The sequence below is a fragment of the Bacillus sp. CCB-MMP212 genome (assembly GCF_022748145.1).
Classification (GTDB): Bacteria; Bacillota; Bacilli; order Bacillales; family Bacillaceae_G; genus Bacillus_A; species Bacillus_A cereus.
In genome coordinates this window covers 518,801-634,143 of record NZ_JALDQE010000001.1, presented here as the reverse complement: position 1 = coordinate 634,143, position 115,343 = coordinate 518,801, and the positions used below count along the sequence as shown (strand labels likewise).

Genomic DNA, 115,343 nt, shown 5'->3' with positions numbered 1-115,343 from the left:
GACGATCAGCTTCATATGATAAACTTGGAACAGTAGCTGTAAGACAGTCTGATAAAAGTGAATTACAAGCTTACAATTTCTTTGTAAGACAAAGTGATGAATCACAAATATCGGTAACAGCTTTAATTAAACGTGTTAGCAATTTAGAGAGTAGTATTGAGGTCGTAACAGCATATCCTTATGCTTATATAATGTAAAAGAGAAAAGTAGCCTACCATTTCACTGGGGAGGCTATTTTTTATGATTAAATTCTTATAATTTCTATTGAATAAGATAATAAATTTATAAATATATGAATCCTATAAAATCTTATGATTTTGTTGTAAGATCCAATTTTCATTGTCTAAAGAACTTTCAATGGCTTAATTAAAGTACCTTTTCTTAACGTATTGTATTGTAGATATTGTTTCTCTAAGAAAGGTGTAACCTTTTTATTTTTGAGTAATGTTAGAGGGGAAATATAAATTTCTACTTAAATTCTTTAATAGCGTAAATATATCCAATGTAGAAAGTTAGTTTTATGTATACTGACTTGAAATTGTTTTAACTTGTTTACGTAAGAAGATAGATAAGACTCAATGATAGAAAGTGATAACTGCCTTAAGTTATAAGGATAAATGAAATAGGAATACGTTTTATCTCTGACAATACATGGAGATAAAAATTTTGAGTGTATTTCATGTGTAACATCTCTTTACCTTTTAATAATTCATATTAAGTTATGTCTAAGGTGGGAGAATTTCTAAAAGTAGGAGGCTATTATATATGCCTAAACAGGGAAAATACAATCTTGTTGAAATTGGTTTGATCAGTATAGCACTGTGGTGGGCAGTTCTATTGTTATCTCCCATTGCTACATTTAAAAATTCTGTTTACAGTACTATGGAGCAAGTGATGCCGGAACAGTTATGGGGCATGCAATGCTTATTTATATCTTTCTTCTTATTATATGGGGTGGCTACAGATAATAAGATTATTAGAAGTATTGGATTGTTAATTTCTATTGGATTTTGGACATTTGTTTCCGTTTCCTTATGGTTAAGTGATAGTGCTACAACAGGTACAAGTTATTTCGTTTGGGCACTTATGGCCGCAGGTCTCTATCTTAAGCTGATGAAAGTAGGTGACGGTTAATGAAAGATAGTTTAATTTCTGCAATTGCTTCTGTATTAGGCATGTTTATTACAGGAGGTTTTGGTTACTTAACTTCTAAGAACAAACCAACTTCTAACACCAGTATCGATACAAGTACAAACCGTCATTCTTTATCTGATGACGAAAGGCAGTTTCGAATTGAACTTAAAGATATGATGTTAACATATCAAAATCAGGTGAAAGAACTAACTCTAGAGGTTGCTAGATTAACAAAAGCGAATCTTCAATTAGAAGTACAAGTAAGACAATTAACGGCTCGTAATGAGAGCCTGGAAACGCAAGTGCATGAATTAACCACTGCGAATAGAGAATTAAAAGAAGAGGTACAAAGGAGACGTAATAGTATTGCGGAATAAGGTAACTCCTGGGAAATGCATTCAGAATAATTAGTTATTTCAAAAGCAAGGACTACCTCTATCTGTTTTTGTATTAGATATATTTATTATTCTAAGTAAATGTTAAATCATTAAATATTCTCCTTATAATAATGCAAATCAAGTGTTGCAATACGAGATTGATGTTCTTCGTTTTATTCAGGCATGAGGAGGTCTTGATGTGGGATTTAAGAAAAAATTTGAAATTGAAACAAATTATCTGGATGAAGGATCAACCAAGCGTCCTGGTAATCGCATTTATGTTCAATTTATTGTTGCACATGATATAGAGCATCCAAACTTAACAGCAAGAGAAAGTGTAGATTATTATCAACGTACACAGAATCAATCAAATACTGCGGTACATTTTCTCGTAGATGATAAACAAATTATTGAATGTATACCTGCGGTGACACATGAACCAGAATATGCCTTTCATGTAATTTATGATGTTAATACTAGTAATGCATTATATGATACATGTGCTAATAATTCTGCCATCGGAGTGGAATTATGTTACGGTGAAAAAATTGATAAGGTAGATTCGTATAAGCGCTATGTTTGGCTACATGCTTATATTTGTTATAAGTTTGGACTAAATCCTCGCCGAGATATTATAGGGCATGATGTACTAGATTCTAAGCTGAGAAGTGATCCCACTAAAGGATTAGAATATGTAGGGAAAAGCTTTAATCAATTCATTATGGATGTAGTAGACGAGTATGAAAGTTGTACAAAGGGCACCAATTTGATATCTAAACAGGTGTCAGTCAAAAATGGAAATTTATATACAATACGTTCAACCGATACGCTTCAGTCTTTAACCACTCAATTTGGTATAAAAGTAGATTGTTTAAAAAAACTAAATCCAGAACTGGACATCCATGCATTGTATGAAGGACAAAGTATTTTAATCGAGACAGGTTCACCACAATTAGGCAAGAATTACATCAACTTAGAACTAGAAGAGTATATGAGAAGTCCTCCTGTTCGACCATATCCAGGGAAGCCTATAAAACAAGGCGATAGGGGACGGAATATAGAGGCGATTCAAAGAACATTAAAAGTGAGTGTTGATGGCATATTTGGTAAGGAAACAGAAGAAAAGGTTAAAGAGTATCAGCGTAATTCTAGTTTCTTATCTATTGATGGTGTAGTTGGTATGCAAACTTGGTATGCACTATTTTAAATTGGAGGAATAGAAAATGAATGACCTTTTACAGTCAATGCTAGAAAATGGAGCATTGTTAGTGATTTTAGCAATTCTAACAGAATCTCTTACAGAGATTCTAAAAAACATGATACCTAATAGAACCATTCAAGATCGTTTCACGTATCTGTTATCTATTTTGGTAGGTATTTCTTTAGCATTTGCTTTTAATTTAAACTTCTTTGACTTGAATGGATATGGAAAATATATATCCATGATATCTGCAGGATTATTGGCAAGTAGAGGAGCAAATTATGCGAATGGATTTTTGAAAAAATTTGATATTTTACGTTAAAAAAGGATGGGATTAAAGTATGGGATATATTGTTGATATTTCAAAATGGAATGATAATATTAATTGGGCTGTGGCGGCAAAAAATTTAGATCTTGCTATTTGTCGTGTGCAATATGGTTCATTGAAACGTGATAAATTGTATAATCAGCATGTGCAAAAATTAGAAGCATATGGCGTCCCGCATGCAGCATATGCTTACGGGTGTTATGTAAGTGTTAATGATGCAATTGTGGAAGCAAAAGATTTTATGGCACGAGTTAGTCCAAATGCTAGATTCTTAGTGTTGGATGTAGAAGATGATACACTCGCAAGTTGTGGACCAAGCAAATTAGCTGCAGCATCTCAAACATTTATTGATACATGTAAAGCGGCAGGGTGGAAAGTTGGTTTATATGTAAGCCACCATATGTATGAAAAATATGGGTTAAGTAATGTAAAAGCTGATTTTTTATGGGTTCCACGCTATGGCAATAAGCCGAAATATAGTTGTGATTTATGGCAATATGCAGACAATACAACAGGTGGGTATGTGTCTGGAATTGGAAATTGTGATGTTAACCGTTTGAATGGCGATAAATCTCTTAAATGGTTCTTGGGAGAAGAGGAGAATAAACAGCATTATCGTATTTACGTTGGTGACTTTAATTCATCTGAATGGAAGAATGCTACTGTAAATAGAATAAAAGAAATCCTGCCTGGTTATGGTTTGTGGGAGGAAAATTTAGGTAATGACAGCTATAGGATTGTTGTGGGAGATTTTAATTCTAAATCATGGCTGGATGAAACATTTAATAAACTAAAGTCAGCTTTTCCTAGCTACGGTATGTGGATTCAGGAGCTTTAATAGATAAGCAGATTCTTTCAAATTAAGAATCTGCTTATTTTTATATATAGTTATATTGAATTCGATAGTAAGTAATAATTTTAATCTTCAATCAATTTAAATTATATACTCTCTTAATTTCTTTATTGTGAGCAGTTAGTGCATTCAGATAGGTTCTGTTCTAAGCGGCTTATAGCTTGTTGGCGGATATAATATAAAACCCGAGAGCTATACTTGCTTATATTATAATCACATACATCTAATAAATCTTTGAGCTGTTCTATATTCATTATACAGTTTAATTCTGACATTTCTTCTGCAATTAGTTCAATTTCACTTTCATATTTGGACAAACGTTTTGACTCAAAATTGTTATCTAATTTATTTTTTATACGGTTTAAAGCACGATTAACTGTCATTGGATAGACATTTAATTTTTTTGCTATCTGTGAGTTATTGTTACCATCCATAATAAGATTGATCACTTGAGTTTCAAATTCGGATAAATCGGAGTTTTTAAGTAGATTTTCTACATAGATTTTATCCATTACTTTACTTTCATAACCTATTGAGTAATCCTCGGGTTCAAAGTTTTCAAGTGAATTTAAAGAGGTTAATTCTGAAGCGAATCGAAGAACATTTTCAATGCGCTCTACAGTAACATCAAGTAATATTGCTAATTCTTCAGCTTTTGGGAAATAACCTAGTTCATTTTCAACTTTCTCCATTTGTTTGAGTAGATCTACTGCACTTCGGCTTAATCGTACTAGTCTAGAATCATTATAGAGTAATTGATTAATTTCCCATATAATTGGCCGATAAATATAAGTTGTAAACTTAATTCCTTTATTAAAATCAAAATCTCTAATAGCTGTAATAACAGCTATATAAGCGTGTTGAAGTAACTCCTCTTCATCAACGTTGAATTTGCTTTTTAGGGATTCAATGCTTCCTTTGTAGTGAGCAATTATTGAGAAGAGAAATTCTTTATTTTCATATAAAAGTTCAGAGAGTAAATCAGAATCCTCTTGGCATGCTTTCAATAACACATTGTTATGCAAATCAGGTAAATTATCATTTCTAAGATCAATATATCTTTGGGAAGGCACTTTAATTCACCCCAACTCTATTAACAAAGAAAAAACTTTTGGTTAATTTTAGGATGTAAGATTGTGGTAACGAATCAAAGTATGAGTTTAACTTTAACTTATCCAAATTGAAATATAATAGCTTTATTAATTTGTCTTTTGTCATTTCTAAATCCTCCTGTTTGTTGAATCTGCATACTAACTGTCGTTATGAGAAGTTAATAGGTTGCGACGGAAAAAGTAGAAGGATTTAAAAAAGGGCAGGAGAAAATATAGGTTTATTGAGTGGATAAACGGAAGACACTTGTAAGTATCGAATTGAAGGTTAGCAAAAAACTATTTTCATTTTAGATTTTTAAAATCTTACAACTATTTTTAGGGATATTTCGATAGCTATTATGAAAAAGGAGGAGTAATAATTTTGTTTTATTCAAACAAAATTTCAGTTAAACAAAATTCAAAGCAAAGAAATTCTTTAAAGAGTAACAAAGCTGTTGAAAGTTTGCTTTTCTTAGGAGGTGAAGAAAGTGGCATTGACTCCACATGGTGATAGAATATACTGCGATAAAAAATTGGAGGATGTTATTTCTATTTTAGATGAAAACCTAGAAATTAAGATCGATGGAATTGTATACAATGTCATATTAAAGACAGGTGAATATAAAACTTATCATGAGCAATTTGAAAGTGAACTTCCTGAAATGATTACAACTATTTTTCGAGATAATAACATTCCTTTGTTTTGTAAATTAGGTGGGATATATGATTTTTCTAATAATCGTACTGTATTGGTGTTTGAGCACATGGATACAAAGAAACATCATGATATTAATTTAATTGGCGGCTCAGCATACAATTTGTTAATTGGAAAAGTATTAAATACGGAACCATTTGCAGATGGTACTTATTATAAATTTATGGAGATTCATAGCAATATTTTAGTGGTATATCCTGATATGTCTCAAATAATTTCTACAATATTAACAAGACAGTATGCAAGCTATACTCTTATTGGAACAGCTATTATTAGAAAGAGTATGTTTGACGAAATAAAAAGCTCTATTTATGTTGCAAGCGCATCGCGCTTAGAGGGAAGTATTTCAATTCGTAAATCAGGTACCTCTCATCTTAAAGGAATCATATCAATACCTATAGATGCTTCCCATGATATTGGCTCATTTTTAATTATTAGGAAATAAGTTCGCAACACTTTAGTTAAGTAAAACGACTATAAATATATGACTGTATGAGATAAATCCCATATCAAACTAATTAACCTATTGAAGTTTTAGAGTAAGATCAGGTGTAGATGAAAGATTATAATCTAGGAGGTATTTAAATATGAAAATAAATAAATTTAATGTTTCTGCGGTTTTTTATTTTAAAAGTGGTAATTCAAAGAAAGTTGATTGGCTGGAGGATAAGTTAATAAAAAAGTTAAAGAGTGAGACACAAGAAGTAACTGAAGGTCTTAGCTTAGAGGAAGCAGATGTTTTTTTTCAAAGTAAGTTTAAGGAATGGCAGGAAAATGGTACTACTATTATTCGAAAAAATGCTAAAGGTGAAAATTCTATCATATCCTTTGCAGAAGTTGAATATATGACCATGTTAGTTAGCTTAGCCAAAGATATCTCTCTAGCTACAACTGAGTTGAATGAAGATGTTTCTAAAGCAACAAGAAGTATTCAAGAACATCCTGCATTTAAAAAATAATAATGAACAGGGCAGCATCATTAAAAAATTACTTTATAGATTTGAAAATAAAGAGTTTTTCTTTTAGGAAGTTAAACAATATGACTATACAAAAGGCTAGAATTATTCTACAAAAAATTAAATAAAAAATTTTGTAAATCCTTATAATGAATGCGATACAAGAGGGAGGAGGATGAAATATGAGGGCAAAAGAAATTTTAACGAAGTTAGGCACTTTAGAGCAAAAGAGAGATGAGGTAAGTTCTGCATTAATTGAGACTTCCTATAGAGAAGCAAAGTTAGTTTTGGAGGACTCTCTAAAGAAGTACCAGAAGAAAGTTGATGCTTTTCTTAATACAGAATTCGAGCCTTTATCATCAACAGCTTTTCTAATGGTTTCCCACAAGAATTTAAATCTCAACACGGGTGATCAAGTTCAGTTGAATGTAGAAGCCTTAACTAGTGATGGGGTTACAAGGAATGTTACTGCTGAACTTCGTCCGGCCATGTTATTTAAAGATATAGATAATTTATATAATAATAAAGGTTTAATTACAACGGTAGACATTAGTAATTATAAATACGAAGAACGAACAGTTGAAATAGTAAAGACTACCAATGGTTTTGGTGTGGGTGATGATAGAGAAACACAAGGATTACAAGTTATAGCAACGAATAAACGAAATGAATATCGAATTGTAAATTTAAATGGTGACTATTTAGGGATTACTTTCCAAACAGATGGTAAAGAAGAAGTTGGTGATAATTGGTTAATTTATGTATATTGGGCGAGTACAGGCACTACTTATTCTGTCAAAGATAAATATATAGCAAAGGTGAGCCCTGAAGGAATTGTAACAGGCCTTAGTGGAGGAACTACAGATATAGTCATTACAAATGGGGTGCATGAAGTATTTTTACCAATTACAGTCGTAGGAAATGAAGCCCCTGAACCACCAGCTATTACTTCTGTGAATAATATGGAAAGTGGAGTAGAAGTTAGATTTGATTATAGTACGTCACCTGATAGTGAGACTTATAACATTTTTGTAAATGGTGTATTAGTTTTAACAGGTGTTGAGCATTCACCTGCTAAATTAGATCATAACATTTTTAATGATAAAGTATCTGTAATTGAAATGACGGCAATTAATTTAGAGGGTAAAGAGTCTGAAAAATCTAATGCATTTCAATATAAACCATTAGATGAATTACCGACTACTTAAGATTTTTTAATGTGAATGTAAAAACATAGTACAGTATTTTTCATAAGGAAGTACGTATTATAGCAAGTTTAATATTTAAATTTGCTATAGAAAAAAATCGCAACTAAATTGATATATATTTCGACTACTATAATACCAGTATGAAATAGGAGAGGTAAACGATATGGAATTATCTAAGAAAATTAGTCGATTAGTACAGTTAATTCAAAGTGGCGAAAATTTGTCCATTAGTATCGACATTAATTCCGGACTTGCTAGAATTTGTGACATGGATTTTTCTATGGAAGAACAAAACAAAATTATTAATGGTCATATTGATAACACATGGCTAGTCCAATGGTTTAATTACTTGCGAAAGGCAATAAAAAAAGAATTAGAACAAGGTGAAAATAATGCCTTGAAACATGTAGATTTGCTTGAGGTACAACATTTGCAAGTAAGAGATAACATTGAGGAAAAAAGTCAATTGAATAAAAAGGCTAAGAATGCTTCTGAATCAGTTTCTAATAATGAGGCAGATATGAGTAGAAATCTTTATATTGCGGAGCTGGAAAAGAGCTATCGTAATATGGAGAATCGGCTTAAAAAAGCAGAAGATTATGTGAAATATTTAGTGAAACAACTAAATGTAAAAAATGTAACGGAGCAAAACTTACAGTATCCATTACATTTTTCTAATAGTAGCAACAAAATAGAAAATGCAATGAAAGTTAAGAATAAAGAGATTCAAAATGTTATTGATGCAATGAAAGATATTGAGGTACCTTATGGATCATTTATAAATCATCAAATTAACGAAGTGATTATAATTAAAATTCATAATGATTCAGGGATTAATTATATTGTATCAGGGGATTATGATTCAGCAATTTTAGTGTAGTTAATAAATGAGATTTAGAGGATATGATTTTAAGGTTGGTGATAATTTGATATGCTATTAAATACATTTACAACGGATCAGTGGAAAAAGCATAGAGAAAACCTCGCTAGTAAGTTAAAGGAGATACATATAGAACATTCCATTAAACGAATGGTAAGATATGATTCCACTTCACTTGGCTTACAAGATTACCATCTTTCTTTGGTATTTGATACTGAAAAAGAACGTCTCTATATTTGCAATAAAGCGTCTAAAAGAATGATTGAAAGTACTTCTATAAGACGTTTGCAGGAAATAGAAATGGTGTTAGTAAATTGGTTAAAAGAAATGAAGGAAATTATTAAATAAATTTATATGAGGATTATGTTTAGGTTGAGGAGATATGGATAATAAAAAAGTTAAAATCTATAGATATTATAAGGGTGGAATTTATCTCGTTACTGGTAAGGGAAAACAAACAGGAACGGATGAAGAAATGGTAATTTATGAAGATGCTAAAGGAAATACTTGGATTGAACCTCAGAGTACTTTTATGGCGGATATTGAGGTATGCGGAGTAAAAGTTCCTCGCTTTGAGCATTTAGGTAATTTCTATAAAAGTAATTAAGGAGAGGGTTAATTTGTTAGGCAAGCGAAAATATATGGTTTCTGGTCATGATGCAGAAGGAAAATATGTAGAAAAAGAAGTTTGGGCTAGTTCTGCTCGTAATGCATTAAATATTTCTCAAGAGTGGAATGACGGTAATACATATACGGTAGCTCGTAAGGTTGGATGCGGCTGTGGTGGAAATTAAGTAGACATAAATGTATGCAAATATATAATTATTTTATATTAATATACGGTATAAAGGATTTATTAGCTTTCTTCCTTATAAATACTTTACAGGAGGTAGGAATAAAATGTTTGAAATTAATACAGTTGAAGAATTTAAAGAGAAGATAGTAGAAGGGTTTGTTTTAGTTTATTTTTATACTACTTGGTGTGGCCCCTGTAAAATGATTACACAGGATATTAAGGAATTATCAAAAGAAATTGACGATATTAAATTTCTTCAGGTTAACGCAGATCAATTTACGGATATCACTAAATTGTGTGAAGTTACTACGATTCCAACGCTTCTGTTTATGAAAGATGGTAAAAATATTGAAAAGAAAGTGGGATTTACTCCTAAGCAAGAAATTCAGGAGTTTATTGAGGCTAGTAAATTAGCAAGCCAAATGGAGGCTGAAGAGGAAGTATTAGAAAAAGATGCTTAAAGTGAGAAGAAACATGAAAAGGTAATACCACAAAGGTGTGTCATTTGACACACCTTTTCCTATAATGGGCTTACTATATTTGGTTAGGAGGTTACAATCGATATGCCTAAACTTAAAAGTATTATGAGATATGTTAAAGAAATAGATAAAATGATTAAAGATTTGCGTAAGGGTATGGCACATAGCCATCCATATTCAGTAGATGCTTTACGGCAATATGTAGATGAATTAGAAGCTATACGTGAAGTAATCATGGAATCAGGACTTGAATCTGGTGAAAACTTGGATACATTAATGTATAAAATCAGGGAATGTATAAGGGAGTGCGTGAGACCTTCTTATGCACGAAAACCACAAGTTTTACCTTATCCAAAACCGGATCCGTGGGTACCACCTGTTACAGTCACAGGGGTTAATATTATTTTCGTTGTGGATATTTCTGAATCCATGTTTGAAGGAGGGGGCCTTGAACCTGGAGGGCGTGTTAGAAACTTATTGGTTGCCACAGCAAATGAAATCGAACGTTATGCTAAAGCTGCTAAAATCCCATGTAAAGTATCATTAGTGGCCTACGCTGATCCTACAGACAGAGCAGGAAAGAATAGGCCGAACTTTTGGAGAATTCTACTGAATAAAAGTGTAAATGTACAAGGATTAGCACAAGCATTTTCTGATATTAGTACGCTAACATTTAATCGAGGATCGGATTTCCCTGAATCTGGTATGTCTGCAATTTATCATTCGATTGATCAAGTGATAGATAAAAGTGTAATAAATGGTAAACCTGTAGAGAATTCTCTTATTCTTGTATCAGATGATAGACAAAAGTTAGAGGGCAGTAGCGAACCTTCACACCGCCTGTATAAAGAAGTTACATACGATCAGGTTGACGGGAAGCTAAATAGCCTTAAAGTATTTAATCGTTATGCGTTAGTGCCTATGAAAACTATATATACAGTTCTTCCTGGAAGAAAAGGACCTGGGAAAATAGGGCCAGGGAATTGGAATAGTCCTATCATTCCTTTCTTTAGACAGTGTAGAGAGTACTTCCATGTAAGTACTTTAAAAGATGTAAGCGATTGGATCACTTGGACATTAGATCCTACTAAGGCTCCGAAAAAAAAGTGAGGAGGAAGTGATAATGACAATTAGGTTTGGAGATTTGTATGAGGAAATCGTAGCTATTGAAGATGCTATGCAGCGTATGAGAGACGATATAGCTAGTTCAGATTGTTCCTCTATTACAAAATGTCGTTTGGAAATAGAATTAGAGATGCTTGAACAAAAATTATATGAATTAGAACGTACAAATATAGATTTTGAATTATTAAACTTTGTTACGATTATAGAATCTATTGAAAGATGCTTTAATTGTATTGATATTCCAGGTGAATTATCTCATGATATAGCTCCTGCACCATATGATACAGCAAGCAATTGTGGGGGAAAAAAGAGACAATTATCACTTAAAGATATTGAATTAATTAAAGTATTTGAGATGAGTACTAGAAAGCCTGACAAACGACCAAATGCATTTGAATTTGTTAAGAGTGCAATGCCGTATAAAATTCTCACAATTGCATCAGAGAAGTATATTGTAACGTATGACTCGTTACGTAACGGTATTGCGGTTAAAGGATTTAATAAGCAAACAGGAGAGTCAGTAACGAACTTTGGAAATATTTCTAGAATTGATGTGAAATTAAATGACTCGGCACGGCAAAAATATGGTGTAGAATGGGTAACTGCATGTAAGGTTTCATTAACAACACCTACACCAATGGTTAGTCTGGCACCTTTGTCGTTAGCTATTGATGGTAATCCAAGTACTATGCCTAGGGTTGAATATACAAATGAGGCAGAAGTTGAAATGGTATTTCAATTTTTTGTATAGATAATTAGAAACTAAAGATAATAAAAAACGTACAGAAGTGTACGTTTTTTTATTTATCTTTTTATTTCATTTAATCAAGGCGGAAATTATAATGTTTAATTTTCAAGTCATTTTCTATTTAATGCACCTAAAACTTTGAATTAAGAAAGTCGTTTATTTTCTCTTCAAATTGTTGATGAAATAATCTATTGAAATCTAAATCACTATTAGAGTACTCTCTAATTTCTTCGATTGAAAATGTACCACCCCAATATGGAGAGGTATGAATATCCGAATGAAATGTCACTCCTAAATGGGTAGAAGGTATGGCATTTAGCATGATGTTTGAAATCTCTTTTAAAACGTCTTGGGAAATATCTTGTGGTACATCAAAGATTAATTCATCATGTATTTGTAATACGATGTGTATATCATGATCTTCAAGTATAGATTTGTAATTCTCCTGTAGCCATTCAACTCTATCTAAGCATTTTGTGCCATCTGAGCGAGTGGGATAAAATAAATTCACCATAGCTTTTTTAACTTGTGTCGCAGAAGTTCCTTGTATTTTAAAGTTACAACTTTGCCGTTTTATTTTCTCTAATCTCCAATCTGAATTTTCGTTCTTAAAGGTGGAGGAAGAGGTAGCTTTTAGAATTGCTTCTTTAAAACGTCTTTTTCTACCAAACAAATCTTTTACATAACCATTAGTTAAAACTTCTCTATGTGTTTCAGCTTCCCACCTTAAAAAGTTTGGTAATTGATTTTTAAATTGATTAATTAAGGAGGTTGCTGCTACTTTTGTAATATTTAATTGATCAGATAAACCGATTTCTGTTATACCATATAAGGTCACTTAAACCCCTTAGTTTCCTAAGGGAGTGGACTATACCTTAGCAACTATTTTAAGCTGCTTCTCACATTAAGCGAACTCGTTAGATTGGTTGTTTATTAACCGCGGAACGCTATAAGTCTCTGCACCTGCCATTCGAATGAACGCTTTGGCACAGGATTGCCTTATGCCTATACACTTAGGTTTCCCTGTTTTGAGTGAGATTTGAATTCGGCAATCCATTTACCGAATACAATGCTTTTCATTTCTTTTCTAAGCAATTCAAAAGCATTTGCTAGAGTAGGAATGGTAGTACTATTTAGTTCCTTCATATTATATATCTTCAAGATATATAGACATTCTGGAGTATCTGACCATTTATTTATAAGCTGTTGTATATGATGCTGAGTCTCTTTTAGTGTCTCTCTTTTATAATTTCGAATATCCTCAAACAAGTGATAAGTAAACCCCTTAATTTGGCAAGTGATTTGACTATGTACATCTAAACCTTTCTTAAAGGCTTCAATTAGAACCGGTTCTTGTGTTACTATTGCGAGCCAACGTAATTCTTGTTGTATGTATACCGCCATTTTCATGGTACTTCAACGCTCCTTAAAGGAGCCGGATTAGACTATACCTTCTGTTGCATTCCTGCAAATAATGGGCGAATTTTGTGACCACTAAGCCCATAGCCTACCGTATAAATGAGTTCGATTGATTTATCAATTCTGGTTGATAGACGACTCATTATTTTGTTAACTATGAATCGAGATGATAATTAACAAGCAGTCGTTGCACTTCTTGTCACTAGAAGCACAGGATTCGCTCCACCGTTACATGAGGGCGTTCCCTGTTTTGAGTAGGTTTAGATTAACGACTTCAGCCAACGTTTTGTAAACTGAAGTCAATACTGGTGAACAATCTACCTCTTTCTGCTCTAAAGGCCATACGTATAAAATCAGCTTTACTTGGTACTTGTTGTCATTGTAGTAATGCAAGGCTCTTTATCCTTGCTCTCTTTTTTCAAAGAGTATCGGACTATATCATCACCCTGTTGTAGAAGGGTGGATCGCTTTCGTGCTTATTTCGCCTGTTCTAGGTTAATTTAAGTAGTCTCTGCACCTTTCTAATATCCCTATTAGACTTGGCTCAGGATTGACATAGGTAATTACCCTTAGTTTCCCCTGAATTAACGATCTGCTTACACATAAAGTCACCTTTATGCAGCCCACAACTTTAGGTTTGGTGACGAGCAACTCATACGGCCTGTTTTAGTTCCTACAGAGTTATAGATAGGATGGATTTTATTATCAATAGTACCTTGTTGTTCTTTGGGTAGGGAGTCACAAAAAGAACTTATTAATTTCACTAAGCGACGATATTCTAGAATTAGAGGAATTACAGGATGCTTTGATAGATTACGTATCAGCGTTTTTCTATCTGTTTTTAGTTTGGAAACCACACTTTTGCAACCTTTGTCATATTCCATGATAGGTTTTAGAATAGCGTTATCAATATAAAGTTTTTGGGCCAAATGGGCTGGAGAATTTATATTAAACAAAGTGCTTGTTAATTTATTTACGCCATTATATTTATTTTGTTGCTTAGGTGGGTGTATACAACTATTTAATGTGATAGTGGAACCTAGGTAATTCAATATTTCTTTTTTTACGGATTGTAATTTCGTTTGGAGTATTTGTTTTACATCATTACTTAGAAATTCTTCACTAATTTCAATTCCTTTTCTTTCAGCGGTAGTAAGTACGGCTATTAAAGGCATCTCTATTTCCCTAAATAATTTATATATAGGAACAAGATTAAATTTAGGGTTTTCAAAAATCCTTTTCTGATACTCGAATACAGACTTTAGCATAAAAATATCATAGCAAGCGAAGTAGGTAGCTACATGATGTTGTAGCTGATCATAGAGTGTCTTTTCAATCATATATTTTTTTCTATCAATGGTATTTAAAATGGTTCCATTTGAAATAAGATGAGGTAATACATATTCTTTATACCATTCTTTTACACCTTTTGGATGGTTCTCATTTAATAGGCTTGCAGCTATCTCAGTATCCCAAAAGATATTATATGTAATGTCAAAATCACACCAATTATATAGAGCATGAATGTGTTGCTTACTGTTACTAAGTATTAATAAGGTATCTTTCTCTAATAGTGGTGAGAGTTTTTTCATCGTGTATTCTAGACTTAATGTAGAGATATGCTGTGATAATCCATGTTTAAAAGGCTTAATAGGTATATAAAAAAAACTGTTATCCATAAATCCAATCGTAATTGAGATGATTGAGTCTTTAAAAGGATTAAAACCAGTGGATTTCGTATCAATAAATGTATAAGCTTGCGAATGTAAGGTTTTATACACCTTATACTTGGTAATAAATTCTTCAAATTGTTCAGGTGTATGTATTAAATAGTAATTTGAAGGTAGTTTTACTGAATGATTAATTCCGTGAATATATTGATTTTGTTTTATCGTAATCTTTTTTTTCTCATTTTTTTTTATACGAGTTTTTTGTGTGCTTTCTTTTACTTCGCGCCTATTTAATAGTGTAAAAATGTCCTGATTGGATTCATTTGATCTAAAAAACAAAATTTACAACTCCTTACTTCAAAAAGGGACGAAATAATCGTCCCTTTCTATATTTAATAATAGAAATTAAAATTCCATACTGTTTTCTAAAATGGTAATTTATGATTAGTAGTTCTCAATTGTTCCTTTTCATCAAAACCTTCAGTAGCCAATGGAAGAGTAGGGGAACTACATTGAAACTGTGCTTGCTGTAAATTATATATTGTTGATGCTGCATTCATAAATTCTTGGATTTCATCAGGACTATGAGAAGTTATATATATTGATATATCAAGCATTTCAATTTCATTAAAGTCTGGTTTATTTAATATAGGTTCTTCATCCACTGAAGTATAATGGTATGGTTTAGCTGAATAAGTGGTATCATTAGCACCTGTTCCACTTCTAGAAATAGTGACAAAGTCTTTTGTAGGATCAATCATGTAAAGATTAAAATCTGTGTGTAATTTTTGAATGTGAGTTTTCGCTAAAGAGACTAGCTTAATCTTATTATCTAATGGATCATATACACGTAATTTAATCTTTAAATTCGGATATTTACTCGGATTAACGTGACAAAGGGGGCACACACCTGTCCCTGGACAACGTATATATTTGGGTTTTAAGGTGGGTTCATAATGCTCGCGAATACCAACCAGATTTTCATACCAATCGATAAATAAAAGTGTAAGTGGTTTTTTATCTTTAAACGTAAGAAAGGTATTTCCCACTTTTAAAATTGCATCTAATCCTTTTATTGTTGTCATACTTTATTTCCTCCTTAATATATATACCGTCTCTAAATTGTTATATATCGATATAAAGGTTTATTTAAATTAACTTTGTTTATTCTGTTTATATAAATAAATAAAACTTAAGTTTTAAAATGCAGACTGTAAGTTATGAATCTAACCAATACTTAATAGTAATAATTGAATAGCTAAGCTTAATAATTTTCCAGTAAAGTTCATGTAATGAAGTGTTATATATAAAAGAAGGCTGAAATCTAATAAGAAACAGATAAAACGCCTTTGAAAATTATTGTCGATGTTGTATACTAGTTGTATATACTAGACTAATTAATAGTTATCGTAATAACTAATTAAAAAGTTGCGGAATTTATAATAAAAATAAAAGTCACTTTTGTTTACAAAATGTTCTTAATTGTTTTACAATATTTTTGGGTGATTGTTGTTTGAGATAGTAGGGAACTAAGTATATTAACAACAATAAATGCTACGCAATTTCTTTAATGCTCTTGTTGAGTGCGATTTATTAATTTTAAGTTCGTTTGCGATTTCGGCTAAATTCATACAGACTCCTAAGCCGTCATATAGCATGTATTCGATAACATGTTGTTCAGTCGGAGTAAATTTATTTCTATGTATTTCATAATCTGCTTTAACAATTGAGAATTCATATCCTTGTTCGTAAGACTCTTGGCAAAATGTAGGGCAATTGTTGTCACTAGAATCGTCTTCAATAAATCCATCACAATAAAATACAGAAGTCGAATTTTGTTCTACCATTCTATTTGTATAACGATAGTAATCAACCACGGTTCTTTTAATAATTGTTTGACAGAATGAAGGTAGCTTTTCAGATGGAACTGTTGTTTGTTGAAGAGATTTCATTATGCGCAAGATACAATCTTGTTTCACATCTTCTTTGTCTTGATTTCTCACTTTAAATAATTCGAAATTAAAAATTTTAGCTATAGATTCAGAGTTTAGTATTTCCATTATTAAATCTTGAAAGTTTATAGTTGCTGTGTTCATTATATAAATCCCCTTTATTTGAATGAATTAAAATTTACTGCTTAGTAAACTAATTGAATTTGTATTTAATTTATCTAGTAATCCCATTTTAAGTAAGTCATTGGAGTCGATTTTTGAATCTTCAGTGAATTGGGGTGGATAGAGCGTATGATTGACCGTGAATCCTTCCTGTATTAATTGTTTTGTTGCTTTTTGTGTTGCATCTTTTCCAGCTTTGTCATTGTCAAAAAATAGATCAACAATCACTATACCTGCTAGATGTAATTCGCGTATTTGGTTTTTAAATAATAATTTCCCATTAATTGCAACAGCAGGAATACCTACTTGATAGTTACTCATTACATCTATAGGAGATTCTACGATACGAACTCTTTTAATCCGATTGGGTGATGTTCGTAGTTGGTTAATTAAATGAAGTCCAAATAAAATATCTTTTTTGTTTGGTAATCCTTCGTTGATAAATTTTGAACCCTTATAATGGCTTCCAATTTTTCGTTTTTGTAAAAAGCGAAGATCCCCGTTTCGAGTACGCTGCGGAAATACTATACATTTATTTCTGACATCTATTTTTATTTCGTAAGTATCTAAAGTCTCCATGTTTATTCCACGCTGATTAATTAAATAGGACATTGCTACATTGTAAATCCCTTGATTTTTAAATTTTTCCTCATCCAATTTTTTGAGTGTTTCTTCGGATAACGTATTTGCTTTTATACATTTTTTTCTTGTAGCTAAGAGTTTTGAAATGTCTAAAGGTTTACGATTGTTTTCAAAATAGTAATTCGATAATAGGGCTTTTAATCCGTTGCCTTGCTCTAAAACAAAAGCGGTTTCAATTACACAATCTATGGTTCCTAAGTATCCACAACAGAAACAGTGTGTGTGATAGGGAGGGGTTTTAGAAATCCCAAATGATGGTCTTGTTTCTGTATGGTTCGGACAGCAACACATTATATAATTGCCGTTATCATTTTTCCTTGAAAATGCTGCATGGTTACTTTGGTATCTAAGGGAATACTGATACTTAAAACGCAAATCATCTATTAGACTTGGTATATCCAGTGATGTATTTTCGAGCATTTCTATATTTCTTGCTTTTTGCATGTATTTTCATCTCCATTATTAATACTAGAAGAACTGTTTTTCGTACTGATTGTTAATGGTACTAATCAGTCCTGTATCAAAGTTATATCGCACAATGAAACTTTGACCACTAGCATTGCCACGATTTTTTATGACCTGTACTTTAAAGGTTGTTTCATTTATTTTGATAATAGATATACCTTTGCTAGCATCTTGGAAAATTGCATAAGTTTCCCCGATATCCTCACCAGTCATCGTGCTATCAGTTAGACTTTTTTTAATTCTTTTAGCGGACTCTCTGTTAGCCTGTGCTACTACATAACCTGGAATTCCTGTTCCTAAAATCATTTCACGTACTGCTGCTGATATATCAAATAATCTTTGTCTTAAATCTCCAAAATTATTATTGGAGTTATTTAAACGTACTTTTGATAATTGATCTAAAACGAAGCGAGTATGTCCTTCAGACTCAAGGATGCGCTGTATTTCAGTAACTGAATAGGGGCGACCACCATTTTTTTGAATATCATAGATGACCATATCTTTTTGCTTTTTCCTTAGTTGATCTAAAAAGAATATGTAACGGTCTTTTTGTTCAGCGGACATAGTACCACGTTGTATGCCTAAATTTGATACACCAGCCAGGACATGATCCCAATTTCGTGCAATTTCTTCAGCACGTTGTTCTAAAGCAAAGTATGCAGGGAAATCCCACTCGATATTACTATTCCAAGCGGACATTAACATAAATGAAGAAATTAATGTTTTACCCATGTTAGATGGCGCGAAAACAAGAAAATAATCAGTTTCTTGTCCATCACTTACTAATCCATTAGTTGCTAAATCTAATGTTTTAAAACCTGTAGTCGCTCCTAAAATTTCATTTTCATCTCTACCATGAATTGATATGTATTTACTCTTACGTGTATCCGCCATTCCAGTATATGAGTATCCTTTGTTGTCAATATTCGCAAGTTTTAACATATTCGTGGCATTTAATTTAATATCTAAAATAGCTTCAACAGTTTTTTTTTCAGCGACAAGGTTTGCTGCTTTTTGAAGAAAGGGCTTGAATTTTCTATGTAACCAATCTTCTTTAAGGGCATCTACTACAAATTCTGTTTTTTCTAATTCGACCATTTCAAATTCTTCAAACATATTCATTACGGTTTCTATTGTTGGAAGTTGTTTTTGTAATTTCTTAAAATTTTTAATGTAATTAAAAATATCTTTATGTATAGGAAAATGTTCTTCATCAAGGCCATTTTGATCAATTGAAGACCAATCTTTATTTTCTAATATATGGTTTAATAGTTGTAATTCTTCAATGGATGGCATAATATAGACTCCTTTTCATCTAATCTCGACATAATAATCGATGTGATAATGGAAATAGTTGCGATTTTTTTAATAACAAAATACGGAACCTATGTTCGTTTTTAAGATGAAAAAATAGAACCTACGTTCCTTTGTGGTTTAAAATAAAACGTATGTTCTATTTTTATCAAAAAATAAAAGAACCTATGTTCGTTTTTGAGGCGTAAAAGAATAGAAGATTAAATCAGAACTCTAATGGAATAAAGCATCTTACTATCCAAAACAGATATTGATGCTTTATTTTGTTCTAATTAACTTCTTTTATTTTACAGATATTTATATATAAGGATTTAATACATTCCTTCTCAATTCATAAGCTGAAAATTTAATCATGTAAATTAGTATACTATGGAAATATATTAATTGTAATACTATTTTTACATATTTATCATATTATTGTTAAATGGATTGTAGAAAGAGCTCGTTGCATGACGAGACCTCTATATAATGGGCTTCAAAATATAACTTTTTTCTTGTCTTCTATCACGACCTCCTAATTGATATACAACAGTATTAAATAACATACGAGATGTAATAATATCTCCAAGACAATTCTCTTGTTCTAATTGTTGGAGTGTAAGATTAGAAGTGAAAAATGTTGATTTTTTATTTTCCTTACGAAAATCAATCACATCATAAGTAAAATCTCTAATATAATTTGTAAATCTTCCATTTCCTATATCATCAAGTATTAGTAAGGGAACCGTCTTCATGAGTTTTACTTGTTGTAAAACTTTTTGTGTGAAATCTTCATCATTTAATTGATAAATTTGGCGTAGATCATTTGCCCATGAACCATACTTAATATAGAGTACAAGCGGAGACTCGAAATTAAATAAAGAAGGATTCATTACTGATTTAAATATATATTCCATTGCAAAGGCTATAGCAGTATATGATTTACCAGTTCCTTTTTGTGGATGTATAAAAGCAAGATTATTTCCATTCTTAACAATTTCCTTAATTGAATTAAAAGTATCTATAATGTAATCTTTGTACATTTTGTTGTCCGTGTCTATTATGAAATTTCTTTTATTTGCATTTTGATATTCTAAAGGAATTTGAGAAAGCTTTATAGCCTGATTAAGTAAGATATAACCGCCACACTCAGGATTTATCGTATAATCCTGTGGCAGGGGAGTAGTACCATTTCTACGTTGGCACCAATCCCTAACGACACATTGTGCACAAGTAACATAAGGTTCATTCAATATTCACACCACCCATTATGTTTATAAATTCTTTATATGATTTTGTAATTTCAAAACTGTTATATAATAGATTGATTTTTAAATATAAAATTACTAGTTAATATTTCAATATCTAATTCTTTTTTCTCTAAAACATGAAGGAATAAAGCATTTAAGTGGTTTATTGTATTTTGCTGAATCTCCATATGATGTAATGAATATTTATTTTGATTGAGAAAAGATAATATTGAATTTTTACATTTCATAATATCCTTCCAACCATATTTTTTTGCAAGTGTATCTATTACTTCCCACATCATTTCTGATACTTTTAGGAGTGGAATTTTATCACATTCTATTATGTAGTATCGATTACTTTTTCCGCGACCTGGGACCTCTTTTTTTATAAATCCTTTTTCAACTAATTCATTAATATAACGAATAATTGTATTTATTGAGCAGGAACAAGATATAGATAATCTATAAATACTTGGGAATGCGAATTCTCCTTTTTTATAAATGTAATTCAAAATGTTTGAGTAAACCAATTTTGCGTGAGTACTTAGGCCAATACAGTGAGCTACCATGCTAGGAGTGCTTATATGCCCTTTGTTGTATGAGCTATTGTATATAAATTCTCTTTCTTTTGAATTTGGCATCGTTTTATACAATTAAAACACCTCTTTCTATTATAAGTATCGTTTTATATGCTGAAAAAGTTGAGGGGGAATTTTAAGGAAATAAAAAATAATTCTACATTCAGATAAAAAATAATTCAATTTACCTATAATACTATTAAATAAAATCCAATAAACATGCAGTTTTTTAATAATGGAAAGCTTTAATTGTTTATATTCTTGCGTAGTTTGGGTTTGATTATAAATAGCGATTATAAAGCGGGTATTACAACTTGAATAGTTTAGAGGTGATGATATGAAGAGTAATTGGAAATCTCATCCGATTTGTGGATTAGGAGATCAAATTGGAAAAGCTATTATGCTTACATGTAAAGAAAATGCATATATTGGTGGTTTAAAAGACATCACTGAAAAATCCATTATGATTGAAGTTGGTGAGGGGATGGTTATTGCTGTGGACCGCACTGTATTAAATGATGAATCAATAGAACTACATGTTGTGGGAGGATAAAAGATTGTCTGATTTTGTTATAAGTGAAAATACGCGTAATAGTATTAGTACTATTAATGCTCCTAGACCAAAATTAGATCCCCGAGATCCTAATATTGGGAAAATAGCACTGGTTAAAGAAGGGGCATATAAGGGGCTAAAAGGTATAATATATCCACCTACTAAGGAATTGAAATATGATGGAGAGTTTGTAAAAGGATTTACAGGGCATTATGAAGTAGAAAAACTCTATCATGTAATGTTCTTTTTTGAAGATGGTACATTTTTTTGTGCAATGGAGACAGATTTAATGGATTTAGAGGTAGAAGGGGGTATATTCATTATTGATGACGGAGATGGAACTGTTGCAAAACCCTATGGATGTGGAGAAAGATTATACACGTCGGTTCCCGAAATTTATCATGAATTACCTTTAAATAAATCAGGTTATATCATTATTAATACTTATCAAGCCAGGCCGGTAGATTCTTTTTTTAAAGTGTTTTGGATTAACGACCTTACTACACCAATTGGACAAACTCATACACACGCGTATGGACAAGGTTTTAATACATCAAATGATATAATATTTTATTATGATCCCAAGTTTAACCCGAATAAAATAGTCGTTAAAAATGATTATATAGGACATTGGTATCATAAAGTAAATTGTCTTACAGAACTTGATGGCTCATACTTTAAGCCATATACCTGTGGAACTAACATTGTTCTTAATAGTCCCATAGACATGAAGAAGTGTTTTTTTCAACTAATTGAACGTACAGGGGAAGTTGAAGTTGTATATAAATACTTGGGAGACCCTAAAAGTGAGGCTTCATTAGAAGTGTTTTGGCAGAATGAAGTGATAGGGAAAGTAAACACTAAGCAAAAAAAATTTGAGGAGAAAAGCATTATTTTCAGTGTAGATGAATTAAAAATGTTTGATCCGCAGGTAAGGATTACAGTACATGGACACTGGGAAGTGAAAGTAAAATGCCCGGTAAATAAGGGGATATCAAAGTTAAGAGAAAAGAATTTTTGAGTACTAGTGGTATGGCTTAGGAAGAGATAATGACAGAAAATTCCAGATTAATTAAAACATGCAGAATTCTACTATAATATGGCTATGTTTTACGGTCACAATCAACAATATGTAGTAGCTCTACAATAAGTAGGTAAGGCCAAAGGTATCTTTTGTAAGCGTAACGATTATGAATTAGCTGAAGAGCGTTTAGTTTCTGCTTTGGATATATTTAAGAAAAATGAAGAGAATCATGCTTGCCTTATCGGTTGTCATAATTTAAGATTCTTATACAACAGTTAGAATTTATCAGAATTAGCAATTCGTCATATATCTGAAGTAATTGCCGAGTCCCTTAACAATTATAGAGTATTTTAATTTTGGCTTGCGAATTTGCAAAATTGGGGAGGGAAGACAAAGTATTGAATGTATTTGAAACAGGATTGGAAATTAGTAATGATTTAAAAATATAGAATATGACCATCATTTCCAAATCTTAAAAGCATACATCTAAATATTCCTGAAGAAGAGCTAGAAAAACTCATAATATCTAGGAATGAATATTACACCAAGGAAACTTTATATGAATACTTCCAAAAATATAATGGGAAATTAGCCATCAAATATTATGATGAAGATAATCATATGAAGGCATCTAGGTGCTTTTATAGTAAAGGGGCTATTGAGTTAGCTAGTAACATTAATACTAAACTATGGTATGGGTTCGTTAAAAGTTGAACTGACCCCAGAAAGTTTGACAAGTCGTTTCATTAGGCAGCTTTTAGGGCATGAGTTCGATATTGTACCGGGCTCATGCCTTTTAATTTTGCCTTAATTCGTTTGTGATTATAATAATCGATATATTTTTCAAATTCTTGTTTAAAGTGTTCTATGCTTTCAAAATCTTTTAGATAAAGAAATTCAGATTTTATAATACCAAAGAAACTTTAAATAATCGCATTATCGTAACATCTTTGATACAAGTAAATAGGTTGGTCTTGAATCAATTGTATAAGCGATTATCTCTCAATTAAATAGATCTAACATCGGTGATAAGTAGAGCTTCTCGCCGCATAATTTTAATTCTGTTATGTCTGTAACTCATTTTTCGTTTGGCTTTTCAGCCTTAAAGTTACGGTCTAAAATATTTGGCGTAATCTTACCTACTTTCCCTTTATAAGAGCGATATTTTTTCATACGAACTAGGCTCTTTAAACCTAACTCTTTCACAATTCGTTGAACTTTTTTATGGTTGATTTTGTGTCTTTGGTTCATTAACTCATCGCGAATACGGCGATATCCATAACGACCTTGGTGTTCATCGTAAATGTTTTGAATTAAGACCTTTAGCTCTTTATCTGGATGATTAGAATTCTGTATCCAGTAATAATACGTACTTCGTGGGAGTTCTGCTAATTTTAAAAGTGCCTTTACCGGAAATGCTTTCCTTAGTTCATAGATTATTTGCGCCTTATCTTGTTTGGTGATTTCTCCTTGTTTTGAACTAAGGAATTCAACTTTTTTAAATAAGCATTCTCCATACGCAAACGCTCCAATTCAGCTTGTAATGCTTCTACTGACTCTTCTGTTTGTGTTTGTTTCTTAATTGATTTTTGATTGTCCTTAGTCATAGATTGACGCCCCTTTTTCTTAGATTTAAGGGCGTCTACTCCTTTTTGACATAGCTGAATACGCCATTTTCTAATAAGTCCAGATGAAGAAATATTAAAAATAACTGCTGTTTCGTTTGGAGACGTCCCATTTTCGAACATATAATTTAGTACGCTTAGTTTATACTGTACAAAATACGTTGTATAGTCTTTTTCAAATGCTCGGATTCCATGATATTCAAATTGTTTTATACATATTCGAACCACTTCGTGATTCGTTCTCAATGATTTCGCAATATCTTTTATACTCTCACTTCCATCTTGATAATGTATTGCTGCATTCATTTTGTTTTCTGAAGTAAATTTAGTCATAAAAAAACTACACCTCCAATTGTTAGACACAGTCTAACAATTGGAGGTGTAGTTCATAAGAAGTAACCTGTTTTTATTTATACATTAAAAAATCGGCGGAGTAACAGAAAATAAAACTATCGCGTTTTTTTCAAAATGATTCACCCATTTATGCTTTAAATAAGCAGGTATCTTTACACTGTCGCCAGTTTCTAATATGTATTCTTCCTCATTTAAATATAATGTGATTTTCCCATCTAATACAAATGCCAATTCTTCACCCTTATGTTCTAATACATTTTCTGATGAAGCTGTATTAGGTGGGATGGTCATAATTGCTGTTGCTAAATTTCCAGTGAAATCAGGTGAAAGCATTTCATATGATAAATTATCAATAATCATTTTCTTTCGTTTATGGGAACGTACAATTAAATCGTCTGTATTTGTATCTTCAAGTAAAAAGCTAAATGTTGGCACATCAAGAGCTTTAGCAAGCACTTTTAATGTTTGGATAGAAGGGTTAGCGGACCCGCGCTCAATTTGACTTAACATTGATGGTGTAATATCGGCCATCTTTGCTAGTTCTTTACTAGTTAAACCTTTTTCTTTTCTTTGTTTTTCAATTTTTTTACCAATATCTATATTTTCCATAATGAAAATCTCCTTAATAATTATTAAATTATATTTAAATAAATTAAATTAAAATTAACTTAATTGGATTATTTGTGTTAAACTATATTAAAATTAATTTAATTATAATTTATTGTATGGTGAGCTACAAGGATATAAGGAGGAAACAAAATGAAAGAAATAGGGGTATTACAAGCAGAATATCCATTAGTGAATAAGCTTATTGCAACAGAAGAAGTGTTTTGGATAAACCCAAACATAGAAAAGTATGAAACAGCAATAAAAGATTCACCACTTAATGAAGAGAATGTAAAAGATGCGGAAGAGAGATTAAAGCGTTTTGCACCATATATTGCGAAAGTTTTTCCTGAAACGAAAGGGACGAACGGCATAATCGAATCACCTTTAGTGAAAATACCTTCTATGAAAGAAGCTTTAGAGAGAAAATATGAGCAACCTATTTTAGGAGAATTATTATTAAAATGTGATAGTCATCTTCCAATATCAGGATCAATTAAAGCTAGGGGCGGCATTTATGAAGTGTTGAAACATGCTGAGCAACTAGCATTGCAGCACGGAATGGTAACAGAAGAAGATAATTATTCCGTTTTAGATAGTGATACATGTAGAAAGTTTTTCTCGAAATATTCAATTGCAGTAGGTTCTACAGGGAATTTAGGACTTAGCATAGGGATTATGAGTGCGAATCTAGGTTTTAATGTAACTGTTCATATGTCAGCAGACGCAAAAAAATGGAAGAAAGATTTATTAAGAAGTAAAGGTGTAAACGTTATTGAATATGAAGATGATTATAGCAAAGCAGTAGAAGAAGGAAGAAGACAAGCGGATGCGGATCCTAGCTGTTATTTTGTAGACGATGAAAACTCGCATGATTTATTTTTAGGATACGCAGTAGCAGCATCAAGATTACAAAAGCAATTAGAAGAGTTAGAGGTTGTAGTAGATGAAAATCATCCTTTATTTGTTTATCTTCCGTGCGGAGTAGGAGGAGGCCCTGGCGGAGTAGCATTCGGTTTAAAGTTATTGTATAAAGACAATGTTCATTGTTTCTTTGCAGAGCCAACACATTCTCCTTGTATGTTACTCGGCTTAATGACAGGCCTTCATGACAAAATTGCTGTTCAAGATATCGGAATTGATAATGTAACAGATGCAGATGGACTTGCGGTAGGAAGGCCATCTGGATTTGTCGGCAAAACGATGGAACCATTTTTGAGTGGGAATTACACAGTAAGCGATGAAGCGTTATATAGATTGTTAAAAGAACTAGCTGATACGGAGAATATTTATTTAGAGCCTTCTGCACTAGCAGGTATGATAGGGCCAGTGAAAGTATGTAAAGAAGATGAGTATTTACAAAAGCAACAGTTAACAGAGAAGGTGAAAAAAGGTACTCATATTGTGTGGGGAACGGGTGGAAGTATGGTTCCAAAAGATATAATGAATGAATACTATAGGAAAGGTTTGGAATTAACGGTATAAGAAAAATGAGGCTAGTTGTAGCCTCATTTTTTCGTGTACATAAAAATCTTTGTTATTTTCACAATAGTTCTTTATAGTATATATAAAGGATAACTAATATTGAATAAATACAACAAAAAAGCTTTATTTTACATAATAAGAGGATGTGTATACGATGTCATTACAGACTAAATATATAGCGGGTATTTCGCTTGGGGTTATGGGTGTCGGCTTTGCGGCTTCTATCCCTTTTCAAGGAACGGTAGCAGGAGAGATTATACAAGGGGGATTTGAAGCTGGATTGGTTGGTGGACTTGCGGATTGGTTTGCGGTTACTGCTTTATTCCGTCATCCGATGGGAATACCAATTCCGCATACAGCTTTGTTACCTAAAAACCGTAAACGGGTAACGAAAGGGCTCATTCATACGTTAGAAAATGAATGGCTGACGAAAGAAAGTATTACGAATAAAGTAAAAGAGATGCAGTTAGCACAAATGGTACTGCAAATTGCTGAGAGAGAAATGCAGTCTGATGCTGTGAAAAAGGGGATTGTAACGATTGCAGAGAAAGCAATTGTTACAATAGATACAGAAAAGTTAGCTGTTATTATTGAAAAAGAATTAAAAACATATTTGCATACAATTAATACAAGTAACATTTTACAAGTGCTTGTTGATCAATTAGTTGTGCAAGAATATGATGAAAAGACACTTGATTACATATTAGTGAAGGTAAAAGATTGGACAGCGCAAGATGAAGCTCGTTACCAGCTCGGTAGCTTAGGTATGAAGGCGATGGAAAATATAAAAGTAGATGGATTCTTGCAGTTTACTTTGAAATCATTTATGAATATTGTAGATGAAGATAAAATTGGCGGCATTTTGCAGAAGTTTATCATTAGTAATATTAACAGCTTACAAGAGGCTGATAATAGCACAAGACAACTTATATTAGCGAAGATTCGTCAAGAAATTATCAATGTAAAAGAAAATGAAGCCTTATTAAAGGAATTAGAAAATTGGAAAGAAAAGTGGATTGCGAATTGGAATGCTACTGACAAAATAAAAGAGATGCTAGAGCAAGTGCAACAAAGAGCAGTTACTTTTGTAAATAATGAAGAATTTGCTGATGAATATGTTATTCCATTTTTACAAAAACAAATGAATAAAATAAAAGAAGACGAAATGACTGTTCAAAAAATAGAAGATTGGTTACAAAAACAAGTTGTGAATCTTGTTGAGAAGAACCATTCGAAAATCGGTAAGCTTGTACAAGAAAACCTGGATAAGTTAGATGATAAAACATTAATCGAAATGATTGAAAATAATGTCGGTAAAGATTTGCAGTGGATCCGTGTGAACGGTGCTGTGTGTGGATTTATGATTGGATTAATATTAGAAGGAATTAAAGCGATTATATAAGAAAAACCTTCCACAATTGTGGAAGGTTTTTCTTATTTTTCGATAACGCTCATATTCAAATTATAAGCTTTCTCAATATTTAACTTGTACGTCCCATTTCCAGTTTTAATCGAATTTTTATACCAATGTTCTTGCTCGTTTAATTCTGGATGTTCTTCTGAAGAATTATTTTCTTTTTTCGTTAAATCTTCTACTTGCTCCCAAGGTGTGTTTCCGTGTGTTTCTTTTTGATTTGTTATTGCTGTTAAAGAAACATCACTTTCTTTAGCTAAATGAACAGATACACTTGAGTTGTTTTGTACAAACCAATTATTTTGTAATTGGCCAGGATAAAGAGATAGCTCGTTATTTGAAGCGCGAATTTCCACATTTTTATTTTGCGGAAGAACAAGCGTTGGTTTCACCTGTGGTGCTGAATTAAATAACGTATGCTGAACAGGTAATGATTTTAAAGTGATATACATCGTTTCTCCAGCCGTTTGAACTGAAAGGAAATCATCTTGTTTTAAATTGAGTTTTTCATTTGCTTTCGTCGTCATTTCATAAGTTCCCAAAAGGTGAATTTGATTTGTATTATTTCCCTCTATAGTTAGAGGCTGATGACCTGCATCTACTACGATTTTTTTGATAGATTCAGGTATATCAAATTGTCCGTCTGGAATATTACTCGTTTGCCTCGTTGTGTTAATAGAGTGACGAACTTCTTCTAGTAATCCAGTTGATAATAAACAGTAAAAAGCAATTCCGACGCTTCCTAAAACACCGATAAAGAAAATACTAAAAATATCATATTTAATAAATGATTGTTCCTTCTTAGAAAATAGAAGGTATAGTAAAACTTCAGCTCCAAGTATGATAAGTAAAACTGGCCACCATGCAGTTAGTGCATCTAATACTTGAATTCCTTTTACGACTGAAAATAGTAAAAAGCATCCTAACGATATAATAGAAAGCCCCATTGAGAATGTTCCAACACGCCAAGTCCTCATTCGCTTGTCCCACCTTTGTTTTCTTTATTTCCAAGTAACAATTTAAAGCCGCCGCCAATTAAAAGGAGCGCAACGATAGATGTCTGGAAATAGCGATAATATAGTTCACTAAGATGAATATTAAATATAGTTACAAAATAATCATTCAAAATAGGAAGGACTGTTTGATTTAATAAATAATAACCACCGAGTGTAATTAATCCGATACCGATCCATCTTTGATGATTTATAAAATAATCGATAATGGGTTCGTCTTGTACTCGTTCTTTTCCGTATTTTGCTGTTTGCTGTAACGCATCAAAAAAGCTATAGAACCAAATGATTGGTACTAAAAATAAAAACGCAGAAAGTCTTAATAAGTCGAGTAAATAAATAGATAGTAAGAAGGCTGCCATAAGCTGAAGGCCACGGCGTTGTAAGCCTAAATACATATGACCTGCTCCAGGGAACATCGCTAAAATAGAAGCAAATGTTTTACTTTTCTTTCCCTGCTCTCGATGTTCTTCAAAATCTTCGAAAATAGTACGGTCAATTAATTGCTCGCCACGTTCTTTTTTCTGTAGTTGCTGAACAACGTCAAAGAAATTATAAATCCATAAAACAGGTAACGTAATAAGGAAGATAAGAAAACTTTCTTGCGATGTCAAAAGTGCAACGAAAATGATCATACTGCCGATTCCTGTGCAAGCTACTAAAAATGTAAGTCCGCGTTGCATAAGTCCTAATTGGAAATGGCCAAGTCCAGGGATGATGGATAGGAGAATGATATAAAATCGTTCGCTCTCTTTAGAGGAATTTATCAATTCTCCAGCTTCTTGTTTTTTCGTTTGTTTTATAATGGTGATAACTAAATCTAGTAAGTTAATTACCCATAGAACAGCTAGTAAAAATAGAGAAAGAAAAGCAATATCACGTTCTCTTACTACTATGGTACAAAATACTGCAAAGGAGAATAGAAATAAAGATCCTCCGCTATATAAAATAAACCGTCCTAGCTTTTTTAAGTATAAATGTCCAAGCCCAGGAATTAGCCCTAATACAAGTGCTAAAAAGGGGTTTTTATTCATGCTTTAAACCTCCGTCCTTTTTTGATGTATCTACCGATTTGTTTACAATTTGTTGTGAGATAGAAGACTCGTTATGTTTTGAAGATTTCTCGAAATTTGATGTCGCTGTAAAAATATATTGGAATAAACCACTTACCATAAAAATAATTGTAGCCGCAGTCGCAATTATGTAGTGAATGATCGTGCGCTTTAGTGAGTTTGTTTTTATATTTTCATTAGGTTGTAGCGTTTCAAAATTAATTTGCGTCATAACTTCGTTCGTAAATGAATCATCATTTATCATTGGAAGGTTTTCATGTTGTTCATCAATACTTTCCATATAAAGTGCTAAACAATGATCACATTCATAAAGATGTTCTTCCATAGATTCACGTTCATTGCTTTCTATAAAATCTAATGTATAATTGCGCCAATCTTCTTTTGAATAATGCATCATAGAAACTCTTCCTCCTTCCAATGTTTTTTAATCCATTTTCGTGCCCGATACAGTTTCATTTCGACTGTTTTCACTTCGATGTTTTCCTGTAAAGCAATTTCTTGATAACTTTTTTCTTCTAAGTAATGTGCGAGAACAACGTCACGATAATTTTCGGGAAGTTCTCTCAGTTTTTGAGCAATGAGTAATTTCTGCTCTTTCGTCAATAATAAAGCCTCAATATTATGAGAGGACTGTATATTTTCCTCAGCTTGTTTACATAAGGAGAGTTCTTCACTTTCTCTAGCTTTCTTCCTCTTATAATCAATAGCGTGATTGGTGGCAATACGTGCCATCCACGTTTTTAATCCGCGAAATTGATAATTAGGGAGAGAGGCGTGAATTTTTACGAATACTTCTTGTGTAACATCTTTCGCATCTTCTTCATGTCTTAAAATAGAAAAGATAACTTGGAAAATATAATGACGATATGTTTGCACAAGGATACGAAAAGCATGTTCGCTTCCTTGTTGTGCTTTTTCAATTAATTGTTTTTCCTCAATGGGTCTCTCCCTCCTTTTTGACGCATTCTATTATATAGACGTAAAGAATGATAAGTCACCCTACACATTTTGTAAAAAAAGAATAATATATTTTTTGCAGGAGAGCTAGATGAAAAAAGGTGTGAAAAAATGGTAAAGAGAAGTATATAATGAGCAAGTAGGAAATGTTACACGGAGAAAGGATGTGAATGTTAGTAGGGGAAGGTCCATACTAACAAACATGAAAATTAAAATATTAATAGCAGATGATAACTCTTTTATTAGAGAGGGCATGAAAATTATTTTAAATACATACGAAGAGTTTGAAGTAGTAGATACAGTAAATGATGGGAAAGAAGCAGTGGAGTATTGCAAAAAGAACGACGTTGATATCGCTCTATTAGACGTTCGCATGCCAAATATGAACGGGGTAGAGGCGACGAAATTCATTTGTGAAGAGACGAAAACAAAACCGCTTATTTTAACGACGTTTGATGATGATGAATATATTTTGGATGCAGTGAAGAACGGAGCGAAAGGTTATTTATTAAAAAATAACGATCCGGAGCGGATTCGTGATGCGATAAAAGGAGTATATAACGGTCAAACTGTTATGCAAGATGTTGTCCTCGATAAAATTAAGTCTAATTTAATGGAAAGTAAAGAGGAAGAATGTAAAATTGATAAGAGTCTTTTCACAGAAAGGGAGCTTAGTATTATCGCATTAATTGCAAAAGGCTTCTCAAATAAAGAAATTTCGAAACAGCTTTTTATATCTGAAGGAACAATTGCAAATTATATTACGTCAGTTTTAGGGAAAACTGGACTTGAACATCGCACACAAATCGCGATTTATTACTTAACAGGGAAAGTAGATTAATGATATGGAATTTTGGTTAACTGTAAGTAAATTAATTGTTTTTTTATATATTGTGTTTAGTTATATTTACGCAAATGTAGCAAATTTACCGTGGGTTATATTTACTTTACTTATTTACATCTCTATAAACGTAATGATTTCTATATTTAAAAAAGATACGTATAAAAAAATATTAATTTGTATGTCAATTGGCGTAGTTATGTTATTTACATGGAGGGTTCATCCATTTTTTATTTTGTTTTTACCTTTGAATTTATACGAAATTACATTCTATTACATAGAAAAGAATTGGCCACGCTTTGTCATTATGATGCTCCCAATTACAATTGCAGATGAAAGTATTCGAATGACTTATGGATTAATTGTTGCATTTTCTTTTCTCGTTTTAACTATTGCAGATCGATATATATCGCGTGTAGTAAAGCTTGAATCGCAAAATGATAAGATGCGAAAAGATATGCAACGACTTACGAAAAGCTTACATGAAAATAAAGAGTACATAAGACAATCAGAATACACGTTTAAGTTAGAAGAAAGAAATCGGTTATCACAAGAAATTCATGATAAAATTGGCCATTCGATGACGGGTGCATTAATTCAAATGGAAGCAGCAAAAAGGTTAATGGAAATAGATAAAGAAAAATCAGCGGAGTTATTACAAAATGCAATTCACATTTCAAAAGATGGAATTGAAAGTATTCGCATTACATTAAAAAATATGAAGCCACCAACTGAGCAAATTGGTATTCATCGTATGAAATTATTCATAGAGGAATTTGCCGGTAAGAATGATGTGAATATTCCTTTTGTATACAAGGGGAACTTAGATATGATTTCTCCCATTCAGTGGAAAATTATCGGTGAGAATGTTACAGAAGCACTAACAAATGCAATGAAATATGCTGATGCGACAGTTATTTCTATAGATATTCATGTGCTTAACAAGATGGTTAAGGTGCAAGTGAAGGATAACGGGAAAGGCGCAGCTCTTGTTAAGAAAGGTCTCGGTATTATGGGGATGGAGGAGCGAACAGCATCAGTAAACGGCAAAATTATTGTAGATGGAACAAGTGGTTTTTCAGTGACAATGTTGTTTCCGATATAAGAGAATGGGACGAAGATGAATCATCTCATATGAAAAAAGTGAATATTCTCATGTGAAAAGAATGAACTTCTGCACTGAGCAGGTTCATTCTTTTTGTTTATAATAACAGCAGAGAAACCGAAATAGGGGTGAAATGATGAATACATTAGAAATTAAAAATTTAACGAAAAAATTTGGTGATTTCATCGCAGTTGATAATATGTCTTTATCTATTAAAGAAGGAGAAATATTTGGCTTTTTAGGATCGAATGGTGCTGGTAAGAGTACGACAATTAATATGATTGCTGGTTTGTTAAGAAGTAATGAAGGCGAAATTAGCATACTAGGAAAAAATATAAAGAAACATAATCGATTTGCAAAGATGAATATTGGTATTGTTCCGCAAGATATTGCGATTTATGAAGAGTTAACTGCTTATGAAAATGTGAAGTTCTTTGCTGGATTGTACGGATTAAGAGGGGCCGAACTAAGAGTGAGAGTAGAGGAAGCACTTCAATTTGTAGGACTTAGTGATAAACAGAAAAGCTATCCGAAAAACTTTTCTGGCGGGATGAAGCGAAGATTGAATATCGCTTGTGCAATTGCACATAGACCGAAGTTAATTATTATGGATGAACCGACAGTTGGAATTGATCCGCAGTCAAGAAACTATATTCTTCAGTCTGTCCGGAAGTTAAATGAAATGGGAAGCACTATTATTTACACGAGCCACTACATGGAAGAAGTAGAAGAGATTTGTACGAAAATCGCAATTGTCGACCACGGTAAAGTGATTGCAGAAGGTACGAAAGAACAACTAAAAGCGATTATTACAGATACGAAAGATATTTGGATTGAAGTGAAGTCAGTAGAAAATTTAGATGTAGAAAAGTTAAAAGAGATCAACGGTGTGAAAGCAGTTCAAATTGAAGAAAACGTAATTAAAGTGAATTCTGATGCGGGATTAAATAATTTAAATAAAATCATTCAACACTGTATCAATCATGATATTGAAATTCGTTCATTAGAGGAGCAGGCTCCCAACTTAGAAACAGTATTTCTTACATTGACGGGAAGAAACTTACGAGATAAATAAAAAGTAAATGAAGAAAAGGTAAAGGGAGGTTCATCAATTGAACATCTTCAATATTGCAATTATGCATATTAAAAGAGATTTCAGAGACGTAAGGACTTTAGTTTTTATGTTAGCATTTCCGATTGTGCTTATGCTTGTGTTAGGAACAGCGTTAACCAACGCATTTAATAGTGATAGTCATTCGATTAAAGATATACAAGTGCTATATAAAGATGAAGCGAGTAGCACGTTTTCTCAATCATTTGAAGCATTTACGAAAGAAGTGTATAAATCAGGTATTCATTTTAAAAAAGCTTCCGGCAGTATAGATGGGAAAGAAGAAGTGAAGCAAAATAAATATGCCGCTTATGTAGAGTTAAATAAAGATGGTGCAAAATTTTATGGAAGTGACAAAAGTAGTATTGAGGGAAGTATTGTGGAAGGAATGCTTACAACATTTGTTGATAAGTACAATGTAGCGGTCGAAGTTGCAAAAGTAGATCCTACTAAGGTTAGTACGGTTATTTCAAACGGAAATCATAATGATTATATAAAAGAAACATCTTTACAAGCTGCGAAAAAACCAGGTTCTATGGATTACTATGCGGTTGTAATGACAACGATGATTGCACTATATGCTGCGATGGGAGCGAGTTCTTTAATTCGAGGAGAACGAATACGTAAAACAGGAGATCGTCTCATTGCTGCACCTATAAGTAAAGCTGAAATATTCATTGGAAAAGTACTTGGTAGCCTAGTAGCAAATGCCCTGTGCATATTACTCGTCATGTTATTTAGTAAATTTGTTTTTCAAGCGAATTGGGGCGAACATCTTGGAATCATATTTCTTATTTTATTAACACAAGTCTTTCTAGCAATTAGCTTCGGTTTAGGAATCGGATATATTACGAAAACAGCTGAAGCGTCTAGGGCAATTATTATGGTTGTTGTGCAATTAGCTTCTATTTTTGGAGGTGCATATTTCGTAATAGAAGAAAATTTCATTACGAATTTATCACCATTAACTTGGGCAAATACAGCTGTTATGAAAATTATTTATGCAAATGATGTAGGGGCAGCATTACCAGTCATTTCTTTAAACCTTGGAATTTCAGCACTCTTTTTATTAATTGCAATTATTGCATTACGTAGACGGGAGGGGCTATAGTATGAAGGATATTTTATGGCTCATACAAAAAACGTTATCTGTGCTTTTGAAAAATAAAAAAAGTTTACTCATTATAATTAGCTTGCCGATAATAGGGACGCTCATTTCCTTCTCGATATACGGAAATGCAGGGCAAGGAACGTTAAATATCGGGATTGTAAATAAAGAAAATGAGCCAATAGCAAATGATACGATAAAGTTTTTAGAAGGATTAAATCATGTGAATGTGAGTAAGGTTAAGGAGTCTGAAGTAGAAGATAAACTCACTTCCAAAAAACTTGATGGAGTTATTACATTAGATTCTGGTTTTTCAAAAAGTGTTCGAGAAGGGAAACCAGAGCATATTGAAATTTCATCGATTAAAGGTGATCAAGTAACAGGATTTATAAAATCATATTTATATAATTATATTGATAATATAGCAGTTATTAGTAAAGTAGCAGGAACAGATCAAAGTACATTCGACAATATGTACGCAGGGTATCAAAAAAGTTCATTTAAAATGAAAACGGAGACGCTAGAAGATACTTCGAAAAATAAAGATATGACAAATCAAACGATGGGTTACCTTATTATGTTTATGCTGTTTTCAGCAGCGAACCTATCAGGTCATATTTTAAAAGAAAAAGAGAATAGAACGTACTTTAGACTATTATCAACGCCGATAGATGGGAAGAAGTTTATATTATCTAATGTCGGAGTAAATATGATAATACTAACAGTACAAATTTTGATTACAATCCTATTCCTAACGAATGTTTTTCATACGAATATCAATATGCCTTTTATAGTGATGATGGGCGTACTAATGCTATTTGCATTAATCGCAATTGGAATATCATTAGTCCTTGTAGCTTTTTCGAAAAACTCAGCATCGGCAAATGCGATGCAAAACATGGTCATTGTACCAACATGCTTACTTGCTGGATGTTATTTCCCATATGACATTATGCCAAGTGCAGTACAAAAAGTAGCTAATTTTCTTCCGCAGCGCTGGTTGTTAGACACAGTATCGAAACTACAGCAAGGAATTCCATTCTCTGAGTTGTATTTAAATATTTTAATTTTATTCGCTTTCGCGATTGCATTCTTCTTAATTGCGATTTATAAGTTTGGAAGAAATAATGATGCGAGGAATTTTGTTTAATGTGAAAAGGATGTGACGTTAAGTCACATCCTTTTTGTATGAAGCATGAAATCTAAACTTGAATGACAAAATAGAAAGGTGGAAAGAAAATGATCGGAAGGAAATCAAAATGATTAAAAAAATATTGCGAGTTACTTCTATTGTTATTGCTATTTTCGTTTTTATTTTAATATGGATGCATATCGATGTTACCTTAGGTAGGAAAATGGAAGCTGGGAAAAACATGCCGACAGAGTATGCGCCTCATTATAGTGACTTTCAATTATATGTAGAAGGGAAGCCTTTTTATAAACAATTATTTACTGATATAAGAGAAGCGAAAAGCTCCATCTACACTTATTTCTTCATTTTGTCGGATGATAAAAGTAGCCATACTTTTTTAAACTTATTAAAAGAGAAGGCAAAAGAAGGATTAAACGTCTATTTATCAGTTGATCGCATTAATGATTTATCATTTGAAAGAAAGGTGATAAATGAATTGCGGGAAAGTGGTGTACATTTTACATATAGTAGAAAACCTACATTACCATTCGGATTTTATTCACTTCACCATCGTAATCATCGCCGTATTACGACGATTGATGGAGAAATTGGCTATACAGGCGGATTTAATATAGGAGATGAGTACTTAGGGAAAGATAAGCGATTTGGATATTGGCGTGATTATCATGTGCGGCTTAAAGGAGAAGGAGCAAAAGATTTAGAACAGCAATTCGCTTTAGATTGGAAACGAGATACGAAAGAAGAGATAAAGAGAAGTACGAATAAAGCTAGTAAAGGGACTACATTACATACTATGACTAGTTACAATGGGCATTACGTTGCTGAAAAATATATAGAGCTCATAAAACAAGCTCAGCACTCCATTGTAATTGCAACACCGTATTTTATAGCGAAAAATAAAGAATCTATGAATGCTTTAATCGCGGCGCAAAAGCGTGGTGTTACAGTAAAAATACTTTGGTCATATAAACCGGATCTACCTCTTATAAAAGAAGCGGCGTATCCATACATACGTCAAGCTGTTAATAATGGGATTACTGTATATGGTTATAAAAAAGGAATGTTCCATGGTAAATTAATGCTTATTGATAATGAATTAACCGTTATTGGTACAACAAACTTTACTTCGCGTAGCTTCAATATAAATGATGAAATGAATTTTTATATTTATGGTGGTCCTATTGTAGGACAAGTTAATAAGGCGTTAACAGAGGATTTTCATGATTCGAAAGAAATGACGAAAGAGTTTTTTGAAAAGTTATCTTTTTGGGAGCGTTGTAAGGAGAAAGTGGCGGGATTGGTTGACTTCTATTTGTGATGATGAATTAGGAAAGGGTGCCTACAAAAGGCACCCTTTTTGGTGGGGAATTATTATTTTTCATGCACCAGCATCGTAACATCATCATTGATCAACGTCCCCACATGTTCGCCTAAACATATTTTCTTCATGACACCAGGCTCATCAAAGTTAAAGACGTGTGCTGGTAAATTGTAGTCCCGGGCAAGCAGTAATGCCGCTTGATCCATGACTTGTATATTTTGTCTAACGACATCATTATAGTTTAGTTTGCTGTACATTTTTGCTGATTTATTATGCTTTGGATCACTTGTAAAGACGCCATCGACCCCTTGTTTTGCGACTAATATGGCATCACTATTCATCTCGATGGCTCTTTGTACACTTGGATAATCTGTTGTCACGAACGGTTGGCCGTTTCCGCCTCCAAAGATAACGATATAACCGTTATCTAAATGGTGGACTGCACGCAAGCGAATGTATGGTTCAGCTACTGCATTAAATGGAATGGAAGTCATAACGCGTACTTCTCTATTTGTTTTACTTGTTAAAACACCGCGAAGCATTAAGCTGTTAATGATTGTACCTAGTGTACCGATATTATCAGCTTCTACGCGATCGATTCCCCATTCTTCAGCTAGATGCCCCCTAAAAATGTTACCGCCACCGATGACGATGGATACTTCGATACCTAAATCAACAATGGATAAAATTTCGTTTGCGATATGTTCTAATCGTTTGGAGTTAAAGCTATTTCCAGTTTGATCGGCAAGTGCACCGCCGCTTAATTTAATTAAGACACGTTTATATGGTCTCATAACAATTCCCCCTATATAGATCGCAATAAAAAAGGAACAAAGGCGAATGCCTTTGTTCCTTTTTAAGAAAATGAAAAAGAAAAGAAGAAGATAGGACGAATTGCTTTGTATAGTTTTTCATAACATCCACTCCTTTTCCTTTTGATTTGTTGTAAGTATATATCTTTTTGATTATACGAAATAATCTGATTGCTTATCAAGTTTATTTTATCGTTTTTTAACAAAATGGTGTCAATGAAAAAAAGAAGAAAAATATTTGAATTTTTTGTGACGAACTTGTAGGTTTTTGTATGATTTTGTAGGTTCGCTTATAAGATGTGTGAGTAGCTTTTATAAATTCAAATTGAAAGCGTTCGCATGAAGGGGATGAACATAAATGAAAAAATTCGGATTGGCAACACAAATTTTTGTCGCGCTTGTTTTAGGGATTGTAGTAGGGGCAGTCTTTTATGGCAATAAAACGGCGATTTCTTATATCACACCAATTGGGGATATATTTATTCACTTAATTAAGATGATTGTAGTACCAATTGTTATTTCAGCATTAATTGTTGCGGTAGCTGGTGTAGGAGATATGAAAAAGCTTGGGAAACTGGGCGGTAAGACAATTCTTTATTTCGAAATTATTACGACGATTGCTATTTTAATGGGATTACTTGCAGCGAATATATTCCAACCAGGTACTGGTGTTGATATGAGTAATTTACAGCAAAGTGATATTTCTTCTTATAAACAAACAGCAGATGCAACGGAGAAGAAAGGTTTTGCTGAGACAATTGTTCACATTGTACCAAAAAACGTATTTGAATCGATTGCACAAGGTGACCTATTACCGATTATATTCTTCTCAGTATTATTCGGCTTAGGAGTTGCGGCAATTGGGGAAAAAGGAAAGCCTGTTTTTAACTTCTTTGAAGGCGTACTCGAAGCAATGTTTTGGGTTACAAATCAAGTTATGAAATTTGCACCATTTGGTGTATTCGCATTAATTGCCGTTACAGTTGCAAAATTTGGTGTAGCAACATTACTTCCGCTAGGAAAACTAGTGCTAGCTGTATACGTAACTGTTATACTATTCGTTGTGATTGTATTAGGTATTAATGCACGAATGGTTGGAGTAAACATTTTTACATTAATAAAAATTTTAAAAGAAGAACTGATTCTTTCGTTTACGACAGCAAGTTCAGAAGCTGTTTTACCTAATATAATGAGAAAAATGGAAGAGTTCGGTTGTCCAAAGGCAGTTGCCTCTTTCGTAATTCCGACAGGTTATACATTTAACTTGACTGGATCGGCTATTTATCAAGCGTTAGCGGCATTGTTTGTTGCCCAAATGTACGGTGTGCACATGTCACTAACGGAGCAAATAACGTTATTATTCGTTCTCATGTTAACATCCAAAGGTATGGCGGGAGTTCCAGGTGCATCGTTCGTTGTTGTATTAGCAACGTTAGGTTCAATGGGGCTACCACTAGAAGGTATCGCGTTAATTGCGGGAATTGACCGCATTTTAGATATGATTCGCTCATCTGTCAATGTATTAGGAAATGCATTAGCGGCCATTGTTATGTCGAAGTGGGAAGGCGAATTCGATAATGAGAAAGCAAAACAATATGTAGAAACAGTCAAAGAAACAAAAGCAGCATAAGAAATCGTTAAGGAGTGAATAATCATGGCAACATTAACTGAAGTTAAAAATGGTGTTCGAATTGAAAAAGATTTTTTAGGTGAAAAAGAAGTACCAAACTATGCATACTACGGCGTACAAACAATGCGTGCAGTTGAAAATTTCCCAATTACAGGATACAAAATCCATGAAGGCTTAATTAGAGCGTTCGCAATTGTAAAAAAAGCAGCAGCACTTGCGAATACAGATGTAGGAAGATTGGAATTGAACAAGGGTGGCGTGATTGCAGAAGCTGCTCAAGAAATTCTTGATGGAAAATGGCATGATCATTTCATCGTAGATCCAATTCAAGGCGGAGCAGGTACTTCAATGAACATGAATGCAAATGAAGTCATTGCCAATCGTGCTCTTGAATTATTAGGAATGGAAAAGGGAGACTATCACTATATTAGTCCAAATAGTCATGTAAACATGGCGCAATCAACAAACGATGCATTCCCAACGGCGATTCATATCGCAACATTAAATGCATTAGAAGGCTTATTACAAACGATGGGTTATATGCATGATGTATTTGAATTAAAAGCAGAACAGTTCGATCATGTGATTAAAATGGGTCGTACACATTTACAAGATGCTGTGCCAATTCGTCTTGGACAAGAGTTTAAAGCATACTCTCGCGTACTTGAACGTGATATGAAACGAATTCAACAATCACGTCAACACTTATATGAAGTGAACATGGGAGCAACTGCAGTTGGTACAGGCTTAAATGCAGACCCAGAATATATTGAAGCAGTTGTAAAACATTTAGCTGCAATTAGTGAACTACCACTAGTTGGTGCAGAAGACTTAGTAGATGCAACGCAAAATACAGATGCATACACAGAAGTATCTGCAGCACTTAAAGTATGTATGATGAATATGTCTAAAATTGCGAATGACCTTCGCTTAATGGCATCAGGTCCACGTGTTGGTTTAGCAGAAATTATGTTACCAGCTCGTCAGCCAGGTTCATCTATTATGCCAGGGAAAGTAAACCCTGTTATGCCAGAAGTTATTAACCAAATTGCGTTCCAAGTAATTGGTAATGACCATACAATTTGCCTTGCTTCAGAAGCAGGACAATTAGAATTAAACGTTATGGAACCAGTACTTGTTTTCAACTTACTGCAATCGATTAGCATTATGAATAACGGTTTCCGTGCCTTTACAGATAATTGCTTAAAAGGAATTGAAGCGAATGAAGATCGCTTAAAAGAGTATGTTGAGAAGAGTGTAGGAATTATTACAGCCGTGAACCCTCATATCGGTTATGAAGCAGCAGCTCGCGTTGCGAAAGAAGCAATCGCGACAGGGCAATCCGTTCGAGAACTTTGTGTGAAAAATGGTGTACTGTCACAAGAAGACTTAGAGTTAATTCTAGATCCATTCGAAATGACGCACCCAGGGATTGCAGGAGCAACTCTTTTAAAGAAAAATTAAAAGAAGAGGGGGGACAAGCCCCTCTTTTTTGTTTACAATATAGAAATGCTATATATGAATAGAGGTAGGGATGTTATGAGCAAGTTTACAGTAGCTTCTAATGGTGCATTAGAAACAACATTAAGAGGAGCAGAAGTATTATCAACACCACTTTTAAATAAAGGGGTAGCTTTCACACAAAATGAAAGAGAAGAGTTAGGTTTAAAAGGGTTATTACCGCCAGCGGTTTTAACGTTAGAAGAACAGGCACGCCGAGCATACGAACAATTTAGTTCTCAGCCGGATGATTTATTAAAGAATGTATACTTAACTGCGTTACATGATCGAAATGAAGTATTATTTTATCGTATATTAACAGATCATTTACGTGAAATGTTACCGATTGTATATACACCAACTGTCGGTGTAGCAATTCAAAGATATAGTCATGAATATCGTAAACCACGTGGTGTTTATTTATCGATTAACGATCCATCAGGTATTGAAGAAGCATTCACCAATATTGGTGCAACAGCTGAGAACATTGATTTAGTCGTTGTAACAGATGGAGAAGGCATATTAGGAATTGGTGACTGGGGCGTTGGTGGTATTAACATTGCAATCGGAAAGCTAGCTGTTTATACGGCCGCAGTTGGAATCGATCCTAGCCGCGTATTACCGGTAATTTTAGATGTAGGTACAAACCGTGAGGAACTATTAAACAATCCATTTTATATTGGAAATCGTCACCCTCGTATAACAGGTGAAGCTTACGATGAATTTATTGATACGTTTGTACAATCAGTAAATAAACAATTCCCGAAAGCACTTTTACATTGGGAAGACTTTAGCTCTCGTAACGCACGAAAAATTTTAGATAAATACCGTCATGACGTTTGTACGTTTAATGATGATATTCAAGGTACTGGTGCAGTTTCACTTGCCGCAGTATTATCGGCAGTGAAAGCTTCTGGTGTACCATTAAGTGAACACCGCGTTGTTGTATTTGGTGCTGGTACGGCTGGAATCGGTATCGCAGATCAAGTTAGAGATGCGATGGTCCGCGTAGGCGTATCTGAAGAAGAATCATATAAGCGTTTCTGGTGTATTGATCGTAACGGGTTAGTTACAGATAATATGGAAGATCTTCTTGATTTCCAAATTCCGTACGCAAGAAAAGAAGCAGAAGTAAGTGAGTGGAAAGAAAATGATGTGATCGGACTTGCTGAAGTTGTGAAACATGTAAAACCGACAATTTTAATTGGTACATCTACTGTTGCAGGTGCATTTAAAGAAGAGATTATTAAAGAAATGGCTTCTCACGTAGAAAGACCAATCATTTTACCAATGTCGAATCCGACGCCACTTGCTGAAGCAAAACCAGCAGATTTAATCGAGTGGACAGAAGGAAGAGCGTTAGTTGCAACAGGAAGTCCATTTGAACCAGTTACATATAACGGTGTAACGTATGTGATTGGACAATCAAATAATGCACTTATTTTCCCAGGGCTTGGTCTTGGAACAATTGTAGTACGAGCAAGCGTCATGACGGATGGAATGTTCGCAGCGGCTGCTGAAGCAGTTGCAAGTATGGTAGATACAAGTCAGCCAGGAGCACCTATTTTACCAGAGGTCGAAGAATTACGTAATATCTCAGAAATGGTTGCAATTGAAGTAGCGAAAGTTGCAGTTGCAGAAGGTGTTGCAAGAGTGAACTTAAGTGATAACGATATCAAGATGGCAGTGCAAGAAGCAATGTGGAAGCCAGAGTATCGCCAAATAAAAGCGGTAGAAAAGGTTAGAATATAGAAAAAAAGCCCGTTTATAACAATAAGCGGGCTTTCACTTTTACTACTGAAAAAAAGTATAGGAAGTGTCACCTTTGAATTGGAATCAATTATGGAAGAAAGATATGTCCCTTTTAATTATATTAATGGTCGTTGTTCCGATTGCTGGGGAGCTGAACTTTCATCCCTTTAATGATACGTTTCGAGTTAGCTTCGGTACACCGCTATTCTTCTTTTTATTATTATTTTTAAGAAGAGTACCAGCAGGAGTTGCAGGTATTCTTGTTGGTATATCTGTAGTCTTATTCCGAGTATGTCTTGACTGGATCATGCAAGGTTCATTTCATATGACAGAATCATTTTATTTGCGTTATCCTGTGTTCTTCTATTATTTTATTTATGGCAGTTTTTTTTCGCTTTGTAGGGTAAATAAGTTCCATCAGAAACCAATCATTATTGGATGCCTTGGAATTTCAATTGAAATTGTTGCAAGTATGTCAGAACTTGCGTTTTATCACATGTTAGTACTAGGTACAACAATAACGATTTCTGAAGTGAATAAACTTATTATTATTGCTATTTTTCGTAGTTTCTTTGCACTTGGTTTTTTAAATATGATGAATTTATATGAAACGAAATTAAAAGAATCGCAAGTTCGAAAAGAAAATGAAAATATGTTAATGCATCTTTCTAATTTATATGTGGAATCTGTTCATTTGAAAAAGACGTTACAAAATGCGGAGTTAATTACACAAGAAGCATATCAACTATATCGAAATTTACAAGTAAGCGCTGATTCAAGTAGTAAAACAGCATTGAAAATAGCGGGGGAAGTGCATGAAATAAAAAAGGATAATCAAAGGATATTTGCAGGGTTATCTAAACTGTTATTAGATAAAAATGTGGCTGAATATGTAGAAGGACATGAGTTAGCAGAAATGATTGTTAGAATAAACGAGAAGTATGCTGAAATGCTAGAAAAGGATATACGTTTTTCTAAACATATAGAAGGTGAGCATGCTGCATACCATGTGTATACAGTGTTATCAATTTTTAATAACTTAGTTGCAAATGCAGTTGAAGCAATTGAAGATAAAGGTGTCGTTATTATTAAGCTATATAAAAGAGATCAACATATATTTTTTGAAGTAATTGACGATGGACCTGGTATTGCACAAAAGTATAAGAAATTAGTATTTAAGCCAGGATTTACTTCCAAGTATGATCAAACGGGAACACCGTCAACTGGTATTGGGCTTTCTTACATAAATGAAATGGTAACAGAGCTAGGCGGAGAAGTGAGATTAGAAGGCCGAGAAAATAAAAGAGGATGTAAGTTTATCGTTTGTTTACCAGAGGGTAGTTTAAAGCGGGAAGGGGAATAGATTTGTTTTATTATATCGTAGACGATGATGAAGTTTTCCGTTCGATGCTTTCGCAAATTATTGAAGATGGAGATCTTGGAGAAGTAATTGGTGAGGCGGATGACGGAGCTTTTATTGAAGCGGATCAACTAAATTTTAAAAAAGTAGATATTTTATTTATTGATTTGTTGATGCCGATGAGGGACGGAATTGAAACAGTTCGTCACATTGCGTCAACTTTCACGGGGAAAATCATTATGATTTCTCAAGTGGAATCGAAGCAGCTTATAGGTGAGGCATATACACTTGGTGTAGAATATTATATTACGAAACCATTAAATAAAATCGAAGTTGTATCTGTTGTACGCAAAGTGATGGAGCGTATTAGATTGGAGCGTTCTATACATGATATTCAAAAATCATTGAATAACGTGTTTCAGTGGGAAAAACCGCAATTGCGTACTGAACCAGTGCAAGAAGGAAAAAAGATAGGAGATTTAGGACGCTTTTTACTATCAGAACTCGGTATTGCGGGAGAGAATGGAAGTAAAGATTTACTTAGTATGCTGGAATATTTATATGGTCAAGAAAAGGCACAGACATTTGAGTTTGGCTTTCCTGCGTTAAAAGAAATTTTTCATCATATTACGATAAGGAAATTAGGGAATCTAGCTTTAGGTGCGGATATTGATAAAGAGAAAAAAGCGTCTGAACAAAGAGTACGTCGAGCTATTTATCAGTCGTTAAATCATTTGGCTTCTTTAGGACTAACAGACTTTTCAAATCCAAAATTTGAAAGCTATGCTCCAAAATTTTTCGATTTCACCGTAGTTAGAAAACGGATGACAGAAATGACGAAAGATGAACTCGCATCTTCTGGTCATACGCGAATTAATACGAAGAAGTTTATTCAAGTGTTGTATTTTGAGGCGAAGAGGTTGATGGAGATAGAGTGAAGAAGATGCTTATAAATAAGCATCTTTTTTTGTTAAATCAACATTTTATATTTTCTTGTGGAGCATGTAAAATGTTAAGTAAGAGAAAATGGTTTTATATTAAGGAAGTGTCAAAGCGATGAGTTTCACATTGAATAAATCGATTATTAAAGAAGTGTGCGGAGAGACCTCATATAAAAGAGGTGAAACCTATTATAAATCAAATAAAGTGATAATAGATCATTACGATGAAAATAAAGAAATTTGTGAGGCGACAGTAAAAGGGAACGAGGATTTCCATGTTACAGTAGAAAAAGCTAAGAAGGGTGATGTTGTTGCGAAATGTAGTTGTCCTTCATTAGCGTCTTTTCAAACGTACTGTCAACATGTTGCAGCAGTATTAATACAAATAAACTATAATCAACAAACAGGTGGAATGAGCTCCACTAGTAACAGAAATGATCAATTGACAAGTGGTATGTTTCAGTTGTTTGCAGACAAACCACTGAGGCCAAAAAGTAAACAACACCGTTTTGATACACGTGAAATATTAGATGTTGAGTTTATATGTACACCAGTAGCTACGAGAAGTGGTGGTGCTCTTCTTGGAATTCAATTGAAACTTGCCAAGGTGTATTTCATAAATCATATTAGAGAATTTCTTTCTAAGGTGGAGAAAAGAGAGTCTTTTCATTGTTCAAATGAATTTACATATACACCAGATGTACATAGTTTTAAACAAGAAACGGATGCAATTATTCAGCAGCTCGTTAAAATGTATCATAACGAAAAAATGTATGAGGATGCGCTAGAAGTACATGCGAAACAAGATGAAAGTATGATATTTATACCACCAGCTTCATGGAAAGATATGCTCTCTTCACTTTCTAAAGTTGAATATGTACAGCTGAAACAAAATAAACAACTGTTTCAGGGATTACAAGTTTCAAAAGGTTTGTTGCCGTTACACTTTGAATTTACGAAGGGAAATAATGGCGGATTTACACTTCATATAGATGGTCTAAATCGTGTACAAGTTATGGATATGTATAACAATGCACTTTATGGTGGGAAATTATATCACTTACACATTGAAGATTGTATGCGACTTATTGAATTACAAAAGATGATGAGTCGCTCAAATAGTAATCAGTTTTATATTCCAGAAAGTAAGATGGAACATTTCGTCGCGAAAGTTGTACCAGGATTAATGAAGCTCGGAACTGTACACATTGATGAAGTAATATCGGATCGTGTTGAAACACCTTCGCTAAAAGCGAAATTGTATTTAGACCGCGTGAAAAATCGCTTATTAGCAGGTCTTGAATTTCACTATGGGAACGTCATGATTAATCCGCTAGAAGAGGATGGACAGCCGTCTGTTTTTAATCGTGATGAGAAAAAAGAAAAAGAGATTTTAGACATTATGAGTGAAAGTGCCTTTGCAAAAACAGAAGGCGGTTACTTTATGCATAATGAAGAAGCTGAGTATAACTTTTTATATCACGTCGTGCCAACATTAAAAGGTTTAGTTGATATTTATGCGACGACAGCAATCAAATTGCGAATTAGTAAAGGGGATGCAGTTCCTCTTATTAGAGTGAGAAGAAAAGAAAGAATTGATTGGTTGTCATTTCGTTTTGATATAAAAGGAATACCAGAAGCAGAAATTAAAGGTGTATTAGCGGCCCTTGAAGAGAAACGTAAATATTATCGATTGGCGAATGGTTCGTTTTTATCGCTAGAGAGTAAAGAGTTTAATGAAATTAATCAGTTTATAAAAGAATCAGGTATTCGGAAAGAATTTTTACATGGAGAAGAGGTAAATGTTCCGCTTATTCGAAGTGTAAAATGGATGAACGGACTTCATGAAGGCAATGTTTTAAGTTTGGATGATTCTGTTCAAGAGTTAGTAGAAAACATTCAAAACCCGAAAAAATTAAAGTTTGCTGTGCCAAATACTTTAAATGCAGAAATGAGAAAGTATCAAGTATATGGGTTCGAATGGATGAAAACACTTGCTCATTACCGTTTTGGCGGTATTTTAGCAGATGATATGGGACTTGGAAAAACGTTGCAAAGCATTGCTTTTATAGATTCTGTTTTGACTGAGATTCGAGAAAAGAAACTGCCAATATTAGTCGTTTCACCATCATCTCTTGTTTATAATTGGTTTAGTGAATTGAAAAAATTCGCCCCGTATATTAGAGCAGTTATTGCAGATGGAAACCAAGCAGAGCGCCGGAAAATTTTGAAAGATATAACGGAATTTGATGTCGTAATCACGTCATATCCATTACTGAGAAGAGATATAAGATTATATGCAAGACCATTTCATACACTATTTCTTGATGAAGCACAGGCGTTTAAAAACCCTACAACGCAAACGGCAAGAGCTGTGAAAACAATTCAAGCTGAATACCGTTTCGGACTAACTGGTACACCTGTAGAAAATTCATTAGAAGAGCTATGGTCTATCTTCCATGTCGTCTTCCCGGAATTATTACCAGGAAGAAAAGAGTTCGGTGATTTAAGGCGTGAAGATATAGCGAAGCGAGTGAAACCATTCGTATTAAGACGATTAAAAGGGGACGTATTAAATGAGTTGCCAGAGAAAATAGAGCACTTACAATCATCGGAGTTATTACCCGATCAAAAGAGTCTCTATGCTGCTTATTTAGCGAAGTTAAGGGAAGAAACGTTAAAGCATTTAGACAAAGACACGTTACGTAAAAATAAAATTAGAATTTTAGCTGGTTTAACGAGATTGCGACAAATTTGTTGTCATCCCGCTTTATTTGTTGATGATTACAAAGGAAGTTCAGCTAAATTTGAACAACTGTTAGAGATTTTAGAGGAATGTAGAAGTACAGGGAAGAGAATATTAATTTTTTCTCAATTTACGAAGATGCTTTCCATTATTGGTCGTGAGTTAAATCGACAAGCAATTCCATACTTTTATTTAGACGGGAGTACACCAGCGCAGGATCGTGTAGAGCTGTGCGATCGGTTTAACGAAGGAGAAGGAGATCTATTTCTCATTTCTTTAAAAGCTGGTGGTACCGGACTTAATTTAACTGGTGCAGATACAGTAATATTATATGATTTATGGTGGAATCCAGCTGTTGAACAACAAGCGGCCGATAGGGCGTATCGAATGGGACAAAAAAATACAGTGCAAGTTATAAAGCTAGTAGCTCAGGGAACAATTGAGGAGAAAATGCATGAACTGCAAGAAAGTAAGAAAAATTTAATCGCTGAAGTGATTGAGCCGGGAGAAGAGAAATTGTCCTCAATCACAGAGGAAGAAATTCGAGATATTTTAATGATTTAATATAAAAAAGCTATGCCTTCAAATTTATGAGGGCATAGCTTTTTTGTTGTAATAATTATATTTTGTTTTGTACAAAGTAAAGAAATCAAATGTTATTTAAATTACTTCTTTGTACCTTTACTTTTGTATGGTTTGGCAGCTGCCTTTTTCTTTGCACTTGATTGCCAACGGTTCCATCCTTTACTTCCTGTACCTTGTCCTACACCTTTTTTCGGTTTTGCTTTCGTTTTACTCATATGATCACTCCGTTATATAAAAATCTTATTTGATAATAGTCAATGATTTAGAAAATACTCTTTATAAATGACTATGATTGCTTTAAGTAAAAATAAACTGCTTGAATGCTATAGTATAACATGAATTTGCAAGTAAACTGAAAGGAATTATAAAGAAAATGAAAATAATAAGAAATACTGCAGATTCTATATTCCGAACGATCACATTAATTGTTGTGTATACGTTAGTTTCGGTCAGTGAAACATTTTTTGGATTGACGAGGCAGAAAAAGTAAAGATGTTAAATTAACAACAATCAATAAAGCCGTAAAATAAAGAATTGAAAAACATTTTAAAACTTTTTGTTGACTTTCTTTATTTTTTGTATAGAATAATCATTAATAAAATGTTTCAGAGATGTGACAACAAAACGACTATGAAAGGACGAGTAGTAGTAGGACGTAGTTTAAGCGAGTCAGGGGTGGTGTGAGCCTGATACGAAGCCTATTATGAAGAACCTCCTGGAGTTGCTAACCGAAATCCTTTATAGGAAAGTAGACTTAGCCGGGAACTTCGCCGTTACAAGAAGAACAGTATCGAGATATTTCATCTCCGTATTGTATAAGTGAGCAACCTCTGTTGCTAATTTGGGTGGTACCGCGGAACCAAAGCCTTTCGTCCCAGTTTTTTGGGAAAGAAGGGCTTTTTTTGTTGGCTTCTTTTCACAACATCCAAACATTTTAGGAGGAAACCACCATGTATCAATCATTAATGACAGTAAGAGAGACTCAAATCGCAATTAAGGAAGTTAAAACATTCTTCGAGGACCAATTAGCAAAACGCCTTGAACTATTCCGCGTATCTGCACCATTATTCGTAACGAAAAAATCAGGATTAAACGATCACCTAAACGGTGTAGAACGTCCAATTGAATTTGATATGTTACATTCAGGAGAAGAATTAGAAATTGTTCATTCACTAGCGAAATGGAAACGATTTGCATTACATGAATACGGATATGAAGCTGGTGAAGGTTTATATACAAACATGAACGCGATTCGTCGTGATGAAGAACTTGATGCAACGCATTCCATTTATGTTGACCAATGGGATTGGGAAAAAATCGTTCAAAAAGAATGGCGTACTGTTGAATACTTACAAAAAACAGTACAAACAATTTATGGAATATTCAAAGATTTAGAAGATCACTTATTTGAAAAATATCCGTTCCTTGGAAAGTATTTACCGGAAGAAATTGTTTTCGTTACTTCTCAGGAATTAGAAGATAAATATCCAGAATTAACACCGAAAGATCGTGAACATGCAATTGCAAAAGAACACGGTGCAGTCTTCATTATCGGAATTGGTGATGCACTTCGTTCAGGTGAAAAGCATGACGGACGCGCAGCTGATTATGACGATTGGAAATTAAACGGTGACATTTTATTCTGGCACCCAGTACTACAATCTTCATTTGAGTTATCATCAATGGGAATTCGTGTTGATAGTAAATCACTTGATGAGCAGTTAACGAAAACTGGTGAAGACTTCAAACGTGAGTATGATTTCCATAAAGGTATACTAGAAGACGTACTACCATTAACAATCGGCGGTGGCATTGGACAATCAAGAATGTGCATGTACTTCTTACGTAAAGCACATATCGGTGAAGTTCAATCTTCTGTATGGCCTGACGATTTACGTGCAGCTTGCAAGAAAGAAAACATTCATCTGTTTTAATAGAAGTAAGAGAGGGTAGCTCAAAGAGTTATCCTCTCTTTTTATTGTGTAAACGAATGGTTTACAGTGAATTTTACTAATGGTTTCTTTCTTTTACATCTCTTTTTATGTAATAATTTGTTAAAGGAGGGGACGTTATGAGCATAGGAGAGCAGCTAAAAAAACTACGAGAATCAAAGGGGTTTTCGCAAGAGGATGTTGCTAAAAAGATTGGTGTGACGAGGCAAGCAGTGTACAAATGGGAAAATGATAAAAGTTATCCTGATATTGATAATTTAATTTTACTGAGCGAAATGTATAATGTTACGCTAGATGAGTTGATAAAAGGGAAACAGAATATTAAAGAAAAAATACATATTGATGAAGAAGATGAGGATTTTGAGAAAGAGAATGATTTTGGTTTTTATATTGGGTTTGGATTGCTAATTATGAGTGCATTCATTGATTATGAAGGAATACAAGTATTTGTATTAGGAGTTGCACTATTCATGATGGTTTTTTATTCGAATGTGAAGAAAGTTATTTTGAATGAATATAGATCGTTTTTTCAAGAGAAAGAGCGAAAAGATATATGTGATAAAAAGTGAGAAGAGTTAGTTATATTTCCTAGGAAAGGGTATAATGAATATTTTCATTGTATTATAATGATTTTGGGATATCGGTAATATGAAAGCTATTTGGGTAGATCCTTGAAATCTATATGTAAAATGATAATAAAGTTATTTAATTTTAAAAGCTCAAACAAGCATAACCCCGTTCTAAAGCTAGGACGGGGTTCAAAATATAATAATAAAATCGCTTAAGAGTCTACGTTTTATTCAATGATAGTGCCTTTTTATAAAACGTCACTTGCTTATTTATTACCGAGTTCTTCCGCTAAACCGATTAAAATTCCTTCGACTCCACGAATGTAGCAGAGACGATACGAGTTCTCGTACTGAACTACTTCGCCAACGAGCTCTGCACCATGCTTAGTGAGTCTCGATACCATTTCGTCAATATCTTGAACGGTGAACATGACGCGTAGATAACCGAGGGCGTTTACAGGAGCTTTTCGGTTATCTGCTATAGTAGGAGGGGTGAGAAATCGCGAAAGTTCAATTCGGTTGTGGCCATCTGGAGTGACCATCATAGCGATCTCTACGCACTGAGAACCGAGTCCAGTTACGCGACCAGCCCATTCACCTTCGACATTGGCTCGACCTTCGAGATTCAAGCCAATCTCCTCAAAGAAAGAGATTGCGTTATCAAGAGATTCTACAACGATGCTGACATTGTCCATTCGTAGTAATTTGTTTTTTGCCATAGTCTTATCTCCTTATGTATAAAAGTTCATTATTTAATCATCCTCATAATTATACTACTAAGTAGTTACAAATTCCTTTCAGTCAAAAACACCTTGTCACAGTATAGGAAAAATTGACAAGGTGTTTTTTTATATGTCATATAGCATCTTGTTAACGAACAGCTTTTATCTAATAGGAAGGAAGTAGATTAATATGATTTTTTTATAAGTGTTACTGAGCATATCAAATTAGCTCATTTGCACTAAAGGCTCAATTTTCGCCATAAATGATTGATGCAGTGCCTCAACACCTGTTACTAAATGAAGGCGGTCAATAACGACAGACACTTTAATTTCTGATGTACTTACCATTTTAATATGAATATCTTCTTCTTTTAAAGTAGTAAACATATTTGCAGCGACACCAGGGTTAGATACCATGCCAGATCCTACGATTGATACTTTTGCTAAGTGATTTTCATGTTCTACAGATTCGTAGTGAAGAGTTTCTTGATTTTGTTCCAAAACTTTTAAAGTTTCTCTTAAATCATTCGAGTGAATGGAGAAAGAGAGATGTACAGTTCCTTCATTTGTAATACTTTGAATGATGATATCTACATTAATGTGTGCTGCTGCTAATGTAGAGAAAACTGTTGAAAGCGAGCCTTGTTCTAGTCCTTTAATTGTGACACGTGTAATGTTATCCTCAAATGCAATACCTTTAACGATTGATTGTTGTTCCATGTTACATTCTCCTTTTACAATTGTTCCGTTTTCTTGTTCCATACTTGAGCGAACTTCTAAAACTACGTTATGATTTTTAGCAAACTCAACAGCGCGCGGGTGTAATACGCCAGCACCGAGATTAGCAAGCTCTAACATTTCGTCATAAGAAATTTCGTCTAATTTGTAAGCGTCTTTTACAACTCGTGGGTCCGTTGTATATACGCCTGTCACATCCGTATAAATATCACATTTTTTTGCTTTAAGTGCAGCGGCTAGTGCGACAGCAGTCGTATCAGAGCCACCACGGCCAAGCGTTGTAATTTCATTTTCTACACTTATACCTTGGAAACCAGCTACGATAACAATTGTGCCTTCAGCAAGATAAGATTGAATACGATCTGTATGAATGTCAGTAATCCGTGCACTACTATGTACAGATTCTGTCGTAAGACCAGCTTGCCACCCTGTTAATGAAATTGCACGATAGCCTTTTGCTTGCAGTGCCATTGTTAATAATGAAATAGTTACTTGTTCTCCTGTAGATAGAAGCATATCCATTTCACGTTTACTTGGATTTTCTGTAATAACGTTAGCGAGTGCGACAAGTTCATCCGTGCTTTTTCCCATTGCTGAAACGACAGTGACAACGCTATGACCTCGTTCATATTCTTCAATAATTAAATTTGCTACATGTTGAATGCGCTCGACGCTTCCGACAGAAGTGCCACCAAATTTTTGAACAATTGTTTCCATTACAAATTCCTTCTTTCGTCTATTTTTAAGAATAGATTAGGAAATATATAAATCCCAATACTCCTGTAGTTACCAGAAAGACAAACAAAAAACACCATCTCAAATAAGTGAGGATGGTGCTGTTACAGGAAAAGGGAAACAGAAAACGGAGCTAATAAAAAAACCGCCAAAAAAGGAATATCATAAAAAATGATATCTCTTTTTTGTAGATAGCTCTTCATACGTACACGTCTGTACATATGACAGTTCTGTTTCTATTCGAAAACAGCCCCAATTGATAAATGCAGAGAAACTTATCAATTTCGGCAATACTTCCTTTCATCTAAGTTCATAGACATCTCTGTGTCTCCATTAGAATACTCATAAGTATCGCAACCTCTATCTCACGTTTTAGGCGAGAGTGTTTGATTTATGAAGTTGTTGGTAACATTTGTTTTATAATAATTTAAATTTTTCGGGGAATCAAGTGTTTTATATATATTTTAAAAATTCTTTCTTTTTTCTGAGGAAGTTTGTGAAAAATGTAGCAAAATAAATTCATTGCATGTACATTAAACTTATAGTGCATAGGAGGTGGGAGAATGAAAAGGAAACAGCCTATTTATGTTGCGACAAAAATGAACACGACGATGGGAAAATTATGGGAATATACGCAAGAACCAGATATACATACGGAGTGGGATGCTCGCTTTACTGAAATTTCGTATTTAGAGAAAAAAGAAGGAGAACCACAGAAGTTTTTGTATAAAACAAAGATTGGATTTGGGCTTGAAATAGCTGGAGAAGGGGAATCAATAGGTGAAATAAGAAAAGAAACTGGTGAAAGAATTTCTTCTTTAAAATTTTGGACGGATAATACATTATCTCTTATTCAAATAGGACGTGGTTATTGGAAGTATACGCCGAATAAAGAATACATCCATTTTGAGACACAATATGATTATGATACAAGATTTGGTCGTATAGGAAATGTGATAGATTCCTATATTTTTCGTCCGTTATTAGGTTGGGCGACTGCTTGGAGTTTTGATGCCTTAAAATTATGGTTAGAAAAGGGGCTTCATCCTAGGTTACTAATTAGAAGAACAATGACGTATTGGCTCGTATGTTTTTTATTTGCTTTTGTATGGATATATCAAGGGATAGTGCCAAAACTACTTTTTACTCATTTAGAAGAAGTAAAGATGCTTTCTGTATTAATCGGTTCAAATGAAAATAGTGTATATATACTTAAAATAATTGGGGTGTTAGAAATAATTTTCGGTGTTGTATGGCTGTTGCCAATAACAAAACGAAAATTATTTATACTGCATATTATTGTATTACTAGTTTTAACATTAGCGGCAGGATTTACGAATATTGCAAGCTTTACAGGGCCGTTTAATCCGATTACATTAAATGTTCTTCTAATGGGGTTATCAATTGTCGGTTATATAAATAGTTTCGATTTACCAAGAGCGAAAAATTGCAATAGGGCGAGAAAGGGATAAGTGTATGGCTAATATATATGAACGATTATTAGGGGATACCTATAAAAATCTTCATCCTGAATTGCAGAAGCGTTATGCGATTACAGAAGAGAATAGTTTTACAGGTGAAGGAAAGATGGATGAAATTTACGGTGGCTCTTTTTTCGTGAAATTTATATTAAAAATTGCATCGAAGTTTCGAATGTTTTTCTCGGAACGAGGAGAGGAAATTCCATTTACGATACAAAACATAGCTGAGCGAGATGAATATGGACAAGAATTAGTAAGGTGGAACCGTACTTTTTATTTTCATAATAAGAAAAGATATTTTAACGCAGTTATGCAATTGGATGGAAACGAAAATGAAATTGTAGATTATTTTGGCGAACCACATTTACTCGTTTCTACACTGCATTTTCATATCGATGAGTTAGGGGCAATGCATATTTCTTCAAAGAAACAATGGTTTTATATGTTTGGAAGAAAAATGCCGTTACCAAAATTTTTGTATGGTGAAGCAAAAATTGTTGAAAGTTATGATACAACACTACAGTGTTTTCGAATTTATGTACAAGTACGAAACCCGTTAATTGGCTCGCTTTTTTCATATAAGGGAACATTTGTGGAAAGGAAATAAACGATATGAAAAATATAATATTTGGGCTTGCTTGTTATGTTGTTTTTCTAATATATGAGTGGTCGAATATAAATCCTGTTGAAGCAATTATATTATTATCTGTTTTATTATTTATACCAATGTCACTTTGTATTAGTGATAAAAGAAAAAGAGATGAATCGTATTTATTATTTTATAAATTCGTATGGTTTTTATATCCAATCGCAGCAATTTGTGCAATGCTAGCTTTCGTCACAAATTACAATGTATTTGCGCTAGTTTGGTTTGTATATACAGGAATTGTTGCGTTATTTGGTGTAAGTAGATTGCTAGAAAGAGGATGGAAGCCGTTAGAAGAGATCGCCATAGATAGTGCGTTTATTTATTTGTTTTTAGGTGGTTTTTGGTTTTTTGCTTCAGTAGCAAAACTTTCAATTATGCATTTTAGCTCTGACATTGTTTTACTCACAGCAGCGCATTTTCATTATTCGGCGTTTCTATTGCCATTATCAGCTGGTTTAATAGGGAGAAAAAGAGAAAAGAGAAGTAAAGTATATGATGCTATTATGTTTATAATCATGATTTCACCTATGACAGTTGCAATAGGAATTACATACTCGAGAATATTTGAATTTTTTGCAGTGCTCCTATATTTATGTGCGATTTATGGATATGGATTTTACGTTTGGAGAGCAAAATTTAATGCTATCAGTGCAAAGATTCTTTTAATCGTTTCGTCTAGTACACTCATGGTTACAATTATGTTCTCACTTATATACTCATACGGGAATTTGAAGCATGTAATGACGATTACAATTGCTCAAATGGTTTGGATTCACGGTGTTGTCAACGGAATTGGAGTAGCGTTACCGGCATTTGTCGGCTGGATGATCGAAAAGAGTGTTCCGAATTATAAATACTATGGGAAACCAATGAGTAAATTAAGAGGAAGTGTGGCAATTGGTGAGGCTTTTTTATATAGCGGCAATTTAGTAGGCAGTAAGGAATACAACGGTTTAGTTGATCAAATAACTGATTTTCATAGTGAGTCATTTGACGTGACGAAGGTACCTTTAAGTATTATTCGTTTTTATGAAAATACAACAGAGTATGAGTTGCAATCAAATATTAAATGGGCTCGTTGGTTCCGCCTATTTGCATTTTGTTATGAGAAAATGAGCAAGCATGTAGGACAAATACATTTAGGAATGGGCGACAAGTGGGAAACGATGCATGGCTCTATCATTGGTGTAATGGATGAGGAAGATGGAAGAGAGAATGTAAGGGCTTGGCTAAGGAAAAATGAAGCAGGTGAATCTATTTTTGTAGCTCTTTATTCAAAGCATACAGATAAGGATGAGACATATATGAATATCGCCTTGCCTTTACCTTATTCGAATATGACTGGTATTTTGAGGCTATGTAATGATAATCATGATTTAATTATTACTAGTAAGTTAAGAGAAAATGGCCAGGGAGATGAGGGGATTTATTTACATACTCGGTTCTTAACAATCCGTTTACCGTTAGCAGAGACTTTCATCATTACAGAGGGTAAGGATAAAATGTTAACAGCTCATCATAGCATGTGGCTATTTGGACTTGAATTTTTACATATTCATTATAAGATTGAAAAAATTGCACAGAAGTAAGAAAGGCTTGGAGGGGTTTCCAAGCTTTTTTATGTATGGGTAATTGTCATAGAAATTTGTTTATTTAGCTCATTATCCCAAACACGTTGAATTTCAAAAGTGCCTGTTTCAAAAAATAATGGGAATCTTTCTTTAAACCAAGTTTGCATAGGTAGCTTTAGTGCTGTATCGATTGGTATCCATAATAATTCACCCTCAGGAGGATTCAAAAGAAGTTCACCTTCAAATGAGTCTGTCCAATAGTTAAATACCATATATCGAACATTATCTTTCGGATTGACATATTCATCTAATCCTTTAAAAGTTAAATTGGAAACAAGTAATCCAGTTTCTTCTTTTACTTCTCTTATAGCGGCTTGAACGATACTTTCGGGGAAATCTACTTTGCCGCCAGGAGCGATGTAGCCAGGGAAACCTCGATGGCTGGGGCGTTTTATGAGTAAAATTTCATTGTTACGTTGGATCATACACATTGTATAGATCTGATGTTCGATGTTATGTGAATTTGGAGGCATAATGATGTATTCTCCTTTATATTTTTTTGATAATTTTACCATAACATAATTGTTTCTTATATAATTAGAAATGGAATGTTATAAATTTTCAGTTATATATTATAAATTCTATAGTCATTCGAAAAGAGGGGAGAGACATGCAAGGAGAAATACAAAAGGAGAAAAGTTTGGGTTATGTTGGTAAATTATTATTACCGGTTAAAGTATCACCACACTTTAAATTTTTATGGATTGGACAATTACTCTCGGTCTTAGGTAGTTCGATAACTATGGTCATACTCCCAGTTGTTGTGTATTCATTAACTGGTTCAACAGTTGTAATGGGGATGACGATGGCAATGTACATGCTACCTAATATTCTTGCCTTACCGTTTGCGGGTTTAGTTGTAGACCGAATTGATCGGGTTAAATTAATGTTATTTACGGATATAATCCGCTGTATATTAATGCTATTACTTGCATCGCTTATATTTATGGATTTATTAACAATTACAATTTTATATATTCTCGTTGCCTTATACGGACTTATGGAAGGGATATTCCAACCAGCATATGCTGCTGTAAGAGCGAAAGTATTTGTTCCTGAAATTCGTAATGCAGCTAACGCACTCACTCAAATGAGTAATCAAGGTATACGATTAATTGGACCAGCACTTGGTGGGTTAATCGTATCGGTTGCGTCTGCAGGGATAGGCTTCGGACTAGATGCAGTAACGTACTTATTATCATTTTTATGTTTATTATTTTTAAAAGAAATTAAGTTTAAAAAAGTAAAGTCTATTGAAAAGAGTAACATTGATTACAAACAAGAGTTTATGGCAGGTGTTTTCGTTTTAAAAAGTCATCCTTGGCTATGGATTACAATTTTAGTCTTTTCTTTTATAAATATTTGTTATGCCGGCATTATCGTCGTATTAATTCCATGGTTATTTAATGTTCATCATCATTTTGAAGCTTACGTGTATGGACTTGGCATGGCCTTTTCTGGTGGTGGAGCTGTAATTGCTGCATTAATATTTGGTGGGAAAGAGCGGTGGCAGAAGAGAGGATTACTGGCTTATGGAGGTGTTTTAATTAGTGGGATTGCTTTATTAATTATGCCATTCATTTCTTGGGCACCTGCTTTAATATTCTTAATGGCAATTGAAGGATTCGGCATGATGATATTTGGACTCATTTGGGAAACGAGTTTACAGGAGCTTGTACCAGAAGAAGCGTTCGGAAGAGTGGCAAGCCTTGATATGTTGGGTTCTTTTGCTTTATTACCATTAGGGTACGTAGTTGTAGGCTGGTTAGCTACTGTCATAGGTGGCGAGATAACTATTATAACACTAGCTAGTTTAGTAATTTTAACAATTGGAATCGCATTGTCTGTACCGAGTATTCGTCGATTTGATTGATTATATGGGAAAAGAGGGCGATATGCATGACTATAGAAAACTTGAAAGATATAGTAACAAGGCAATTAGAGAGTAAATACATTTTGGAAGAAAAGGTCTTTGAAGCAAAAAATTTTACAGTTTATATCTCTACCCAAATAGAAAATAACTTAGCATATAATCAACTAGTATTAATAAAACATCTTTGTAATGAAAAACCTTCCATACATATTTGGCACAAAAAAATTAGTATGGAAGCAACAGAATTGGAAATCACAAAAGAAGTGATGGAAGCGATACAAGCAGGTTTCAAAAAAGAAGAATAAGCCCTAAAGAAATTAGGACTTATTCTTCATTAAATACAAATGTTTGTTTCATTTTTTTACCTTCATTTACCGGATGGCCGTTATAAGAGAAATTCTTTTCTTCCCAAGTGATCACAACTTTAAAATTATGACTATTAAAGTCTAATGGGAATACCATGTAGTCAAAGCTTGTATGACTTTTAGAAATATTTTCATTAGGTGTAGTAGGTTTAAAGGTAGCCTTAGAGGTAGGATTGTTATCAAGTATTTCCACGGATACGTTTGATACATCATGACCGATGTTTTTTACGAGTAAACTATACGTATCAAATACACCTTGTTTCGGCTGGATTGCTTGCTTGTTTGAGTTATGAGATTTATCAATTTCGACATACCATTGTTTAGACTTTGATGCAATCGGTAGTGACTGAAATGTGTAAGCACTAGCTTGCATTGGTAGTGCTAAACATATAAGCGTAAAGAGAGTTAATATTTTTCGTTTCATTTTTTGAGAGCTCCCATTCTTTAATGGATTTACTTGTTATTATCTTCTTTTTACGAGTTAATATACCATATAATGTAAAGTGGTTGTTGTGAGTAGTGAATCAATATCTTATTCACTACTCTTATAGCTAGCATAATTACGTATGAAGTAAGAAAGAATAAATTTGTTTTTTCTATACTTAGATTACTGCCCTTTTTAAAAGGGCTATTTTTACGTTTTAATAAAAAGAATATACTAAGAATTCCGTATAAATTATTTATTTTAATGTAGTTAAATGTGCTTGTATATGTGAAATTAGAGAGGGAAGCTGTGTAGAGATGTTTCTACACAGCTATTTAGGATATGAAAAAATTACCAAAATATGTTAAAGTAACATTGTCATACAACAAGGGGTCTTTGTTTTATGGAAAATGTACATCTTGCTAAAGTAGATTTAACGAAAAAAATTGAATCAAAATCTAAGTACAACAAGAAACTCGAAAAATATCAAAGGCGCTTATTAGCATTACAGCAAATTTTGAAAGAAGAAAAAATCGCGGTTATGCTTGTTATGGAAGGATGGGATGCGGCTGGTAAAGGTGGGGCAATTAAGCGGGTGACGGAACATCTTGACCCACGTGGGTTCCAAGTAAATCCAATTGGAGCACCTGCACCTCATGAAAAACGTTACCATTATTTGCAACGTTTCTGGCGCAAAATTCCACAGTACGGGCAAATCACCATTTTTGATCGCTCATGGTACGGTCGTGTGTTAGTTGAGCGTGTTGAAGGATTTGCTACAAAGGAAGAGTGGATGAGAGCATATGATGAGATTAATGATTTTGAAAAACTACTAACAGATGACCATTACATAATAGGGAAGTTCTTCTACCATATAAGTAAAGAGGAACAGTTAAAGAGATTTAAAGATAGAGAGAAAAATCCTTTGAAAAGATGGAAAATTACAGACGAAGATTGGCGTAATCGTGAAAAATGGGATGAATATGTTGAAACAATGGAAGACATGTTTGAAAAAACAAGTAAGCCAAATGCGAAGTGGCATATTATTGAAAGTAACGATAAATTGTATGCCCGTGTGAAAACGTTAAAAATCATTATTTCATTCATTGAGGATTATTTCTTAGAACATGGTATAGAATTGCCTTCTTATTATTATGAAATGAAAGAGGATATTGAAGTTTTGCAAGATGTAGGTGTTAAAGAGTAAAAAAGAAAATGGTCCTGTGAATTGGTGAAACCAAATTATGGGGCTTTTTTATTTAGAAACATTTTACAATTAACAGAATAAGGTATATAATCAATAATCATATTAACATTGTTAATATGATTATTGATTATATACTATGTGGGGGTTTTACTTTGAAGGGAAGAGATGTTGTTTTAGGTTTATTAATGCAAAAGGAATTGTCTGGTTACGATATTAAAATTGTGTTTGAAGACGTATTTACTCATTTTTTTGATGGAAGTTTTGGAATGATTTATCCAACGTTACGACAATTGGAGAATGAAGGGAAAATAAAAAAAGAGGTTGTCATGCAAGAGGGAAAACCGAATAAGAAAATGTACTTTATTACAGATGAGGGGCGTGAAGAATTTTATCAATACATGCAGACACCTGTAGAGAAGGATGTTTTACGTTCGGATTTTTTAATGAGAATGTATTTTGGTAACTATAGTGATGATGTAACAATAAAAAAATGGATTAAAGATGAAATTGAAAGAAAAGAAGCGTACATTGCAGATCTTCGATTGAAATATGAAAAGTGGAGAGTAGGTATTACTTTCGTCGAAGAAATTTCACTAGATGTAGGTATTGCATCGTATAGTGCACAAGTGGAGACTTTGAAGAAAAAATTAGAAGAGTTAGAGGCGAAAGAAAACAATAAAACAGAAGAATGAAAAACGCGTTCACAATAAATAAAGGGGTATATAAAGATGGAGCAATCAAAGGGTATTAAGATTGTCTTTTTAATGTGTCTAGGTATCTTTCTTTGTATGATTGATACGACAATTATGAATATAGCTTTACCGGCAATACAATCGAGTGTAAATACTTCGTTAGAAAAGATGTCTTGGGTATTAAATGTTTATACAATGACGATTGCAGTACTTGCCATTCCGTTAGGGCGGATAGCTGATATCTTTGGAAAAGCAAAGATGTATATTCTTGGTCTGGTGATTTTTGGTGGTGGATCGGTACTTTGCGCTTTTGCTAATACAGGTGATTTTCTTATTTTTTCTCGTTTTATACAAAGTATTGGGGCAGCGATTTTATTTCCAACAAGTATGGTAATTGGTGTATCAGCTATGCCATTAGCTAAGAGGCATGTTGCGCTTGCAATTTTAGGAGTAACACAAGGATTGTCAGCTGCTATGGGACCAGTAATAGGTGGAATTATTACGCAACATTTAGGATGGAGATGGGTGTTCTTCGTTAATGTTCCGGTTTGTATAATAGGAATCGTGTTATGTTGCATCATGCTACAAATAAAAAATGAAGAACGTATTATCTCAAAAATAGATTGGATAGGACTACTATTAAGTAGCACAGCAATTTTTTCATTTACTCTCATATTAGTAAAAGGTAATACATGGGGATGGCAAAGTAATATTGCTTTGTCTTGTTATGCAATTAGCACTATTTCTCTTATTCTATTTGTTTTAGTAGAACGAAAGATTCATAATCCAATGGTGAATTTAAAGTTATTTCAAGATCGAATGTTTGTCGGAGCGTCTATCGTTGTTATATTAAGTAATTTATTTTTAATTGGAGTTACTGTATTGCTTCCAACGTTCTTGACGAAACTACAAGGTCGAACGGAAATTGAAGCGGCTTTTTTAGTGACACCTATTTCAGCAATGATATTTTTTGTCTCACCAGTTGCAGCAACTTTAATTAAAAAACTCGGAAAAGTAACTATTATTTTGTCAGGATTTCTTATTATGGGGCTTTCCTACTATTGGTTGCAAATGATTGATGTTCATTCAACAAATATAGAAATTATTATTCCATGTATGATATTAGGTGTTGGATATGGTTTAGTAGTGGGGCCAATTACAGTTTTAAGTGCGTCTTCGTTTGAAGGAGAATTGTTAACTGCTTCTCAAAGTGTTGTATCAATGTTACGACAAGTCGGAATTGTATTGGCAGTCGCAATATTTGTCTCTAACTTAACTCACAATTTAACTGTAAATAAAGAAAAAGTATATCGTTATGCAGAAGAAAAGGTGCGTACTATTCATGTGAATAGTACTGAGCAAACTGAAATTTTACAAATGACTAAAGAAAAAATAGAGAATCAAAGTTTAGAGTCGAATATAAATAAGAAACAAAATGCAATGACAATGGGATTAAGTAAAGAGAAAAAGGAAGAATTGATTCGCGACAAGACGGATGAAATATTAAGAAAAGTTCCAGTAGAATATAGAGATGTAAAAAGAGAAGAAGTTATGAGGCAAGTGACAAAAGAAGTTGAAAAACAAGAGGAAAGTATAAAGAAAGAAGTACTCACATTTTCAAATGATGTGAATCATTATGCCAAGAATCAGATGGCTATGAGTTTTACAGATTTATATAAAGCAAGTGTGCCAATTATTTTAATTTGTGCTTTCGTAAGTTTGTTGTTTTGGGAAGGGAAAGCTTTGAGTAAAAAGAGAAAGGGAAGATTAGTAGAAGAAGCGTAAAGAAAAACAGGCTATAGCAGCCTGTTTTTTTCATTGTTTTCTCCTTGCATATTGTGAATAGTAGTATTTTTAATATAGCATGGGATAAGTCGAGTATGATTAGAAAGTTTTTTAGAATGAAAGGGATGAATGGAAAATGCCATTGAATATGTAACGTTATACATAGTACATTAACAAGAGGGATTAATTTTAAAAGGAGGATGGGGAATTGCTAGATAAGGCAGGGGCTTTAATAGATAATCATGTGTACACAGAAGAAGAGCAACAAAAACTATACAAACGAACGTTAATAATCGTCAGCATTTCACAAATGTTTGGCGGTGCAGGACTAGCTGCTGGTATTACAGTAGGTGCACTTCTTGCGCAGCAAATGCTTGGAACAGATGCATTTGCAGGATTACCAACTGCTATGTTTACATTGGGATCGGCATTAGCAGCTTTCATAGTAGGGAAGCTTTCGCAACGATATGGACGCCGGATAGGTCTTGCAACAGGGTTTATAGTAGGCGGATTTGGAGCAATTGGTGTTGTAATGGCAGCTTTAACAAATAGTATTATTCTTTTACTTATTTCTTTACTTATATATGGTGCCGGTACAGCCACGAATCTACAAGCTCGTTATGCAGGTACAGATTTAGCAGATAAGAAGCAGAGAGCAACGGCTGTTAGTATTACGATGGTAATGACGACTTTCGGTGCAGTTGCAGGACCAAATTTAGTAGGGGTAATGGGAAGTTTTGCTCATTCAATTGGAGTTCCTAAACTTGCAGGTCCGTTTATACTATCGGCAGCAGCATTTATACTGGCGGGTCTAGTTCTTTTTGTTATGCTTCGTCCAGATCCTTTGATTATTGCTAACATAATAGAAAGATATAAACAGGAACATACATATAAAGGACAACCAATAACAGAAGAAGCGAAAGAAAATAAACGAGGTATTACAGTTGGAGCAATCGTAATGATACTTACGCAAATAGTGATGGTTGCGATTATGACGATGACGCCAGTTCATATGGGACACCACGGTCACGGTTTAAGTGCAGTAGGACTTGTGATAGGTTTTCATGTAGGTGCAATGTATCTTCCATCTCTCGTTACAGGAATGTTAATTGATAAAATTGGCCGAACTACAATGAGCATAGCTGGTGGAGTGATTTTACTTGCAGCGGGTGTCATAGCTGCGATAGCGCCAAGTGATTCTTTATTATTATTAATCGTTGCTCTGTCTTTACTTGGGCTAGGATGGAACCTCGGATTGATAAGTGGTACAGCACAAATCGTTGATTCCACAACACCGTCTACACGTGCTAAAACACAAGGGAAAATAGATGTTTTTATTGCGCTAGCTGGAGCTTCTGGTGGAGCAATGTCAGGTATGGTAGTAGCGAATTCAAGTTATGCGGCATTGTCATTGGCTGGAGGCGTGTTAGCGTTATTACTTATTCCTGTTGTGATATGGTCTCGAAAAGGGGCAAGAAATTAAATGAAAAAGAGGTTCTAGTTACTGACTAGAACCTCTTTTTATACACTTAAATTAAATTCCACTCTACAATAAGTCCTAAATGCGTAAGTCCGCCACCAAATCCGTATAGTAAAAGTGTGTCTCCGTTATTTAACCTTCCTTCTTTTATAGCTAAATTTAAAGCGAGTGGAATGGTGACTGAAGAGGTATTCCCCATATATTCCACGCTCGTTAATGTTTTTTGTATTGGAATTTGAGATTTTTCGCAAATAGATTCAATCATTCGTAAGTTAGCGCTGTGGGGTATGAACCAGTCTATATCATCTACTTGCATATTTGCGGTATGTATTAAATCTTTTATGCCTTTTGGCACTGTACGTGTTGCCCATTTATATACTTCTCTTCCATTTTGAACGATTTTTTCATTTGTTTGCAGTGGTGTGCCATTCATAGTAGTAGATAAGTTTGTTCTATATAGATGAATGCCGCCATCACCGTTTGTTCCCATGTGAGCAGCGATAAAGCTTGGGGTGTCTTCATCTCTTTCTAATAAAATAGCTCCAGCACCATCACCGAATAAAATACAGGTCGTTCTATCGGTATAATCAGTAACTTTAGATAATGTCTCTGTCGCTACGACAAGTACTTTTTCATGTGATCCAGAAGTGATTAAGCTATTACCGACGTGTAGTCCATATGTAAAACCAGCACAAGTTGCATTTAAATCAAAAGCTAGTGTATGAGGTATGTTGAAGTATTGTTGTATTTGGCAAGCAACACTAGGGAAAACGTAATCAGCAGTAGTAGTAGCGACAATGATACAGTCGACATCTTCTAAGTTTTTCTTATATGTTGTACATAAATTTTCAATTGCTTTAATGGCTAAGTTTGAGGAGTATTCTTCGTCGCTAGCGATTCTTCTTTCCTTCATTCCTGTTCTTTGTACAATCCATTCATCATTCGTATGGACCATCTTTTCTAAATCGTTATTAGACAATATTTGATCTGGAACATAAGTACCAATTGCAGTAATACGAGATTTAGAATGCATAGGAACATCTCCTAACTTTTATTTTTATAACCTGATACTAATATTAGGTTATAAAAATGTCAATAAAGATTTTTGTTGTATTAAAACGATAATACTTAACTTACTATGAAGGAATTTGGCGAGTGCTGTAAAAATAATATACGAGAAGTTTCTAAAATTGATAATGAAGGGAGTTGAGCTCCTTGAAAAGGATTTTACAGATGTTTCCTGTCGTCATCATTTGTAGCTTTATTCTTATTATTTTTCCAGAGAAATCTTATGCTTGTGATTGTATTAAAGTATCAACAGAAGATGCATTTCAAAAAAACGATGTAGTGTTTGAGGGAAAAGTAATTGAGGTTGGAAGGAAAGAAGGGGTTGGAACTGAAGTGTTATTTGAAGTGAAGAAAATTTGGAAAGGGACAACTTCTTCGCAAATTATCGTATATACAAAGGGTGGTGATTGTATGTTTCGCTTTGTAGAAGGAGGAGAGTACTTAGTATTTTCTACTCAAAGAGGATCAGAAAAACAATTATACACAAATAGTTGTAGTGGAACGAAGAGATTGGATGAGGCAGGGGCGGACAAAGCGGCTTTAAGTCAAATTGCAAAAGAGTCTGTTCCGACGAAGAAAGTGGATTTAAAAGGTGAGATGGTGAGCGGTTTAAATTGGCGGCAAGTTGCTATTATTTCCATTGGTTTGTTATTGATGATTGTTTTTGTTATTTTTATTGTGAGAAAAACTCGCAAAAAATGACGATTAAAGTAAAAATATAAAGATATTCTTTAGTGTGATATAGGTTGTTAAACCTTGTGAAAGCGAATTACTTATGCTACACTTTATGTAACTTAAAATGAACGGAGGGGCTTCCTTTGATCTTAATCAGATTACGTCTCAATACTTTGTGCCAATAATTGAATAGCGCTCAAAGGCTCTGTCTGTGTACAGAGTGAACGGGATTGGTCTGCCTATTTTAAAGGAACCCTTTATTAAGCTTATATGTGAAAAAGAGGGAGGGACGAATACGCCCTCTTTTTGTTTTGCCTTTATAAATAGAATGGGATTGTATAAGTGAACACTTACTGTGGATACGTATACAATCTTGGGACTTTTTGACTATAAAATAGGATGAAAGCATAGCTTTCTTCTATTTCTTTGGTGAACCCTTATCCGTTTACGAAAACACAGGCAGCGACCTGTGTTTTTTATTTTACGTAATCGAAATGGAGGAATAAATATATGGAAGAAGTATTACAAAGAGCAGTTTTAGTTGGAGTAAATGTAGGTAATGAAGATGATTTTGCATATTCGATGGAAGAGTTAACAAATCTTGCGGAAGCTTGTGATGTAGAGGTAATTGGGCAAGTAACGCAAAATTTACAACGAGTAAATCCGTCGCATTATATCGGAAAAGGAAAGATTGAAGAAGTAGCAGCGTATGTACAAGAAATAGATGCGAATATGGTTATCTTTAATGATGAATTATCTCCTTCACAAATTCGAAATTTAGAAGAGGATTTAGATTGTAAGGTAATTGATCGTACCATTTTAATTTTAGATATTTTTGCGCAACGTGCGAAAACGAAAGAAGCACAGCTACAAGTAGAAGTAGCACACCTTCAGTATATGATGCCTCGTTTAATCGGTCTTCGTGAATCGTTAGGGAGACAGAGCGGCGGCGTTGGTACGAAAAATAAAGGTGTCGGTGAAAAAAAGTTAGAGTTAGACCGTCGTAAAATCGAAGAACAAATTTCAGTTTTGAATAAAGATTTAGAAGCGCTCGTTGCCCAGCGTCAAACGCAGCGAAAGCAGCGTAAGAAAAATGAAATACCTGTTGTAGCATTAGTAGGTTATACGAATGCAGGAAAGTCAACGACGATGAATGCAATGCTTGAAATTTATAATGGTACAGAAGAAAAGCAAGTATTTGAAAAAGATATGTTATTCGCGACGTTAGAAACATCTGTACGAAATATTGATTTGCCAGATAATAAATCATTTTTATTAACAGATACAGTTGGATTTGTAAGTAAATTACCACATCATCTTGTGAAGGCGTTCCGTTCAACGTTAGAAGAAGTAGCGGAAGCAGACCTACTTATTCACGTTGTAGATTACGCAAATCCAAATTATGAACAATTAATTGATATTACAAATGAAACGTTAAAGAAAATTGGAGTAGAAAATATTCCAACGATCTATGCTTATAATAAATCAGATATGGTAGATGTTGAAATTCCGAAAGTGCAAGAAGATCGCGTTTATTTATCAGCGAAGAAACATGTTGGAATTGAAGAACTTGTAGAAATGATTCGCTCACACATCTATAAAGAATATACGAAGTGTGAAATGTTAATTCCATATGATCAAGGACAGGTAGTTTCGTATTTCAATAATCATGCACACGTTTTATCTACGAGTTACGAAAACGAAGGTACCAAATTAGAAATAGAATGTAAGACGAGTGATTACGAGAAGTATAAGCATTTTGCAATTTAATGTAAGAGGCAACCCAGTATGTGATTGGGTTGTCTTTTTTTGTACGGTTTTACCGCTGAAAGTTACAAGGATGCAAGCCAATGACGGGAGTTAAGTTATATTTCTGGAAAAAGAAATGAAAGCAGTATAGAATAGAAATGTTTCAAAAGTCAGAATTTATTACACCTACTGTAATAAATATATATTTTGTACAGAAAGGGGAGATTCACATATGCAGGCAGTTTCACACAAAGAAACTGTAGAAACACCGACAATATATCGAATTTTATTTGCGATTAGCTTTGGGCATTTTTTAAATGATTCGATGCAAGCAGTTGTGCCGGCGTTGTTTCCTATTTTGGAAAAAACGATGAATTTATCCTATATGCAAGTAGGGTGGATTGCGTTTGCATTAAATATGACGTCATCGATTATGCAACCGGTGTTTGGTATGTATTCAGATAAGAAGCCGTCACCATTTTTATTACCACTCGGCATGTTTTCAAGTATGCTTGGAATGATTGGACTCGCGTTTGCACCAAACTTTATTATTGTTATTATTTCTGTTTTATTTATTGGTTTAGGTTCCGCGGTCTTTCATCCAGAAGGCGCTCGTGTTGCGTATATGGCGGCAGGTGCAAAACGAGGGTTAGCGCAAGCAATTTATCAAGTTGGGGGAAACACGGGGAATTCTCTAGCTCCTATTTTTACAGCGCTAATTTTCGTTCCACTCGGTCAAATTGGTTCATTAGGTTTTACAGCATTTGCAGCAGTAGGAATTGTATTATTAATTTTCGTATCGAATTGGTACAAAAATGAATTAGCAACCGGTGCTGTAAGAAGGAAGAAGAGGGCTGCACTTGAGGCGGAAAATGCAATTGTAAGTACACACATTAAATTCGTTATTATACTTCTTGTTTTTCTTACTTTTGTACGCTCTTGGTACGGTGCTGGTATCGGGAATTTCTATCAATTTTACTTAATAGAGCATTACGGTTTATCTATAAAAAATGCCCAGTATTTCGTATTCGCATTTATGATTGCTGGTGTGTTAGGAACTTTCTTCGGAGGACCGTTAGCAGATCGATTTGGTAAGAAAAATATCATCGTATTTTCAATGTTAGGTTCAGCGCCACTTGCACTGTTATTACCACATGTCTCACTTGTGTGGGTCGTACCGTTATTTTTATGTATCGGTTTTATTAGTTCAAGTAGTTTTAGTGTAATTGTTGTATATGCACAAGAGCTTGTACCTGGAAAAGTGGGAATGGTGTCAGGATTAATCGTAGGTCTTGCGTTTGGACTTGGAGCATTAGGTGCTGTAGTTCTTGGGAAATTAGCAGATATATATAGCCTGCAATTTATTATGCTATTATGTAGTTGTCTACCATTAATTGGACTCACTTCATGGTTACTGCCAAGTGATAAGAAAACGATAGAATAGGGGATGCGCTATGAAATTGTGTGAAAACGTTACGGAATTAATAGGAGATACACCTGTCGTCCGATTATCTAAATTTATTCCGGAAGACGCAGCAGATGTGTATGTGAAACTAGAAATGTTTAATCCATCGCGCAGTGTGAAAGACCGTGCTGCTTATAATTTACTTCACGTTGCAGAAGAAAATGGTCTCATCAAACCAGGAGATACAATTATTGAACCGACAAGCGGGAATACAGGGATTGGTTTAGCGATGAATGCAGCAGCTAAAGGGTATAAAGCGATTTTAATTATGCCAGATAATATGTCAAAAGAGCGTATTAATTTATTGAAAGCATACGGAGCAGAAGTAGTTTTAACACCAGCAGAACAAAGAATGCCAGGAGCAATTGCGAAGGCGTTAGAACTGCAAAAACAAATACCGAATAGTTTTATCCCGCAACAATTTGAAAATCCAGCTAATCCGAATATTCACCGTTATACGACTGCGCTTGAAATTTACGAACAAATGGATGGAGAGCTGGACGCTTTTGTTGCAACGGCAGGAACAGGCGGAACGATTACAGGGACTGGTGAAACGTTAAAAGAGAAATTACCAAACTTATATATTGCAGTAGTGGAACCGAAAGGATCTCCCGTTTTATCAGGTGGTGTACCAGGTCCCCATAAACTAGTAGGAACAAGCCCAGGGTTTATCCCGAAAAACTTAAATACAGAAGTGTATAACGAAATTATTCAAATTGCAGACGAAGAGGCTTTAACGACAATGAGAAACTTAGCTAGACAAGAGGGATTATTAGTTGGGCCGTCTTCCGGAGCATCTGTTTACGCTGCAATCATGATAGCGAAACGTCTAGGCGCTGGTAAAAAAGTTTTATGTATTGCGCCTGATACAGGTGAACGTTATTTGAGCATGGGGTTATTTGAATAAAAAGGATAGAAACACCTTAATAGTGAATAGCTACTATTAAGGTGTTTGTTTTATGGAATGAAGAGGGGAGAAGAACAATGAAACTATTAAAACCAACCCATGAATATAGTGAGCATATTACAGCGTATAGACACGCGTTTTTAAACTCAGGGGAACAACCACATGGAAGTAGTTCTTTACAAAACTTTGATTCTCTTGATGAATGGTTTGAAAAAGTGAGTAAACAAGAACTAGGAGAAAATTTACTAGCTAATCGAGTGCCATCTAGTCAGTTTTTAAGTTTTGAAAAAGGGGAACTTATAGGTTTTGTGAATATTAGACATAGATTAAATCCAGAATTATTACGGGAAAGCGGTCATATTGGATATAGTGTCCATCCAAATAAACGTCGCCACGGTTACGCTACGAAACAACTACAACTTGCATTAGCTGAAGCGCAAAAATTAGGATTGCAGAAAGTATTAATAACTTGTGATGAATCCAATATCGGTTCTGTTAAAACGATTCAAAAGGTTGGCGGTGTGTTAGAAAATGAAGTAGTTTCTTCTCGTACTGGTGAAGTTATTCAGCGCTTTTGGATAGAAATATGATGTAGTAGGAATTTGAAAAGGTAATGCAAGCTATAATATCGAAATAGATAAATGCAGTATAGGGGATTACTGCAATTTTAGGGGGAAATGAAATGGGATTAAAAGAGAAAGCAATAGAGATGTCAGAGATCTATAGGCAAAATCCGAAAGTAGAAGCCATTATTTTAGCGGGTTCAGTAGCTAGAAAGCTTGAAGATGAACATTCAGATATAGAATTACATATTTTATGGTCAACACCGCCAGAAGATGAGGATCGTAGGGCCCCTATTCATCATATTGATGGGACAATATTATCGTATCATCCGTATGAGGAAGAAGAATGGTCGGAAACGTATTTAACGAAAGAGGGAATTAAATTAGAGATTAGTAACTTTTTAACAGAGACAGTAGAGAAAGTGATTTCGGATGTGGTGGATCAATATGATATAAGTTATGAAAAACAATGTATTGTATCATCCGTTCATGATGGTGTTAGTTTGTATGGAGAAGGGAAAGTGAATGAATTAAAAGATAGAGTAGTGGTATATTCAGATGAACTAGTAAAACGAATGATTTCAGAAAATCTATGGTTAAGTAATCGTTGGCACAATCGAAAGGCGCTTTTAAAACGGAAAGATTGGCTTATGCTTTATGATGTTATTTGCGAAGTACAAAGGAACGTATTCGGTGTTTTATTTGGTTTGAATAAAATGTATGTACATCATCCAGCGTTTAAATGGATGCCTAATAATGTGGAACGAATGACTATTAAACCTGAAAATTTATATGAACGTATGGCGGACACATTAATAGGGAGTCCAGAAAATAGTGTGCAGGAGTTAGAGTTGCTAATAGAAGAAGTGTTGCAACAAGTTCATACATACGCGCCAGGAGTAAATGTGGATGAGCAAGAAAAATCTATTTTTTATTTTGTGAAATAGAAAATAGTAATAAGGGGGAAGTTATGGGTTTTTTTAATAGGTTTTTTAAAAAAGTTGAAAAAGTAAATGAGCAAGAAGCCACTCTTCATGAATTAAGTGAAGAATTGTATGTTGAATCACCGGTAGAGGAAGCGACTAGTTACTGGGTATCAATGGCACAAAATATAATTGTTAATGCTGTAAAAGCGGCTGACAATGATGTGGAACGTGCCTTCGTGTTATTGAATTTGAAGAAAGGTGAGGCTTCATTTGATATTTTCTATCAAATAAATGGGCAATTGTATTTCTGGGATCAGCTAGAAAATGAGACGATAAGAAATAGAATTCAGAACGAGTTGTTACCGCAAGCTCCAGAAGTTTCAAATGCAGTAAATGAGCAATTTCATGAAGCTGATCACCCTATAATTTCGTTTGCGCAATTGCAGTTTGAATGGGAAACGAAAGCCTGGTTTTCACATATAATTTGGGAAGATAACCTTGCTGCTCAATTGCCCAAAACTCAAATTCTAAATGAATGGTTTCGTGTAATTAAAGAAGAAACGAAAAATAGACCACTGGATAGTGATGCGAAATTTTCTTGGTATCCATCAAACTCTTAAAAAATTAATACAGAGAGACAAGTTATGTTTCTAGATGATTTGTATTATTGAATAAGTATCAATAATACGTAATTCTTTTTCTATTGCCTGTTAGAATTCGTTATGTACTAATCCACTTGTTTTCTAAACTAAAAACTTATATTTCGAATTTTAAAATAGATTGTAATACATAAAAATTCGAAATATAAGTTGACACTATTTTTAATGTGTGATAAAAATGATAGTAATCAATTCGGAAAATAATATTTGGGCAATGAAAGGGTATAGTAGTGAATATCTCCCTATTTCAGAGAGCTGATGGTTGGTGTGAATCAGTATATAGATTATTCATGAAGTTCGTCCTGGAGCATCTTTCATAAATCTCGCATTATGAGGAAATGAAAGACGGTAGTTTATACCGTTATCAAATAAAGTGGTGAAGATTTTTTCACAACTAGGGTGGTACCGCGATATTTATCGTCCCTACGTATTTACGTAGGGACGTTTTTTATTTAGGTCCTAACTTTTGTGTGTCTTCATAACTAGGGTGGTACCGCGATATTTTATCGTCCCTACGTTTTTGCGTAGGGGCGTTTTTATTTAGGTGGTTTCTTAGTGTTCTTCACAACTAGGGTGGTACCGCGATATTTTTGTCGTCCCTACGTATTTACGTAGGGACGTTTTTTATTATTAGGGAGGAAGTGAACGTATTAGAAAAGAGTATTGATAGAACAATATAAATACCGAATTGTAACAAAGAAAAAGAGATAGAGAGGAGATTAACAAATGAATTCACAGCAATGGACATCGAAATTAGGTTTCGTATTAGCTGCAGCAGGTTCGGCAATTGGTCTTGGGGCGATTTGGAAATTCCCATATATGGCCGGCATTGGAGGAGGCGGAGCGTTCTTCCTAATTTTCATCGGTTTCACATTATTAATTGGTTTACCGCTATTATTAGCTGAATTTGTTATTGGAAGAAGTACACAAAAAGAGGCTGTCGATGCATATAGAGAGATTGCTCCTAAAACGTTATGGCCTTGGTTAGGTAAATTAGGAATTGTAACATGTTTCATATTACTTTCTTTCTACAGTGTTGTAGGAGGCTGGATTTTATTATATTTATGGAATGCAATTACAGGTAGACTATGGGAAGGAAATGGAGCATACGAAGCTACGTTTGGTGAAATCATTTCCAATCCATATTTAGCAGTTGGATCACAGCTATTATTCATCCTTATTACTATTTTCATCGTAAGTAAAGGTGTACAAAATGGTGTTGAAAAAGTAAATAAATATTTCATGCCAGCATTATTCGTTTTATTCTTTGTATTAATCGTTCGTGCACTTACATTAGATGGTGCTGGAGAAGGCGTTCGTTTCTTCTTACAACCTGATTTCTCACATGTAACATCAGAAGTTATATTATACGCAATGGGGCAATCGTTCTTCTCATTATCTGTCGGGGTAGCCGTTATGGTAACGTATAGCTCGTACTTACCGAAAGAAGAAAGCTTACCACGTTCAGCATTTTCTATCGTAGCCTTAACTCTTGTTATTACATTACTTGCAGGACTTGCAATTTTCCCAGTTGTGTTCGCATTTGGAATGGAACCATCTCAAGGGCCGGGACTATTATTTATCGTGTTGCCAGCTATTTTCAGTAAAATGGCGTTCGGAAAATTATTCTTCATTGTTTTCTTATTACTATTCTTCTTCGCTACGATTACATCAGCAATTTCGATGTTAGAAATTAGTGTTGCATCGTTAACATCAAAAGGTAAAGGGAAACGTGAAAAAATGGCCTTAATCGTAGGGTTATTAATCTTCGTTGTTGGGGTACCATCAGCATTATCATTCGGTATATTAAGTGATCTGAAGATTTTCGGGAAGACAGTCTTTGATTTAGCGGACTATGCAGTAAGTAACGTATTAATGCCACTTGGTGTATTATTAGTTTCTATCTTTGTTCCTTTAAAAATGAAGAAAGATGTATTAATGAAAGAGCTAGGTGTAAGTAAAAATAAAGGTTATAAACTATTCGTATTATGGTTATTTTTACTTCGTTATATCGCACCAATTGCGATTATTATCGTATTCTTAAATGTACTTGGCATTATATAAAAAGAAAGGTAGCGTATCATACAAAGATACGCTACCTTTTTATTTTGCTCTTTTTTGCAATTCATTTACTGTTACGAACTGATAGCCCTTCTTAGATAAAGAATCTAAAATACCTTCAATCGTTTGTAAATTTTCATTAGACTCATCATACATAGAGTGCAGTAAAATGATAGAACCTGGTTTTACATTTTTATTAACGTATTTAATTTTATCAGCCGCAGATTTATAAAAAGTATCGGGCTCAAGATCCCATGTGATTGTTTCGATATTGTTTTTATTTAAATAATATGGCAGCCCTATTAACTTCTTACCGTTAGGGGGCCTAAAATCAATTTCGTCTGTAAATCCTGTTTGGCGGATTAATGAATTCGTTTTTTCTATTTCATCTTTAATAAAAGAAGGTGTTTTGAAAACCATTCTATTATGAGAATATGTATGGTTTCCAAGTTGGTGCCCAGATTGCGCGATAGCTTCTCCTAACGATAAATTTTGCTCTAATTCATTTCCAATTAAAAAGAAAGTAGCTTTAGCGTTGTATTTATCTAGTAGCGGTAATATTTGTTTTACATTGTTAGTAGGGCCATCATCAAAAGTTAAAGCAATCACTTTTTCATTTGTTTCTACGCGTTGTGTTAAATCTCCAAATAATTGAAAGCTTCTTGCGTTCATCAATTTGTATGTTCCGAATAATGCCGTGATAATAAAGAATAGTGTAACGATTGTAATGATAATTTTTTTCTTCATAATGTAACCTCACAATGATTTTTAATTCAGTTAAAAAGTATTATATCAAACTAAGTAATTTCGTGCTTTAAGAAGGGTGTGGATGCAAGGAGAAGGAATTTATCATATAATAAAATGCAAAAGGTATATTAGGAGGTGTTTATATGGCGATTATAATTCAATTGCCAGACACTGCAACGTCTCATGCAAAGCCAAGTATGGAAATGGCGATACTTTGCGTGAGGTAGACAAGTAATATACAATCGCCTATATGAGCTCGTATCATTTTTTATATTTGGCTTTGCACCTTATTGAAATGAACCATAAAAAATAAGGGGCGAGCAGAAATGAAATACGTAAAAGCTAATGCTGTTTTACCAGAGAGTTTAATTACCGAAATTCAAAAGTATATACAAGGTGAAACAATTTACATTCCGAAACAAGAAACGAAACATTATAAATGGGGTACACGATCTGGCGGAAGAAAACAACTAGATGAAAGAAATAAAGCAATTAAAGAAGCGTTTAAAAGTGGGATTGCTATTCATCAACTTGCAGAAGAATATTTTCTTTCTGGGGAAACGATTAAAAAGATTGTGTATTCTAAATAAGAGGAAAAGAGTCTGATTCATATATTACTTTGAATCAGACTCTTTTTGTTTTATGTGTATTGGATATATGAGGTGTGAACGGGCATGATAATAGAAAAAATGTGCCGTTTTTTTATTAAATGGTATACAGAGCACTTGAAAAGTAGAAAGGTGAACATATATGAATCATATTGGACAAATAACGATAGAGCTTTTAGTTGGTTTTTTTGTTCTATTAATTGCTACAAAAATATTAGGGAAAACACAAATATCTCAGCTAACGCCATTTGATTTTATTTCTGCAATCGTCCTAGGTGAGCTCGTTGGAAATTCAATATATGATCCTAAAATTAAAGTATGGTCTATTTTATATTCAGTATTTGTTTGGGTAATTTTAATTTATACTATAGAAGTGATAACACAAAAAGTAAGAGGAACAAGAAGGTTTTTTGAAGGGTATCCTTCAATTATTATTCGTAACGGAAAGATTGATCGTGAACAATTAAGCGTAAATCATTTGGATATAAACCAATTACAACAAATGCTTAGGCAACAAAAAGATATATTTTCAATCCGAGAAGTTGAATATATGATATTGGAACCGAACGGAAACATAAGCGTTCTGAAAAAAAGTAAATACGAATCTCCTACTATAAATGATTTAAGTTTAAAACATAAGCCTGTATACTTACCAATTTCATTAATTAGTGATGGAAAAGTAGTTAAGGATAATTTGAGGGAAGCGGGATTTGATGAAGGATGGCTTTATAAACAAATAAAGCAAAAAGGAATTACTAAATTTGAAGACGTATTATATGCGGAATGGAAAACAGATGATGGCTTCTTTTGTCAGGAAATGCAGCGGTAGAGAATAAGTGATATATGTAATGTTTGTTTCTAAGTTATCTTTTACATATCAAAAAACGTAATCATTGTATACAATAAAACTAGATCAACAATTTGTATGGAGTGATAAAGATGGAAGCGTTTATTAGAAGTGATCAATATAATTTTATAAAATCACAAGCTTATATTTTAGCAAACGGGCATGCAACGGCAAATGATAGAGGTGTAATTCAAGCGTTAAAATCGCTTGCGATTGAAAAGATAATACATGTATTTGAGAATTTAACGGATGAACAGAAAGAGTTAATTGATACGGTATTAACAGTTCAAAATAGAGAAGATGCAGAATCATTTTTAATGAAAATAAATCCGTATGTAATTCCGTTTCAAGAAGTTACAGCACAAACATTAAAAAAATTATTTCCTAAAGCGAAAAAGTTAAAACTTCCTGATATGGAAGAAATGGATATGAAAGAAATATCTTATTTAAGCTGGATTGATAAGGGGTCAAGCAGGAAATTTATTATAGCGAAAAATGATAAAAATAAATTTGTTGGTCTGCAAGGAACGTTCCAAAGTTTAAATAAAAAAAGCATTTGTTCGTTATGTCATGGACATGAAGAAGTAGGAATGTTTTTAGTTGAAATTAAAGGCGATGTACCAGGAACTTTCGTTAAAAAGGGAAACTACATTTGCAAAGATGGTGTAGCTTGCAATCAGAATATGAAATCGCTAGATAAATTGAACGATTTTATTGAACGCTTGAAGAAATAACGAGAAAACCTCTAGTATTTAAACTGGAGGTTTTTATTTTTTGAAGAAGTAAAATAAGCTTTCTTTGTAAATGTAGATTTATAATGAAATTTGATAAAAATATCTATTATGATACAGTTGCTTATATGCAAGGAGGTAAAACATGGATTACCTTTTATCGAAAGAAAAAGTGAAGCGATGGCCCAAAGATATGATAGCGGCGGGGCGTTGTCATACAGTTGGCCTGAAATCGGATGGCACGGTAGTAGCGGTGGGCCGGAATAAAGAAGGGGAATGTAATGTAAGTGGCTGGCGAGATATTGAAGCAGTCGCAGTGGGCAATGTTCATATGGCAACGAACACGGGTAATGCTCATACAATCGGTCTTACATGTGACAGTACTGCGGTAGCAGTGGGTTGGAATAAGCATGAACAATGTGATGTAAACGATTGGCATAATATTGTAGCAGTTGCGGCAGGGTGGCGTCGTACTATTGGCCTGAAATCGGATGGCACGGTAGTAGCGGTGGGCCGAAATAAAGAAGGAGAATGCAATGTAAGCAGTTGGCAAGGTATTGTGGCAGTCACAGCGGGTGACTGGCATACAGTCGGTCTTAAATTGGACGGCACATTGACGACTGTGGGGAATAATCGATATGGTCAATGCAATGTAAGTAGCTGGCGAGGTATTGTAGCGGTCAAGGCTGGGTATCTTCATACTGTTGGTCTTAAACGAGACGGTACGGTGACAGCAGTGGGGAATGATAAACATAACCAGTGTGATGTAAGTGGCTGGCGAGATATTGTAGCAATAGCGGCTGGTACGAATCATACAATCGGACTTAAATCAAACGGTACCGTGGTGGCAGTGGGTTGGAATGAGTATGGTCAATGTAACGTAAGTGATTGGAGAGATATTGTAGCGATAGCGGCTGGTTGTGCACATACAGTCGGACTAAAATCAGACGGCACGGTGATCGCGGTAGGTAATAATGAATTTGGCCAATGCGATGTAGGTAGCTGGCGCGACATTCGGTTGCCTGGCAAATAGTCAATTTACAATAAATCATTAGTAATATTATTCTATTTTAGGGGTAATTATGGAATAGGATATGTAGAAAATAATTAAACTTAAATCTGCTGAATAAGAATCTCTTTTGAAAAGGGATTCTTATTATTTTTCATAAAATGAGGGTGTAAATGGAATTTTTGAACAAATTTTATTTCAAAATTACAGTAGAAGATATAAATTAAAAAGTATAGAGGAGATAAAGGAATGCTTAAAAGGTTTTTACTTTCTTTACCGGATGTTTTACTTATATGTATCGTTCTCTACATAATGTACACAAATTCTTTTAGTTTTGGACAGATGCTAGTAATTTCCATTGCAATCGGAATTATTGGTGGTCTTGCTATTAGAATTTGTAAGGATGTATTCACGTCTATAAGATGGACAATTAAACAAAGAAAAAATTGAATATGTTCAATAGTTTTTAGGAGGGAATGAAATGACTAAGAAAAAGAATAGAGTGAAAAACGAGATAGTACTTTGGTCACTAACAGCAATTGTTCTATTAATTGTATGGTACTTTTATCAAAAATAAAAACGCATCGTACTCAAAAAGCACGATGCGTTTTTATTATTTTTTTTGCCAATTTTCTTTTATAAAGTCTTCACGCCCAGATTCTTTTTGCTCAGTAGCATATTTCTCTGGATTCTTTTTATAGAAATGTTGGTGGTATTCCTCTGCTTCGTAAAAAGGTGCAGCAGGATGAATTTCAGTCACGATTGGATCTTTAAACATACCGCTTTCTGCAAGAGCTTGTTTTGATTTTTCAGCAAGCCCTTTTTGTGTTTCGTTATGATAAAAAATAGCGGTACGATAAGATGGACCACGGTCAAAAAATTGTCCGCCATCATCAGTTGGATCGATTTGTGGCCAATATAAGTCTAGTAATTTCTGATAAGGAAAAATAGAAGGATCGAATGTAATTTGAACAACTTCTAAATGTCCAGATGTTCCAGCTTTTACTTGTTCATATGTTGGGTTTTCTACATGACCTCCTGCATAGCCAGAAAGTACTTTATGAATACCAGGAAGTTCATCAAATGGTTTTACCATGCACCAAAAGCAACCACCTGCGAAGGTTGCGAGTTCGTATGTTTTTTCGGACATTGCTGTAATCCTCCTAAATGTATATGTTTTATATAGTATTATATAAATTGTTTTATTGCGCAATAAAAAAGATTTGAAAATATATGTTTTTTACAAACAAGATCCTCCGCTCACATCAATTAATTGTCCAGTAACCCAGCGGCTGTCTGGAGAAGCAAGGAATGCAGCAGTATCGGCAATGTCTTCTACTTCACCTAAGCGATTGAAAGCGGAAATAGTAGTAGCGTACTGCTTCATCATCGGGTCGCTCAAGAGTTCTGCATTCATATCTGTTTTAATAAATCCTGGAAGTATTGCATTCACCGTTATTCCTCGTGCTCCAAGCTGTTTTGCTAGCGTAAAAGTCATTGTATTAATAGCGCCTTTCGTCATACTATATGCAACAAAATCAGGTAAAGAAATGCGGGTCGCAGCGGATGAAATATTAATAATTCGGCTATTGTCACGTAAACGTGGCAGTGCTTGTTGAATGATAAAGAATGGTGCTTTTGCATTTACTGAAAACATTCTATCAAAAAATTGTTCAGTCGTTTCTTCAATAAAAGCACCAGGACCAATGCCAGCATTGTTTATTAAAATATCAAATTGTGTTTCACCAGTGCGCTTTTGTAATTCAGTATCTAAAGCTTTATAAAGGTTTTCTACACCGTGTAAGGATTCTAAATTTGCGCCGATAGAAAAAGCTTGGCCACCATTTGATCGAATTTCATGAACAGTTTCTTCAGCGTCATCTTTTCGATTACCGTAATGAACAGCAACCAATGCACCGTCATTTGCTAAACGTTTAGCGATTGCTCGTCCAATTCCTCGGCTTGCTCCTGTAACTAACGCTACTTTCCCTTTTAACATAGTTTCCTCATCTCCTCATAAACTTTATAAGTTTTTCTTTATGTAGTAATGCAAACATACTTAAGTAATATATGAGTGTATGTAAGTAATGCATTCCAATTTTGATTTGAGAAAAAATAAATAGAATGAATTTTGATTTTTTTGAAAAAACATGTTGACAAGGAAAAGAACAACGTCCTATAATACGTGTAACAAATAAAAGTTAATTAAGAATTTTCTAACTTTATATGTTGTATATGCAAAGAAGAGGAAAGTAGATGATTATGATCGTTTCAGAGAGCTACTCCAAGGCTGTGAGGGTAGTAACAATCGAATCATTGAAGATCACCTCGGAGCATCGCTTGCGAAAGGGAAACTGAGTAGAGGGCGGCGGCATCGTCTCCGGTAAAAGGACGGAGGTCTGATTGGACCTACAAAGCTTATATTTCGTGAGAAGTATAAGGAAGCTGAGTGGTAACGCGAAACTCTCGCCTCAGCAATCAAAGCTACTAAATTGTAGTAGTTGATTGCTGAGGCGAGAGTTTTTATTTTTAAAAATAGAAGAAGAGAATGCGTAGAAGAGGAGAGTAAATGATAAAGATTGTTTCAGAGAGCTGCCCCGAGGCTGTGAGGGTGGTAACAATTCACTCATTGAAAATCACCTTGGAGCACTACTTTTGAAAACTAGTAAAAAGTAGCGGGGTTGTTCCCGATAGAAAAACAAAAGTCTAATTGGACTTGCAGAGCTTATATTTCGTGAGAAGTATAAGGAAGCTGAGTGGTAACACGATTCCCTCGTCTCAGCAATGGATTGCTACAAGTATGTAAGTAATCGATTGTTGAGACGAGTATATTTTTAAGGTTTATATACTGAATATTCTGTTAAAAATACTCATCTCAGCAATCGATGTAGAAATAGATTGCAAAAAATAGAGAAAAAAAGAGGAGCGATGTGAGATGGGAAACCAGTACATTTACATGAATGGGGAATTTGTAGAAAAAGAAAAGGCAGTTGTTTCAGTATATGATCACGGTTTTTTATACGGAGACGGTGTATTTGAAGGGATTCGTAGTTACGGAGGAAATGTATTTTGTTTAAAAGAACATGTGAAACGATTGTATGAATCAGCGAAATCTATTTTACTAACAATTCCAATGACGGTAGAAGAAATGGAAGAAGCAGTTTTACATACACTCCAAAAAAACGAATATACTGATGCTTACATTCGCTTAATTGTCTCAAGAGGAAAAGGTGACTTAGGGCTCGATCCGAGAAGTTGTGTGAAGCCGAGCGTAATTATCATTGCAGAACAATTAAAGTTATTCCCACAAGAATTTTATGATAATGGGCTAAGCGTTGTATCGGTTGCATCAAGACGTAATACGCCAGATGCGTTAGATCCACGTATTAAGTCAATGAATTATTTAAATAACGTACTTGTAAAAATTGAAGCAGCACAAGCAGGAGTGTTAGAGGCTCTTATGTTAAATCAACAAGGATATGTTTGTGAAGGTTCTGGTGATAATGTTTTCGTTGTGAAAGATGGAAAAGTATTAACCCCGCCATCCTATTTAGGAGCATTAGAAGGTATTACGAGAAATAGTGTTATCGAGCTATGTGAGCGACTGAGTATTCCGTGTGAGGAAAGACCGTTCACTCGCCATGATGTATATGTAGCGGATGAAGTATTTTTAACAGGAACAGCAGCGGAGTTAATTCCAGTTGTAAAAGTTGATTCCAGAGAAATTGGAGATGGGAAACCAGGAAGTGTAACGAAACAATTGACCGAAGAATTTAAAAAATTAACGAGAGAAAGAGGAGTACGTGTTCCCGGGCTGACGGAAAGCTTAGCGTAAATAAGGAGAGGAGTTAATGGAAATGAAGCAGCAGTATACAGCGTATGAGAAATTACAGTATGAAGAAATGACAGGCGCTGGGCACGTGATTCAATGTTTGAAGAAATTGGGTGTAACGACCGTTTTCGGCTATCCAGGCGGAGCAATTTTACCAGTATACGATGCGTTATACGAAAGTGGTTTGAAACATGTTTTAACTCGTCATGAACAAGCTGCCATTCATGCGGCTGAAGGATATGCGAGAGCTTCTGGAAAGGTTGGGGTAGTCTTTGCTACCTCTGGCCCAGGGGCGACAAATTTAGTTACGGGTTTAGCAGACGCTTATATGGATTCGATTCCTTTAGTTGTCATTACCGGGCAAGTTGCAACGCCTTTAATTGGTAAAGATGGATTTCAAGAAGCGGATGTTGTCGGAATTACAGTACCTGTTACGAAGCATAATTACCAGGTTCGTGATGTGAATCATGTATCACGAATTGTGCAAGAAGCTTTTTATATCGCCAAAAGCGGGCGCCCGGGACCAGTATTAATTGATATTCCAAAAGATGTTCAAAATGCAAAAGTCACCAGTTTCTTTAATGAAGAAGTTGTTATTCCGGGGTACAAACCAGAACTTGTACCAGACAACATGAAACTTAGAGAGGTGGCTAAAGCAATTTCAAAATCTAAGCGTCCACTTCTTTATATTGGAGGAGGTGTCATTCATTCAGGTGGATCCGATGAACTCTTCGAATTCGCAAGGGAGAACCGTATTCCAGTCGTTTCAACTTTAATGGGACTTGGTGCATATCCACCGGATGATCCATTGTTTCTAGGGATGCTTGGTATGCATGGGACATACGCTGCTAATATGGCGGTAACAGATTGTGATTTACTACTTGCATTAGGTGTTCGCTTCGATGATCGTGTAACAGGAAAATTAGAACTTTTTTCTCCGCACTCGAAAAAAGTACATATTGATATTGATTCTTCTGAGTTTCATAAAAATGTAACTGTAGAACATCAGATTGTTGGTGATGTAAAAAAAGCGTTACACATGCTGTTACATATGTTTATTTATACACAAACAGACGAATGGCTTCAGAAAGTAAAGACATGGAAAGAAGAATATCCACTTTCTTATAAGCAAAAAGAATCTGAGTTAAAACCACAGCATGTAATCAACTTAGTAAGTGAATTAACGAATGGTGAAGCGATTGTCACAACAGAAGTAGGTCAGCATCAAATGTGGGCTGCTCACTTCTATAAAGCAAGAAAACCTCGGACGTTCCTTACCTCTGGAGGATTAGGAACAATGGGGTTTGGTTTTCCAGCAGCAATTGGTGCTCAGCTAGCTAAAAAAGAAGAACTTGTCATTTGTATTGCAGGTGACGCTTCTTTTCAAATGAACATTCAAGAACTACAAACAATTGCTGAAAATAACATCCCTGTAAAAGTATTTATCATAAATAACAAATTTTTAGGGATGGTAAGGCAATGGCAAGAAATGTTTTATGAAAATCGTTTATCAGAATCAAAAATTGGATCACCAGATTTTGTGAAAGTAGCAGAAGCTTATGGAGTAAAGGGATTAAGAGCAACAAATTCAACCGAGGCAAAACAAGTGATGTTAGAAGCATTTGCTCACGAAGGTCCTGTCGTAGTTGATTTTTGTGTAGAAGAAGGTGAAAACGTATTTCCGATGGTTCCGCCAAACAAAGGGAATAACGAAATGATTATGAAGAGGTGGGAAGAATGAGTCATACTTTTTCACTCGTTATTCATAACGAGCCAAGCGTCTTATTACGTATAAGTGGGATTTTTGCTCGGCGTGGTTATTATATTTCTTCTTTACATTTAAAAGAAAGAGATACTAGTGGTGTTTCTGAAATGAAACTCACAGCAGTTTGTACTGAAAATGAAGCGACATTACTTGTTAGTCAGTTGAAAAAATTAATTGATGTTCTGCAAGTAAATAAATTATAAGGAGTGTATGGAATATGAAAACATATTATGAAAAAGATGCAAATGTAGAGTTATTACAAGGAAAAACTGTTGCAGTAGTTGGTTATGGATCACAAGGTCATGCGCAAGCACAAAATTTACGTGATTCTGGTGTAGAGGTTGTAGTTGGTGTTCGTCCTGGTAAGTCGTATGAAGTAGCGAAAGCGGATGGATTTGAAGTAATGTCTGTTTCAGAAGCGGTTCGAACCGCACAAGTTGTACAAATGTTATTGCCAGATGAACAGCAAGCTTATGTGTATAAAGCAGAGGTAGAAGAGAATCTTCGTGAAGGACAAATGTTACTTTTCTCACATGGATTTAACATTCACTTCGGACAAATTAATCCGCCAAGTTACGTAGATGTAGCGATGGTCGCGCCAAAAAGTCCAGGTCATCTCGTTCGCCGTGTATTTCAAGAAGGAAATGGTGTTCCAGCATTAGTCGCAGTGCATCAAGATGCGACGGGAACAGCGCTACATGTAGCACTGGCGTATGCAAAAGGTGTAGGGTGTACACGTGCGGGGGTAATTGAAACGACATTCCAAGAAGAAACCGAAACGGATTTGTTCGGTGAGCAAGCTGTACTTTGCGGCGGGGTAACTGCACTTGTGAAGGCCGGGTTCGAAACGTTAACGGAAGGTGGATATCGTCCTGAAATTGCATACTTTGAATGTTTGCATGAATTAAAGCTAATTGTTGACTTAATGTACGAAGGTGGATTAACGACTATGCGCCATTCTATTTCAGATACGGCAGAGTTTGGAGATTATGTAACAGGATCGAGAATTGTTACAGATGAAACGAAGAAGGAAATGAAGCGTGTTCTGACAGAAATTCAGCAAGGTGAATTTGCGAAGAAATGGATTTTAGAAAATCAAGCAGGGCGTCCGACGTATAACGCAATGAAAAAAGCAGAACAAAATCATCAATTAGAAAAAGTGGGAGCAGAGCTTCGTGAAATGATGAGCTGGATTCATGCACCGAAAGAATTAGTAAAGAAATAGAGTAAGAGAGTATAAATGAAAAATATGTAAGAGGGGATTTGACAAGATGAGAAGTGACATGATTAAAAAAGGTTTTGATAAAGCACCGCACCGTAGTTTATTAAAAGCAACTGGTTTGAAAGATGAAGATTTTGATAAACCTTTCATAGCGATTTGTAATTCTTTTATTGAAATTATTCCAGGGCATAAACACTTGAACGAGTTTGGGAAACTTGTAAAAGAGGCAGTTCGCGCGGCAGGTATGGTACCATTCGAATTCAATACAATTGGAGTTGACGATGGTATTGCGATGGGACATATCGGTATGCGTTATTCTCTTCCGAGTCGTGAAATTATTGCAGATTCAGTAGAAACGGTTGTAAATGCACACTGGTTTGACGGCATGATTTGTATCCCAAACTGTGACAAAATTACACCAGGTATGATGATGGCTGCACTACGTATTAATATTCCGACTGTGTTTGTTTCAGGCGGCCCGATGGCAGCAGGAAAAACATCTAAAGGAGAAGTTGTTGATCTGAGTTCCGTTTTTGAAGGAGTAGGAGCTTATCAATCTGGGAAAATTTCAGAAGAAGAATTAAAAGATATTGAAGATCATGGCTGTCCATCTTGTGGCTCTTGTTCGGGTATGTTTACCGCGAACTCTATGAATTGTTTATGTGAAGTGTTAGGTTTAGCTCTTCCTGGTAACGGGAGTATTTTAGCAATTGATCCAAGACGCGAAGAGTTAATTAAACAAGCAGCAGAGAAATTGAAAATTTTAATTGAAAGAGATATTAAGCCGCGTGATATTGTAACAGAAGAAGCAATTGACGATGCTTTTGCACTTGATATGGCGATGGGCGGATCAACGAATACAGTATTACATACGCTAGCACTCGCACAAGAGGCAGGACTAGATTATGATATGAACCGTATTGATGCAGTTTCAAGACGTGTACCTCATTTATGTAAAGTAAGTCCAGCCTCAAATTGGCATATGGAAGATATTGATCGTGCGGGCGGGATTAGTGCAATTTTGAAAGAGATGAGCCGGAAAGAAGGAGTACTTCATCTTGATCGAATAACTGCTACTGGGCAAACATTAAGAGAAAATATTGCTGAGGCAGAGATTAAAGATAAGGAAGTTATTCACTCTCTCGAAAACCCTCATAGTGAGGAAGGAGGATTGCGTATATTAAAAGGCAACCTTGCGAAAGATGGAGCAGTTATTAAAAGCGGTGCAACAGAAGTAAAGCGTTTTGAAGGACCTTGCGTTATTTTTAATTCACAAGATGAGGCACTTGCTGGCATTATGCTTGGGAAAGTGAAAAAAGGAGATGTAGTTGTCATTCGTTATGAAGGACCAAGAGGTGGCCCTGGTATGCCAGAAATGTTAGCCCCAACATCAGCAATTGCTGGAATGGGATTAGGTGCTGAGGTTGCATTATTAACGGATGGACGTTTCTCTGGAGCTTCACGTGGAATTTCAGTAGGACATATTTCACCAGAAGCAGCAGCTGGCGGGATGATTGCACTTCTTGAACAAGGGGATATTGTATGTATTGATGTTGAAGAACGCTTGCTAGAAGTAAGAGTGAGTGATGAAGAATTAGATAAGCGTAAAAAAGAATGGAAACGACCAGAACCGAAAGTAAAAACTGGCTGGCTTGGACGTTACGCACAAATGGTAACATCGGCGAATACAGGGGCTGTTCTGAAAATCCCACATTTTGATTGAGCCAATTTAAAAGAGATAAGGATGATATATAATGGTGCAAAAGGTAAAGGAGAGAGTGAAAATTGAAGATATCTTAATGGCGCATAATTGCATGAAAGATATCGTTATTAAAACACCGTTACAACGTGATACAGTTTTATCTGAGAAATATGATTGTGACGTTTATGTAAAACGAGAAGACTTACAATTAATTCGCTCTTTCAAAATTCGTGGTGCGTACAATTTAATTCAAAGCTTACCGAAAGAAAAATTACAAAACGGTGTTGTTTGCGCAAGTGCTGGTAATCATGCGCAAGGAGTTGCTTATACGTGTAATTTATTGAAGATTCCGTCAAAAATATTTATGCCCACAACAACACCGAAACAAAAAGTATCACAAGTACAATTTTTCGGTGGTGATTTCGCAGAGATTGTATTAGTTGGTGATACATTCGATAGCTCTTTCCAAGAAGCACAGCGCTATTGTGAAGAAAATAAGATGACATTTGTTCATCCGTTTGATGATCCGTATGTCGTTGCAGGTCAAGGGACAGTGGCAGTTGAAATTATGCATGATATGGAGAAATCAGTTGATTATATCTTTACAGCAATTGGCGGTGGTGGATTAGCATCAGGAGTTGGTACATATGTAAAAGGTGTTAGTCCTACTACAAAGGTTATTGGTGTAGAGCCAATGGGAGCTGCATCTATGAAAGAGGCTTTTCTTCAAAATGATAATGTCGCATTAGAGAAAATAGATAGTTTTGTTGATGGGGCAGCGGTTAAAAAGGTAGGAAAGTTAACTTTTGAAACTTGTAGAGATGTAATTGATGACATTGTTTTAGTACCAGAAGGGAAAGTTTGTACGACGATTTTAGAACTGTATAAGAAAAATGCGATTGTAGCTGAACCGGCTGGTGCACTCTCTATTGCAGCGCTTGATTTATATAGAGATGAAATAAAAGGTAAAACAGTTGTATGTACGCTAAGTGGTGGAAATAATGATATTGATAGAATGCAAGAAATGAAAGAGCGTTCGCTCATGTATGAAGGACTGAAACATTACTTTATCATTGAATTTCCGCAGCGTTCAGGTGCGCTAAGAGAATTTCTTGATAAAGGATTAGGACCAGAAGATGACATTACGCGCTTTGAGTATATTAAGAAACATAATAAAGAAAATGGTCCAGCATTAGTCGGCGTAGAATTAAAACATAAAGAAGATTATGAGCAATTAATTACTCGCTTTAAAGAAAATAATATTCAATTTATGGAACTTAATAAAAACCCTGTTTTGTTTGATTTGCTTATTTAATAGAAGGAAAGAGTTAGAATATAAATAAAAAAGATAGATACAAGCGAGGGAATATAGTGCTTGTTCTATCTTTTTTATAGTTAAACTAGGTACTCATTAAATTCAAGAAGAATAAAGCTAGCTAACCAAAAGAGTATCGCAATACGAATGATTACATGCATTGTAAATTCAAAAGGAGTAAGATTTCTCTCTCGCTTTATTTTTTAAATAGTCTCACAGAATAAAAGGAACATAAAAGTAGGATTGCTATAGACATTTTATAAACGTTCTCTAACAAACTTACATTTTCTAATAAGTCTTTCAGCATGTTTATCACCTATTCTGTAAAGTATATTACAGAGAAATAGATCTTGAGCTGTCTAGTTTCGTTTGGTTTTTATTTTCCCTGTATCATCAATTTCTACATCAGTTGAAATTGTTTGTAAATATTGAAGAGCTTTTTTCTTTTCTCCCTCATTTACAGGGGAAACTTGGTTGTTGCGAATGATATAAGGATTGAATGACATTTGGACATCCTTTCCTTTAAAAGTTAAAGTTAATACGCCAGTTTCAGCGCTTTTCCCATTCACATAACTCGGGAATAAAAAGTTACCTAATGAGTAAGCGATAGGAACTTTATTATAATACTCAAACCCTTGTAACCAATGTGGATGGCTTCCGACAATTGCGTTAGCTCCTGCTTCAACCATTTTAGGTACATATTGCTTTTGGTATTCTACCGGACGATTTGATTTTTCAACGCCCCAATGCATATAGACGATTAAATAGTCTGCATCTTGTTTTTGTTCTTTAATTGTTTTTGTTACAAGATTTAAATCATAGCCATTCGCAACGCCAGGTTTATTCTCACCAGCTACCCAATTAGAATCAGGCATAAATCGAACGAAGGAAAGAAATTTAAACTTTTTCCCTTTTACGGTCATTTCTCGTGCTGTATATGCATCTTTCGCATTTTTTCCGGCTCCAATGTAAGGGAACTTTAATTTTTCTACGTGAGAAATCGTATCTAATAATCCATCTTGCCCATAATCAAGTGTGTGGTTATTCCCAATATTTACGATGTCATATCCAGTGTTTTTAATAGCTTGTAGTGTAGATGGATCACTTTTAATCCAAAACAGTTGCCCAGGTGCTTTCTTTTCTTTCGTTGTAAATGCCGACTCTAAATTCACAAAAGAAATATCAGCTTTTTTTATTTCTTCTTTTACATGTTGAAATGGGTAATCAGCCCCATTCTTTTCGATTATAGGACGTAATTGCCAATCAAACATTGTATCACCAGAGAAGGTGAGTGTGATTTCTTGGTCTTCTATTTTCTTTTCGCTTTTTGAAGCGGTTTTACTAGATTTGTTTTGCAAATCGGGTTTGTCTTTTGCTTTTGAAATAAAAGAGTAATTGATTAATAAAACAATCGGTGTAATGAAAAAGGCTATTAACAAAAATCGTTTTAGTAAAGTTTTCATATATACCTTCCCTTTTAATATTATCCCGCAATTAAATTAACACTGAATCTATTAAAGGTAATTAAAGTTACAAAAAATAGCGGGTTATGTAGTGGAAAACATTTGTTAATATTCTCAATATTAAGTTAACATATAGATAACCTGTAAATCAATGTATAAACCAAAATATAGAAATAAAGAATTCGAAGGGTGAAGAATGAGAAATGGTTATATTAGGAGCAGTTGTAAATGGGATTTGTATTATATTTGGTACTTTACTTGGTAAATTATTTAGTAGGATTCCAGAAAGTATGAAAGGGACGATAATGCACGCAATCGGTTTAGCGGTTACTGTGCTTGGGCTTCAAATGGCATTAAAAAGTGAAAACTTTCTTGTTGTCATACTGAGTTTAGTGATTGGTACGGTAATTGGAGAATGGTTACAATTAGAAGAAAAGTTAAAACATTTAGGGGATTGGCTAGAAAATAAAGTTGGATCGAAAGGGAAAGGTAGCATATCAGAAGGTTTTGTAACAGCTACTTTAATTTTTGCAATTGGCGCGATGGGGATACTTGGTGCACTTGACAGTGGGATTCGCGGAAATCATGATGTTTTATTTACAAAGGCGATTATCGATGGATTTATTTCTATTATATTAACGACAACTCTTGGAATTGGCGTAGTATTTTCGGCGATTCCAGTTGTTTTATATGAAGGTGGTATTGCAGTTTTTGCAACACAAATTAATAGTTTTGTCCCGAAAGAATTAATGAACCATTTTATAGTGGAGATGACGGCTACGGGCGGCATTATGATATCTGCTATTGGATTGAACTTGCTTAGTATTATTAAAATCAAGGTGGCAAATTTACTTCCAGGTATATTGGTAGTGGGTGTAATTGTTTCAATTATTTATGGTTACGGTTTAATGGATTATTAACCAACTTCATTTAGGGGAGTTGGTTTTATTATGAAAATGATGTAGAGATGTAGTGGTTTTTACTGGAAAATAGCGGGTTTTGTAGTAAATCTTGCATATAAAGCAAATTACTAAACTTTTTACAAGAAAGGGTGTAGAATGGGTATCTAAAGAAAGAAGGTGTGAAAATGGCCAGCTGGAAACGGAATTTAATGATTTGTTGGCTAGGTTGTTTTACCACTGCAGCCGGTATGAGTTTAGTAATTCCTTTCTTATCTTTTTATATTGAGGAATTAGGAGTAACTGGCACTTCAAGCATTGCACAGTGGTCGGGACTTGCATTTGGTGTAACATTTTTAATGGGTGCGATCGTATCGCCAATATGGGGAAAGCTTGGTGATATACATGGACGGAAATTGATGCTTATTCGTGCTAGCCTCGGTATGGCGATTATTATGACGCTTATGGGGTTTGTAACGGATGTGTATCAACTAGTCGCACTAAGATTTTTAATGGGAGCAGTATCTGGTTTCCTTTCAACAGCGATGACATTTATTGCAGCAGAAACTCCGAAAGAACATTCAGGTTGGGCGATTTCCACAATTTCAACTGGTGGTGTGAGCGGTTCGTTACTTGGGCCGTTACTTGGAGGTTATTTGTCTGAGTTAATTGGAATGCGTCATGTCTTTCTTGTTACAGGAGCTTTTTTATTCCTTTCCTTTCTCATCGTTTTTTTCTTCCTGCATGAAGAAAATCACTCTGCTCAAGCAAAAAAAACACAGCCGAAAAAAGTATGGACGATGGTCCCAGCGAAGCATTTAATTATTAGTTTATTTGTAACAACATTTATTATTCAACTTGCTAATATGTCAGTTCAACCCATTGTTACATTGTACGTGAAAAATTTAGTAGGTCCTCATACTGCACATATTGAAACAATTGCGGGAGCAGTTATGTCAGCGACAGGATTAGCAGTTATTTTGGCAGCACCAAGACTAGGAAGATTATCAGATCATATCGGTCCTCAAAAAACGTTAGTTGTAGCGTTATTTGCAGCAGGAATTATTTTTATCCCGCAAGCATTTGTAACCTCAGCGTGGCAACTATTAATTCTTCGATTTTTATTAGGTATCGCCCAAGCAGGATTATTGCCTTCCGTACAAACTCTACTAAAACAACATACACCAACCCATGTTACGGGACGAATATTTGGATATAATCAGTCGTTTCAGTTTTTAGGAAATATGATTGGGCCAGTGCTCGGGGGACAAATTGCAGCGCATGCAGGCTTCCAATATGTTTTCCTCTCTACATCATCACTATTATTTATTGCGTGTATTTGGGTTTATTTTCATAATAAGAACGAAGAAGTATCAGAGAAACAACGTTTGGAAGTTAGTTAACTAAGTGAATGAAAAAGAAAAAGGATGAAGCAACATGTGCTTCATCCTTTTTCTTTAAAATCGAAGACAGAGATAACTTAATGTACCAAGCTCATAACTACGGTGAATGACTTCACCGCTATTCTCGCCACTTCCCATTGCAATAAACAAAGGAACAAAATGCTCTGCTCTTGGTACGGCTAATTGTGCATGAGGAGCATTATTCTCCCAATTAAACAATGCATCTTTATCGTTATTCTGCATATGTTTAATAATCCAATCATCAAATTCAATTGCCCATTTTTCAGGTGTAGTTTGATTCCATTTCAGTGCTCGTAAATTATGAACGGTAACGCCACTACCGATTACTAAAATATCTTCTTGTCCGAGTCCTTTAAGTGCTTCTCCAATTTCAAATTGTTCTTTTGCAGAAAGGAATGGATTTACTGATATTTGCACGACAGGAATATTTGCTTCTGGATACATGCGGTGCAGGAGTGTCCATGAACCATGATCTAAACCTCTCGTCATATTATGATGGACTGGAATACCTTTGTTTCTAAATTTTGTTTCTAACATAGATGCAATGCTAGAAGAGCCTTTCGCACGATATTTGATTTCGTATAACTCAGGGGGGAAACCTCCAAAATCATAAATTGTTTCATATTCGTTATCTGATGAGGAAATCGTTAATACTTCAGTTTCCCAGTGAGCAGTGAAAATAACAATTGCTTTCGGTTTATATGTTTCTCCAAGTGTTTTTAAAAATCGTGTATAGTCTGTATCTTGAATAGCGAGCATAGGCGAACCATGTGCTAAAAATAGTGATGGCATCATAATAGTAGAAACCTCCTAAAAATTATATGATTACTTTATGTAAGTAACTATATAATTTTATTTTGAATTCGTCAAGAAATTAGTTTAAAAGCAAGTCTGAAAAATACATCATTTGTCATAATGAAAGCAATTACATATAATATAAAATAAGAAAAGTGAATGGATATTCATTTTCTTAAAGCTATACATAATAGAGTTGGGGGCTGACGAAATGAATGTACAGGAAAGTTTCGTTACGGCATTGGATGGATCGGAAATTTATTTGCGTAAGTGGTTACCAGAAGGAGATCCGAGAGGAATTATTCAAATTGCACATGGCATGACAGAGCATGCAGGGGTGTATACAGAATTTGTAGATGCTTTATTGGAAGCAGGGTATGGTGTTTATGCGCATGATCATAAAGGACATGGGAAAACAGTAAAAAAAGAAGAAGATTATGGTCATTTTGAACCAAATATAGGGTGGAATCAAGTTGTATCGGATGTTATCTTTGTTTCAGAAAGGATAAAAGAAGAGCAGTCAAGTCCTTTGTTTTTACTTGGACATAGTATGGGTTCTTTTTTATCAAGACGTGCTGTACAACTTAGAGGCGAATTATATGATGGATTTCTAATTTCAGGAACAGGTGGAAATCCAGGGCTTTTAGGAGCTATTGGTCATAAAGTAGCAACAATCGAAATGAAATTGCGCGGGGCAAAAACGAAAAGTCCAATGTTAAACTTTTTATCTTTCGGAAACTTCAATTCGAACTTTAAGCCAAATCGTACAAAATTTGATTGGTTATCTTCAGATAATAATCAAGTTGATAAATATATTGCGGATCCGTTATGTGGTTTCATTTGTACGACGAGTTTTTACCGAGAATTATTTTCTGGAGTATTAGAAGTAAATAAACTAGAAGAATACAAGAAGACGCCAAAGAATCTTCCAATACATATATTCTCTGGTGATCGTGATCCTGTTGGCGATATGGGGAAAGGTGTAAAAGAAGTATATGAAAACTATAAAAAATGTGGTGTGAAAGACGTGACACTACGTTTATATGAAAATGGTAGACATGAAATGTTTCATGAAGTAAATAAGGATGAAGTATTTAAAGATTTAATTTCGTGGTTAGATGCGCATAATAAATGAGAAAGATAATCCCAAACTGTTTGTAGTTTGGGATTATTTATTATACAGAAATAGGGGCAATAAATTCTTAAATTCACTTTACTTAATAAAAAATAAATCTTATTCTATATAATTAAACAGATATCAAGCTCTGTGTAAGTAAGGAGATGAATGTATGAGATTTGGAATTATCGGTCCATCAGAAGATGAAATTACGCCTTTTATTGAAGAAATGTCTAATAAGGAAATAACGAATCTTGCGATGTTAACATTTCACAGTGGGAAATATGAGAATGTAGAAGTTGTTGCCTTATATTGTGGTGTATGTAAAGTTAATGCAGCTATTGCAACTCAAATATTAATCGATAAATTCAATGTAACGCATATTATTGTCACAGGTGTTGCAGGAGCAATCGACAAAGTATTGAAAATTGGAGATACAGTAATTTCAACAGAAATAGCATATCATGATGTTGATGAAGGGATATTAACTGAATATCATCCTTGGATGGAAAGTGTATATTTTAGAACGGATAGAAACCTGCTTGAATTAAGCAGAGAAGTGGTTGAGAACAATCAATTCGCTCAAAATGTTTATTTTGGAAAAGTTGTTACTGGAGAAGCGTTTATTAGTGAGAGTGGTCGTACAGAAATAATCTCTAAATACAATCCACTTTGTGTAGATATGGAAACTGCAAGTATAGCCCACGTCTGCTATGCAAATACGATTCCGTTTTTAGCAGTGAGATCAATAACAGATACAGAAGAAGCGTCTGGCATAGAAGTGTTCGAAGATAATTGTGTATCTGCTTCGCATAATTCAATTTATTTTGTTAAAAAGTTACTAGAGTCTCTAAAAAAATAAAGAAATATTGTATGAGAGGAAACCTCACTTTTCTGAAGTGAGGTTTTTTGTAGTAACGAAGTAATAGTGAATAAAACTAATTTTAAAAGTAACTTAAAATCAAACTTTTTATAAAGCAACAGATGCCTGTTCATAATAGTAGTATAATAGTGAATGAGGTGTTAATAGAATGGAAGATAGAACGTTAGGTTTATTACTAGATGTTGTTGGTGAATTATTTTCAGATGAAATTTCAATTGCTGTTTCGAATACGAAAGAATATATTTACTATCGGCCAAGTAAACGAATTGATTTAAAGATTAGTGTCGGGGATCCTATAAAGGAAGGAACGATTGCTCATAAATCGATGGTGATGAATCAAAAAACATCTGAGTTTATTAATCGGGATGTTTTTGGTATTCCTTATCATGGAATGGCTGTACCATTTTCAAACAATGGAAAGCTTGAAGGGTGCGTAACGGCAATTTATCCAGCTTTAACGGATGGAAAGTCAGTCGTTACTTTAAAAACAACAGACGGCTGGATTCCGGTTCCTTTTTCAAAGGTTATGTATTTAGAGGCTAAAGATAAAAAGACGTATGTGAATTCAGAAGAGTTATCAGGAACACATAAATACTCTCTACAAGAATTCGAATACTTGCTTCCGAAAGATTCATTTATTAGATGTCACCGTTCGTTTATTGTAAATGTTAATCATATTAAAGCGATTTATCCTGATACCCATTCTACTTTTGTACTTTCGATGGATAATGGTGAGAGGGTACCAGTTAGTCAATCATACGCTAGTTATTTCCGTAAGCTTCTAGGATTCTAAATTTTTCTGCTTTAGAACCTAGATTTGCTGTTCTGTCTGAATTTTCGGCATTGTATACTAAAATCCCTATTTTGATAGTGTTAATGTGTAAAATAATTATGAATATTCAATGAGAGAGGGATTACATATGGAGAACAATTTAGATAGAATCAGAGATCAACGTCTAAAAGATCGGGTAGTTACACCTGAAGAAGCAGCTTCCTGGATTCAAAGTGGAATGACTTTAGGCTTAAGTGGGTTTACACGTGCAGGTGATGTGAAAGCAGTCCCATTTGCGCTTGTAAACCGAGTTAAGAATGATGAATCTTTTAAAGTAAATGTTTATACTGGGGCTTCTTTAGGCTCGGATGTAGACAAATTATTTGCTGAGGCAGGAATTTTAGGGAAACGATTGCCTTTCCAAGCTGATGCGACAATGCGAAAAGGAATTAATAACGGAGACTTTTTATTTGTAGATCAGCACTTATCTCATACAGCAGAGTTACTCCGTGCTGACGTTCTGGATATAGATTTCGCTATTTTGGAAGCGGTTGCGATTACAGAGGAAGGAATGATTATTCCAACCACTTCAATTGGAAATTCCTTAGCGTTTTCCTTAAATGCTAAGTCTATTATTATTGAAATGAATATGGCTCAATCCGCGCAATTAGAGGGGCTACATGATCTATATGAACCAGGTAAACAAGGAGAGAGGCTTCCAATTCCGCTTGTGAAAACGGATGACCGAATTGGAACAATCGGTATTCCAATTGATCCTGAAAAAGTAAAGGGAATTGTGTTTACGAATCAATTGGATTCGCCATCGACAATTGTTCCTCCGGATGAAGAAACTGTTATTATGGCACAGCATTTAATAGAATTCCTTCGAGAAGAAGTCAAAGTAGGCCGATTAACAAATCGTTTAGCACCGTTACAATCAGGAATTGGTTCAGTGGCTAACGCCGTATTGCATGGAATGTTAGGTTCAGAATTTGAAGATTTAGAAGTATATTCCGAGGTTTTACAAGATGCAGTTTTTGATCTTATGGATGCTGGAAAAGTCAATTTTGCTTCTTGTTGTTCTATCACGCTTTCTGAAGAGAAAATGCAACAAGTATTTTCTAACTTTGAAAAATATCGTGACAAATTAATGATGCGTCCACAAGAGATTTCCAATCATCCTGAAATTATTCGTCGCCTTGGATTAATCTCAATTAATACTGCATTAGAATTAGATATATACGGAAATGTTAACTCTACTCACGTTTTAGGTACAAAAATGATGAATGGTATTGGTGGGTCTGGCGATTTTGCAAGAAATGCCCGCCTAGCTATCTTTGTTACTAAATCGATTGCGAAAGGTGGTAACATTTCAAGTATCGTTCCTTTCGTTTCACATGTAGATCATACTGAACATGATGTAGATGTTATCGTCACTGAACAGGGATATGCCGACTTAAGGGGACTTGCGCCAAGAGAAAGAGTGGAACTTATTATTGAGAATTGCGCACATCCAATGTATCGTGAACAGCTACGAGCTTATTACGAAGAAGCAAAAATAAGAGGTGGACAAACTCCTCATATTTTAGAAAAAGCTTTTTCTTGGCATACGAACTATGCTAAAAATGGAACAATGCTTGAAGCGGTAGTAGAAACTGTATAGGTTTGTATCGTACGAAATAGTAAAACGAATGAGTGAGCTTGAAGATTAAATTTTAGAAAAAGAGAACGCCAACTTTTAGGGATGGCGTTCTTTTTCTTTAAAAAATTTGTTGAAAATCGTACTGATTATAATAAAGAATTATAAAAGTAAGCTCTAATTTATGAAAATAAAAGGTTTTTTGAAGTGCTTTCCGAATCAATTTAGTAGTTTACATATCGAAAGTGAGGAGAAAGAATCATGAAGATAAGAGAAGCGTTATTAGGTGAAGCAAATGAATTAAGTGAACTCGCACTACAATCAAAAGCAACGTGGAATTATAGTGAAGAATTCATACTTGCTTGTAAGGAAGATTTAACAATTACAGAAGAATACATAAAAAATAATTTTGTATATGTTTTAGAAAACGATAATGCGAAGATTGGTTTTTTCTCATTTTTACGTAATGATAAAGCTCTCGATTTCTTGTACATTCATCCTGATTACAAAGGAAAAGGTTACGGGAAAATACTTTGGGAGTATGTAATAGAAAAAGCAAATGAACTAGGATTAAAAAGTTTTACAATTGATAGTGATCCGAATGCAAAAGGATATTACTTGAAAATGGGAGCACAGTTAATAGGAGAGACACCATCAACTGTCTTTAAGGGTCGTGTACTGCCTCTTTTGAAATATGATGTGTAAAACTATTAATAGTAGGGGAAGATTAGAATGGATGATGTAAAGGAAAAAAGAATATATGAAGCACTAATAAAATCGTGGTCAATTGAAACAAGTTCAAAGTGGACAATTGAAAATCCAGCAAAGGGACAATGTGGTGTTACAGCTCTTGTCGTTCAAGACATATACGGAGGAGAAATTAAAAAGACAAAAGTAAGAGAGGTATGGCACTTTTATAACTTTATAGATGGGCAGAGATTTGATTTTACAGAGACTCAATTCAATGGGAAATTGAATTATATGGATGAAAAGTCAAATCGGGAAGAAGCATTTGCAGATACAAATGAAAAGCAATATAACATTTTGAAGGAAAAAATAACGAAAGAATTCAAATTATCTTTTGACTCTTAATCTTTAATAAGTTACTATAATGGTGGTAACTTATTAAAGGGAACTTCATAGAGTTGAAAGGGGAAATACTTTTGAAAACAACTTATGTAAACGCTACAATCGTAACGATGAATGAACAAAACGAAGTGATAGAAAATGGATATATCATTGTAGAAAATGATCAAATTATAGATGTAAAGAGCGGAGAATTCGCTAATGATTTTGAAGTAGATGAAGTAATTGACATGAAAGGAAAGTGGGTTTTACCAGGGCTTGTAAACACACATACACACGTTGTAATGAGTCTCTTAAGAGGTATTGGCGATGATATGTTATTACAACCATGGCTGGAGACGAGAATTTGGCCACTTGAAAGTCAGTTTACTCCAGAGCTTGCGGTTGCTAGTACGGAATTAGGATTACTTGAAATGGTGAAAAGTGGTACAACATCATTTTCTGACATGTTTAATCCAATTGGAGTAGATCAAGATGCAATTATGGAAACGGTATCAAGGAGCGGGATGCGAGCTGCTGTTTCAAGGACTTTATTTAGCTTCGGAACGAAAGACGATGAAAAGAAAGCGATTGAAGAAGCTGAGAAATATGTGAAGCGTTATTATAAAGAAAGTGGCATGTTAACTACGATGGTTGCACCACATAGTCCATATACATGTAGTACAGAATTGTTAGAAGAGTGTGCTCGTATTGCAGTAGAGAATCAAACAATGGTTCATATCCACCTTTCTGAAACAGAGCGTGAAGTACGTGATATTGAAGCACAGTACGGAAAACGTCCAGTAGAATATGCAGCAAGTTGCGGGTTGTTTAAACGCCCAACAGTTATTGCACACGGTGTAGTATTAAATGAAAATGAGCGTGCATTTTTAGCAGAACATGATGTTCGAGTAGCACATAACCCAAATAGTAATTTAAAACTAGGTTCTGGTATAGCGAATGTAAAAGCGATGCTAGAAGCAGGAATAAAAGTAGGAATTGCAACAGATAGTGTTGCGTCTAACAATAATTTAGACATGTTTGAAGAACTGCGTATAGCAACTTTATTGCAAAAAGGTATACACCAAGATGCAACAGCATTACCAGTTGAAACAGCTCTTTCTCTTGCGACAAAAGGAGCTGCGGAAGTAATCGGGATGAAACAAACAGGGTCACTAGAAGCTGGTAAGTGTGCTGATTTTATTACGATTGACCCGTCTAATAAGCCGCATTTACAACCAGCGGATGAAGTGTTATCACACCTTGTATATGCTGCTAGTGGAAAAGATATAAGTGATGTAATTATTAACGGAAAACGTGTCGTTTGGAATGGCGAATGTAAAACGTTAGATGAAGAGCGTATTATATTTGAAGCAAGTCGTTATAAACGAGGTTTACAAAGATAGATAATTATGTGGCAGTTGAAAAAGCTATCCTTTTAAAAGGATAGTTTTTTTCTTGAACGAATAAATATTCAAAAGAATGTCGCATCTTTCTGTTAGTATTTCTGCTATAATATATTACGCTTTATAATATTTTATATTTAAGGAGAACAACTCATGAAGCGAAAAAAGAGCCATTTAATGGTAATGGCACTTGTTACATCTTTATTATTAACAGCTTGTAATAATAAAGCGGATAAAAGTGACATAGAGGTTAAAAAACAAGTGTTAAATGTAACAGTATCAGAAGAAATTCCTTCTCTGGACACTGTGAAAACAACAGATGGTACATCAGCACACATTATGCAGAATATATTTGAAGGGTTATATGTATTAAACGATCAAGATCAGCCTACTCCAGCCATAGCAAAATCGTTTAAAAGAAGTGAAGATGGTAAGAAATATACATTTGACTTGCGTAAAGATGCAAAATGGTCAAATGGGGATAATGTAACAGCAAATGATTTTATATTTGCTTGGAAACGTGCAATTAACCCTGAAACAGCCTCTCAATATGCGTCCATGCTCTTTTATGTAAAAAATGCGAAAGAGATCAATAAGGGAACAATGCCTCTTGATGCACTTGGGGTTAAAGCGATAAATAATTATACGTTAGAAGTTGAACTCGAACAGTCAATTCCGTATTTTTTACAGTTGTTAGCACTACCTATATACTTACCACAGCATGAATCATTTTTGAAAGAACAAGGAAACAATTATGCATTGGAACCTAGTAATCTCATATATAACGGTCCATTTGTATTAGAAAAATGGAAGCATGAACAAGAGTTTCAATTAAAGAAGAATGCTACATATTGGGATCGAAAGAAAGTGAAATTAGACGAAATAAACTTTCATATCGTAAAGGATACAATGACAGCTGTAAATTTATATGAAGCCGGAGATTTAGATCGAGTACCTATTAATTCGCAAGTTGTAGACAAGTATAAAGGGAATAAGGAATTACATATGTCGAGTGATCCTGGAATTGCTATGCTTCGTTTTAATGAAAAAAATAACGCGTTAGCAAATAAAAAGGTGCGTCAATCTATTTCATTAGCGTTAAATAAAGATGATTTCGTTGCTCACTTTATTAATAACGGAGCAAAACCTGCAAGTGGACTTGTACCAGTTGGTCATGTAAATGAAGTGACTGGTAAAGATTTTAGAAAAGAAAATGGAGATATTTCCTCATATGATTTGCAAAATGCGAAAAAACTTTGGGAAGAAGCGAAAAAAGAGCTTGGGGTAGAACAAGTAAACCTAGAGTTCTTAACGTTCGAACAAGATAACGCAATACGTATGGCAGAATATATAAAAGGTGATTTAGAGAAGAATTTGCAAGGGTTAACGATACAAATTAAACAACAGCCATTTAAGCAAAAATTACAGTTAGAACAAATAGGTGATTACGATATAACTATGGCAAATTGGGGACCTGACTATAAAGACCCAATTAGTTATTTAGAGTTATTTACGACAGGGAATCCGAATAATAAAATGAATTATTCTAATGTTCGTTACGATGAATTAATAAAGAAAGCGAAAACGGATTTTGTACTAGATACGGAAAAACGATGGGAAGCGTTGCGAGAAGCTGAGCAGGTATTATTAGAAGATGCAGCTGTGGCACCGCTTTATCATATTGGCTCAGCGTATGTACAAAAGGATTATGTAAAAGGGATTGAAAAACATCAATTTGGTGGTATTTATACTTATAAGAATGCTTATATTGCTAATGAATAAATACAAAAAACCTTACTTTTTAAAAGTAAGGTTTTTTACACATAAATTCTATTAAACTGATTTTAATAAAGCGTAAAAATTCGTATCATATGGGATATCATCTTGATACATATAATTTTTTAGAACACCTTCTTTTTCAAAGCCTAATTTTAATAGTACTTTATTGGAAGCTTCATTTTCAAGAAATACAATTGCCCCGATCCGCTTTAAATGAATCGTATGGAAACCGTATGATATAACCTCAGAAACAGCTTCAGTCGCATATCCTTTTCCCCAGTGTTCAGGCAAAAAGGCATAACTTATATTGGCTCGTTTATGCTCAGAAGACCAATCGTGAAAACCAATGGTACCGATGAGTTCTTTCTTGTCTTTTAATTCGATTCCCCATTTTATACCGTTTCTTGCATTGTAACTCAACTTAAAGTTATGAATGATTTGTTTCACTTGATCAACATCTTGTAACGGTTTTTGGCCATAATAGCGCAGTACATTAGTATTAGAAAAGCATTGTAGTATACGCGGTGCATCTTCTTCGGTAAGTTCTCTTAAAATAAGTCTTTCAGTTTTTAATAAAGGAAACATATTTTCGCTCCTTTTCACATGAAAATAGAATGTATTTGTTATTATATAATTTAATCTGAAAATAAAGATTATTCAAGGTGTAAGGGTAGATTTGATTTATGATAAACTTAGATGTGGAATATATTTCAAAAAAGAGGTTTGGAAATGGAAAAAAATTCGATATTAATTGTAGATGACGATAAAGATATTATTCAATTTATTAATGTGAATTTAAAACAAGAAGGTTTTAAAGTTTTTAGTGCTCATAACGGAGAAGAGGCTTTAGAAATAATAAATAATAACAGTATTCAACTTGCTATTTTGGATATTATGATGCCTCAAATGGATGGTATAGAACTTTGTAGAAGGATTAGAGAGAAACATAGTTTACCAATTATGTTTTTAAGCGCGAAATCATCGGATGTAGATAAGGTAATTGGATTTAGTACTGGGGCAGATGATTATATTGTGAAGCCGTTCAGTACAATTGAATTTATAGCAAGAGTGAAAGCTCAATTAAGAAGGTATACATATTTCAATCAAAATGCTCCCCAAGTAATGGAAAAGAAAATAAATATTAGAGGTTTAGAAATAGATGAAGTGTCGAGAACAGTAATGTTATATGGAGAAAGAATCAATCTTACGAAAACTGAATATGATATTTTACACTTAATGGCAGCTGCAAGGAATCGTGTGTTCACAATTGAAGAAATATATGAGAGCGTTTGGAACGAAAGAGCCTATGAAAGTAATAATACAGTAATGGTTCATATTGCAAGATTGAGAAATAAAATTGAAGAGAATCCAAAAGAACCGAAGTTTATACAAAATGTTTGGGGAGTCGGATATAAAATTGAAGATTAAATCATTACAAGGCATTAGAGCTAAGTTTTTTATCGCATTCATATGTAGCATCTTGTTAGCGACTGTAAGTATAATAGTGTTTCAAATTTTGGTTGGAAATATATATAGTCAGGTTAATGTTTTAGAGGAAAAATATTCATTTTTATATTTTATAGTTTTTTTGATTTTTACTACAACATACTTTGCATTAATGACAAAAACACTGATGAAAAGGTTGTCTCAAATTAACAAGAACGTGAAGGAAATAAGTGACGGTAATTTTGAAATACATATACCTATTTTGAAAAATGACGAGATTGGTGAACTAGCGGCAAATGTTAATAGAATGGCGAAAAGCTTAAAAGAGTCTATTGAAAATGAAAAAAAATCACAGGAAATGAAAAATGAAATGATTAGTAATATTTCTCATGACTTACGAACGCCAGTAACATCTTTAATCGGTTATGCGGACCTGTTAGGAAATAAACTTCATTCGAATGGAGAAGAATGTGAACAGTATGTAAGTATATTAAAGCGAAAAAGTTATGAATTAAAAAATCAAGTAGATGATTTATTAGAATACTGTCAAATAAATTATAGAGAGATTGAATTACATAAAGATGAAGTAGATATGAAAGCATTAATTGAACAAATCATGATTGACTTTGTACCACAATTAGATGATGCCAATATGAGCTTTTATATTAAAAGTGATGAAGTGCTACATGTAGAAGTTGATGTGACACTTATAGTGAGACTATTTGAAAATGTAATAGGTAATAGTATTATGTACGGGAGAGATGGAAAGGAAATTGCAATTGAAATTTTCAATAGAACAATGAATGTTGAAGTAGAAATTAAAAATTTTGGACAATGCATTCCGAAAGAGGACCTTCCTTACATTTTTGAGAAGTTTTATCGTAGTGAAAAATCACGTAGTTCTCATACGGGCGGGAAAGGAATAGGACTTGCAATTTCAAAAAGTATAGCCGATCTCCATCAAGGGGATATCACTGTACGTAGTAACGATAAAGAAACAGTTTTTACTGTGAAATTACCGCAGTATAAAAAAGTAAGAAAGTCGTAAGTATTTCTTTTATATGTCGTAATTTTTACTTTGTATCATTGAGAAAAAGGATATGAGAGCAGGGATGCGACATGTGGAAGAAATTTTTATTAGTAATTATAGTTTCTTTTTTAATTATAAGTTGGATCTTAGTTTATGTAGCTAATGGTGTTACATCAGTTTTTGTTTGGTGGAGTATTCAGGCTTTTAGTTTTATTTCAGTTTTCCTCTTGATAGGATCAGTAATAATATTTTTTTGGAAAGGCATTTTTAGAAAGCGGATAGATAGAACGCTATTTTTAATCATTCTGTTTTCTATCATTGGAGCTTGGCCTGTCGGTTGGTTTGCTAATATAGGTAGAATTGCTTATCCAGCAGATATACAATCTATGAGTCCTAAAGCAGTAGTTCGTTTTCCTTTGAATGAGCGAGCATTAATAGGTTGGGGGGGTGATCGGTTAGAAATGAACTATCACGTTATAAAACCAAATGAAAGGTGGGCATATGATATTCTCATTCCACCTGCTGAAGTGAAAAGTAGTAAGTTAGAGGATTACGGAATATATGGAGCGAAAGTAATGGCACCAGCTTCTGGGACGGTTGTATCAATTAATAATGATGAACAAGATTTAGTTCCGGGATCGGATAATTTTCAGTCAATGGCTGGGAATCATATTTATTTACGACTAGATGAAACGGGCACATTTTTAATTCTTGCCCATTTAAAGAAAGGATCAATTAATGTGAGAGAAGGACAACATGTAAATGAAGGAGAGTTTCTTGCTCAAGTCGGTAACTCAGGAAGTTCAAGTGAGCCGCATTTACATATTCATCATCAAAGGCAAGATCCGTCCAAGGTAAGTATGTTTTTTGCGGAAGGATTGCCACTTTACTTTCGAACTGAAAATGGTGTCATGATGCCGGAAAGAGGGGCATACATAAGTGGTAACTAGAAGAAAATCATTTCATCCAAAAAGGGTATTCCAAATAAAAATTGGAATACCCTTTTTTCATTACCCTACAAATGTTTGATACAGTAAGAAGATATTTAAAACGATAACGAGAGCAGCAATTATCCATGCGATAAATGTTGTTATACGGTGGTTAACGAGTGCACCCATAATCTTTTTATTACTTGTAAACATAATAAGTGGTACAAGTGCAAATGCAATACCGAATGATAAGACAACTTGACTCATAACTAGAGCGTAAGTTGGATTTACACCTAAAGCAATAATAACTAGTGGTGGAATCATTGTAATAAATCGGCGTAAATATAACGGAATATGCATGCGAATGAATCCTTGCATAATAATATCGCCTGACATTGTACCGACAGAAGAGCTTGATAAACCGGCTGATAACAGACCAATTCCAAACAAAGCAGCTGATATAGGACCTACTAAGTTGGTAAATTGAGTGTAAGCAACATCTAAATCTTCAACATGCATACCATTTTTAAAAAATAGTGCAGCTGCAACAATTAACATACTCGCATTAATTGCTCCAGCGATAACCATTGCAATAATAATATCGATAAATTCGAAACGAAAAATCTTTTTCTTTTGTTCGTCAGTTGTTCCGACCACGCGGCGTTGTGTTAATGCAGAATGCAAGTATATTGCATGCGGCATAACTGTCGCACCTAAAATCCCTGCTGCAAGTAATATACTGTCTACACCTTGGAATTTTGGAATAAATAGTCCTGAAAGAAGGGGACTTAATTCTGGTTTTGCATAAAAAACTTGAATCCCAAAAGCGATTACTACAATGAAAATCATTCCTGTAATAATAGCTTCTAGTGGACGAAATCCTCTACGTTGAAATTCAAGGATAATAAATGATCCGGCTGCTGTAATTAAAGCGGCAGGTAGCATCGGGATTCCAAATAGTAAGTAAAGCCCCAATGCAGCTCCAATAAATTCCGCTAAATCTGTAGCCATAATAACTAGTTCACCTTGTATCCATAAGCCGATAGACACAGGCTTTGGAAAGTTTTCACGAGCTATTTCGGGTAAATTGTTTCCTGTAGCAATTCCTAATTTAGCCGATAAAGTTTGGATTAATACAGCCATTAAGTTAGAAGCGAGTATAACCCATAATAGTAAATATCCATATTGTGAACCAGCTGCGATATTTGTAGCAAAGTTGCCAGGATCAATATAAGCAACGGACGCGATAAAAGCGGGTCCTAAAAATGGTAACAGTCTTTTCCAGCCTTTTGTTTCTCCACTTAAAGCTAAGTGAGCTGATTGTACAGTTGTACTTTCAGAAGGGAGATGTTTATCTTTTGTTATATCTTTATTCATAGTAGTTTTCCCCTTTAAAATGTTAACTTGATGAAATTATTGTATTTATTCTTACTCATTATTTCAATACATTTAAATATGTTATGTGATAATTTCATTTGAACACGAAAGTTTCCTTAATGCAAATTATATGCCTTTATGCAATGGATGGTGTGATAATGTAAAATGAATTGGGAGTTTATGGTGTGGTGACATGGGGAAACATAGTGAATTAAAGGGCTGTTTTTGAAATTTATGTGAACATAAAGCTGATAATACAGCATATTAATTGATGGAATTGCAATTGTATGATATATAATATATTGGGATTACAACATAACCATAGTGTTATGATGTGTAATCTTGTTTTTTATTTTTGTTAACTGATAGAAAATAGTATAAAGAAAAGAAAATGGGATTCATTTTCTTATTATATATGTTTTGATATGAACGTTAACTTATACATGATTTTAAAAATTAGATAGGTGGTAGAAATACATTGGCAACTACAAAACCATACAGAGTATTACTATATTACATGTACACAACAATTGAAAACCCAGAAGAATTTGCTGCAGAGCATTTAGAATTTTGTAATTCACTTGAATTAAAAGGAAGAATTCTTGTAGCAAAAGAAGGTATTAACGGAACTTGTTCTGGAACTGTAGAGCAAACAGCGAAATACATGGAAGCAATGAATAATGATCCACGTTTTGATGGTATCGTATTTAAAATAGATGAAGAAGAAGGGCATGCATTCAAGAAAATGCACGTACGTCCTCGTCCAGAATTAGTTACACTTCGTCTAGAAGATGACATTAACCCACATGAAATAACTGGGAAGTATTTAGAGCCAAAAGATTTTTATGAGGCAATGAAACAAGAAGATACAGTTATCATTGATGCACGAAATGATTATGAGTTTGATTTAGGACACTTCAAAGGTGCGATTAAACCTGATATCGAATCATTCCGTGAATTACCAGATTGGATTAGAGAAAACAAAGAAACACTTGAAGGTAAAAAGATTTTAACTTACTGTACAGGTGGAATTCGTTGTGAGAAATTCTCTGGTTGGTTAGTTCGTGAAGGTTTTGAAGATGTAAGTCAGCTTCACGGTGGAATTGTAACGTACGGAAAAGATCCAGAAGTACAAGGTGAGCTTTGGGATGGACAATGTTACGTGTTTGATGAGCGTATCGCTGTTCCAGTAAACCAAAAAGAACATGTTATCGTTGGTAAAGATCACTTTACAGGTGAACCATGTGAGCGCTATGTAAACTGTTCAAATCCAGAATGTAATAAGAAAATTTTATGTTCTGAAGAAAACGAAGCGAAATATTTACGTGCATGTTCTCATGAATGTCGTGTAAGTCCACGTAACCGCTACGTAATACAACATGAATTAACGGAAGAGCAAGTAGCTGCTGCATTAGAGAAAATCGAAGCAGGGAAGTAAGCTGAATTCGTATAATAAAAAGGGTACTCCAAGTTTTATTTTGGAGCACCCTTTTTTTATTATACAGTCCTGTCATTTGTCGTTTTTTGTCGGTAAGTCGATATATTTGAAAAATCGCTGATATATTTCGAGTTGCGCTGATATAATCGGAAAATCGCTGATAAAAATTTCACTTACTGCAGCACACCAAGAATTTGAAAATAACCTTCTTTAGTTTTTATCCTCTTTCTCTTTAACGGCAGAAAGTACCGTTTGTTTTACCCAAGCTTTTCTTTGTTTATGCTGTAGACCCCATTGATATAAACTTTGGGCTCCTAAAATAAGTGAAATGACAATGCCGCTAATCGCAATTAATAGAGCGAAAAATTCAAGAGGGGACGATATTTTGTTTGAATCGGTGTTTCTTAAAAGGTCAATCATAGTAAACCCTAACATTTGGCCCACTACAGAGTAGAGCGTTAAAATTAATAATAAAAGGCTATCTTTTTTAGAGGCGACATTTTCTTGATATTTAAACAAACTATCAAGATTTTGTTTCGCGTTCGAGTATAGAACCTCAATATTAAAAAGTTTTCTTAAGCGAAAGAAAATATCTTCACTTTGTGATTGGGATACTAATTCTAAAGAAAAATAATTAGCAGTGAACGAATTGATCGAATAAATTAATTTCTCTATTTCATTAGTATCTTGTTCAATGTTTAGCTCAGCATAGGCGTTTGCCATTTTTAATAAAACAATTTTATGAAATAGGTTTAATAATAAAGCGTAATAAAATTCTCCGAACATTTGACTAGCAAGTTTAGAGATTTCGCGTTCTCCTTCATTTGTTACACATGTAAAAATATGTTCTTCCATAATGAAATAACGATTTGGAGCCCATCTCTGGTAAGCGTGTTTTTTTAAATAGTCATGAATGTAAGGAAGGTTATTTGCACTTACATATGGTTTACCATCACTTGTTAATCCGGAAAGACTAGAAGTACGATAAACATCTACTTCATTAAGTTCCATACCTTCTTTTAGTGACAATAAAGTTTGAACGTACATTCTTTGGTCTTCAAAGAAAGGGAAGGTTTGAAAGTATGAACTTCTTAATCTCTTCTTTTCAAAGAAATCAGTTACACCATGAAATAAATAACCAAAAATGAATTTTTCAACTTGGGAATACTTTTTTCCGTTACATTCAATACAAATAGTCTCATTTGTATCATTTTTAGTTTCAAGTACACGGAAGCGAGCAGCGAATTCGATTGCTTCAGATAAAGTCATGTTTGGAGCAGTGTTTACTTCTGTTCGAATTGTTAAGAAGCCAAGTTCATAAGGACAAAGTGTGACATCAATAGAGTGTATCTTGAATGGAATTGAAATAAGGTTTGTTGTTAAATGTCCAGTTAAGTTAAGGTCCTTTGAATAACGTTGCAAGCCCTTTTGATGCTCTGAATGAGGAAAGAGAATTTTATTTGTAAATGAAAGATAGTATGCTTCCATATTTTGATGTGAAACTTTAAACTCCCCATAATATGTATTTTCATCATCGAGATGATCGAGCCGAAAAGGACGAAAATCGTTTTTTTGTAAGAAAGGGAACATATTTTGTTCATATCCAGCTTTAAACGAAAACGGGAATATAAATTGGAATATAGCTGTTGCTACACCTTTTTCCTCAATTGATTGTATTGCCTCCATCTACATTGTGTCCTTTCCATATATGCTATAGAAACAACATGCCCAAATTTATTTGAAAATAACCACTCTTTTATACTCAATTGAGAGTGAAAATTCAGCTTATTTAGCAGGGAACATGTATAATGTTATGTATACTAAAAGTTATAAAATTGTATTTTGAAAAGGGGGATGCTGTATGCGGATTTTAGTATTAGGCGCTGGTGGAGTCGGAGGATTTTTTGGTGGCAGATTAGTCGAGAAGGGAGAAGATGTCACGTTTCTTGTTCGTAGTAAACGGAAAAAACAATTAGAGGAAAGAGGACTTGTAATCCGAAGTGTTAACGGGGATTTTTCCTTCCGACCGAAATTAATAACGAAAGAAGAGCGAACTTCTCCATTTGATGTCATTTTATTTTCAACAAAAGCGTATCACTTAAACGAGGCAATTCAAGATTTGAAGCCGTTTGTTGGCGGAAATACTGTAATCATTCCATTGTTAAATGGTATCGCTCATTTATCGCTATTACAAAAAGAATTCGGCGAAGAAAAAGTAATTGGCGGTTTATGCTTTATCGAGACGACGTTAAACGATCAAGGAGAAATTGTACAAACTAGCGCTGCCAACAGACTTGTGTTTGGAGAAATTAAGTCTCAAAATTCAGAGAGAGTAAAGCATATTTCTAAAGCATTTTCAGGTACGAAATCTAGTTTTGTTTTAAGTGAAAATATTACGCAAGATATGTGGCATAAATATTTATTTATTACTGTAATGTCAGGTGTGACAACGTTAATGCGTGCACCAATTGGACCAATCCGTGAAAGTGAAGGCGGCCGTGATTTTATCCGTAATGTGTTTGAGGAGTCTGTACAAATCATGAGAGTATTAGGAGCTCCAGTAAAGGCTAATATTGCCCAGGAACATATGAAAACGATTGATAAAATTTCGTATGATATGAAGTCATCAATGCAACGTGATATGGAAAAGGGTTCGTTTATTGAAGGGAAGCACTTGCAAGGATATTTACTGGATGTAGCAGAGAAATTTTCTATAGCGGCACCATTATTAGAATCTATATATCAAAATTTAAAGGTGTATGAAGAGATGACCTTTAACAAATCTGTAATAGAATTAGATGTATGAAAAAATAAAAAAGATAGCAATATATAAGTGTATTGCTATCTTTTTTATTTTTTTGTATGACAAATTATTTATTTCTTTTTGTTCTATCTGTCAAATTTATTTCCTGTTCACGTTTACCATATAACTGATTAATTTCATTTGCTACTGCATCTAAATATGAATCGGAAAAAATAGGCTTCTTTTCTTTAGACATATGGGTCTCCTTTGCGGATTTTTAATATTCATTATGTATATTTCTCAGCGGATTATGCGCAATCATTTTAATTTTTTTCTTATTAAAAATTTTTGTTTACTTTTTGAAAATAAAGGAGTATTATAATCCACAGTTTCAATTTTCTAAATCGCTGAAACCGCATGGTACGGGGGACCCGTTTTTACGGATTAGTACATAATCCGATGGGGTGAATCCTTGAAAAAGGTAGGGCTACTCATAGGCCCGAATCCGACAGCTAACCTCGTAAGCGTTATATTGAGAAGGAAGGTGGAGCTTGTGCGACAAAAAAAATAATGTCTACAAGTCTATTTCGCTATGGCTTGTAGACATTTTTTGTTTTCTGAAGAAATAGTTTACTGGCTGTAACAAGCAGAAAAGTTCGTACAAAATTATTGGAGAGTGGACAGCATTGGTTTCATCTATTAAAAGATTTTTAATTGGAAGACCGTTAAAATCAACAGAGCTTGGAGAACAAAAGCTTAATAAAACGAAAGCTTTAGCTATTTTATCTTCTGACGCATTGTCATCAGTTGCTTACGGTCCAGAACAAATTTTAATTGCTTTAGCAGGTGTGGGAGCGATCGCTTATTGGTATTCCATTCCGATCGCTGTTGGGGTATTAGTATTATTGACAGCCCTTATTTTATCTTATCGTCAAATTATTTTTGCTTATCCGCATGGCGGGGGAGCGTATGTTGTATCAAAAGAAAATTTAGGGATGAATCCAGGCTTAATTGCTGGAGGATCTTTATTAGTCGACTATATTTTAACTGTTGCGGTAAGTGTATCTGCAGGTACAGATGCGCTAACATCTGCTTTTCCTAGTTTACATGCACATAATGTAATCATTGCGATTATATTTGTTATATTTATTACGATCTTAAATTTAAGAGGAGTAACGGAATCAGCTTCTGTTTTAGCATATCCTGTTTATTTATTTGTTTTAGCCCTATTTATATTAATTGGTGTAGGCATATATAATATTTTGACTGGTCACGTTTCACCAACTTTACACACGCCGATCGGAACGCCGGTTGCGGGTATTAGTTTGTTTTTACTGTTAAGAGCATTTGCATCAGGTAGTTCTGCTTTAACAGGTGTTGAAGCAATTTCAAATGCAATTCCGAACTTTAAAGATCCTGCGCCAAACAATGCTGCAAAAACATTGCTTGCAATGGGTGCATTACTTGCTGTGTTATTTTCAGGAATTGTATTTTTAGCTTATTATTACGGAGTGACGCCGAGTAAAGAAGTAACAGTTGTTTCTCAAATTGCTGAACAAACATTTGGACGTAATTTCATGTACTATTTCATACAAGGTACAACAGCTTTAATATTAATTCTCGCAGCTAATACAGGCTATTCTGCATTTCCTTTATTAGCGGTTAACCTCGCAAAAGATAAATTCATACCGAGAATGTTTACGATTAGAGGAGACCGTCTAGGTTACTCAAACGGTATTATAATACTTGGAGTTGCTTCGATTATTTTAATTGTAGCTTTCCAAGGACAAACAGAACATTTAATTCCGTTATATGCAGTAGGTGTATTTATTCCATTTACACTTTCTCAAACAGGGATGGTATTAAAGTGGCTTCGTGAAAAACCTGAAGGATGGGCTTTAAAATTAACGGTTAATTTAATTGGTGCAGTTATTAGTTTTATCGTAATGAGCATGTTCTTTTTAACTAAATTTGCACAAGTTTGGTCGATTCTTATTTTCTTACCAGTTATTATCTTCTTATTCCATCGAATTAAGAAGCATTATGATGCAGTGGGTGATCAATTAAGTTTAAAAACTTGCGAGCCTCTTATTCCAATTGAGGGGAATGTAATTGTCGTTCCTGTAGCAGGTATGACGCATGTAGTAGAAAATTCATTGAACTATGCGAAATCTCTTTCTGCAGATCAAGTTATCGCTGTATATGTTGCTTTTGACAGAGAAGAGGAAAAGAAATTTGAAGAGAAATGGAAGGTGTGGCAACCTGAAGTAAGGCTTGTTACACTACATTCTCATTATAGAAGTATTATTCAGCCACTAACGAAGTTCATTGATACAGTGCAATATAAGGCAAGTGAATCGAATTACCGCGTTACGGTCGTTATACCACAGTTCATTCCGAAAAAAGGTTGGCATAACATTCTTCATAATCAATCCAGTTTACTCATACGTGCGTATTTACTTTATAAAAGAAATGTTGTTATTACGACAGTTCCATATCATTTGAAAAAATAAGAAGATTTTTGAAGGATAGCTTCGTGAAAATGAAGCTATCCTTTTTGTGTATATGCTATGCATAATTGCATATGGGTTTAAAAGTTATATTGATATAATTTTATTAGTTATTTATAAGTAGTGTTTTCTGTTGTGATATATAGATATTTCAATCGATAAAGTGAATCGGATTATATTTTGAAATAAGGACATGAAAGCTTGGAAATAAAGGGAATGAAAATACTTCTTTACGTTATATAAACAGCTGTGTTTAAATGACTTTACAGTACAAAACATATATGAAAACAAAATGAAATTTCATATTTACGCATGTTGTTTAGTTTGAAATGAATAATATTTTTACGTAATATATTCACTATGTGAATGTGGGAATTTCTATGAAATAGAAAATTTATACAATATTATTCGTACTAAACACATATGAAAAGTAATAAAATGTTTTGTGACGATAAGTAAGTACTGTAGCAATATGAGAGAGGTGGTTCATACATGGATCGTGGTGAGAACGTTCTCTATTTTGACCATCTCAAGTTATGGGCAAAAAAATAGAATAATAAAATGCGATAGTAATAGTTGCTAATACATAGGAGGAGTTAAAGTGAAAAAGACTTTAATTACAGGGTTATTGGTTACAGCAGTATCTACGAGTTGCTTCATTCCTGTAAGCGCTTACGCTAAGGAGGGGCAAACGGAAGTGAAAACAGTATATGCGCAAAATGTAATTGCTCCAAATACATTATCCAATTCAATTAGAATGTTAGGATCACAATCACCGCTTATTCAAGCATACGGATTAATTATTTTGCAACAGCCAGACATTAAGGTAAATGCGATGAGTAGCTTAACGAATCATCAAAAGTTTGCAAAGGCGAATGTACGAGAATGGATTGATGAATATAATCCGAAGCTAATTGACTTAAATCAAGAAATGATGAGATACAGCACTAGATTTAATAGCTATTATAGTAAGCTCTATGAACTAGCAGGAAACGTAAATGAAGATCAGCAAGCAAAAGTAGATTTTATAAGTGCATATGGAAAATTACAATTGCAAGTACAAAGCATCCAAGAGAGTATGGAGCA

Annotated in this window: 110 protein-coding genes, 2 pseudogenes, 2 riboswitches and 3 other annotated features (2 of these 117 running past the window's edge); of the genes and pseudogenes, 79 read left to right on the top strand and 33 right to left on the bottom strand. The window is 34.2% G+C overall.

Annotated elements, in window-relative coordinates:
* From MRP26_RS03195 to MRP26_RS03170, 6 genes are all read left to right on the top strand, one after another.
* A protein-coding gene (locus MRP26_RS03195; RefSeq protein ID WP_242805967.1) for a DNRLRE domain-containing protein crosses the window boundary here: on the top strand, positions 1 to 197 show its final stretch. It extends 4,159 nt beyond the left edge of the window; 197 of the gene's 4,356 nt are visible here — the last part of the coding sequence; the start codon falls outside the window, past its left edge; its stop codon occupies positions 195 to 197.
* Positions 198 to 765: 568 nt separating this feature from the next.
* Positions 766 to 1,134: a hypothetical protein gene (locus MRP26_RS03190; protein WP_001125914.1), complete on the top strand. Its 369-nt coding sequence runs from the start codon at positions 766 to 768 to the stop codon at positions 1,132 to 1,134.
* The gene (locus MRP26_RS03185; protein WP_000655295.1) at positions 1,134 to 1,511 is read left to right on the top strand and encodes a hypothetical protein; all 378 of its coding nucleotides are present in this window, start codon (positions 1,134 to 1,136) and stop codon (positions 1,509 to 1,511) included. The genes MRP26_RS03190 and MRP26_RS03185 overlap by 1 nt, the downstream gene beginning before the upstream one ends.
* A gap of 199 nt (positions 1,512 to 1,710) precedes the next feature.
* Positions 1,711 to 2,718, top strand: coding sequence for an N-acetylmuramoyl-L-alanine amidase (locus MRP26_RS03180; protein WP_000505918.1), 1,008 nt, complete (start codon positions 1,711 to 1,713; stop codon positions 2,716 to 2,718).
* A 16-nt stretch (positions 2,719 to 2,734) separates the two neighbouring features.
* On the top strand, positions 2,735 to 3,034 hold the full coding sequence (locus MRP26_RS03175; protein ID WP_000998965.1) for a hypothetical protein: 300 nt from the start codon (positions 2,735 to 2,737) through the stop codon (positions 3,032 to 3,034).
* A gap of 19 nt (positions 3,035 to 3,053) precedes the next feature.
* Complete coding sequence (locus tag MRP26_RS03170) at positions 3,054 to 3,878, top strand: GH25 family lysozyme (RefSeq protein ID WP_197233567.1); 825 nt, start codon at positions 3,054 to 3,056, stop codon at positions 3,876 to 3,878.
* A 122-nt stretch (positions 3,879 to 4,000) separates the two neighbouring features.
* On the opposite strand, the gene MRP26_RS03165 is transcribed toward MRP26_RS03170, so the two are convergent.
* A complete protein-coding gene (locus MRP26_RS03165) occupies positions 4,001 to 4,966 on the bottom strand; it encodes a sigma-70 family RNA polymerase sigma factor (protein WP_197233565.1) in 966 nt (321 codons plus the stop codon).
* A 506-nt stretch (positions 4,967 to 5,472) separates the two neighbouring features.
* On the opposite strand from MRP26_RS03165, the gene MRP26_RS03160 reads away from it, so the two are divergent.
* The 10 genes from MRP26_RS03160 to MRP26_RS03115 all read left to right on the top strand — a co-directional run bounded on the left by MRP26_RS03160 (position 5,473) and on the right by MRP26_RS03115 (position 11,894).
* Entirely contained in the window at positions 5,473 to 6,144 is a 672-nt protein-coding gene (locus MRP26_RS03160) for a hypothetical protein (protein ID WP_090976089.1), read from the top strand.
* Positions 6,145 to 6,286: 142 nt separating this feature from the next.
* Positions 6,287 to 6,658 (top strand): hypothetical protein, encoded by a 372-nt coding sequence (locus tag MRP26_RS03155; protein WP_090976091.1) that lies wholly within the window; start codon positions 6,287 to 6,289, stop codon positions 6,656 to 6,658.
* A gap of 179 nt (positions 6,659 to 6,837) precedes the next feature.
* The gene (locus MRP26_RS03150) at positions 6,838 to 7,863 is read left to right on the top strand and encodes a hypothetical protein (protein ID WP_090976093.1); all 1,026 of its coding nucleotides are present in this window, start codon (positions 6,838 to 6,840) and stop codon (positions 7,861 to 7,863) included.
* 163 nt (positions 7,864 to 8,026) lie between these two features.
* Positions 8,027 to 8,743 (top strand): hypothetical protein, encoded by a 717-nt coding sequence (locus MRP26_RS03145; protein ID WP_098838318.1) that lies wholly within the window; start codon positions 8,027 to 8,029, stop codon positions 8,741 to 8,743.
* A gap of 51 nt (positions 8,744 to 8,794) precedes the next feature.
* Positions 8,795 to 9,091, top strand: coding sequence for a hypothetical protein (locus tag MRP26_RS03140; RefSeq protein WP_046945444.1), 297 nt, complete (start codon positions 8,795 to 8,797; stop codon positions 9,089 to 9,091).
* Positions 9,092 to 9,125: 34 nt separating this feature from the next.
* Entirely contained in the window at positions 9,126 to 9,350 is a 225-nt protein-coding gene (locus MRP26_RS03135) for a DUF1653 domain-containing protein (RefSeq protein WP_000369000.1), read from the top strand.
* Positions 9,351 to 9,363: 13 nt separating this feature from the next.
* The gene (locus tag MRP26_RS03130) at positions 9,364 to 9,537 is read left to right on the top strand and encodes a hypothetical protein (RefSeq protein ID WP_000900867.1); all 174 of its coding nucleotides are present in this window, start codon (positions 9,364 to 9,366) and stop codon (positions 9,535 to 9,537) included.
* A 106-nt stretch (positions 9,538 to 9,643) separates the two neighbouring features.
* Positions 9,644 to 10,000: a thioredoxin family protein gene (locus MRP26_RS03125; RefSeq protein WP_097961816.1), complete on the top strand. Its 357-nt coding sequence runs from the start codon at positions 9,644 to 9,646 to the stop codon at positions 9,998 to 10,000.
* Between the two features lie 102 nt (positions 10,001 to 10,102).
* Complete coding sequence (locus tag MRP26_RS03120) at positions 10,103 to 11,128, top strand: vWA domain-containing protein (RefSeq protein WP_097961815.1); 1,026 nt, start codon at positions 10,103 to 10,105, stop codon at positions 11,126 to 11,128.
* A gap of 13 nt (positions 11,129 to 11,141) precedes the next feature.
* The gene (locus tag MRP26_RS03115; RefSeq protein ID WP_242805966.1) at positions 11,142 to 11,894 is read left to right on the top strand and encodes a hypothetical protein; all 753 of its coding nucleotides are present in this window, start codon (positions 11,142 to 11,144) and stop codon (positions 11,892 to 11,894) included.
* 127 nt (positions 11,895 to 12,021) lie between these two features.
* Here MRP26_RS03115 and MRP26_RS03110 read toward each other — a convergent pair whose 3' ends face one another.
* The 9 genes from MRP26_RS03110 to MRP26_RS03070 all read right to left on the bottom strand — a co-directional run bounded on the left by MRP26_RS03110 (position 12,022) and on the right by MRP26_RS03070 (position 21,397).
* Positions 12,022 to 12,729, bottom strand: coding sequence for a DNA polymerase (locus MRP26_RS03110; RefSeq protein ID WP_097961813.1), 708 nt, complete (start codon positions 12,727 to 12,729; stop codon positions 12,022 to 12,024).
* A 167-nt stretch (positions 12,730 to 12,896) separates the two neighbouring features.
* Positions 12,897 to 13,301: a DNA polymerase I gene (locus MRP26_RS03105; protein WP_098434629.1), complete on the bottom strand. Its 405-nt coding sequence runs from the start codon at positions 13,299 to 13,301 to the stop codon at positions 12,897 to 12,899.
* 623 nt (positions 13,302 to 13,924) lie between these two features.
* Positions 13,925 to 15,319, bottom strand: a complete 1,395-nt coding sequence (locus MRP26_RS03100; protein WP_242805965.1) for a DNA polymerase — start codon at positions 15,317 to 15,319, stop codon at positions 13,925 to 13,927.
* Positions 15,320 to 15,405: 86 nt separating this feature from the next.
* Entirely contained in the window at positions 15,406 to 16,065 is a 660-nt protein-coding gene (locus MRP26_RS03095) for a hypothetical protein (RefSeq protein WP_242805964.1), read from the bottom strand.
* A 453-nt stretch (positions 16,066 to 16,518) separates the two neighbouring features.
* Positions 16,519 to 17,076, bottom strand: coding sequence for a sigma-70 RNA polymerase sigma factor region 4 domain-containing protein (locus MRP26_RS03090; protein WP_001090549.1), 558 nt, complete (start codon positions 17,074 to 17,076; stop codon positions 16,519 to 16,521).
* Positions 17,077 to 17,103: 27 nt separating this feature from the next.
* Positions 17,104 to 18,180, bottom strand: a complete 1,077-nt coding sequence (locus MRP26_RS03085; RefSeq protein WP_242805963.1) for a toprim domain-containing protein — start codon at positions 18,178 to 18,180, stop codon at positions 17,104 to 17,106.
* A gap of 24 nt (positions 18,181 to 18,204) precedes the next feature.
* Entirely contained in the window at positions 18,205 to 19,497 is a 1,293-nt protein-coding gene (locus MRP26_RS03080) for a DnaB-like helicase C-terminal domain-containing protein (protein ID WP_197241843.1), read from the bottom strand.
* Between the two features lie 479 nt (positions 19,498 to 19,976).
* On the bottom strand, positions 19,977 to 20,747 hold the full coding sequence (locus MRP26_RS03075; RefSeq protein WP_097961807.1) for an ATP-binding protein: 771 nt from the start codon (positions 20,745 to 20,747) through the stop codon (positions 19,977 to 19,979).
* 59 nt (positions 20,748 to 20,806) lie between these two features.
* A complete protein-coding gene (locus MRP26_RS03070) occupies positions 20,807 to 21,397 on the bottom strand; it encodes a helix-turn-helix domain-containing protein (protein WP_042972363.1) in 591 nt (196 codons plus the stop codon).
* A gap of 262 nt (positions 21,398 to 21,659) precedes the next feature.
* Between MRP26_RS03070 and MRP26_RS03065 the strand changes: the two genes are divergently transcribed.
* Together MRP26_RS03065 and MRP26_RS03060 are read left to right on the top strand one after the other, a co-directional pair.
* Positions 21,660 to 21,875: a hypothetical protein gene (locus MRP26_RS03065; RefSeq protein ID WP_000841663.1), complete on the top strand. Its 216-nt coding sequence runs from the start codon at positions 21,660 to 21,662 to the stop codon at positions 21,873 to 21,875.
* A gap of 4 nt (positions 21,876 to 21,879) precedes the next feature.
* On the top strand, positions 21,880 to 22,896 hold the full coding sequence (locus tag MRP26_RS03060; protein WP_197241841.1) for a hypothetical protein: 1,017 nt from the start codon (positions 21,880 to 21,882) through the stop codon (positions 22,894 to 22,896).
* Between the two features lie 749 nt (positions 22,897 to 23,645).
* On the opposite strand, the pseudogene MRP26_RS03055 reads toward MRP26_RS03060, so the two are convergent.
* Positions 23,646 to 24,857 (bottom strand): annotated as a pseudogene (locus MRP26_RS03055) (IS3 family transposase).
* 84 nt (positions 24,858 to 24,941) lie between these two features.
* Positions 24,942 to 25,487 (bottom strand): helix-turn-helix domain-containing protein, encoded by a 546-nt coding sequence (locus tag MRP26_RS03050; RefSeq protein WP_197241840.1) that lies wholly within the window; start codon positions 25,485 to 25,487, stop codon positions 24,942 to 24,944.
* Between the two features lie 150 nt (positions 25,488 to 25,637).
* Here MRP26_RS03050 and MRP26_RS03045 point away from each other — a divergent pair, with 150 nt between their 5' ends.
* Positions 25,638 to 26,969, top strand: a complete 1,332-nt coding sequence (locus tag MRP26_RS03045; RefSeq protein WP_242805962.1) for a D-serine ammonia-lyase — start codon at positions 25,638 to 25,640, stop codon at positions 26,967 to 26,969.
* Positions 26,970 to 27,123: 154 nt separating this feature from the next.
* A complete protein-coding gene (locus tag MRP26_RS03040) occupies positions 27,124 to 28,371 on the top strand; it encodes a DUF445 domain-containing protein (protein ID WP_242805961.1) in 1,248 nt (415 codons plus the stop codon).
* Between the two features lie 32 nt (positions 28,372 to 28,403).
* Here MRP26_RS03040 and exsE read toward each other — a convergent pair whose 3' ends face one another.
* Genes exsE through MRP26_RS03020 form a run of 4 tightly spaced genes read right to left on the bottom strand, consistent with a single transcriptional unit; the run spans position 28,404 to position 31,342 of the window.
* Positions 28,404 to 29,360 carry an exosporium protein ExsE gene (exsE, locus tag MRP26_RS03035; protein ID WP_242805960.1) on the bottom strand — a complete coding sequence of 319 codons (957 nt, stop codon included), beginning with the start codon at positions 29,358 to 29,360 and terminating at the stop codon, positions 28,404 to 28,406.
* Positions 29,357 to 30,427: a hypothetical protein gene (locus MRP26_RS03030; protein ID WP_053564791.1), complete on the bottom strand. Its 1,071-nt coding sequence runs from the start codon at positions 30,425 to 30,427 to the stop codon at positions 29,357 to 29,359. The genes exsE and MRP26_RS03030 overlap by 4 nt, the downstream gene beginning before the upstream one ends.
* On the bottom strand, positions 30,420 to 30,863 hold the full coding sequence (locus MRP26_RS03025; protein ID WP_242805959.1) for a hypothetical protein: 444 nt from the start codon (positions 30,861 to 30,863) through the stop codon (positions 30,420 to 30,422). Before MRP26_RS03025 ends, MRP26_RS03030 begins: the two co-directional genes overlap by 8 nt.
* Complete coding sequence (locus tag MRP26_RS03020) at positions 30,860 to 31,342, bottom strand: RNA polymerase sigma factor (RefSeq protein WP_242805958.1); 483 nt, start codon at positions 31,340 to 31,342, stop codon at positions 30,860 to 30,862. The genes MRP26_RS03025 and MRP26_RS03020 overlap by 4 nt, the downstream gene beginning before the upstream one ends.
* Positions 31,343 to 31,625: 283 nt before the next feature.
* Between MRP26_RS03020 and MRP26_RS03015 the strand changes: the two genes are divergently transcribed.
* From MRP26_RS03015 to cls, 6 genes are all read left to right on the top strand, one after another.
* Positions 31,626 to 32,264 (top strand): response regulator transcription factor, encoded by a 639-nt coding sequence (locus MRP26_RS03015; protein WP_000694106.1) that lies wholly within the window; start codon positions 31,626 to 31,628, stop codon positions 32,262 to 32,264.
* A gap of 4 nt (positions 32,265 to 32,268) precedes the next feature.
* A complete protein-coding gene (locus MRP26_RS03010) occupies positions 32,269 to 33,369 on the top strand; it encodes a sensor histidine kinase (protein ID WP_088114240.1) in 1,101 nt (366 codons plus the stop codon).
* Positions 33,370 to 33,505: 136 nt separating this feature from the next.
* Positions 33,506 to 34,444, top strand: a complete 939-nt coding sequence (locus tag MRP26_RS03005; protein ID WP_001093826.1) for an ABC transporter ATP-binding protein — start codon at positions 33,506 to 33,508, stop codon at positions 34,442 to 34,444.
* Positions 34,445 to 34,481: 37 nt separating this feature from the next.
* Positions 34,482 to 35,591 carry an ABC transporter permease gene (locus MRP26_RS03000; protein WP_088114241.1) on the top strand — a complete coding sequence of 370 codons (1,110 nt, stop codon included), beginning with the start codon at positions 34,482 to 34,484 and terminating at the stop codon, positions 35,589 to 35,591.
* 1 nt (position 35,592) lies between these two features.
* Entirely contained in the window at positions 35,593 to 36,738 is a 1,146-nt protein-coding gene (locus MRP26_RS02995; RefSeq protein WP_088114242.1) for an ABC transporter permease, read from the top strand.
* Between the two features lie 109 nt (positions 36,739 to 36,847).
* On the top strand, positions 36,848 to 38,059 hold the full coding sequence (gene cls, locus MRP26_RS02990; RefSeq protein ID WP_000591938.1) for a cardiolipin synthase: 1,212 nt from the start codon (positions 36,848 to 36,850) through the stop codon (positions 38,057 to 38,059).
* Positions 38,060 to 38,112: 53 nt separating this feature from the next.
* On the opposite strand, the gene pyrH is transcribed toward cls, so the two are convergent.
* Positions 38,113 to 38,856, bottom strand: coding sequence for a UMP kinase (gene pyrH, locus MRP26_RS02985; protein ID WP_001248059.1), 744 nt, complete (start codon positions 38,854 to 38,856; stop codon positions 38,113 to 38,115).
* Positions 38,857 to 39,232: 376 nt separating this feature from the next.
* Between pyrH and MRP26_RS02980 the strand changes: the two genes are divergently transcribed.
* The 6 genes from MRP26_RS02980 (at position 39,233) to MRP26_RS02955 (ending at position 49,367) form a co-directional block, all read left to right on the top strand.
* Entirely contained in the window at positions 39,233 to 40,504 is a 1,272-nt protein-coding gene (locus tag MRP26_RS02980) for a cation:dicarboxylate symporter family transporter (protein ID WP_000713291.1), read from the top strand.
* A gap of 24 nt (positions 40,505 to 40,528) precedes the next feature.
* Complete coding sequence (gene aspA, locus MRP26_RS02975; RefSeq protein ID WP_000224200.1) at positions 40,529 to 41,968, top strand: aspartate ammonia-lyase; 1,440 nt, start codon at positions 40,529 to 40,531, stop codon at positions 41,966 to 41,968.
* 75 nt (positions 41,969 to 42,043) lie between these two features.
* Positions 42,044 to 43,756 carry an oxaloacetate-decarboxylating malate dehydrogenase gene (gene malS / locus MRP26_RS02970; RefSeq protein ID WP_069356623.1) on the top strand — a complete coding sequence of 571 codons (1,713 nt, stop codon included), beginning with the start codon at positions 42,044 to 42,046 and terminating at the stop codon, positions 43,754 to 43,756.
* 64 nt (positions 43,757 to 43,820) lie between these two features.
* Entirely contained in the window at positions 43,821 to 45,119 is a 1,299-nt protein-coding gene (locus tag MRP26_RS02965; RefSeq protein ID WP_075719490.1) for a sensor histidine kinase, read from the top strand.
* A gap of 2 nt (positions 45,120 to 45,121) precedes the next feature.
* The gene (locus MRP26_RS02960) at positions 45,122 to 46,054 is read left to right on the top strand and encodes a response regulator (protein WP_069355382.1); all 933 of its coding nucleotides are present in this window, start codon (positions 45,122 to 45,124) and stop codon (positions 46,052 to 46,054) included.
* A gap of 118 nt (positions 46,055 to 46,172) precedes the next feature.
* Entirely contained in the window at positions 46,173 to 49,367 is a 3,195-nt protein-coding gene (locus MRP26_RS02955) for a DEAD/DEAH box helicase (protein WP_242805957.1), read from the top strand.
* A gap of 101 nt (positions 49,368 to 49,468) precedes the next feature.
* Here the strand turns inward: MRP26_RS02955 and MRP26_RS02950 are convergent, their stop codons facing one another.
* On the bottom strand, positions 49,469 to 49,603 hold the full coding sequence (locus MRP26_RS02950) for a DUF3934 domain-containing protein (protein WP_000047588.1): 135 nt from the start codon (positions 49,601 to 49,603) through the stop codon (positions 49,469 to 49,471).
* A gap of 406 nt (positions 49,604 to 50,009) precedes the next feature.
* Positions 50,010 to 50,268: a binding site (T-box leader), on the top strand.
* A gap of 70 nt (positions 50,269 to 50,338) precedes the next feature.
* On the opposite strand from MRP26_RS02950, the gene asnA reads away from it, so the two are divergent.
* Positions 50,339 to 51,322, top strand: coding sequence for an aspartate--ammonia ligase (gene asnA, locus MRP26_RS02945; RefSeq protein ID WP_000284916.1), 984 nt, complete (start codon positions 50,339 to 50,341; stop codon positions 51,320 to 51,322).
* Positions 51,323 to 51,459: 137 nt separating this feature from the next.
* Positions 51,460 to 51,909 carry a helix-turn-helix domain-containing protein gene (locus MRP26_RS02940; protein ID WP_023521645.1) on the top strand — a complete coding sequence of 150 codons (450 nt, stop codon included), beginning with the start codon at positions 51,460 to 51,462 and terminating at the stop codon, positions 51,907 to 51,909.
* 266 nt (positions 51,910 to 52,175) lie between these two features.
* Here MRP26_RS02940 and MRP26_RS02935 read toward each other — a convergent pair whose 3' ends face one another.
* Together MRP26_RS02935 and MRP26_RS02930 are read right to left on the bottom strand one after the other, a co-directional pair.
* A complete protein-coding gene (locus tag MRP26_RS02935; protein WP_075719494.1) occupies positions 52,176 to 52,628 on the bottom strand; it encodes a VOC family protein in 453 nt (150 codons plus the stop codon).
* 228 nt (positions 52,629 to 52,856) lie between these two features.
* Entirely contained in the window at positions 52,857 to 54,086 is a 1,230-nt protein-coding gene (locus MRP26_RS02930) for an aspartate kinase (RefSeq protein ID WP_242805956.1), read from the bottom strand.
* A gap of 202 nt (positions 54,087 to 54,288) precedes the next feature.
* A riboswitch (Lysine riboswitch) is annotated at positions 54,289 to 54,475 on the bottom strand.
* Positions 54,476 to 54,667: 192 nt separating this feature from the next.
* Here MRP26_RS02930 and MRP26_RS02925 point away from each other — a divergent pair.
* The 3 genes from MRP26_RS02925 to MRP26_RS02915 are packed head-to-tail and all read left to right on the top strand — an operon-like array spanning position 54,668 to position 57,823.
* A complete protein-coding gene (locus tag MRP26_RS02925) occupies positions 54,668 to 55,576 on the top strand; it encodes a DoxX-like family protein (RefSeq protein WP_089170781.1) in 909 nt (302 codons plus the stop codon).
* Between the two features lie 4 nt (positions 55,577 to 55,580).
* Positions 55,581 to 56,192 carry a DUF4166 domain-containing protein gene (locus MRP26_RS02920; RefSeq protein WP_197241827.1) on the top strand — a complete coding sequence of 204 codons (612 nt, stop codon included), beginning with the start codon at positions 55,581 to 55,583 and terminating at the stop codon, positions 56,190 to 56,192.
* Between the two features lie 5 nt (positions 56,193 to 56,197).
* Positions 56,198 to 57,823: a YndJ family protein gene (locus MRP26_RS02915; RefSeq protein WP_197241825.1), complete on the top strand. Its 1,626-nt coding sequence runs from the start codon at positions 56,198 to 56,200 to the stop codon at positions 57,821 to 57,823.
* Positions 57,824 to 57,852: 29 nt separating this feature from the next.
* On the opposite strand, the gene MRP26_RS02910 is transcribed toward MRP26_RS02915, so the two are convergent.
* Positions 57,853 to 58,338, bottom strand: a complete 486-nt coding sequence (locus MRP26_RS02910; RefSeq protein WP_197241824.1) for an 8-oxo-dGTP diphosphatase — start codon at positions 58,336 to 58,338, stop codon at positions 57,853 to 57,855.
* Positions 58,339 to 58,475: 137 nt separating this feature from the next.
* Between MRP26_RS02910 and MRP26_RS02905 the strand changes: the two genes are divergently transcribed.
* Together MRP26_RS02905 and MRP26_RS02900 are read left to right on the top strand one after the other, a co-directional pair.
* Positions 58,476 to 59,738 carry an MFS transporter gene (locus MRP26_RS02905; RefSeq protein ID WP_069355388.1) on the top strand — a complete coding sequence of 421 codons (1,263 nt, stop codon included), beginning with the start codon at positions 58,476 to 58,478 and terminating at the stop codon, positions 59,736 to 59,738.
* A 26-nt stretch (positions 59,739 to 59,764) separates the two neighbouring features.
* The gene (locus tag MRP26_RS02900) at positions 59,765 to 60,043 is read left to right on the top strand and encodes a hypothetical protein (RefSeq protein ID WP_069355389.1); all 279 of its coding nucleotides are present in this window, start codon (positions 59,765 to 59,767) and stop codon (positions 60,041 to 60,043) included.
* Between the two features lie 19 nt (positions 60,044 to 60,062).
* Here MRP26_RS02900 and MRP26_RS02895 read toward each other — a convergent pair whose 3' ends face one another.
* Positions 60,063 to 60,527: a hypothetical protein gene (locus MRP26_RS02895; protein ID WP_000823337.1), complete on the bottom strand. Its 465-nt coding sequence runs from the start codon at positions 60,525 to 60,527 to the stop codon at positions 60,063 to 60,065.
* Between the two features lie 403 nt (positions 60,528 to 60,930).
* On the opposite strand from MRP26_RS02895, the gene MRP26_RS02890 reads away from it, so the two are divergent.
* The 4 genes from MRP26_RS02890 (at position 60,931) to MRP26_RS02875 (ending at position 65,694) form a co-directional block, all read left to right on the top strand.
* The gene (locus MRP26_RS02890) at positions 60,931 to 61,734 is read left to right on the top strand and encodes a polyphosphate kinase 2 family protein (RefSeq protein ID WP_053564781.1); all 804 of its coding nucleotides are present in this window, start codon (positions 60,931 to 60,933) and stop codon (positions 61,732 to 61,734) included.
* Between the two features lie 152 nt (positions 61,735 to 61,886).
* Positions 61,887 to 62,426 (top strand): PadR family transcriptional regulator, encoded by a 540-nt coding sequence (locus MRP26_RS02885; RefSeq protein ID WP_000678346.1) that lies wholly within the window; start codon positions 61,887 to 61,889, stop codon positions 62,424 to 62,426.
* A 36-nt stretch (positions 62,427 to 62,462) separates the two neighbouring features.
* A complete protein-coding gene (locus MRP26_RS02880; RefSeq protein ID WP_053564780.1) occupies positions 62,463 to 64,211 on the top strand; it encodes an MDR family MFS transporter in 1,749 nt (582 codons plus the stop codon).
* 208 nt (positions 64,212 to 64,419) lie between these two features.
* Positions 64,420 to 65,694, top strand: coding sequence for an MFS transporter (locus MRP26_RS02875; RefSeq protein ID WP_000884513.1), 1,275 nt, complete (start codon positions 64,420 to 64,422; stop codon positions 65,692 to 65,694).
* 46 nt (positions 65,695 to 65,740) lie between these two features.
* On the opposite strand, the gene MRP26_RS02870 is transcribed toward MRP26_RS02875, so the two are convergent.
* Positions 65,741 to 66,724, bottom strand: coding sequence for a ketoacyl-ACP synthase III (locus MRP26_RS02870; RefSeq protein WP_075716890.1), 984 nt, complete (start codon positions 66,722 to 66,724; stop codon positions 65,741 to 65,743).
* A 200-nt stretch (positions 66,725 to 66,924) separates the two neighbouring features.
* Here MRP26_RS02870 and MRP26_RS02865 point away from each other — a divergent pair, with 200 nt between their 5' ends.
* The 8 genes from MRP26_RS02865 to MRP26_RS02830 all read left to right on the top strand — a co-directional run bounded on the left by MRP26_RS02865 (position 66,925) and on the right by MRP26_RS02830 (position 75,767).
* Complete coding sequence (locus MRP26_RS02865) at positions 66,925 to 67,461, top strand: cobalamin biosynthesis protein CbiN (protein WP_142238795.1); 537 nt, start codon at positions 66,925 to 66,927, stop codon at positions 67,459 to 67,461.
* Positions 67,462 to 67,944: 483 nt separating this feature from the next.
* A complete protein-coding gene (hflX, locus tag MRP26_RS02860; protein ID WP_000393281.1) occupies positions 67,945 to 69,204 on the top strand; it encodes a GTPase HflX in 1,260 nt (419 codons plus the stop codon).
* A gap of 211 nt (positions 69,205 to 69,415) precedes the next feature.
* Positions 69,416 to 70,627: an MFS transporter gene (locus MRP26_RS02855; RefSeq protein WP_242805955.1), complete on the top strand. Its 1,212-nt coding sequence runs from the start codon at positions 69,416 to 69,418 to the stop codon at positions 70,625 to 70,627.
* A gap of 10 nt (positions 70,628 to 70,637) precedes the next feature.
* Positions 70,638 to 71,555, top strand: a complete 918-nt coding sequence (gene cysK, locus MRP26_RS02850) for a cysteine synthase A (protein WP_000762271.1) — start codon at positions 70,638 to 70,640, stop codon at positions 71,553 to 71,555.
* A 77-nt stretch (positions 71,556 to 71,632) separates the two neighbouring features.
* Complete coding sequence (locus MRP26_RS02845) at positions 71,633 to 72,145, top strand: GNAT family N-acetyltransferase (protein WP_197241823.1); 513 nt, start codon at positions 71,633 to 71,635, stop codon at positions 72,143 to 72,145.
* A 92-nt stretch (positions 72,146 to 72,237) separates the two neighbouring features.
* The gene (locus MRP26_RS02840; RefSeq protein WP_242805954.1) at positions 72,238 to 73,065 is read left to right on the top strand and encodes a DUF4037 domain-containing protein; all 828 of its coding nucleotides are present in this window, start codon (positions 72,238 to 72,240) and stop codon (positions 73,063 to 73,065) included.
* Positions 73,066 to 73,088: 23 nt separating this feature from the next.
* Positions 73,089 to 73,664 (top strand): hypothetical protein, encoded by a 576-nt coding sequence (locus tag MRP26_RS02835; protein ID WP_000505541.1) that lies wholly within the window; start codon positions 73,089 to 73,091, stop codon positions 73,662 to 73,664.
* Positions 73,665 to 73,908: 244 nt separating this feature from the next.
* Positions 73,909 to 74,131: a binding site (T-box leader), on the top strand.
* Between the two features lie 298 nt (positions 74,132 to 74,429).
* The gene (locus MRP26_RS02830; RefSeq protein WP_001088187.1) at positions 74,430 to 75,767 is read left to right on the top strand and encodes a sodium-dependent transporter; all 1,338 of its coding nucleotides are present in this window, start codon (positions 74,430 to 74,432) and stop codon (positions 75,765 to 75,767) included.
* A 39-nt stretch (positions 75,768 to 75,806) separates the two neighbouring features.
* Here the strand turns inward: MRP26_RS02830 and MRP26_RS02825 are convergent, their stop codons facing one another.
* Positions 75,807 to 76,511 carry a polysaccharide deacetylase family protein gene (locus tag MRP26_RS02825; protein WP_000726858.1) on the bottom strand — a complete coding sequence of 235 codons (705 nt, stop codon included), beginning with the start codon at positions 76,509 to 76,511 and terminating at the stop codon, positions 75,807 to 75,809.
* Positions 76,512 to 76,837: 326 nt separating this feature from the next.
* On the opposite strand from MRP26_RS02825, the gene MRP26_RS02820 reads away from it, so the two are divergent.
* From MRP26_RS02820 to MRP26_RS02800, 5 genes are all read left to right on the top strand, one after another.
* Positions 76,838 to 77,101, top strand: a complete 264-nt coding sequence (locus tag MRP26_RS02820) for a CD3324 family protein (RefSeq protein WP_000878325.1) — start codon at positions 76,838 to 76,840, stop codon at positions 77,099 to 77,101.
* 160 nt (positions 77,102 to 77,261) lie between these two features.
* Positions 77,262 to 77,948 carry a DUF421 domain-containing protein gene (locus MRP26_RS02815; protein WP_001015543.1) on the top strand — a complete coding sequence of 229 codons (687 nt, stop codon included), beginning with the start codon at positions 77,262 to 77,264 and terminating at the stop codon, positions 77,946 to 77,948.
* A gap of 110 nt (positions 77,949 to 78,058) precedes the next feature.
* Positions 78,059 to 78,700, top strand: coding sequence for a FusB/FusC family EF-G-binding protein (locus tag MRP26_RS02810; protein ID WP_000387074.1), 642 nt, complete (start codon positions 78,059 to 78,061; stop codon positions 78,698 to 78,700).
* Between the two features lie 142 nt (positions 78,701 to 78,842).
* Entirely contained in the window at positions 78,843 to 79,730 is an 888-nt protein-coding gene (locus tag MRP26_RS02805) for an RCC1 domain-containing protein (protein WP_044306973.1), read from the top strand.
* A 225-nt stretch (positions 79,731 to 79,955) separates the two neighbouring features.
* Positions 79,956 to 80,156: a hypothetical protein gene (locus MRP26_RS02800; RefSeq protein ID WP_242805953.1), complete on the top strand. Its 201-nt coding sequence runs from the start codon at positions 79,956 to 79,958 to the stop codon at positions 80,154 to 80,156.
* Positions 80,157 to 80,319: 163 nt separating this feature from the next.
* On the opposite strand, the gene msrA is transcribed toward MRP26_RS02800, so the two are convergent.
* Both msrA and MRP26_RS02790 read right to left on the bottom strand, forming a co-directional pair.
* Complete coding sequence (msrA, locus tag MRP26_RS02795) at positions 80,320 to 80,856, bottom strand: peptide-methionine (S)-S-oxide reductase MsrA (protein WP_197241821.1); 537 nt, start codon at positions 80,854 to 80,856, stop codon at positions 80,320 to 80,322.
* Positions 80,857 to 80,946: 90 nt separating this feature from the next.
* A complete protein-coding gene (locus MRP26_RS02790; protein WP_053564772.1) occupies positions 80,947 to 81,705 on the bottom strand; it encodes an SDR family oxidoreductase in 759 nt (252 codons plus the stop codon).
* Between the two features lie 545 nt (positions 81,706 to 82,250).
* Positions 82,251 to 82,490 (top strand) — a binding site (T-box leader).
* 151 nt (positions 82,491 to 82,641) lie between these two features.
* Between MRP26_RS02790 and ilvE the strand changes: the two genes are divergently transcribed.
* Genes ilvE through ilvA form a run of 6 tightly spaced genes read left to right on the top strand, consistent with a single transcriptional unit; the run spans position 82,642 to position 89,542 of the window.
* Positions 82,642 to 83,541, top strand: coding sequence for a branched-chain-amino-acid transaminase (gene ilvE, locus MRP26_RS02785; protein WP_000528161.1), 900 nt, complete (start codon positions 82,642 to 82,644; stop codon positions 83,539 to 83,541).
* Positions 83,542 to 83,563: 22 nt separating this feature from the next.
* Positions 83,564 to 85,279 (top strand): acetolactate synthase large subunit, encoded by a 1,716-nt coding sequence (gene ilvB / locus MRP26_RS02780; protein ID WP_242806012.1) that lies wholly within the window; start codon positions 83,564 to 83,566, stop codon positions 85,277 to 85,279.
* Complete coding sequence (locus tag MRP26_RS02775) at positions 85,276 to 85,506, top strand: ACT domain-containing protein (RefSeq protein WP_000019909.1); 231 nt, start codon at positions 85,276 to 85,278, stop codon at positions 85,504 to 85,506. The genes ilvB and MRP26_RS02775 overlap by 4 nt, the downstream gene beginning before the upstream one ends.
* Positions 85,507 to 85,520: 14 nt before the next feature.
* Entirely contained in the window at positions 85,521 to 86,528 is a 1,008-nt protein-coding gene (gene ilvC, locus MRP26_RS02770; protein WP_053564771.1) for a ketol-acid reductoisomerase, read from the top strand.
* Positions 86,529 to 86,574: 46 nt separating this feature from the next.
* Positions 86,575 to 88,248: a dihydroxy-acid dehydratase gene (gene ilvD / locus MRP26_RS02765; RefSeq protein WP_001255813.1), complete on the top strand. Its 1,674-nt coding sequence runs from the start codon at positions 86,575 to 86,577 to the stop codon at positions 88,246 to 88,248.
* A gap of 31 nt (positions 88,249 to 88,279) precedes the next feature.
* Positions 88,280 to 89,542 (top strand): threonine ammonia-lyase IlvA, encoded by a 1,263-nt coding sequence (ilvA, locus tag MRP26_RS02760; RefSeq protein WP_242805952.1) that lies wholly within the window; start codon positions 88,280 to 88,282, stop codon positions 89,540 to 89,542.
* Positions 89,543 to 89,622: 80 nt separating this feature from the next.
* On the opposite strand, the pseudogene MRP26_RS02755 reads toward ilvA, so the two are convergent.
* Together MRP26_RS02755 and MRP26_RS02750 are read right to left on the bottom strand one after the other, a co-directional pair.
* Positions 89,623 to 89,849 (bottom strand): annotated as a pseudogene (locus tag MRP26_RS02755) (hypothetical protein).
* A gap of 52 nt (positions 89,850 to 89,901) precedes the next feature.
* On the bottom strand, positions 89,902 to 91,005 hold the full coding sequence (locus tag MRP26_RS02750; protein WP_088021942.1) for a CapA family protein: 1,104 nt from the start codon (positions 91,003 to 91,005) through the stop codon (positions 89,902 to 89,904).
* 203 nt (positions 91,006 to 91,208) lie between these two features.
* On the opposite strand from MRP26_RS02750, the gene MRP26_RS02745 reads away from it, so the two are divergent.
* Positions 91,209 to 91,925 (top strand): DUF554 domain-containing protein, encoded by a 717-nt coding sequence (locus tag MRP26_RS02745; RefSeq protein WP_242805951.1) that lies wholly within the window; start codon positions 91,209 to 91,211, stop codon positions 91,923 to 91,925.
* Positions 91,926 to 92,092: 167 nt separating this feature from the next.
* Positions 92,093 to 93,307: a multidrug efflux MFS transporter gene (locus MRP26_RS02740; RefSeq protein ID WP_000179302.1), complete on the top strand. Its 1,215-nt coding sequence runs from the start codon at positions 92,093 to 92,095 to the stop codon at positions 93,305 to 93,307.
* Between the two features lie 54 nt (positions 93,308 to 93,361).
* Here the strand turns inward: MRP26_RS02740 and MRP26_RS02735 are convergent, their stop codons facing one another.
* Positions 93,362 to 94,123: a DODA-type extradiol aromatic ring-opening family dioxygenase gene (locus MRP26_RS02735; protein ID WP_016513025.1), complete on the bottom strand. Its 762-nt coding sequence runs from the start codon at positions 94,121 to 94,123 to the stop codon at positions 93,362 to 93,364.
* A gap of 211 nt (positions 94,124 to 94,334) precedes the next feature.
* On the opposite strand from MRP26_RS02735, the gene MRP26_RS02730 reads away from it, so the two are divergent.
* The 8 genes from MRP26_RS02730 to MRP26_RS02695 all read left to right on the top strand — a co-directional run bounded on the left by MRP26_RS02730 (position 94,335) and on the right by MRP26_RS02695 (position 102,787).
* Positions 94,335 to 95,258 (top strand): alpha/beta hydrolase, encoded by a 924-nt coding sequence (locus MRP26_RS02730; protein WP_001102583.1) that lies wholly within the window; start codon positions 94,335 to 94,337, stop codon positions 95,256 to 95,258.
* A 154-nt stretch (positions 95,259 to 95,412) separates the two neighbouring features.
* Positions 95,413 to 96,102 (top strand): 5'-methylthioadenosine/adenosylhomocysteine nucleosidase, encoded by a 690-nt coding sequence (locus MRP26_RS02725; protein WP_016082075.1) that lies wholly within the window; start codon positions 95,413 to 95,415, stop codon positions 96,100 to 96,102.
* A 169-nt stretch (positions 96,103 to 96,271) separates the two neighbouring features.
* Positions 96,272 to 96,916, top strand: a complete 645-nt coding sequence (locus MRP26_RS02720; RefSeq protein WP_029441983.1) for a LytTR family DNA-binding domain-containing protein — start codon at positions 96,272 to 96,274, stop codon at positions 96,914 to 96,916.
* 127 nt (positions 96,917 to 97,043) lie between these two features.
* Positions 97,044 to 98,558 (top strand): acetyl-CoA hydrolase/transferase family protein, encoded by a 1,515-nt coding sequence (locus MRP26_RS02715; RefSeq protein WP_098679006.1) that lies wholly within the window; start codon positions 97,044 to 97,046, stop codon positions 98,556 to 98,558.
* 237 nt (positions 98,559 to 98,795) lie between these two features.
* On the top strand, positions 98,796 to 99,239 hold the full coding sequence (locus MRP26_RS02710) for a GNAT family N-acetyltransferase (protein WP_242805950.1): 444 nt from the start codon (positions 98,796 to 98,798) through the stop codon (positions 99,237 to 99,239).
* Positions 99,240 to 99,266: 27 nt separating this feature from the next.
* A complete protein-coding gene (locus MRP26_RS02705) occupies positions 99,267 to 99,626 on the top strand; it encodes a YunG family protein (protein ID WP_048565312.1) in 360 nt (119 codons plus the stop codon).
* A gap of 53 nt (positions 99,627 to 99,679) precedes the next feature.
* Entirely contained in the window at positions 99,680 to 101,005 is a 1,326-nt protein-coding gene (locus tag MRP26_RS02700) for a bifunctional S-methyl-5'-thioadenosine deaminase/S-adenosylhomocysteine deaminase (protein ID WP_140155627.1), read from the top strand.
* Positions 101,006 to 101,158: 153 nt separating this feature from the next.
* Positions 101,159 to 102,787, top strand: a complete 1,629-nt coding sequence (locus MRP26_RS02695; protein WP_065228631.1) for a peptide ABC transporter substrate-binding protein — start codon at positions 101,159 to 101,161, stop codon at positions 102,785 to 102,787.
* Between the two features lie 51 nt (positions 102,788 to 102,838).
* Here MRP26_RS02695 and MRP26_RS02690 read toward each other — a convergent pair whose 3' ends face one another.
* Complete coding sequence (locus tag MRP26_RS02690; protein ID WP_000484220.1) at positions 102,839 to 103,369, bottom strand: GNAT family N-acetyltransferase; 531 nt, start codon at positions 103,367 to 103,369, stop codon at positions 102,839 to 102,841.
* A 144-nt stretch (positions 103,370 to 103,513) separates the two neighbouring features.
* On the opposite strand from MRP26_RS02690, the gene MRP26_RS02685 reads away from it, so the two are divergent.
* The 3 genes from MRP26_RS02685 (at position 103,514) to MRP26_RS02675 (ending at position 106,210) form a co-directional block, all read left to right on the top strand.
* Positions 103,514 to 104,212: a response regulator transcription factor gene (locus MRP26_RS02685; protein ID WP_000414517.1), complete on the top strand. Its 699-nt coding sequence runs from the start codon at positions 103,514 to 103,516 to the stop codon at positions 104,210 to 104,212.
* Positions 104,178 to 105,278 carry a sensor histidine kinase gene (locus MRP26_RS02680; protein ID WP_170924949.1) on the top strand — a complete coding sequence of 367 codons (1,101 nt, stop codon included), beginning with the start codon at positions 104,178 to 104,180 and terminating at the stop codon, positions 105,276 to 105,278. The genes MRP26_RS02685 and MRP26_RS02680 overlap by 35 nt, the downstream gene beginning before the upstream one ends.
* A gap of 71 nt (positions 105,279 to 105,349) precedes the next feature.
* Positions 105,350 to 106,210, top strand: coding sequence for a M23 family metallopeptidase (locus tag MRP26_RS02675; protein WP_088025345.1), 861 nt, complete (start codon positions 105,350 to 105,352; stop codon positions 106,208 to 106,210).
* Between the two features lie 60 nt (positions 106,211 to 106,270).
* Here the strand turns inward: MRP26_RS02675 and MRP26_RS02670 are convergent, their stop codons facing one another.
* Entirely contained in the window at positions 106,271 to 107,566 is a 1,296-nt protein-coding gene (locus tag MRP26_RS02670) for an Nramp family divalent metal transporter (protein ID WP_001030687.1), read from the bottom strand.
* Positions 107,567 to 108,044: 478 nt separating this feature from the next.
* Between MRP26_RS02670 and trhO the strand changes: the two genes are divergently transcribed.
* The gene (gene trhO / locus MRP26_RS02665) at positions 108,045 to 109,004 is read left to right on the top strand and encodes an oxygen-dependent tRNA uridine(34) hydroxylase TrhO (protein WP_242805949.1); all 960 of its coding nucleotides are present in this window, start codon (positions 108,045 to 108,047) and stop codon (positions 109,002 to 109,004) included.
* A gap of 210 nt (positions 109,005 to 109,214) precedes the next feature.
* Here the strand turns inward: trhO and MRP26_RS02660 are convergent, their stop codons facing one another.
* Positions 109,215 to 110,690, bottom strand: a complete 1,476-nt coding sequence (locus tag MRP26_RS02660) for a hypothetical protein (protein ID WP_000387440.1) — start codon at positions 110,688 to 110,690, stop codon at positions 109,215 to 109,217.
* A 175-nt stretch (positions 110,691 to 110,865) separates the two neighbouring features.
* Here MRP26_RS02660 and panE point away from each other — a divergent pair, with 175 nt between their 5' ends.
* Positions 110,866 to 111,810, top strand: a complete 945-nt coding sequence (gene panE, locus MRP26_RS02655) for a 2-dehydropantoate 2-reductase (RefSeq protein ID WP_200457935.1) — start codon at positions 110,866 to 110,868, stop codon at positions 111,808 to 111,810.
* 64 nt (positions 111,811 to 111,874) lie between these two features.
* Here the strand turns inward: panE and MRP26_RS30745 are convergent, their stop codons facing one another.
* Positions 111,875 to 112,003, bottom strand: coding sequence for a hypothetical protein (locus MRP26_RS30745; protein WP_000031873.1), 129 nt, complete (start codon positions 112,001 to 112,003; stop codon positions 111,875 to 111,877).
* Between the two features lie 139 nt (positions 112,004 to 112,142).
* A riboswitch (cyclic di-AMP (ydaO/yuaA leader) is annotated at positions 112,143 to 112,289 on the top strand.
* 144 nt (positions 112,290 to 112,433) lie between these two features.
* Here MRP26_RS30745 and MRP26_RS02650 point away from each other — a divergent pair.
* Together MRP26_RS02650 and nheA are read left to right on the top strand one after the other, a co-directional pair.
* On the top strand, positions 112,434 to 114,260 hold the full coding sequence (locus MRP26_RS02650; RefSeq protein WP_088025339.1) for an APC family permease: 1,827 nt from the start codon (positions 112,434 to 112,436) through the stop codon (positions 114,258 to 114,260).
* Positions 114,261 to 114,858: 598 nt separating this feature from the next.
* Positions 114,859 to 115,343 carry the 5' portion of a non-hemolytic enterotoxin NHE subunit A gene (gene nheA, locus MRP26_RS02645; protein ID WP_242805948.1) on the top strand. 676 nt of this gene lie beyond the right edge of the window, so only the first 485 of its 1,161 coding nucleotides appear in the window; its start codon is at positions 114,859 to 114,861; its stop codon lies beyond the right edge, outside the window.

Excerpts from the sequence above, each read along its gene's own strand:
- MRP26_RS03190 (WP_001125914.1), top strand. The coding sequence starts at position 766 with ATGCCTAAACAGGGAAAATACAATCTTGTTGAAATTGGTTTGATCAGT.
- MRP26_RS03185 (WP_000655295.1), top strand. The coding sequence starts at position 1,134 with ATGAAAGATAGTTTAATTTCTGCAATTGCTTCTGTATTAGGCATGTTT.
- MRP26_RS03175 (WP_000998965.1), top strand. The coding sequence starts at position 2,735 with ATGAATGACCTTTTACAGTCAATGCTAGAAAATGGAGCATTGTTAGTG.
- MRP26_RS03170 (WP_197233567.1), top strand. The coding sequence starts at position 3,054 with ATGGGATATATTGTTGATATTTCAAAATGGAATGATAATATTAATTGG.
- MRP26_RS03155 (WP_090976091.1), top strand. The coding sequence starts at position 6,287 with ATGAAAATAAATAAATTTAATGTTTCTGCGGTTTTTTATTTTAAAAGT.
- MRP26_RS03150 (WP_090976093.1), top strand. The coding sequence starts at position 6,838 with ATGAGGGCAAAAGAAATTTTAACGAAGTTAGGCACTTTAGAGCAAAAG.
- MRP26_RS03145 (WP_098838318.1), top strand. The coding sequence starts at position 8,027 with ATGGAATTATCTAAGAAAATTAGTCGATTAGTACAGTTAATTCAAAGT.
- MRP26_RS03140 (WP_046945444.1), top strand. The coding sequence starts at position 8,795 with ATGCTATTAAATACATTTACAACGGATCAGTGGAAAAAGCATAGAGAA.
- MRP26_RS03135 (WP_000369000.1), top strand. The coding sequence starts at position 9,126 with ATGGATAATAAAAAAGTTAAAATCTATAGATATTATAAGGGTGGAATT.
- MRP26_RS03125 (WP_097961816.1), top strand. The coding sequence starts at position 9,644 with ATGTTTGAAATTAATACAGTTGAAGAATTTAAAGAGAAGATAGTAGAA.
- MRP26_RS03120 (WP_097961815.1), top strand. The coding sequence starts at position 10,103 with ATGCCTAAACTTAAAAGTATTATGAGATATGTTAAAGAAATAGATAAA.
- MRP26_RS03115 (WP_242805966.1), top strand. The coding sequence starts at position 11,142 with ATGACAATTAGGTTTGGAGATTTGTATGAGGAAATCGTAGCTATTGAA.
- MRP26_RS03105 (WP_098434629.1), bottom strand. The coding sequence starts at position 13,301 with ATGAAAATGGCGGTATACATACAACAAGAATTACGTTGGCTCGCAATA.
- MRP26_RS03095 (WP_242805964.1), bottom strand. The coding sequence starts at position 16,065 with ATGACAACAATAAAAGGATTAGATGCAATTTTAAAAGTGGGAAATACC.
- MRP26_RS03090 (WP_001090549.1), bottom strand. The coding sequence starts at position 17,076 with ATGAACACAGCAACTATAAACTTTCAAGATTTAATAATGGAAATACTA.
- MRP26_RS03085 (WP_242805963.1), bottom strand. The coding sequence starts at position 18,180 with ATGCAAAAAGCAAGAAATATAGAAATGCTCGAAAATACATCACTGGAT.
- MRP26_RS03080 (WP_197241843.1), bottom strand. The coding sequence starts at position 19,497 with ATGCCATCCATTGAAGAATTACAACTATTAAACCATATATTAGAAAAT.
- MRP26_RS03065 (WP_000841663.1), top strand. The coding sequence starts at position 21,660 with ATGAAGAGTAATTGGAAATCTCATCCGATTTGTGGATTAGGAGATCAA.
- MRP26_RS03050 (WP_197241840.1), bottom strand. The coding sequence starts at position 25,487 with ATGGAAAATATAGATATTGGTAAAAAAATTGAAAAACAAAGAAAAGAA.
- MRP26_RS03045 (WP_242805962.1), top strand. The coding sequence starts at position 25,638 with ATGAAAGAAATAGGGGTATTACAAGCAGAATATCCATTAGTGAATAAG.
- MRP26_RS03040 (WP_242805961.1), top strand. The coding sequence starts at position 27,124 with ATGTCATTACAGACTAAATATATAGCGGGTATTTCGCTTGGGGTTATG.
- exsE (WP_242805960.1), bottom strand. The coding sequence starts at position 29,360 with ATGAGGACTTGGCGTGTTGGAACATTCTCAATGGGGCTTTCTATTATA.
- MRP26_RS03030 (WP_053564791.1), bottom strand. The coding sequence starts at position 30,427 with ATGAATAAAAACCCCTTTTTAGCACTTGTATTAGGGCTAATTCCTGGG.
- MRP26_RS03025 (WP_242805959.1), bottom strand. The coding sequence starts at position 30,863 with ATGATGCATTATTCAAAAGAAGATTGGCGCAATTATACATTAGATTTT.
- MRP26_RS03015 (WP_000694106.1), top strand. The coding sequence starts at position 31,626 with ATGAAAATTAAAATATTAATAGCAGATGATAACTCTTTTATTAGAGAG.
- MRP26_RS03010 (WP_088114240.1), top strand. The coding sequence starts at position 32,269 with ATGGAATTTTGGTTAACTGTAAGTAAATTAATTGTTTTTTTATATATT.
- MRP26_RS03005 (WP_001093826.1), top strand. The coding sequence starts at position 33,506 with ATGAATACATTAGAAATTAAAAATTTAACGAAAAAATTTGGTGATTTC.
- MRP26_RS02995 (WP_088114242.1), top strand. The coding sequence starts at position 35,593 with ATGAAGGATATTTTATGGCTCATACAAAAAACGTTATCTGTGCTTTTG.
- cls (WP_000591938.1), top strand. The coding sequence starts at position 36,848 with ATGATTAAAAAAATATTGCGAGTTACTTCTATTGTTATTGCTATTTTC.
- pyrH (WP_001248059.1), bottom strand. The coding sequence starts at position 38,856 with ATGAGACCATATAAACGTGTCTTAATTAAATTAAGCGGCGGTGCACTT.
- MRP26_RS02980 (WP_000713291.1), top strand. The coding sequence starts at position 39,233 with ATGAAAAAATTCGGATTGGCAACACAAATTTTTGTCGCGCTTGTTTTA.
- aspA (WP_000224200.1), top strand. The coding sequence starts at position 40,529 with ATGGCAACATTAACTGAAGTTAAAAATGGTGTTCGAATTGAAAAAGAT.
- malS (WP_069356623.1), top strand. The coding sequence starts at position 42,044 with ATGAGCAAGTTTACAGTAGCTTCTAATGGTGCATTAGAAACAACATTA.
- MRP26_RS02955 (WP_242805957.1), top strand. The coding sequence starts at position 46,173 with ATGAGTTTCACATTGAATAAATCGATTATTAAAGAAGTGTGCGGAGAG.
- MRP26_RS02950 (WP_000047588.1), bottom strand. The coding sequence starts at position 49,603 with ATGAGTAAAACGAAAGCAAAACCGAAAAAAGGTGTAGGACAAGGTACA.
- asnA (WP_000284916.1), top strand. The coding sequence starts at position 50,339 with ATGTATCAATCATTAATGACAGTAAGAGAGACTCAAATCGCAATTAAG.
- MRP26_RS02940 (WP_023521645.1), top strand. The coding sequence starts at position 51,460 with ATGAGCATAGGAGAGCAGCTAAAAAAACTACGAGAATCAAAGGGGTTT.
- MRP26_RS02935 (WP_075719494.1), bottom strand. The coding sequence starts at position 52,628 with ATGGCAAAAAACAAATTACTACGAATGGACAATGTCAGCATCGTTGTA.
- MRP26_RS02930 (WP_242805956.1), bottom strand. The coding sequence starts at position 54,086 with ATGGAAACAATTGTTCAAAAATTTGGTGGCACTTCTGTCGGAAGCGTC.
- MRP26_RS02925 (WP_089170781.1), top strand. The coding sequence starts at position 54,668 with ATGAAAAGGAAACAGCCTATTTATGTTGCGACAAAAATGAACACGACG.
- MRP26_RS02920 (WP_197241827.1), top strand. The coding sequence starts at position 55,581 with ATGGCTAATATATATGAACGATTATTAGGGGATACCTATAAAAATCTT.
- MRP26_RS02915 (WP_197241825.1), top strand. The coding sequence starts at position 56,198 with ATGAAAAATATAATATTTGGGCTTGCTTGTTATGTTGTTTTTCTAATA.
- MRP26_RS02910 (WP_197241824.1), bottom strand. The coding sequence starts at position 58,338 with ATGCCTCCAAATTCACATAACATCGAACATCAGATCTATACAATGTGT.
- MRP26_RS02905 (WP_069355388.1), top strand. The coding sequence starts at position 58,476 with ATGCAAGGAGAAATACAAAAGGAGAAAAGTTTGGGTTATGTTGGTAAA.
- MRP26_RS02900 (WP_069355389.1), top strand. The coding sequence starts at position 59,765 with ATGACTATAGAAAACTTGAAAGATATAGTAACAAGGCAATTAGAGAGT.
- MRP26_RS02895 (WP_000823337.1), bottom strand. The coding sequence starts at position 60,527 with ATGAAACGAAAAATATTAACTCTCTTTACGCTTATATGTTTAGCACTA.
- MRP26_RS02890 (WP_053564781.1), top strand. The coding sequence starts at position 60,931 with ATGGAAAATGTACATCTTGCTAAAGTAGATTTAACGAAAAAAATTGAA.
- MRP26_RS02880 (WP_053564780.1), top strand. The coding sequence starts at position 62,463 with ATGGAGCAATCAAAGGGTATTAAGATTGTCTTTTTAATGTGTCTAGGT.
- MRP26_RS02870 (WP_075716890.1), bottom strand. The coding sequence starts at position 66,724 with ATGCATTCTAAATCTCGTATTACTGCAATTGGTACTTATGTTCCAGAT.
- MRP26_RS02865 (WP_142238795.1), top strand. The coding sequence starts at position 66,925 with ATGTTTCCTGTCGTCATCATTTGTAGCTTTATTCTTATTATTTTTCCA.
- hflX (WP_000393281.1), top strand. The coding sequence starts at position 67,945 with ATGGAAGAAGTATTACAAAGAGCAGTTTTAGTTGGAGTAAATGTAGGT.
- MRP26_RS02855 (WP_242805955.1), top strand. The coding sequence starts at position 69,416 with ATGCAGGCAGTTTCACACAAAGAAACTGTAGAAACACCGACAATATAT.
- cysK (WP_000762271.1), top strand. The coding sequence starts at position 70,638 with ATGAAATTGTGTGAAAACGTTACGGAATTAATAGGAGATACACCTGTC.
- MRP26_RS02845 (WP_197241823.1), top strand. The coding sequence starts at position 71,633 with ATGAAACTATTAAAACCAACCCATGAATATAGTGAGCATATTACAGCG.
- MRP26_RS02840 (WP_242805954.1), top strand. The coding sequence starts at position 72,238 with ATGGGATTAAAAGAGAAAGCAATAGAGATGTCAGAGATCTATAGGCAA.
- MRP26_RS02835 (WP_000505541.1), top strand. The coding sequence starts at position 73,089 with ATGGGTTTTTTTAATAGGTTTTTTAAAAAAGTTGAAAAAGTAAATGAG.
- MRP26_RS02830 (WP_001088187.1), top strand. The coding sequence starts at position 74,430 with ATGAATTCACAGCAATGGACATCGAAATTAGGTTTCGTATTAGCTGCA.
- MRP26_RS02825 (WP_000726858.1), bottom strand. The coding sequence starts at position 76,511 with ATGAAGAAAAAAATTATCATTACAATCGTTACACTATTCTTTATTATC.
- MRP26_RS02820 (WP_000878325.1), top strand. The coding sequence starts at position 76,838 with ATGAAATACGTAAAAGCTAATGCTGTTTTACCAGAGAGTTTAATTACC.
- MRP26_RS02815 (WP_001015543.1), top strand. The coding sequence starts at position 77,262 with ATGAATCATATTGGACAAATAACGATAGAGCTTTTAGTTGGTTTTTTT.
- MRP26_RS02810 (WP_000387074.1), top strand. The coding sequence starts at position 78,059 with ATGGAAGCGTTTATTAGAAGTGATCAATATAATTTTATAAAATCACAA.
- MRP26_RS02805 (WP_044306973.1), top strand. The coding sequence starts at position 78,843 with ATGGATTACCTTTTATCGAAAGAAAAAGTGAAGCGATGGCCCAAAGAT.
- MRP26_RS02800 (WP_242805953.1), top strand. The coding sequence starts at position 79,956 with ATGCTTAAAAGGTTTTTACTTTCTTTACCGGATGTTTTACTTATATGT.
- msrA (WP_197241821.1), bottom strand. The coding sequence starts at position 80,856 with ATGTCCGAAAAAACATACGAACTCGCAACCTTCGCAGGTGGTTGCTTT.
- MRP26_RS02790 (WP_053564772.1), bottom strand. The coding sequence starts at position 81,705 with ATGTTAAAAGGGAAAGTAGCGTTAGTTACAGGAGCAAGCCGAGGAATT.
- ilvE (WP_000528161.1), top strand. The coding sequence starts at position 82,642 with ATGGGAAACCAGTACATTTACATGAATGGGGAATTTGTAGAAAAAGAA.
- ilvB (WP_242806012.1), top strand. The coding sequence starts at position 83,564 with ATGAAGCAGCAGTATACAGCGTATGAGAAATTACAGTATGAAGAAATG.
- MRP26_RS02775 (WP_000019909.1), top strand. The coding sequence starts at position 85,276 with ATGAGTCATACTTTTTCACTCGTTATTCATAACGAGCCAAGCGTCTTA.
- ilvC (WP_053564771.1), top strand. The coding sequence starts at position 85,521 with ATGAAAACATATTATGAAAAAGATGCAAATGTAGAGTTATTACAAGGA.
- ilvD (WP_001255813.1), top strand. The coding sequence starts at position 86,575 with ATGAGAAGTGACATGATTAAAAAAGGTTTTGATAAAGCACCGCACCGT.
- ilvA (WP_242805952.1), top strand. The coding sequence starts at position 88,280 with ATGGTGCAAAAGGTAAAGGAGAGAGTGAAAATTGAAGATATCTTAATG.
- MRP26_RS02750 (WP_088021942.1), bottom strand. The coding sequence starts at position 91,005 with ATGAAAACTTTACTAAAACGATTTTTGTTAATAGCCTTTTTCATTACA.
- MRP26_RS02745 (WP_242805951.1), top strand. The coding sequence starts at position 91,209 with ATGGTTATATTAGGAGCAGTTGTAAATGGGATTTGTATTATATTTGGT.
- MRP26_RS02740 (WP_000179302.1), top strand. The coding sequence starts at position 92,093 with ATGGCCAGCTGGAAACGGAATTTAATGATTTGTTGGCTAGGTTGTTTT.
- MRP26_RS02735 (WP_016513025.1), bottom strand. The coding sequence starts at position 94,123 with ATGATGCCATCACTATTTTTAGCACATGGTTCGCCTATGCTCGCTATT.
- MRP26_RS02730 (WP_001102583.1), top strand. The coding sequence starts at position 94,335 with ATGAATGTACAGGAAAGTTTCGTTACGGCATTGGATGGATCGGAAATT.
- MRP26_RS02725 (WP_016082075.1), top strand. The coding sequence starts at position 95,413 with ATGAGATTTGGAATTATCGGTCCATCAGAAGATGAAATTACGCCTTTT.
- MRP26_RS02720 (WP_029441983.1), top strand. The coding sequence starts at position 96,272 with ATGGAAGATAGAACGTTAGGTTTATTACTAGATGTTGTTGGTGAATTA.
- MRP26_RS02715 (WP_098679006.1), top strand. The coding sequence starts at position 97,044 with ATGGAGAACAATTTAGATAGAATCAGAGATCAACGTCTAAAAGATCGG.
- MRP26_RS02710 (WP_242805950.1), top strand. The coding sequence starts at position 98,796 with ATGAAGATAAGAGAAGCGTTATTAGGTGAAGCAAATGAATTAAGTGAA.
- MRP26_RS02705 (WP_048565312.1), top strand. The coding sequence starts at position 99,267 with ATGGATGATGTAAAGGAAAAAAGAATATATGAAGCACTAATAAAATCG.
- MRP26_RS02695 (WP_065228631.1), top strand. The coding sequence starts at position 101,159 with ATGAAGCGAAAAAAGAGCCATTTAATGGTAATGGCACTTGTTACATCT.
- MRP26_RS02690 (WP_000484220.1), bottom strand. The coding sequence starts at position 103,369 with ATGTTTCCTTTATTAAAAACTGAAAGACTTATTTTAAGAGAACTTACC.
- MRP26_RS02685 (WP_000414517.1), top strand. The coding sequence starts at position 103,514 with ATGGAAAAAAATTCGATATTAATTGTAGATGACGATAAAGATATTATT.
- MRP26_RS02680 (WP_170924949.1), top strand. The coding sequence starts at position 104,178 with ATGTTTGGGGAGTCGGATATAAAATTGAAGATTAAATCATTACAAGGC.
- MRP26_RS02675 (WP_088025345.1), top strand. The coding sequence starts at position 105,350 with ATGTGGAAGAAATTTTTATTAGTAATTATAGTTTCTTTTTTAATTATA.
- MRP26_RS02670 (WP_001030687.1), bottom strand. The coding sequence starts at position 107,566 with ATGAATAAAGATATAACAAAAGATAAACATCTCCCTTCTGAAAGTACA.
- MRP26_RS02660 (WP_000387440.1), bottom strand. The coding sequence starts at position 110,690 with ATGGAGGCAATACAATCAATTGAGGAAAAAGGTGTAGCAACAGCTATA.
- panE (WP_200457935.1), top strand. The coding sequence starts at position 110,866 with ATGCGGATTTTAGTATTAGGCGCTGGTGGAGTCGGAGGATTTTTTGGT.
- MRP26_RS30745 (WP_000031873.1), bottom strand. The coding sequence starts at position 112,003 with ATGTCTAAAGAAAAGAAGCCTATTTTTTCCGATTCATATTTAGATGCA.